General features: G+C 71.7%; 98 protein-coding genes, 2 pseudogenes and 1 riboswitch (2 of these 101 running past the window's edge). Of the genes and pseudogenes, 53 read left to right on the forward strand and 47 right to left on the reverse strand.

The genetic code is table 11. The features are described from left to right. The 5 genes in view from ACWEN0_RS22800 to ACWEN0_RS22820 are tightly spaced (each overlapping or abutting the next) and all read left to right on the forward strand, a layout consistent with a single transcriptional unit that may run on beyond the window. Positions 1-816, forward strand: the end of a protein-coding gene (locus tag ACWEN0_RS22800; protein WP_451976779.1) for an aldehyde ferredoxin oxidoreductase family protein. 1,005 nt of this gene lie to the left of the window's left edge; only the last 816 of its 1,821 coding nucleotides appear in the window; its start codon lies beyond the left edge, outside the window; the stop codon is at positions 814-816. Beyond that, a complete protein-coding gene (fdhF, locus tag ACWEN0_RS22805; protein WP_451976782.1) occupies positions 813-3,746 on the forward strand; it encodes a formate dehydrogenase subunit alpha in 2,934 nt (977 codons plus the stop codon). Before ACWEN0_RS22800 ends, fdhF begins: the two co-directional genes overlap by 4 nt. Next, positions 3,743-5,461 carry an NAD(P)H-dependent oxidoreductase subunit E gene (locus ACWEN0_RS22810; RefSeq protein ID WP_451976785.1) on the forward strand — a complete coding sequence of 573 codons (1,719 nt, stop codon included), beginning with the start codon at positions 3,743-3,745 and terminating at the stop codon, positions 5,459-5,461. Before fdhF ends, ACWEN0_RS22810 begins: the two co-directional genes overlap by 4 nt. Further along, the gene (locus tag ACWEN0_RS22815; protein ID WP_451976788.1) at positions 5,458-6,672 is read left to right on the forward strand and encodes a molybdenum cofactor synthesis domain-containing protein; all 1,215 of its coding nucleotides are present in this window, start codon (positions 5,458-5,460) and stop codon (positions 6,670-6,672) included. Before ACWEN0_RS22810 ends, ACWEN0_RS22815 begins: the two co-directional genes overlap by 4 nt. Further along, positions 6,669-8,567, forward strand: coding sequence for a molybdopterin biosynthesis protein (locus ACWEN0_RS22820; RefSeq protein WP_451976791.1), 1,899 nt, complete (start codon positions 6,669-6,671; stop codon positions 8,565-8,567). The genes ACWEN0_RS22815 and ACWEN0_RS22820 overlap by 4 nt, the downstream gene beginning before the upstream one ends. A 42-nt stretch (positions 8,568-8,609) precedes the next feature. Here ACWEN0_RS22820 and ACWEN0_RS22825 read toward each other — a convergent pair whose 3' ends face one another. The 5 genes from ACWEN0_RS22825 to ACWEN0_RS22845 all read right to left on the reverse strand — a co-directional run bounded on the left by ACWEN0_RS22825 (position 8,610) and on the right by ACWEN0_RS22845 (position 13,866). Continuing rightward, entirely contained in the window at positions 8,610-10,433 is a 1,824-nt protein-coding gene (locus ACWEN0_RS22825) for an arabinofuranosidase catalytic domain-containing protein (RefSeq protein ID WP_451976794.1), read from the reverse strand. Between the two features lie 218 nt (positions 10,434-10,651). After that, a complete protein-coding gene (locus tag ACWEN0_RS22830) occupies positions 10,652-11,377 on the reverse strand; it encodes an FAD:protein FMN transferase (RefSeq protein WP_451976798.1) in 726 nt (241 codons plus the stop codon). Then, positions 11,374-11,811, reverse strand: coding sequence for an FMN-binding protein (locus ACWEN0_RS22835; protein ID WP_451976801.1), 438 nt, complete (start codon positions 11,809-11,811; stop codon positions 11,374-11,376). Before ACWEN0_RS22835 ends, ACWEN0_RS22830 begins: the two co-directional genes overlap by 4 nt. A gap of 14 nt (positions 11,812-11,825) precedes the next feature. Continuing rightward, a complete protein-coding gene (locus tag ACWEN0_RS22840; RefSeq protein ID WP_451976804.1) occupies positions 11,826-13,199 on the reverse strand; it encodes a ferredoxin reductase family protein in 1,374 nt (457 codons plus the stop codon). Positions 13,200-13,296: 97 nt separating this feature from the next. Beyond that, entirely contained in the window at positions 13,297-13,866 is a 570-nt protein-coding gene (locus ACWEN0_RS22845) for a TetR/AcrR family transcriptional regulator (protein ID WP_451976807.1), read from the reverse strand. A 76-nt stretch (positions 13,867-13,942) separates the two neighbouring features. Here ACWEN0_RS22845 and ACWEN0_RS22850 point away from each other — a divergent pair, with 76 nt between their 5' ends. Further along, positions 13,943-14,863 carry an NADP-dependent oxidoreductase gene (locus ACWEN0_RS22850; RefSeq protein ID WP_451976810.1) on the forward strand — a complete coding sequence of 307 codons (921 nt, stop codon included), beginning with the start codon at positions 13,943-13,945 and terminating at the stop codon, positions 14,861-14,863. Between the two features lie 45 nt (positions 14,864-14,908). Here the strand turns inward: ACWEN0_RS22850 and ACWEN0_RS22855 are convergent, their stop codons facing one another. Together ACWEN0_RS22855 and ACWEN0_RS22860 are read right to left on the reverse strand one after the other, a co-directional pair. Further along, positions 14,909-15,247: a hypothetical protein gene (locus ACWEN0_RS22855; RefSeq protein ID WP_451976813.1), complete on the reverse strand. Its 339-nt coding sequence runs from the start codon at positions 15,245-15,247 to the stop codon at positions 14,909-14,911. A 114-nt stretch (positions 15,248-15,361) separates the two neighbouring features. Continuing rightward, the gene (locus tag ACWEN0_RS22860; RefSeq protein WP_451976816.1) at positions 15,362-16,006 is read right to left on the reverse strand and encodes a TetR family transcriptional regulator; all 645 of its coding nucleotides are present in this window, start codon (positions 16,004-16,006) and stop codon (positions 15,362-15,364) included. Between the two features lie 103 nt (positions 16,007-16,109). On the opposite strand from ACWEN0_RS22860, the gene ACWEN0_RS22865 reads away from it, so the two are divergent. Genes ACWEN0_RS22865 through ACWEN0_RS22875 form a run of 3 tightly spaced genes read left to right on the forward strand, consistent with a single transcriptional unit; the run spans position 16,110 to position 19,806 of the window. Further along, a complete protein-coding gene (locus ACWEN0_RS22865; protein ID WP_451976819.1) occupies positions 16,110-16,598 on the forward strand; it encodes a 2Fe-2S iron-sulfur cluster-binding protein in 489 nt (162 codons plus the stop codon). Further along, the gene (locus ACWEN0_RS22870) at positions 16,595-17,590 is read left to right on the forward strand and encodes an FAD binding domain-containing protein (RefSeq protein ID WP_451976822.1); all 996 of its coding nucleotides are present in this window, start codon (positions 16,595-16,597) and stop codon (positions 17,588-17,590) included. The genes ACWEN0_RS22865 and ACWEN0_RS22870 overlap by 4 nt, the downstream gene beginning before the upstream one ends. After that, positions 17,587-19,806 carry a xanthine dehydrogenase family protein molybdopterin-binding subunit gene (locus ACWEN0_RS22875; RefSeq protein WP_451976825.1) on the forward strand — a complete coding sequence of 740 codons (2,220 nt, stop codon included), beginning with the start codon at positions 17,587-17,589 and terminating at the stop codon, positions 19,804-19,806. The genes ACWEN0_RS22870 and ACWEN0_RS22875 overlap by 4 nt, the downstream gene beginning before the upstream one ends. Positions 19,807-19,889: 83 nt before the next feature. On the opposite strand, the gene ACWEN0_RS22880 is transcribed toward ACWEN0_RS22875, so the two are convergent. Further along, on the reverse strand, positions 19,890-21,086 hold the full coding sequence (locus ACWEN0_RS22880; RefSeq protein ID WP_451976828.1) for a YVTN family beta-propeller repeat protein: 1,197 nt from the start codon (positions 21,084-21,086) through the stop codon (positions 19,890-19,892). Positions 21,087-21,090: 4 nt separating this feature from the next. Then, positions 21,091-21,861 carry a polysaccharide deacetylase family protein gene (locus ACWEN0_RS22885; protein ID WP_451976831.1) on the reverse strand — a complete coding sequence of 257 codons (771 nt, stop codon included), beginning with the start codon at positions 21,859-21,861 and terminating at the stop codon, positions 21,091-21,093. A gap of 105 nt (positions 21,862-21,966) precedes the next feature. Between ACWEN0_RS22885 and ACWEN0_RS22890 the strand changes: the two genes are divergently transcribed. Continuing rightward, complete coding sequence (locus tag ACWEN0_RS22890) at positions 21,967-23,028, forward strand: hypothetical protein (protein WP_451976834.1); 1,062 nt, start codon at positions 21,967-21,969, stop codon at positions 23,026-23,028. Between the two features lie 119 nt (positions 23,029-23,147). On the opposite strand, the gene ACWEN0_RS22895 is transcribed toward ACWEN0_RS22890, so the two are convergent. After that, on the reverse strand, positions 23,148-24,659 hold the full coding sequence (locus tag ACWEN0_RS22895; RefSeq protein ID WP_451976837.1) for an FAD-dependent oxidoreductase: 1,512 nt from the start codon (positions 24,657-24,659) through the stop codon (positions 23,148-23,150). A gap of 312 nt (positions 24,660-24,971) precedes the next feature. Here ACWEN0_RS22895 and ACWEN0_RS22900 point away from each other — a divergent pair, with 312 nt between their 5' ends. The 5 genes and pseudogenes from ACWEN0_RS22900 to ACWEN0_RS22920 all read left to right on the forward strand — a co-directional run bounded on the left by ACWEN0_RS22900 (position 24,972) and on the right by ACWEN0_RS22920 (position 29,310). Next, positions 24,972-25,166: a mersacidin/lichenicidin family type 2 lantibiotic gene (locus tag ACWEN0_RS22900; RefSeq protein ID WP_451976840.1), complete on the forward strand. Its 195-nt coding sequence runs from the start codon at positions 24,972-24,974 to the stop codon at positions 25,164-25,166. Positions 25,167-25,225: 59 nt separating this feature from the next. Further along, positions 25,226-25,765, forward strand: a complete 540-nt coding sequence (locus tag ACWEN0_RS22905; RefSeq protein ID WP_451976843.1) for a hypothetical protein — start codon at positions 25,226-25,228, stop codon at positions 25,763-25,765. Further along, positions 25,762-27,948, forward strand: coding sequence for a peptidase domain-containing ABC transporter (locus ACWEN0_RS22910; protein WP_451976846.1), 2,187 nt, complete (start codon positions 25,762-25,764; stop codon positions 27,946-27,948). The genes ACWEN0_RS22905 and ACWEN0_RS22910 overlap by 4 nt, the downstream gene beginning before the upstream one ends. Continuing rightward, a pseudogene (locus ACWEN0_RS22915) lies at positions 27,945-28,410 on the forward strand (FAD-binding oxidoreductase); the annotation flags it as partial. The gene ACWEN0_RS22910 and the pseudogene ACWEN0_RS22915, both read left to right, overlap by 4 nt. Before the next feature lie 3 nt (positions 28,411-28,413). Then, a complete protein-coding gene (locus ACWEN0_RS22920; protein WP_451977141.1) occupies positions 28,414-29,310 on the forward strand; it encodes a hypothetical protein in 897 nt (298 codons plus the stop codon). Positions 29,311-29,321: 11 nt separating this feature from the next. Here the strand turns inward: ACWEN0_RS22920 and ACWEN0_RS22925 are convergent, their stop codons facing one another. The 5 genes from ACWEN0_RS22925 to ACWEN0_RS22945 all read right to left on the reverse strand — a co-directional run bounded on the left by ACWEN0_RS22925 (position 29,322) and on the right by ACWEN0_RS22945 (position 38,100). Further along, positions 29,322-30,338: an LLM class flavin-dependent oxidoreductase gene (locus ACWEN0_RS22925; protein ID WP_451976849.1), complete on the reverse strand. Its 1,017-nt coding sequence runs from the start codon at positions 30,336-30,338 to the stop codon at positions 29,322-29,324. A gap of 86 nt (positions 30,339-30,424) precedes the next feature. Continuing rightward, a complete protein-coding gene (locus tag ACWEN0_RS22930; protein WP_451976852.1) occupies positions 30,425-33,526 on the reverse strand; it encodes a type 2 lanthipeptide synthetase LanM family protein in 3,102 nt (1,033 codons plus the stop codon). 2 nt (positions 33,527-33,528) lie between these two features. Then, positions 33,529-34,659, reverse strand: a complete 1,131-nt coding sequence (locus ACWEN0_RS22935) for a hypothetical protein (protein WP_451976854.1) — start codon at positions 34,657-34,659, stop codon at positions 33,529-33,531. Beyond that, positions 34,628-36,517 carry a BTAD domain-containing putative transcriptional regulator gene (locus tag ACWEN0_RS22940; protein WP_451976857.1) on the reverse strand — a complete coding sequence of 630 codons (1,890 nt, stop codon included), beginning with the start codon at positions 36,515-36,517 and terminating at the stop codon, positions 34,628-34,630. Before ACWEN0_RS22940 ends, ACWEN0_RS22935 begins: the two co-directional genes overlap by 32 nt. A 107-nt stretch (positions 36,518-36,624) precedes the next feature. After that, positions 36,625-38,100 (reverse strand): M28 family peptidase, encoded by a 1,476-nt coding sequence (locus tag ACWEN0_RS22945; RefSeq protein ID WP_451976860.1) that lies wholly within the window; start codon positions 38,098-38,100, stop codon positions 36,625-36,627. Between the two features lie 608 nt (positions 38,101-38,708). Here ACWEN0_RS22945 and ACWEN0_RS22950 point away from each other — a divergent pair. The 3 genes from ACWEN0_RS22950 to ACWEN0_RS22960 all read left to right on the forward strand — a co-directional run bounded on the left by ACWEN0_RS22950 (position 38,709) and on the right by ACWEN0_RS22960 (position 41,206). Beyond that, a complete protein-coding gene (locus tag ACWEN0_RS22950) occupies positions 38,709-39,308 on the forward strand; it encodes an Rv1733c family protein (protein ID WP_451976863.1) in 600 nt (199 codons plus the stop codon). A gap of 39 nt (positions 39,309-39,347) precedes the next feature. After that, positions 39,348-39,971 carry a DedA family protein gene (locus tag ACWEN0_RS22955; protein ID WP_451976866.1) on the forward strand — a complete coding sequence of 208 codons (624 nt, stop codon included), beginning with the start codon at positions 39,348-39,350 and terminating at the stop codon, positions 39,969-39,971. Between the two features lie 128 nt (positions 39,972-40,099). Beyond that, positions 40,100-41,206 (forward strand): hypothetical protein, encoded by a 1,107-nt coding sequence (locus ACWEN0_RS22960; protein WP_451976869.1) that lies wholly within the window; start codon positions 40,100-40,102, stop codon positions 41,204-41,206. Here the strand turns inward: ACWEN0_RS22960 and ACWEN0_RS22965 are convergent. Continuing rightward, on the reverse strand, positions 41,157-42,452 hold the full coding sequence (locus ACWEN0_RS22965) for a sensor histidine kinase (protein WP_451976872.1): 1,296 nt from the start codon (positions 42,450-42,452) through the stop codon (positions 41,157-41,159). The genes ACWEN0_RS22960 and ACWEN0_RS22965 overlap by 50 nt on opposite strands. Positions 42,453-42,550: 98 nt before the next feature. On the opposite strand from ACWEN0_RS22965, the gene ACWEN0_RS22970 reads away from it, so the two are divergent. Then, a complete protein-coding gene (locus tag ACWEN0_RS22970) occupies positions 42,551-43,243 on the forward strand; it encodes a response regulator transcription factor (protein WP_451976875.1) in 693 nt (230 codons plus the stop codon). Between the two features lie 76 nt (positions 43,244-43,319). Here the strand turns inward: ACWEN0_RS22970 and ACWEN0_RS22975 are convergent, their stop codons facing one another. Genes ACWEN0_RS22975 through ACWEN0_RS22985 form a run of 3 tightly spaced genes read right to left on the reverse strand, consistent with a single transcriptional unit; the run spans position 43,320 to position 46,070 of the window. Next, positions 43,320-44,366, reverse strand: a complete 1,047-nt coding sequence (locus tag ACWEN0_RS22975; RefSeq protein WP_451976878.1) for an ABC transporter substrate-binding protein — start codon at positions 44,364-44,366, stop codon at positions 43,320-43,322. A gap of 25 nt (positions 44,367-44,391) precedes the next feature. Continuing rightward, positions 44,392-45,258 (reverse strand): ABC transporter permease, encoded by an 867-nt coding sequence (locus ACWEN0_RS22980; RefSeq protein WP_451976881.1) that lies wholly within the window; start codon positions 45,256-45,258, stop codon positions 44,392-44,394. Further along, positions 45,255-46,070: an ABC transporter ATP-binding protein gene (locus ACWEN0_RS22985; RefSeq protein WP_451976884.1), complete on the reverse strand. Its 816-nt coding sequence runs from the start codon at positions 46,068-46,070 to the stop codon at positions 45,255-45,257. Before ACWEN0_RS22985 ends, ACWEN0_RS22980 begins: the two co-directional genes overlap by 4 nt. 173 nt (positions 46,071-46,243) lie before the next feature. Between ACWEN0_RS22985 and ACWEN0_RS22990 the strand changes: the two genes are divergently transcribed. Together ACWEN0_RS22990 and ACWEN0_RS22995 are read left to right on the forward strand one after the other, a co-directional pair. Further along, on the forward strand, positions 46,244-47,824 hold the full coding sequence (locus tag ACWEN0_RS22990; protein WP_451976887.1) for an ATP-binding protein: 1,581 nt from the start codon (positions 46,244-46,246) through the stop codon (positions 47,822-47,824). Further along, a complete protein-coding gene (locus ACWEN0_RS22995) occupies positions 47,821-48,492 on the forward strand; it encodes a response regulator (protein ID WP_451976890.1) in 672 nt (223 codons plus the stop codon). The genes ACWEN0_RS22990 and ACWEN0_RS22995 overlap by 4 nt, the downstream gene beginning before the upstream one ends. Positions 48,493-48,501: 9 nt before the next feature. On the opposite strand, the gene uppS is transcribed toward ACWEN0_RS22995, so the two are convergent. Together uppS and ACWEN0_RS23005 are read right to left on the reverse strand one after the other, a co-directional pair. Further along, positions 48,502-49,284, reverse strand: a complete 783-nt coding sequence (gene uppS / locus ACWEN0_RS23000; RefSeq protein ID WP_451976893.1) for a polyprenyl diphosphate synthase — start codon at positions 49,282-49,284, stop codon at positions 48,502-48,504. Between the two features lie 17 nt (positions 49,285-49,301). After that, positions 49,302-50,474, reverse strand: a complete 1,173-nt coding sequence (locus tag ACWEN0_RS23005; RefSeq protein ID WP_451976896.1) for an alpha/beta hydrolase — start codon at positions 50,472-50,474, stop codon at positions 49,302-49,304. A gap of 128 nt (positions 50,475-50,602) precedes the next feature. Between ACWEN0_RS23005 and ACWEN0_RS23010 the strand changes: the two genes are divergently transcribed. Together ACWEN0_RS23010 and ACWEN0_RS23015 are read left to right on the forward strand one after the other, a co-directional pair. Continuing rightward, entirely contained in the window at positions 50,603-50,914 is a 312-nt protein-coding gene (locus tag ACWEN0_RS23010; RefSeq protein ID WP_451976899.1) for a PadR family transcriptional regulator, read from the forward strand. Beyond that, on the forward strand, positions 50,911-51,645 hold the full coding sequence (locus tag ACWEN0_RS23015; protein WP_451976902.1) for a hypothetical protein: 735 nt from the start codon (positions 50,911-50,913) through the stop codon (positions 51,643-51,645). Before ACWEN0_RS23010 ends, ACWEN0_RS23015 begins: the two co-directional genes overlap by 4 nt. Before the next feature lie 56 nt (positions 51,646-51,701). Here ACWEN0_RS23015 and ACWEN0_RS23020 read toward each other — a convergent pair whose 3' ends face one another. The 7 genes from ACWEN0_RS23020 to ACWEN0_RS23050 all read right to left on the reverse strand — a co-directional run bounded on the left by ACWEN0_RS23020 (position 51,702) and on the right by ACWEN0_RS23050 (position 59,360). Further along, positions 51,702-52,928, reverse strand: a complete 1,227-nt coding sequence (locus ACWEN0_RS23020; RefSeq protein ID WP_451976905.1) for a COG4705 family protein — start codon at positions 52,926-52,928, stop codon at positions 51,702-51,704. A 132-nt stretch (positions 52,929-53,060) separates the two neighbouring features. Further along, positions 53,061-53,741 (reverse strand): phosphatase PAP2 family protein, encoded by a 681-nt coding sequence (locus ACWEN0_RS23025; RefSeq protein ID WP_451976908.1) that lies wholly within the window; start codon positions 53,739-53,741, stop codon positions 53,061-53,063. Between the two features lie 84 nt (positions 53,742-53,825). Then, on the reverse strand, positions 53,826-54,497 hold the full coding sequence (locus tag ACWEN0_RS23030) for a response regulator (RefSeq protein WP_451976911.1): 672 nt from the start codon (positions 54,495-54,497) through the stop codon (positions 53,826-53,828). Next, positions 54,494-55,744 carry a sensor histidine kinase gene (locus ACWEN0_RS23035; protein WP_451976914.1) on the reverse strand — a complete coding sequence of 417 codons (1,251 nt, stop codon included), beginning with the start codon at positions 55,742-55,744 and terminating at the stop codon, positions 54,494-54,496. The genes ACWEN0_RS23030 and ACWEN0_RS23035 overlap by 4 nt, the downstream gene beginning before the upstream one ends. Before the next feature lie 21 nt (positions 55,745-55,765). Further along, positions 55,766-56,614, reverse strand: coding sequence for an ABC transporter permease (locus ACWEN0_RS23040; RefSeq protein WP_451976917.1), 849 nt, complete (start codon positions 56,612-56,614; stop codon positions 55,766-55,768). After that, positions 56,611-57,540 (reverse strand): ABC transporter ATP-binding protein, encoded by a 930-nt coding sequence (locus ACWEN0_RS23045; RefSeq protein ID WP_451976920.1) that lies wholly within the window; start codon positions 57,538-57,540, stop codon positions 56,611-56,613. Before ACWEN0_RS23045 ends, ACWEN0_RS23040 begins: the two co-directional genes overlap by 4 nt. Before the next feature lie 137 nt (positions 57,541-57,677). Then, entirely contained in the window at positions 57,678-59,360 is a 1,683-nt protein-coding gene (locus ACWEN0_RS23050) for a DUF1003 domain-containing protein (RefSeq protein ID WP_451976923.1), read from the reverse strand. 920 nt (positions 59,361-60,280) lie between these two features. Here ACWEN0_RS23050 and ACWEN0_RS23055 point away from each other — a divergent pair. From ACWEN0_RS23055 to ACWEN0_RS23075, 5 genes are all read left to right on the forward strand, one after another. Continuing rightward, entirely contained in the window at positions 60,281-62,155 is a 1,875-nt protein-coding gene (locus tag ACWEN0_RS23055; protein WP_451976926.1) for a Calx-beta domain-containing protein, read from the forward strand. Positions 62,156-62,460: 305 nt separating this feature from the next. Beyond that, the gene (locus ACWEN0_RS23060; RefSeq protein WP_451976929.1) at positions 62,461-62,703 is read left to right on the forward strand and encodes a hypothetical protein; all 243 of its coding nucleotides are present in this window, start codon (positions 62,461-62,463) and stop codon (positions 62,701-62,703) included. Between the two features lie 70 nt (positions 62,704-62,773). Further along, positions 62,774-63,008: riboswitch (cobalamin riboswitch) on the forward strand. Between the two features lie 146 nt (positions 63,009-63,154). Next, on the forward strand, positions 63,155-65,437 hold the full coding sequence (gene metE, locus ACWEN0_RS23065; RefSeq protein ID WP_451976931.1) for a 5-methyltetrahydropteroyltriglutamate--homocysteine S-methyltransferase: 2,283 nt from the start codon (positions 63,155-63,157) through the stop codon (positions 65,435-65,437). After that, the gene (locus tag ACWEN0_RS23070) at positions 65,434-65,574 is read left to right on the forward strand and encodes a hypothetical protein (RefSeq protein WP_451976934.1); all 141 of its coding nucleotides are present in this window, start codon (positions 65,434-65,436) and stop codon (positions 65,572-65,574) included. Before metE ends, ACWEN0_RS23070 begins: the two co-directional genes overlap by 4 nt. Then, a complete protein-coding gene (locus ACWEN0_RS23075) occupies positions 65,529-66,065 on the forward strand; it encodes a methylenetetrahydrofolate reductase (protein ID WP_451977144.1) in 537 nt (178 codons plus the stop codon). The genes ACWEN0_RS23070 and ACWEN0_RS23075 overlap by 46 nt, the downstream gene beginning before the upstream one ends. Positions 66,066-66,076: 11 nt before the next feature. Here the strand turns inward: ACWEN0_RS23075 and ACWEN0_RS23080 are convergent, their stop codons facing one another. After that, positions 66,077-67,078: a R2-like ligand-binding oxidase gene (locus ACWEN0_RS23080; protein ID WP_451976937.1), complete on the reverse strand. Its 1,002-nt coding sequence runs from the start codon at positions 67,076-67,078 to the stop codon at positions 66,077-66,079. A 111-nt stretch (positions 67,079-67,189) separates the two neighbouring features. Further along, positions 67,190-68,467, reverse strand: a complete 1,278-nt coding sequence (locus ACWEN0_RS23085; protein ID WP_451976940.1) for a sensor histidine kinase — start codon at positions 68,465-68,467, stop codon at positions 67,190-67,192. Between the two features lie 74 nt (positions 68,468-68,541). Here ACWEN0_RS23085 and ACWEN0_RS23090 point away from each other — a divergent pair, with 74 nt between their 5' ends. The 14 genes from ACWEN0_RS23090 to ACWEN0_RS23155 all read left to right on the forward strand — a co-directional run bounded on the left by ACWEN0_RS23090 (position 68,542) and on the right by ACWEN0_RS23155 (position 83,779). Next, on the forward strand, positions 68,542-69,213 hold the full coding sequence (locus tag ACWEN0_RS23090; RefSeq protein WP_451976943.1) for a response regulator: 672 nt from the start codon (positions 68,542-68,544) through the stop codon (positions 69,211-69,213). A 164-nt stretch (positions 69,214-69,377) separates the two neighbouring features. Further along, a complete protein-coding gene (locus ACWEN0_RS23095; RefSeq protein WP_451976946.1) occupies positions 69,378-69,809 on the forward strand; it encodes a hypothetical protein in 432 nt (143 codons plus the stop codon). Continuing rightward, entirely contained in the window at positions 69,806-70,618 is an 813-nt protein-coding gene (locus tag ACWEN0_RS23100) for an MlaE family ABC transporter permease (RefSeq protein ID WP_451976949.1), read from the forward strand. The genes ACWEN0_RS23095 and ACWEN0_RS23100 overlap by 4 nt, the downstream gene beginning before the upstream one ends. A gap of 11 nt (positions 70,619-70,629) precedes the next feature. After that, a complete protein-coding gene (locus tag ACWEN0_RS23105; protein ID WP_451976952.1) occupies positions 70,630-71,469 on the forward strand; it encodes an ABC transporter permease in 840 nt (279 codons plus the stop codon). A 13-nt stretch (positions 71,470-71,482) separates the two neighbouring features. Then, the gene (locus ACWEN0_RS23110; RefSeq protein WP_451976955.1) at positions 71,483-72,286 is read left to right on the forward strand and encodes an ABC transporter ATP-binding protein; all 804 of its coding nucleotides are present in this window, start codon (positions 71,483-71,485) and stop codon (positions 72,284-72,286) included. Between the two features lie 4 nt (positions 72,287-72,290). Continuing rightward, entirely contained in the window at positions 72,291-73,520 is a 1,230-nt protein-coding gene (locus tag ACWEN0_RS23115; RefSeq protein WP_451976958.1) for an MlaD family protein, read from the forward strand. Further along, on the forward strand, positions 73,517-74,887 hold the full coding sequence (locus ACWEN0_RS23120; protein ID WP_451976961.1) for an MlaD family protein: 1,371 nt from the start codon (positions 73,517-73,519) through the stop codon (positions 74,885-74,887). The genes ACWEN0_RS23115 and ACWEN0_RS23120 overlap by 4 nt, the downstream gene beginning before the upstream one ends. Beyond that, positions 74,887-76,164, forward strand: a complete 1,278-nt coding sequence (locus ACWEN0_RS23125) for an MlaD family protein (protein WP_451976964.1) — start codon at positions 74,887-74,889, stop codon at positions 76,162-76,164. Before ACWEN0_RS23120 ends, ACWEN0_RS23125 begins: the two co-directional genes overlap by 1 nt. Then, positions 76,161-77,495 carry an MlaD family protein gene (locus ACWEN0_RS23130; protein ID WP_451976967.1) on the forward strand — a complete coding sequence of 445 codons (1,335 nt, stop codon included), beginning with the start codon at positions 76,161-76,163 and terminating at the stop codon, positions 77,493-77,495. The genes ACWEN0_RS23125 and ACWEN0_RS23130 overlap by 4 nt, the downstream gene beginning before the upstream one ends. After that, positions 77,492-78,754, forward strand: a complete 1,263-nt coding sequence (locus tag ACWEN0_RS23135) for an MlaD family protein (protein WP_451976970.1) — start codon at positions 77,492-77,494, stop codon at positions 78,752-78,754. The genes ACWEN0_RS23130 and ACWEN0_RS23135 overlap by 4 nt, the downstream gene beginning before the upstream one ends. A gap of 12 nt (positions 78,755-78,766) precedes the next feature. Further along, a complete protein-coding gene (locus ACWEN0_RS23140) occupies positions 78,767-80,065 on the forward strand; it encodes an MlaD family protein (protein WP_451976973.1) in 1,299 nt (432 codons plus the stop codon). Beyond that, complete coding sequence (locus ACWEN0_RS23145) at positions 80,062-82,329, forward strand: MMPL family transporter (protein ID WP_451976976.1); 2,268 nt, start codon at positions 80,062-80,064, stop codon at positions 82,327-82,329. The genes ACWEN0_RS23140 and ACWEN0_RS23145 overlap by 4 nt, the downstream gene beginning before the upstream one ends. Then, positions 82,326-83,573 (forward strand): peptidyl-prolyl cis-trans isomerase, encoded by a 1,248-nt coding sequence (locus ACWEN0_RS23150; RefSeq protein ID WP_451976979.1) that lies wholly within the window; start codon positions 82,326-82,328, stop codon positions 83,571-83,573. Before ACWEN0_RS23145 ends, ACWEN0_RS23150 begins: the two co-directional genes overlap by 4 nt. Continuing rightward, a complete protein-coding gene (locus ACWEN0_RS23155) occupies positions 83,570-83,779 on the forward strand; it encodes a hypothetical protein (protein WP_451976982.1) in 210 nt (69 codons plus the stop codon). Before ACWEN0_RS23150 ends, ACWEN0_RS23155 begins: the two co-directional genes overlap by 4 nt. Before the next feature lie 3 nt (positions 83,780-83,782). On the opposite strand, the gene ACWEN0_RS23160 is transcribed toward ACWEN0_RS23155, so the two are convergent. Both ACWEN0_RS23160 and ACWEN0_RS23165 read right to left on the reverse strand, forming a co-directional pair. Beyond that, positions 83,783-84,931, reverse strand: a complete 1,149-nt coding sequence (locus tag ACWEN0_RS23160; RefSeq protein WP_451976984.1) for a LuxR C-terminal-related transcriptional regulator — start codon at positions 84,929-84,931, stop codon at positions 83,783-83,785. An 89-nt stretch (positions 84,932-85,020) separates the two neighbouring features. After that, on the reverse strand, positions 85,021-85,965 hold the full coding sequence (locus ACWEN0_RS23165; protein ID WP_451976987.1) for a 3-carboxyethylcatechol 2,3-dioxygenase: 945 nt from the start codon (positions 85,963-85,965) through the stop codon (positions 85,021-85,023). Between the two features lie 398 nt (positions 85,966-86,363). Between ACWEN0_RS23165 and ACWEN0_RS23170 the strand changes: the two genes are divergently transcribed. Beyond that, entirely contained in the window at positions 86,364-87,206 is an 843-nt protein-coding gene (locus tag ACWEN0_RS23170; RefSeq protein WP_451976990.1) for a lytic transglycosylase domain-containing protein, read from the forward strand. A 103-nt stretch (positions 87,207-87,309) separates the two neighbouring features. On the opposite strand, the gene ACWEN0_RS23175 is transcribed toward ACWEN0_RS23170, so the two are convergent. The 8 genes from ACWEN0_RS23175 to ACWEN0_RS23210 all read right to left on the reverse strand — a co-directional run bounded on the left by ACWEN0_RS23175 (position 87,310) and on the right by ACWEN0_RS23210 (position 94,254). Next, positions 87,310-88,296, reverse strand: a complete 987-nt coding sequence (locus ACWEN0_RS23175) for a dihydrodipicolinate synthase family protein (RefSeq protein ID WP_451976993.1) — start codon at positions 88,294-88,296, stop codon at positions 87,310-87,312. Between the two features lie 97 nt (positions 88,297-88,393). Then, the gene (locus tag ACWEN0_RS23180) at positions 88,394-89,269 is read right to left on the reverse strand and encodes a VOC family protein (RefSeq protein WP_451976996.1); all 876 of its coding nucleotides are present in this window, start codon (positions 89,267-89,269) and stop codon (positions 88,394-88,396) included. Between the two features lie 7 nt (positions 89,270-89,276). Next, positions 89,277-89,753, reverse strand: coding sequence for a cupin domain-containing protein (locus ACWEN0_RS23185; RefSeq protein ID WP_451976999.1), 477 nt, complete (start codon positions 89,751-89,753; stop codon positions 89,277-89,279). Between the two features lie 10 nt (positions 89,754-89,763). Then, a complete protein-coding gene (locus tag ACWEN0_RS23190) occupies positions 89,764-90,528 on the reverse strand; it encodes an SDR family oxidoreductase (RefSeq protein WP_451977003.1) in 765 nt (254 codons plus the stop codon). Beyond that, positions 90,525-92,003 (reverse strand): 4-hydroxyphenylacetate 3-hydroxylase family protein, encoded by a 1,479-nt coding sequence (locus tag ACWEN0_RS23195; RefSeq protein WP_451977005.1) that lies wholly within the window; start codon positions 92,001-92,003, stop codon positions 90,525-90,527. Before ACWEN0_RS23195 ends, ACWEN0_RS23190 begins: the two co-directional genes overlap by 4 nt. Then, entirely contained in the window at positions 92,003-92,860 is an 858-nt protein-coding gene (locus tag ACWEN0_RS23200) for an alpha/beta fold hydrolase (RefSeq protein ID WP_451977008.1), read from the reverse strand. The genes ACWEN0_RS23195 and ACWEN0_RS23200 overlap by 1 nt, the downstream gene beginning before the upstream one ends. Before the next feature lie 140 nt (positions 92,861-93,000). Continuing rightward, the gene (locus ACWEN0_RS23205; RefSeq protein WP_451977011.1) at positions 93,001-93,630 is read right to left on the reverse strand and encodes a GntR family transcriptional regulator; all 630 of its coding nucleotides are present in this window, start codon (positions 93,628-93,630) and stop codon (positions 93,001-93,003) included. A gap of 225 nt (positions 93,631-93,855) precedes the next feature. Continuing rightward, a complete protein-coding gene (locus ACWEN0_RS23210; RefSeq protein WP_451977014.1) occupies positions 93,856-94,254 on the reverse strand; it encodes an SCP2 sterol-binding domain-containing protein in 399 nt (132 codons plus the stop codon). Positions 94,255-94,422: 168 nt separating this feature from the next. On the opposite strand from ACWEN0_RS23210, the gene ACWEN0_RS23215 reads away from it, so the two are divergent. The 8 genes from ACWEN0_RS23215 (at position 94,423) to ACWEN0_RS23250 (ending at position 100,984) form a co-directional block, all read left to right on the forward strand. Next, on the forward strand, positions 94,423-95,811 hold the full coding sequence (locus ACWEN0_RS23215) for a Rieske 2Fe-2S domain-containing protein (RefSeq protein WP_451977017.1): 1,389 nt from the start codon (positions 94,423-94,425) through the stop codon (positions 95,809-95,811). A gap of 5 nt (positions 95,812-95,816) precedes the next feature. After that, positions 95,817-96,335: an aromatic-ring-hydroxylating dioxygenase subunit beta gene (locus ACWEN0_RS23220; RefSeq protein WP_451977020.1), complete on the forward strand. Its 519-nt coding sequence runs from the start codon at positions 95,817-95,819 to the stop codon at positions 96,333-96,335. A 13-nt stretch (positions 96,336-96,348) separates the two neighbouring features. Further along, the gene (locus ACWEN0_RS23225) at positions 96,349-96,621 is read left to right on the forward strand and encodes a dihydrodiol dehydrogenase (protein WP_451977023.1); all 273 of its coding nucleotides are present in this window, start codon (positions 96,349-96,351) and stop codon (positions 96,619-96,621) included. A 5-nt stretch (positions 96,622-96,626) separates the two neighbouring features. Further along, entirely contained in the window at positions 96,627-97,442 is an 816-nt protein-coding gene (gene hcaB, locus ACWEN0_RS23230; protein WP_451977026.1) for a 3-(cis-5,6-dihydroxycyclohexa-1,3-dien-1-yl)propanoate dehydrogenase, read from the forward strand. A gap of 85 nt (positions 97,443-97,527) precedes the next feature. Then, the gene (locus tag ACWEN0_RS23235) at positions 97,528-97,785 is read left to right on the forward strand and encodes a rubredoxin (protein WP_290057902.1); all 258 of its coding nucleotides are present in this window, start codon (positions 97,528-97,530) and stop codon (positions 97,783-97,785) included. Further along, the gene (locus ACWEN0_RS23240) at positions 97,782-99,569 is read left to right on the forward strand and encodes an electron transfer flavoprotein (protein ID WP_451977029.1); all 1,788 of its coding nucleotides are present in this window, start codon (positions 97,782-97,784) and stop codon (positions 99,567-99,569) included. Before ACWEN0_RS23235 ends, ACWEN0_RS23240 begins: the two co-directional genes overlap by 4 nt. Positions 99,570-99,592: 23 nt before the next feature. Beyond that, the gene (locus ACWEN0_RS23245; protein ID WP_451977032.1) at positions 99,593-100,141 is read left to right on the forward strand and encodes a flavin reductase family protein; all 549 of its coding nucleotides are present in this window, start codon (positions 99,593-99,595) and stop codon (positions 100,139-100,141) included. Between the two features lie 45 nt (positions 100,142-100,186). Beyond that, a complete protein-coding gene (locus ACWEN0_RS23250) occupies positions 100,187-100,984 on the forward strand; it encodes a 2-keto-4-pentenoate hydratase (protein WP_451977034.1) in 798 nt (265 codons plus the stop codon). A gap of 225 nt (positions 100,985-101,209) precedes the next feature. Here the strand turns inward: ACWEN0_RS23250 and ACWEN0_RS23255 are convergent. Continuing rightward, positions 101,210-101,461, reverse strand: a pseudogene (locus tag ACWEN0_RS23255) (Imm26 family immunity protein); the annotation flags it as partial. 647 nt (positions 101,462-102,108) lie between these two features. Then, on the reverse strand, positions 102,109-102,567 hold the full coding sequence (locus tag ACWEN0_RS23260; protein WP_451977037.1) for a hypothetical protein: 459 nt from the start codon (positions 102,565-102,567) through the stop codon (positions 102,109-102,111). A 764-nt stretch (positions 102,568-103,331) separates the two neighbouring features. On the opposite strand from ACWEN0_RS23260, the gene ACWEN0_RS23265 reads away from it, so the two are divergent. Continuing rightward, a complete protein-coding gene (locus ACWEN0_RS23265) occupies positions 103,332-109,751 on the forward strand; it encodes an RHS repeat-associated core domain-containing protein (protein WP_451977039.1) in 6,420 nt (2,139 codons plus the stop codon). A gap of 33 nt (positions 109,752-109,784) precedes the next feature. Here the strand turns inward: ACWEN0_RS23265 and ACWEN0_RS23270 are convergent, their stop codons facing one another. From ACWEN0_RS23270 to ACWEN0_RS23290, 5 genes are all read right to left on the reverse strand, one after another. Next, on the reverse strand, positions 109,785-110,150 hold the full coding sequence (locus tag ACWEN0_RS23270; RefSeq protein WP_451977042.1) for a hypothetical protein: 366 nt from the start codon (positions 110,148-110,150) through the stop codon (positions 109,785-109,787). Positions 110,151-111,366: 1,216 nt separating this feature from the next. After that, on the reverse strand, positions 111,367-112,509 hold the full coding sequence (locus tag ACWEN0_RS23275) for a baeRF10 domain-containing protein (RefSeq protein ID WP_451977045.1): 1,143 nt from the start codon (positions 112,507-112,509) through the stop codon (positions 111,367-111,369). 35 nt (positions 112,510-112,544) lie between these two features. Continuing rightward, positions 112,545-113,135, reverse strand: coding sequence for an HdeD family acid-resistance protein (locus ACWEN0_RS23280; RefSeq protein ID WP_451977047.1), 591 nt, complete (start codon positions 113,133-113,135; stop codon positions 112,545-112,547). A gap of 40 nt (positions 113,136-113,175) precedes the next feature. Further along, positions 113,176-113,895, reverse strand: coding sequence for a type 1 glutamine amidotransferase domain-containing protein (locus ACWEN0_RS23285; protein ID WP_451977050.1), 720 nt, complete (start codon positions 113,893-113,895; stop codon positions 113,176-113,178). A gap of 3 nt (positions 113,896-113,898) precedes the next feature. Next, positions 113,899-114,351: an Hsp20/alpha crystallin family protein gene (locus ACWEN0_RS23290; RefSeq protein ID WP_451977053.1), complete on the reverse strand. Its 453-nt coding sequence runs from the start codon at positions 114,349-114,351 to the stop codon at positions 113,899-113,901. Between the two features lie 761 nt (positions 114,352-115,112). Between ACWEN0_RS23290 and ACWEN0_RS23295 the strand changes: the two genes are divergently transcribed. Further along, positions 115,113-115,343, forward strand: partial view of a barnase inhibitor gene (locus ACWEN0_RS23295; protein WP_451977056.1) — the 5' portion only. The gene runs 180 nt beyond the window's last position; the window shows 231 of its 411 coding nt (coding positions 1-231); its start codon is at positions 115,113-115,115; its stop codon lies off the right edge, out of view.

A 115,343-nucleotide genomic window follows, 5' to 3' on the forward strand; every position in this document is an offset into this window, starting at 1 on the left:
TGCGACGAACTGGGCCTCGACACGATCTCCGCGGGCGGAACCATCGCGTGGGCCATGGAATGCGTCGAACGCGGCCTGCTCGACGAGCCCTGGCTCAAGTTCGGCGACGGCGCCGCGCTCCTGCGGGCCCTCGACGCCATCGGCCGCCGCGAACCCGGTCTGGGTGAGCTCCTGGCCCAGGGATCGCGACGCGCGGCGGGGGTTGTCGGCGGCGGCTCGATCGCCTTCGCTCCGCAGGTCAAGGGACTGGAACTGCCCGGGTACGAGCCGCGCAGCCTGCAGTCGATGGCGCTGGGGCTGGCCGTGAACGCCCGCGGCGCCGACCACAACCGGTCCGGTGCCTACGAAGCGGACCTCTCCGGCGACGTCGACCGCTTCGACGGCGGTGCCGCGCACGTGAAAGCGGCCATCGGCACCGAGGACCGGGCCGCGGTGATGGACTCGATGATCCTGTGCAAGTTCCTGCGCGGGGTGTTCGAAGACCCGTTCGGCGAATGGGCGAACCTGCTCTCTCTGGTCACCGGCTGGGCGGTCGACGCGGCCGAGCTGAACCGCACCGCCGAGCGGATCGTGCGGGCCAAACGGGCGTTCAACCAGCGCGAAGGCGCCACGGCGGCGGACGACACCCTGCCCGCGCGGATGCTCGAGACTCCGCTGGAACTCGCGTCCGGCCGCAGCGCCGTCTTGACGGCCGAACGCTTGCAAGCGATGGTCGACGGTTATTACGTTGCTCGTGGGCTCGATGTAGCAGGACGGGTCGCCGCCGGCGACCTGCCCGGGCTGCTGCTCGGCCCGGACGGCGGAGGTCAGCGATGACAGCAGTCGAAGAGCCCGGCACGGTCGTCCGGACCGTGACGACGACCATCGACGGCCACCCCGTGACCGTCCCCGAGGGCACGACCATCTACACCGCGGCCAAACAGGCCGGCGTCGACATCCCCGTGCTGTGCCACAACGAGCGGTACGACCCGGTCGGCGTCTGCCGGATGTGCGTGGTCGACACCGGCGGCCGCGTGTTCGCCGCCGCGTGCGTGCGCCCGTGCGAGGACGGCATGGAGGTCAAGACCGGCACGCCCGAACTGGAACGCAACCGCGCCACCCTGACCGAGCTGCTGCTGTCGGACCAGCCGGACCGCGCCGAAGACCCGAAGCAGACCACCACCGGCGACAACCTGCTGCTGGACCTGGCCGACCGGTTCGGCGTCGCCAAGGAGACCACGGACCTGCCGTGCGGGTCCGGGCGCGGCCAGGACGGCTCCAACCCGGTCATCAGCGTCGACCACGACGCCTGCATCCTCTGCGACCGGTGCGTGCGGGCCTGCGACGACATCCAGGGCAACGACGTGATCGGGCGGTCCGGCAAGGGCTACTCGACGAAGATCGCGTTCGACCTCGACGACCCGATGGGTGCCAGTTCGTGCGTCACGTGCGGGGAATGCGTCCAGGCCTGCCCGACGGGAGCGTTGACCAACAAGCCGATCAACCTCATCCCGATCCGGCCCCGCGACCAGCTCGACGCCGTCGACAGCGTCTGCCCCTACTGCGGTGTCGGCTGCGCGTTGACCTACTACGTCGACCGGGAGCGTGACGCGATCGCGTTCGCCGAAGGGCGCGACCAGCCCGGCTCCCAGAGCCGGTTGTGCGTGAAAGGCCGCTACGGCTGGGACTACGCCGCGTCTCCGCAACGGCTCACGGTCCCGCTGATCCGCATCGACTCCTCCTACCCGAAGGGGCCGTTGTCGGCCGACGTCCGCGGCGACGCCTACAACGACCGCGGCCGCACCGGCGGGGGCGGTGGCCGCAGCGGCGGCAAGAAGGGCCGCGACGGCCGGCGCAAGCCCGGCGGCCTGGTCGACTACGCCGAGGTCATGCCGCACTTCCGGGAAGCCACCTGGGAAGAGGCGCTCGACCTCGTCGCGCGGCGGCTGCAGGAGATCCACGCCGAAGGCGGCCCGGGGGCGATCGCCGGGTTCGGCTCGGCGAAGTGCTCCAACGAGGAGGCCTACCTCTTCCAGAAGCTGATCCGCGCCGGCTTCGGGACGAACAACGTCGACCACTGCACCCGGCTCTGCCACGCCTCCTCGGTCGCCGCGCTGTTCGAGGGGGTCGGCTCCGGCGCGGTGTCCACGACCTACAGCGACGTCGCCAACGCCGACATCGTGATCATCACCGGCTCCAACCCGACGGCGAACCACCCGGTCGCCAGCTCGTTCTTCAAGCAGGCCCGCCGCCGCGGGACGAAGATCGTCTACGTCGACCCGCGCGCGAACACGGTCGCCGAGCACGCCGACTTCTACTGCCAGGTCAAGCCCGGCACGGACGTCGCGTTCTACAACGCGCTCATGCACGAGGTGATCCGGCTCGGCCTGATCGACCGCGACTTCATCGCCGAGCGCGTGTCCAACTACGACGAGCTCGCCCGCACGGTCGCCGACTACCCGCCCGAACGCGCGGCGCAGATCACCGGCGTCGACGCGGACCTGATCCGCGCGGTCGCCCGCGCGTGGGGCGAGGCCGGCGCCGGCGTCATCTACTGGGGGATGGGCATCTCCCAGCACACGACCGGGACCGACAACGCCCGGTGCCTGATCGCGTTGTGCTCGATCACCGGCAACGTCGGGCGGCCCGGCACCGGGCTGCACCCGTTGCGCGGCCAGAACAACGTCCAGGGCGCCTCGGACGCGGGCCTGATCCCGATGTTCTACCCGGACTACCAGGGCGTCGACCGGGAAGGCACCCGCGAACGGTTCGAACGGGCCTGGGGCCGCAAGCTCGACCCGAAGCGCGGCCTGACCGTCACCGAGATCATCGGGTCGGTGCTCGAGCCCGGCGGCGTGCGCGGCATGTACATGCTGGGGGAGAACCCGTTCCTGTCGGACCCGAACATCAACAAGGTCCGCAAGGCGCTGGCCAAGCTCGACTTCCTGGTCGTGCAGGACATCTTCCTCACCGAGACCGCCGAGTTCGCGGACGTGATCCTGCCGGCCTCGTCGTACCTGGAGAAGGAAGGCAGCTACACCAACACCGACCGGCGCGTGCAGCTGGGGCGGAAAGTGCTGGACCCGCCCGGGCAGGCCCGCGTCGACTGGGAGATCGTGCAGGACATCGCCCGGCGGATCGGCCTGGACTGGGCGTACTCTTCGCCCGCGGAGGTCTTCGACGAGATGGTCGCGCTCATGCCGTCGTACCGGAACCTCCGGCACGAGAACCTCGGCCTGACCGGCAAGCTCTACCCGAATCCCGACCCCGAGCACAGCGACGGCACCGTGGTGCTGTTCGACGAGCGGTTCAACACCGACGACGGCCTGGCGCACATCGTCCCCGCGCAGTGGCTGCCCGCCAAGGAGCTCCCGGACGCGGAGTACCCGCTGGTCCTCAACACCGGGCGGCTGCTGGAGCACTGGCACACCGGCTCGATGACCCGGCGCTCGTTCGCCCTCGACGCGATCTCGCCGGTGCCCGAGGTGTACCTGCACCCGAAGGACGCCGCCGAACGCGGACTCGTGCACGGCGAAACGGTGCGTGTCCGGTCCCGGCGCGGGGTCATCGAGCTGCAGGTCCGGATCTCGCACCGCGAGCAGCTCGGCAACTGCTTCATCCCGTTCCACTTCCGGGAAGCGGCGGCGAACCTGCTGACCATCGACGAGATCGACCCGTACGGCAAGATCCCCGAGTTCAAGTTCTGCGCGGTGCAGGTCGAGGCCCTCGGCGCGGAATCCGTCCTGGCGCGGGGAGCCGCGGAATGACCTTGAGTCCCGAGCGGGTGCCCGGTGTCGAAGCCCGGGCGGGCAAGTTCCCGGGCCCGTCGTTGCTCCCGGCCCTCACCGCGATCCAGGCGCGGCTCGGCTGGCTGCCGCGCGAGGAGCTGGAGGAGCTGGCCCGCGACGTGCGGCGGCCGCGCTACGAGATCGAGGGCCTGGTCTCGTTCTACCCCCACTTCCGCACCACGCCGCCGAAGAAGGTCCGGCTGAGCGTCTGCCACGACCTTTCGTGCTGGCTGCGCTCGGGCGACGACCGGATCGCCGAGCTGAAGCGGAAGTACGGCGAGGACGCCGACGTCGAGCTGACCGAGGTGTCCTGCCTGGGCCGGTGTGACGTCGCCCCGGCGGCGGCGGTCAACGAGCACCCCACGCCGGTGTCCGAGGTGGACTCACTGGTCACGTCCGCGCGCGAAGGCGGAGGCGGGCCCGCGACGGCGTCGAGGCGCACCGAGCCGTGGCCGAACGACCCGTACCCGGCCGGTTCCGCGGTGGGGGACCGGTACCGGTCGCTGCGGGCGTTGCTGGCCGGGGAGCTGAGCGCCGAGACCGTTGTCGCGACGCTGAAGGACTCCGGGCTGCGCGGCATGGGCGGCGCCGGGTTCCCGACCGGGCAGAAGTGGGACCTCGTGGCGGGCGCCCGGCCGGGGACGGTGAAGTACGCCGTCTGCAACGCCGACGAGTCCGAGCCCGGCACGTTCAAGGACCGCCGGATCCTCGCCGACCAGCCGCACCTGGTCCTCGAAGGTCTGCTGCTCGGCATGGCCGTCGTCGGGGCCGAGGAAGGCTGGGTCTTCATCCGGCACGAGTACGGCCCCGAGGAACACGTGCTGCGCGAGGAGATCTCTGCCCTCCGGGAGGCCGGCGTGATCGGGCCGGACGCGTGCGGCAGCGGGCGCCGCCTGGAAGCCGACGTCTTCGTCTCCCCGGGCGGGTACATCCTCGGCGAGGAGACCGCGCTCCTGGAATGCATGGAGGGCCACCGCGGCGAGCCGCGCAACAAGCCGCCGTTCCCGGGCAACCACGGCCTGCACGGCCGGCCGACGCTGATCAACTCGGTGGAGACCTTCGCCGACGTCCCGGTGATCCTCCAGCGCGGCGCCGAGTGGTGGCAGAGCCAGGGGATCGGCGACTCCGGCGGCTGGAAGTTCTTCGCCGTGTCCGGGCACGTGCAGGCCCCCGGCGTCTACTGCGTGCCGATGGGGACGACCGTGCGGGAGCTGATCGACGCGGCCGGCGGCGTCCTCGGCGGCACCGAGGTCGAAGCCGTCCAGCCGGGCGGTGCGTCGTCCCCTTTCATCGGGCCCGACCGGCTCGACCTCCGGCTGGACTTCGCCACCCTGGCCAAGGCCGGGACGATGCTCGGCTCCGGCGCGCTGGTCGTGCTGGCCGAGGGCACGGACGTGCTGGCCGCGTCGACGAACGTGCTGCGGTTCTTCCGCAACGAGTCGTGCGGCAAGTGCGTGCCCTGCCGGGTCGGTTCCACCAAGGCGCACGCCCTGCTGACGTCCGGCGCGCCGCTGGACGAAGCCGGGCGCGCGAAGATCCTGCAGCTGGAGGAAGCCCTGCGCAAGACCTCCATCTGCGGACTCGGCCAGGTCGCGCTCGGCCCGGTCGTGTCGGTGCTGGGCCTGGCCGAGGGCGCGGCGGCGGCGCGGCCCCAGCCGAAGCCCGGCGGCGCGGAGGGCCGGCCGGACCGGTGAACGAGTTCTTCACCACCCGCACGGTCGCCGAGGCGCTCGACGGGTTCCGGCCGGCGCGCCGGACCGGCGTCGAGGACGTGCCGCTGTCGGCGGCGTTGCGTCGCGTTCCCGCCGCCGACGTCCCGGCGCCGCACGCCCTGCCGGGGTTCGCCCGGTCCACAGTGGATGGTTTCGCGGTCCGGGCCGCCGACACCTACGGCGCGTCCGAAGGCCTGCCGTCCTACCTCGACCTGCTCGGCGCGGTGCGGATGGGGGCCGCGCCGGCGGTCGCCGTCCGGCCCGGCGGCTGCGTCGCGATGCCGACCGGCGGTGTCCTGCCCGACGGCGCCGACGCCGTCGTGATGGTCGAGTACACCGCCGAGACCATGCCGGGCACGATCGAGGTGACCCGGCCGGTGGCGCCGGGCGGCGGCGTCGTGCGCGCCGACGACGACGTGGCCGCCGGGCAGCCCCTGGTCCCGGGCGGACGGCCGGTGCGCGCCCCGGACCTCGGGCTGCTGGCCGCCGCCGGGGTCGTGGTGGTGCCCGTGCACGCCCGGCCCCGCGTCACGATCATCTCGACCGGCGACGAAGTCGTCCCGCCCGAGACGGCCTCGCTGAATCCGGGGCAGGTGCGCGACGCCACCGCGTCCGCGCTGGCCGGCCTGGTGCGCGAGGCGGGTGGCGAGCCCGTCCTCGCCGGCGTCGTCTCCGACGAACCCGGTGCGCTGAAAGGGAAACTGACCGAAGTGCTGCCCGAGTCGGATCTCGTGGTCGTCTCGGCCGGGTCTTCGGTCGGCACGCGCGACGAGACCGCCGGAGCCGTCGCCGCGGTCGGCGAGGTCTGGTGCCACGGCCTCGCGATCAAACCCGGCAAGCCGACGCTGCTGGCCGACTGCGGGGGCGTCCCCCTTCTCGGCCTGCCCGGCAACCCGCTGTCCGCCCTGGTCGTCTTCGGCCAGATCGGTGTCCCGCTGCTGTGGCGGCTCGGCGGGTGCGAGACGCCCCCGGCGCGGCCCAACGTCCGCGCCCGGCTGTCCCGTGCGCTGGCTTCGGCGGCCGGACGGCTCGACATCGTCCAGGTCAAGGTGCGGGACGGCGTCGCCGAGCCGCTCTTCGGGCCGTCGGCGCTGCTGTCCGTGCTCACCCGCGCGGACGGCTACGTGACCGTGCCCGAGCCGGCGACCGGGCTCGACAGCGGCACGGCCGTCGAGGTGACCCTGTACGCATGAACAGCCCCTTCGTCTCCGACGTCCCCGCCGCCGAGGCCCACACGGCGTGGCGGGAAGCGCGGGCCGCGGCCGGCTGCCCGGCCCGGGTGGCGGCGGTGACGGTCCCGGTCGGCGACGCCGTCGGGCGCGTCACCGCGGAACCGGTGTGGGCCCGGCGGTCCTCGCCCGCGTTCGACGCGGCCGGGATGGACGGCATCGCCGTGCGCGCGGCCGACACCGTCGGCGCGTCCGAGACGACCCCCGTGGTGGTGACGGATTTCGAGGTCGTCGACACCGGCGACCCGCTGCCGCCCGGGTACGACGCGGTGGTCATGCGCGAGCACGTGCACCGGACGCCGGAGGGCGCCGAGCTCCACGCCGCCGTCCCGCCGTACCAGCACGTGCGCTCGATCGGCGAGGACATCAGCGCGGCGGAACTGCTGCTGCCCGAAGGACACCGGCTGCGCCCGGTCGACGTCGCCGCGTGCGCCGCCGCGGGTGCCGTCGAGCTGTCCGTGCGGCGCGCGCCGGTCGTCGTCGTCATCCCGACCGGGGACGAGATCCGGCCGATCGGGACGGCCCTGAAACCCGGCGAAATCCTGGACACGAACTCGCTGATGCTGGCGGCCCAGGCCCGCGAAGCCGGGTGCGACGCCCGCGTGACCGACATCGTGGCGGACGATCCCGGCGCGATCACCGAGGTGCTGCGCGCGGCCGCCGCCGAGGCCGACCTCGTCCTGCTCGTCGCGGGCTCCAGCGCGGGCCGCGACGACCACACCGCGCGCGTGGTCGCCGAAGCCGGATCCGTTGCCGTGCACGGGGTCGCCGTCCGCCCCGGCCACCCGGTGGTCCTCGGGACGGTCGCGGAAACCCCGGTGCTCGGCGTCCCCGGCTATCCCGTGTCGGCCGCGCTCACCTTCGACATCTTCGTCGCGCCGGTGCTGGCCGAGCTCGAAGGCGCCTCCGCGCGCGAGCGGCCGTCGACGACCGTCCGGCTGGCCCGGAAACTGCCGTCCGTCGTCGGGATGGACGACTGGGTGCGGGTCCGGCTCGGCCGGGTGCGCGACCAGGTCGTCGCGACACCGTTGCCGCGCGGGGCCGGCGTCCTCACCTCGCTCGTGCGCGCCGACGGGCTGCTCGTCGTCCCGGCCGGCGTCGAAGGCCACCACGCCGGCGCCGAGGTCCGGGTCGAACTGCTGCGCGGGCTCGAGGAGATCAACCGGACGATCGTGGCGATCGGGTCCCACGACCTCGTGCTGGACCTGGCGGCTTCGGCGTTGCGCGCCACCGATCCGCGGCTCACGCTCGCGTCGTCGAACGTGGGCTCGCTCGGCGGCCTGGTCGCGTTGCGCGACGGGCTCTGCCACTTCGCGGGCTCGCACCTGCTCGACCCGGCCACCGGCGAATACACGCTGCCGTACGTGGACAAGCTGCTCGGCACCGACGCCGCGGTGATCCGGCTCGTGCACCGGGACCAGGGGCTGATCGTCGCGCCCGGGAACCCGCTCGGCATCACCGGCGTCGGCGACCTGACCCGGCCGGGCGTGCGCTACGTGAACCGGCAGCGCGGCGCGGGCACCCGCGCGCTCCTCGACCACGAGCTGAGCCGCCGCGGAATCGACCCGGCGGCCATTCCCGGCTACAACCGCGAGGAACACACCCACCTGGCGGTCGCGGCCGCGGTCGCCGCCGGCCGGGCGGACGCCGGCCTCGGCATCCTCGCCGCGGCCCGCGCGTTCGACCTCGGCTTCGTCCCGGTGGCGCAGGAACCGTACGACCTGGTGCTGCGCGCGGACGCCCGGTCCGACGACCTGCTCGCACCGTTGTGGGAGCTCCTCGACCGCGCCGGCTTCAGGACCGCGGTCGAGGAGCTGGGCGGCTACTCCTGCGCGGAAACGGGCAAACGCATCCGCTGAACGGCTCTCCGGGGCGGCCGGTACCGCCCCGGAGAACCCGGCTCAGAGCAGGGCGAACTTCTGGGCGGCCGATCCGTTGCAGTCCCAGATCTGCAGCCGGGTGCCGTTGCCCGTCGCGCCGTTGGGGGAGTCGAGGCAGCGGCCGGACTGCGGGTTGCGCAGCGAGCCGTCCGCCTGCTGCGTCCACACCTGGCCGCCGACGCCGTTGCAGTCCCACAACTCCACCTGGGTGCCGCCCGCGGTGCCGTTGCCGTTGATGTCCAGGCAGCGGCCCAGCGTGCGCAGCGCGCCGCCGGACAGGTGGAACCAGTGCTGGTCCACCGCGAAGGACTGGCAGTCCCACAGCTGCACGGCCGTCCCGTTCACGCCGTGGTCGTCGCCGGCCACGTCGACGCACTTGCCGCCGGGGCCGGTGATCGGGCCGCCGCCGGTGACCGAGAACTTCTGCGCGCCGGAGCCGTTGCAGTCCCACAGCTGCATGCGGGTGCCGTTGGCGGTGGCGCCGTTGGGGGAGTCGAGGCAGCGGCCGGACTGCGGGTTGCGCAGCGAGCCGTCCGCCTGCTGCAGCCACTTCTGGCCGCCGACGCCGTTGCAGTCCCACAGTTCCAGCAGCGCGCCCGCCGCCGTGCCGTTGCCGACGACGTCGAGGCAGCGGCCCAAAGTGGACAGTGACGAGTCCGCGTTGTGCGCCCAGTGCTGGTCGGCCGCGTTGGTCTGGCAGTCCCACAGCTGGACTGCGGTGCCGTTGCCGCCGGTGTCGTCGCCGGAGACGTCGAGGCACTTGCCGCCAGGACCGGAAACCGGGGCCGCGTAGGGCGGTGTGCCGGTGCTGCCCGCGTAACCGACGGAGACCACGTTGGCCTGGACGGCGTCGTCCGCGGCGTCGGTCGGGTAGCCCGCGGTCATCACGCCTTCGAAGAACGAGCCGATCGACGCGTTGCTGTTGTCGCCGCCGGTGCCGAGCACGATCGAGCCCTCCTGGTGCATCGGCGTGTACCCGCCCGAGGGCAGCGCGCCGTTGTACCAGGTCGTGAGGCCGCCGCTCTGGGAGTTGCCGCCCTTGAGCGCGAACGTCGTCTGGCCGTTGTTCTTCAGCAGCGCGGTGACGAACGGCGTCGCGTTCCCGCGGTTGTCCGTGTTCGAGCGGTTCCCTTGGAACAGGCCGTTTTCGAGGTCGCCTGCCACCCACGGGCCGATCCCGGTGCACGGCGGGAAGAAGCACGTGGTACCGAGGTTGACGGCGTCCATGTGGCCGTTGCCGGTGTCGGCGATCTGCGCCTCGACGTTGCCGTAGTCGAAGCAGCAGCCGCCGTTGACGTGCGTGCCGCTGGCGACCATGTACATGCCTTCGGGCTGGCCGTTCTGCGCGACCCCGGCGCCGACGTAGTGCCGGTACCCGGTGCCGGGCGAGACGTAGACGCCGTAGACCTTGTGCCCGCCCGCGGTGACCGGCAGCGCGGTCGCGATGGCGGCGACGTCCTGCCCGCCCGCGGTGCCCGGGCCTTCGACGGTGAGGTCGTTGTGGCGCGGGGACTGGTCGTAGATCACGGTGATGGTGCACGTCGCCCCGGCGCAGAACGAGTCCTGCGCGGCGGCGTTGGCGTACCCGCCGGTGGCGAGCAGGCCGATGTCCGTCTGCGCGCCGTCGGAGGAGCGCTGGACGCGGTAGAGCGGGCCGGCGTAGGCCGAGTACAGGGCGCGCGTGGTGCTGTGCGCTGCGACGCACTGGGTGCCGGCGGCGCCGTAGATGTCGCACGGCAGGGAACCGGCGGCCTGCGAGGGGGTGCTCAGGCCGAGCAGCGTGCCGAGGACGAGCAGGGTCGTGGTGAGGGTGGCGAGGAGACTTCGACCGACAGGGCGGGGCACGGGGACCTCACTCTCAAGTCGCAGGTCAGCGACCTGCGCGGATTTTTACAACGTTGTATTTCCAGGAGAGAGGGGGAACGTCGGAAGTGCGGTGGGGAATGGGGGGAGGGTAGGGCCGGGTTCTCCGCCGTGTCAACGGTTCACGGCGCGCGGATGGTCCAGTCCACTGCGAACACCCCGGACGGCCTAACCGGCGGGATCCGGTTCGTGGCCCGGGATCAGCGGCCGATCCACCGCGCGCCGCCCGGGTCGACGACGAAGACCTCGTGGTCCCGCAGCCCGCTTGCCCAGTCGTGGACGCGGTGTCCCATGGCGAAAGCCGCCGTGGCGTAGGCGTCCGCGCGCGTCAGGGACGGGCCGGTGACCGTCACGGCCGCGAGGTCCTGGGCGGGACTGGCCGTGACGGGGTCGATGATGTGCGCACCGCGCTCGGCGGTGCCCGAGGTCGCCACCGCGAGGTCGCGGCCCGTCACGACCGTGAGGATCCGCTTCGCGTCGGCCGGGTCGGTGACGCCGATCCGCCACGGGCGGCCGGGGCCGGCCTCACCGGCGAGCTGGACGTCGCCGCCGCCGTTGACCGCGTGGTGGTGGCTGCCGTGCTTGCGCAGCACCGCGCTCGCGCGCTCGATCGCCCAGCCCTTCACCAGCCCGGTCGGGTCGGGTGTGCCGCGCCAGCGCGCGGTGAAGTACCCACCGGACTCGGCTTCGAACTGCTCGCAGAGCCCGAAAACCGCCGCGACGTCCGGGTCGGCGTCGGCGATCGCGAGCTCGCCGCGGCCGATGCGGCTGACCTCGCTGTCCGGGCGGAACGTGCTGAACAGCGCGTCGACGCGGTGCAGCCCCGCGACGACGTCGGCGATCGGCGCGGTCCAGTCGCCGGGGTCCCGGACGTCGATGCTGAAGACCGTGCCCATGCAGTGCTCGACGTGCACCGTCCGCGTCACGACAGCCCCGCCTTGTCGAGGGCGCTCTGCAGCGAACGGACATAGCCCTCGGAGGTGTAGGTGGCACCGGAGACCGAGTCGATGTCGGCCGTGCCCGCCTGCGCGGCTTCCTGGTTGAGCTGCGGGATGGCGTACTGGTTGATCTCCTGGTCCCGCGGGTTCTCGGTCGGGTACTCGACGGCGGTGACCGAAGCCAGCTTGCCGTTCGCGACGGTGATGCGGACCTGGACCGGACCGAACCGGGTGTCGGCGGCGTCCCCGGTCACGGTGCCGGACGACGTTCCGGACGACTTGCCCGGAGTCGCGGTGGACGTGGCGCCGCTCACCGCCGCCGGCGGGGTGGCCGCCGCGGTCGTCGTCGGCTGGGTCTTGAACGACAGCAGCAGCACCAGCCCGGTGACCGTGCCGGCGAAGGCGAAGATGACCCGTTTCATGGAAAACGCCTTTCTCAGAACTCGAAGCTCTCGTGGTGGATCTGCCGGCGCGGGACGCGCGCGGCACGCAGCTCGGCGTGCACCGCGTCGGTCATCCCGGGTGGCCCGCAGACGTAGACGTCGTGCCGGGCGACGTCCGGGACGTGCTGCCGCAGCAGGGTCAGCGGGTCGCCGCCGTGCTCGGCGCGGGTGCCGGTGAGGATCCACAGGCGGGCGCCGCGGTCGGCGGCGAGCCGCTCGAGCTCTTCCCGGAACACGACGTCGGCTTCGCGGCTGGCGCGGTAGACGAGCGTGAGGTCGCCGGGCCCCGCCGGCAGGGCCTGGAACAGCGCCCGGATCGGCGTGATCCCGACGCCGCCGGCGACGAGCAGGACCTTGCGGTGGCGCCGCGCGGACGGCGTCATCGCCCCGTACGGCCCTTCGGTGACCACGCGCGTGCCGGGCTTCACCGCGGCGAGGGCGGCGCTGTGGTCGCCCAGTGCCTTGACGGTCAGGCGCATCCGGTCGGGGCGCGTGGGCGCGGAGAGCGAGTAGGGCCCGGAAACCCACCACAGCTCGCGGGTCAGGAAGCGCCAGCGGAAGAACTGCCCGGCTTCGGCGCGCAGCTCGTCGAGGTGCCGGCCGGCGACGACGATGCTCACCACGCCCTCCGCTTCCGGCTGCACGGATTCGACGCGGAGCCGGTGCCGGAACGCCTGCCGCACCGGGGTGACGAACCGGTACCAGAGGATCGCGGCGCCGGCCACGGCGTACAACGTCGACCAGGCGACGCGCGCGCTCAGGTTGGCCATGAACTCGGCGCCGGTGGCGAACTGGTGGCTGAACGCCAGCGCCATCGCGAGATAGGTGTAGAAGTGCAGGAAGTACCAGGTTTCGTAGCGCAGCCGGCGGCGAGCCGCGCGGGCGGAGCTGATCCCGACGCCGACGAGCAGCAGCGCGGCGACGGTCGCGGCGAGCACGTCCGGGTAGCTCAGCAGCAGCGTGGCGGTCTGGCCGAGGAGGCCGGTGTGCGCGGAAACCGAGTAGCCCCAGGTGATCAGCAGCCCGTGCGCGACGACGAGCGACACGACGTACCGCCCGCCCATCGCGTGCCAGCGGGCCAGCCGGTCGGCGCCGACGCCGCGCTCCAGCGGCGGGATCCGCGCCATCAGTGCCACGAGCACGACGAAGCCGTACCCGGCGAGCAGGCCGGTGATGCGGCCGGCGTTGGTCAGCCAGTCGCCGAGGCCGTGCACCGACGGGGTGTCGGCCCACCACAGGCCGATCGCGGCGAGCGCGCCCGCCCCGATCACCGCCAGGACGGCGCCGGGGTGCGCCCGCGCGGGCGCCGGAGCCGTGGCCGGCGGCGCCGCGAGCGGGCGGACGGGGGCGGGGTGGAGAGAGGTCATGCCTCCTTTTGTCCGGGATCAACCTGTATCGCGCTTGAGTGGTTCCTGTGAGAAGTCTTTGACGCGCTCGCGGGGTTTTCAGGCGGCCGGCGGGAGGTTAGCCGTCGGCAAACCGGGCCGCGGTCCGCACTTCGCCGAGGGCCCCTCGGACGAGCTCACCGAACTCGCCGCCGGTTTCGGTCCACCGTTCGTAGGCGATCGCCATGACGAGTGCGCCCAGCTGAGCGGCCACGCGGGAAGCCGGATCGGGAACGCCCCGGCGTTCGAGGGCGCTCGCCATCGCGGCGGTGAGGCTGAGTCCCTTCAGGGCCTCGCGTTCCCGCAGTTCCGGGTTGGCGGCGATGACCGCCTGCCGCCGGGCGCTGAACTCGCGGCGATCGGGGGTGAAGGTCCTGCGGCCGAGCTCGTCGAGGGCGTGCGCGATGGCGTCGAGCGGCGCCGCGCCGGCCGGTGCCGCCACGATCCCGTCGGCGAGCAGCCCGGCCAGGGTGTCACCGCCGAACAGCACCTCGCGCTTGTCCGGGAAGTGGCGGAAGAAGGTGCTCTTCGTCAGCCCGGCGCGTTCGGCGATCTCGATCACGGTCGTGCTCTCGTAGCCGCGCTCGGCGAACAGGTCGAGTGCGGCGACGACGAGCCGTTCCGGGGCGTTGGGTTGCCAGCGGGCCATGGACCGAGTGTACGGGACTTGGTCCCGTCTCTGCGTGTACGGTGATGGGACCAAGTCTCATCACCGGGAGGTACCCATGAGCCGCGCAGTCGTCTACGAGAAGTTCGGTGGTCCCGAGATCCTGGAGCTGCGGGAGGTCCCGGAGCCGCACGCCGGGCCGGGCGAGATCCGGATCCGGGTGACGGCCGCCGGCCTGAACCCGATGGACTGGGGCCTGGCCTCGCACCCCGCGCTCGCCGCGCAGTTCGGCGTCACCGTGCCGGCCGGCTTCGGCTACGACCTCGCCGGAGTCGTCGACGAGGTCGGCGAGAACGCGTCGGGTTTCGTTGTGGGGCAACGCGTTTACGGCGGCGTGATGGCGAAGGCCGCGGCCGACTACGTCGTGGTCGCCACGCCCGCCGAGACGCTCTGGCCGACTCCGGACGGCATCAGCGACGAGGTGGCGGCGACGCTGCCGGTGGCCGGCCTGACCGCGGCCGCCGCCCTGGCCGCGATCGACCTGCGGGCCGGCGACACGGTGCTGGTCGGCGGCGCCGCGGGCGGGGTGGGCGTGTTCGCCGTCCAGCTGGCGAAGCTCGCGGGCGCCCGGGTGATCGGCACCGCCGGGGAAAGCACGTTCGACTTCCTGCGGCAGCTCGGCGCCGAGCCGGTGACCTACGGCCCGGGTCTGGCGGACCGCGTCCGGGCGCTGGTCCCGGACGGCATCACCGCGGCGACCGACCTGTTCGGCACCGAAACGGCCGGGACCGCACTCGAACTCGGCGTCGCCCCCGAGCGGATTTCGACAATCGCCGCGGGCCCCAACCCGCCGGGCGGCGTCCGCGCGACCGGCGGCGTCGACGCCGCCCCGGACGCGCCGAAGCGGATCACCGACGCGATCCTCGCAGGCGAGCTCAGCGTGCCGATCGCCGCGACGTTCCCGCTGGAGCAGGTCCGCGAGGCGGTGGAGCTGCAGGCCGGGCGTCACGTCCACGGCAAGGTCGTGCTCACCGTGTGACGTCCCCGCCGGTGCGGCAGGCCGATGCCCGAACCGTGCGGGTGCTTATCCCGTCTCTTCCTCGGCGGGCTCGACGGTCAAGGTGAAAGCCTGGCCCGTCTCGACGCGGTCGTGGTGACGACCTGCCGCACCGGCACGGCAAACGCCCGCTGTGGCTCCGCGCAGCGTGCGCAACGCCCAGAGGGCCGCGCCCTCGTCGCGGTCGGCCCAGACCCGCCAGCGGCCCTGCAGCCAGTCGTGCTCCGTGAGGCGCATTTCCTCGACATAGGCGTTGCCTTCGTCGCCGTCGGAAAGGCGCTGCCGCACGGCGCGCAGCACGATCTTCGCCGCCTCCCGGTCACTGCCGACCAGCGGTACCGCTGCCCACACCCGAAACCAGGTCATCGGGCTCCTCTCTGCGCCGAGGAAAGTCCCTCGACCAGGGATTTCCCGCAGACGAAGATCCTTATGCAGGCCGTCCCGCTCGGGACCGACGCCCGGGTCGCCGCGGCGTTCTCGTCAGCGCAGGGTCGGCAGCCCGGCGGCCAGGGCGGCGAGGGCGCGCTTCAGCGTCGGGACGAAGGGGACGCAGGCCGCCGCGAGGTCGGGGTGCTGGGCGTAGACCTCGAGGAGCGTCGGGGGCGGGTTGGCGGCCGGGTAGAGCATGCCCGCGAGGCCGCTCGCCGCCGCGACCAGCTCGAACCCCTCACCCTCGGTCAGGCCGGGGTGTGCCTCGGCGACCGCCGCGCCGAGTTCGCCGACGACGCCCAGCACCGCGCGCTTGAAGTCGCGGGCCGCCGGGACCGAGACGTTGTGCTCGAGTGACGTCGCGGCGTGGCCGAGCAGGTCGCAGAACAGGCGGCGCTCGGCGAGCGTCTCGGCCAGCACGTCGACGACGTCGTCCCCGGCGGTGAGCCGGCGGGCGACCTCGTCCGCCCAGTCGCGCCAGCAGCCGGCGGCCAGCTCGAGGTAGATCTCCTCGCGGGTGCCGAAGTAGCGGACGACGTTGGACTTGGCCAGCCCGACGGCGGTCGCCACGCTGCCCAGGCTGACGTTGCGCACGCCGGACTCGAGCGCGAGCTCGCGGGCCGCGGTGAGGATGGCCGTGCGCCGCTGTTCCTTCTGCTCCGGCCGCCTGGCCCGCAAGAACGCTGACTGGGACATATCTCAGCCATCATACGGTCCACTTAAAAGAACGCCGTACTCTTGTTTAGAGGACGTCGTTCTGTTAATTTCGCGGCACAAGGCACGGAGGAAGGGGTTCCGCGTGGTCGAGGTGCGGTTGCGGGTCAACGGGGTCGATGAGGTGCTCGATCTCCCACCACAGGTCAGCCTGCTCGACGCGCTGCGCGAGCGGCTGGGCCTGACCGGCACGAAGAAGGGCTGCGACCAGGGAGCCTGCGGGGCGTGCACGGTGCTCGCCGACGGGAAGCGGATCAACTCCTGTCTCGCGCTGGCGGTGCAGTACACCGGGCGTGAGATCACCACCATCGAGGGCGTGGACGACCCGCTGCAGGACGCGTTCGTCCGCACCGACGGCTTCCAGTGCGGCTACTGCACTTCGGGCCAGATCTGTTCGGCGATCGGGATGCTCGCCGAGCACAAGGACGGCGTGCCGAGCGCGGTCACCGAGCACCTGGCCACCTCCGGCGGCGTCCTGTCCGCCGCGGAGATCCGGGAGCGGATGAGCGGCAACCTGTGCCGCTGCGGTGCCTACAACGGCATCGTCGAGGCCATCCAGGAGGTCGCGCAATGAGATCGTTCGCCTACCTGAGCGCACCCGACGTCGAAACGGCGGTGCGGACCGTCGCCACCGAGCCGAACGCGAAGTTCCTCGGTGGCGGGACGAACCTCGTCGACCTGATGCGGGAGGACATCGAACGCCCCGACGTGGTCGTCGACATCACCCGGCTGCCGCTGACCGGGATCGCGGAGCTGCCCGGCGGCGGCCTCCGGATCGGCGCGCTGGTCACCAACAGCGCGCTGGCCGCGCACCCGCTGGTCCGGACCCGGTACCCGGTGCTGGCCCAGGCCATCCTCAACGGCGCCTCGGCGCAGCTGCGGAACATGGCGACCGTCGGCGGCAACCTGCTGCAGCGCACCCGCTGCCTGTACTTCTACGACGGCGCCGCCGCGTGCAACAAGCGTGAGCCCGGCAGCGGCTGCGCCGCGATCGGCGGGTTCGCCCGCAACGCCGGGATCCTCGGCGTCAGCGACCACTGCATCGCCGCCCACCCTTCGGACATGGGCGTCGCCCTGGCCGCGCTCGACGCGACCGTGGAAGTGGAAAGCACTCGCGGCACCCGCCGCGTCCCGCTGGCCGAGTTCCACCGGCTGCCGGGCGACACCCCGCAGGTCGAAACGGAACTGGCCCGCGACGAGCTGATCACCGCGGTCGAGCTGCCGGCCCTGCCGGTGGCGGCGCGGTCCCGCTACCGCAAGGTGCGCGACCGCGCGTCCTACGCCTTCGCCCTGGTCTCGGTCGCGGCCGCGCTGGAGACCGAAGACGGCGTCGTGACCGACGTCCGCCTGGCGCTCGGCGGTGTCGCCGCGAAGCCGTGGCGGGCCCGCGAAGCGGAGCGGATCCTGCTCGGCGCTCCGGCGACCGAAGAGTCCTTCCGCCGGGCGGCCGCGGCTGAACTCGCACCGGCGGTCGGGCAACCCGACAACGCCTTCAAGATCGACCTCGCGCAGCGCACGATCGTGGCGACGCTGCGCCAGCTGCTCACCGACGGGAGCGCCGCATGACCCGGACCCTGCCCGGCACCGAGACCGCCGGCACGCTCGTCGGCAAGCCGATCGACCGGGTCGACGGCAAGGTCAAGACCACCGGTGCCGCCCGCTTCTCGGCCGAGTACGCCCACCCCGACCTCGCGCACGCCGCGCTGGTGCACTCGACGGTCAGCCGGGGCCGGATCACCGCGATCGGGACCGAGGCCGCGGCCGCCGTCCCGGGCGTCGTCGCGGTGCTGACCCACCTGAACGCCCCGGCGCTGAAACCGGCCCCGAAGGTGAGCCCGCTCAACCTGGCCACCCTGGTCTCCGGCACTTCCGTCAACTACCTCGGCACCGACGAGGTGCACTGGGACGGCCAGCCGGTGGCGGTCGTCGTCGCCGACACCCTGGACGCCGCCCGGGAAGCCGCGGGACTGGTCACGGTGGCCTACGAGACCCTGCCGTCCACTGTGGACTTCGCGGCCGAGGAGAAGCACGCGCAACCGCAGAAGAGCAACCTGCTCATGTCGGGCACCGCGAAGAAGGGCGACGCGGAGGCCGCGCTCGCCGCGGCGCCGGTGACGCTGGACCGGCGGTTCACCACGCCGACCCACCACCACAACGCGATCGAGCCGCACGCGACCACCGCGATCTGGGCGGGCGACCGGCTGACCGTCCACGACGGCACGCAGAACATCGACTGGGCCCGCACGCACCTCGCGCTGCGGTTCGGCGTCCCGGTCGCGAACGTGCGGGTGCTCGCCCCGTTCGTCGGCGGCGGCTTCGGCGGCAAGGGCATGATCTGGCCCGGCACCATCCTCGCCGCGCTGGCGGCCCGCGCGACCGGCCGCCCGGTCCGGCTGATGCTGACCCGGGAAGGCGTCTACCGCACGGTCGGCGGGCGCACGCCGTCCACCCAGCGAGTCGCCCTCGGCGCCGATGCCGACGGCAAGCTGACCGCCCTCATCCACACCAGCGTGACGCGCACCGGCCGGGTCGGCGGCGGGCCCGAGCAGGTGACGTCGCAGTCGAAACACCTCTACGACGCCGAGAACATCCTGGTGCGGCAGAACCTCGTCGAACTGGACCTGATTCCCAACACTTCGATGCGCGCGCCCGGCGAATCGATCGGGACCTACGCGCTGGAAGCGTCGATCGACGAGCTCGCCTACGAGCTCGGCGTCGACCCGATCGACCTGCGGATGCGCAACGAACCGGCGGCGAACCCCCTCGACGGCAAGAAGTTCGCGCACCGGATGCTGCGCGAGGCCTATGCCCGCGGCGCCGAACGGTTCGGCTGGGCCGACCGGACGCCGGAGCCGGGTTCGATGCGCGACGGGCGGTGGCTGGTCGGGATGGGCGTCGCGTCGGCGTACCACCCGTCCTGGCAGTTCGCCGCGAACGTGACGGTCCGGCTCGCGGTCGACGGCACCGTCCTGGTGCGGTGCGGCTTCCAGGAGATGGGCATGGGCGGCGCGACCGCGCAGGCGCAGATCGCCGCGGACGCGCTCGGCGTGCCGTTCGAGGCGGTGCGCGTCGAGTACGGCGACTCCGCGCTGCCGATGAGCCCCGGGGCCGGCGGGTCCATGCAGACCGCCAGTATCGCCGCCAGCCTCCTGGCCGCCTGCGAGAAACTGCAGGGGCAGCTGGCTTCGCTGGCGAAACGGTCGGGCTCGGCCGGCGCGAGCCCGGCCGAGATCCTGGCCAAGGCCGGCGTGCCGTCGATCGAAGCCGCCGTCGGCTCCGACACCCGGCTCGGCAGGCTGGGCGGGCAGCTGAAGTTCATGGCGAAGTTCCTGCGCGACCAGCGGCGCTGGATGAAGGCCGCGTGCGGGGCCCAGTTCTGCGAGGTCCGCGTCGACCAGGACACCGGCGAGGTGCGGGTTTCGCGCTGGGTGGGCATGTTCGACGTCGGCCGGGTGATCAACGCGAAGACCGCGTCGAGCCAGCTGCGCGGCGGGATCGTGATGGGCATCGGCATGGCACTGTCCGAAGCGACACTGGTCGACCCCCGCACCGGGCGGATCATGAACCCGAGCCTGGCCGAGTACCACGTCCCGGTGCACGCCGACATCCCGCCGATCGACGTCGGCTACCTCGACGACCCCGACCCGACCATGCCGCTCGGCCTGGTCGGCGTCGGCGAGGTGGGCATCACGGGCGTCGCCGCGGCGATCGCGAACGCGGTCCACCACGCCACCGGCAAGCGCGTCTACGACCTGCCCATCACCCTCGACAAGGTGTGGTGAGACACCACCGGCTTGACGGTTTCCCCGGCGAATTCCCGGAAAGTGGTGGGCGCTTCGCGCCGCTGCCGTGGCCCTGGGGCCGGTCAGCGGGTGATGCCGGTGTGCCCGAGCGAATAGCGGCCGGGTTGCGGCCAGACGCACAACCCGTGGGGTTCATTGCCGACGGGGATCTTCCGGAGCAGTGAACCGTCCTTGGTGGATATCACGTAGACGACCCGGTCGTAGCGGCCGGAGAGCCACAGCTGGGTGCCGTCGGCGGTGACGTTGCCCATGTCCGGACTGCCGCCGCCGGGCAGGTGCCAGACGGTGACGGGCGCGCCGCTGTAGGCGTCGAGGACGGTGATGCTGCCTTCGTGCCGGTTGGTGACGTAGAGCTGCTTGGCGTCCCGGGACAGGTACAGGCCGTGTGCGCCGCGGCCGGTCGGGATGAAGCGGAGCACGTGCGTCGCCGCGCCGTCGAGGACCCAGAGGCCGTTCGCGTCGGAGTCGGCGATGTAGTACACGGAGCCGTCCGGGGCGAGCTTGATGTCCTGCGGGCCCATGCGCGTGTTGCGGTGCGGCATGTCGATCATCCGCAGCAGCCGGTGGGTGGCCACGTCGACGACCGCGACCCGGCCGGCGAACTCGCACGTGAAGACGGCGGTCCGGCCGTCGGGGGAGAAGTCGGCGTGGTCGATCCCGCCGCAGTCGGGGGCCGGGGTCTCGTCGTGGACCTGCCACGTGTGCGGGTCGTACCAGACCAGCTTGCGCAGCCGCTCCGCCACCGAGATGGCGTACCGGCCGTCCGGGGTGAAGTACATGTTGTACGGATCCACGACGGGAATCGCTTTGCCCGGTAGCCCGGTGCGCGGATCGAACGGCAGCAGGTGGTCGCCCCGGTCGTCGGTGGCGTAGAGGGTGCGCAGGTCGTACGACGGCACAACGTGCTGCAGTTCCTTGCCCGCCGGGTACTTGGCGATCACCTGGTAGGTCGCCGGATCGATCACCCACACGTCGCCGGACCCGCTGTGCGGCACGTACACCAGCGGCTTGTCGCCGGCGACGGCGGGAGAGAGCAGACCGGGGCCGGCCGCGGCGTCGACGTCGTGCGGGTCGGTGACCGCGGGCATGCCGGGCAGCGGGTTGAACGCCGGGGGCGGCGGGGTCGGCAGGTGGGGCAGCGCGGTCCCGGGAGTGTCCATTCCGGTCATGCCCGGCATCGTGTCGCCGGGGCCCGGGGTGCTCGCGCCCGAGCAGGCGGCGGTGAGGAGCGCGCAGAGCGCGACGATGAGCGGTCGCACGGGGCTACGCGAGCAGCTCGGTCGCGGTGACGGGGGTGAGCCCGCGGGCGGCGAGATCGCCGAGGACGGCGGGGAGCGCGGCGACCGTCCCGGGGTGCCCCAGGTGCATGCTGACGACGCTGCCCGCGGTGGCCTTCGCCACCGCGGAGCGGATCGCGGCGGGCCCGGGATCCTTCCAGTCCAGGGAGTCGACGTCGTAGGACAGCACGTTCGCGTACCCGGCCCGGCCGGCTTCGACGAGTTCTTCCCGGGTGGCGTGCTGGCCCTGGGACTGCCGGAAGAACCGCCCCGGTGACCCGGTCAGTTCGGCGAGCTTGTCCCGGCACCGCTGGATTTCCGCGTACATCGGTTCCGCCGCATACCCCGACAGGGCGGGGTGGCTCCAGGTGTGGTTGCCCAGCTCGTGACCGCCGTCGCGCACCATGCGCGCGGCGTCCGGGTGCGCGGCGAGCCAGGTCCCGACGGCCAGCACCGTGATCCGGGCGCCGTGCTGGTGCACGACGTCCAGGACCTGGCGGGTGACCTGGAGGTCACCGGCACCGTGGAAGGTCAGCGCGACCTGAGGACGTCCGGCGGCCGACCGGGCCAGCTCGACGGCGGGGCCCACGGGAGGTGGCGAAGGCGTCGACGACGTCGCGGGCGAAGGCGCGGGCCCGGCGCTGCGGCTGGTCGCCGGGGCGGGGCTCTGGCCGGGGGCCGAGCACGCCGTCAAGGCGGCGGCGCCCAGGGTCATGCCGAGCAGTCGGCGTCGGGTCAGGGGATCGTGCTCAGGCACCGTTGAACCATCTACGAGTGCTGCTGTGAGGACGCTGAGAGCGGTCTTGCCGCTGCGCGTACGCTTCCCCGGCCGAGCGCACGAACTGACTGGGGACGAAAAACGATGGACATCGCTTCCGGCGCGGACAGAGTCCGTGTCCACGAACCGGCGCCGCACCTGCCGTCGGGGGCCGAGCCGCTGTTCGCCGGGTACATCCGGCAGCTGACGAAGGCGACCGTCCTGCGTACCGCGCTCACCGGCGCGCTCGTCGCCTTCGGCGTGCTTCTCGCGCTCACCGAAAAGCGCGGGAGCGGGCTGCCGTACTTCTACTTGACGGTCTTCGGCGCCAGTCTGGCGATGTGGTGCTACGTCCTGAGCCTGTACCAGCGGCTCCGGCGGCTCTTCGTCGAGCCCTACCACCGGCTGGACGTCGCTCCCGACGGGTTGCTCGTGAAGGGGTCGCGGGTGTCCGTTCGCTTGCCGGACGGGCGGTGGCTGCGGACCCGGCTCCACGACGGGCCGCGGGTGCAGCTGGCCGGCGAGCGCCGGGTGTGGGTGCTCGGCACCGGCCGGCGGGTGTTCGTCCGCCTGCCGGGCGCGATGTGGTTGCGGGCCGGGCGGATCGAGGACGCCCCCGTGGCGGGGGCGACGCTCGCGGAACCGGTCTCGCGCCGGCCGACGCCGCCGCGTCGTGACCCGGTGCTCGCCGCGCACCGGGCGTTCCAGATCCGGCGGACGCTCGGGTCCGCGGTGACGTTCCTGGTGCTGGGAGCGGCCGGTCTCGTCTTCGTGTCGACCGTGTCGTTCGACGCCGACAGCATCGCCGGTCCCGCCGCGGTGGGCGGCGCCGGCGGTGGCAGCGGGGTGTTCCTGCTGCTGGGACTGCTGATGCTCGTCGGCGTGCTGCGGATCCGGCGGCCGATCACCGAGGACACCTGGGTGGAACTGCGCGTCGCCCTCGACACGCAGTTCGTTCCGCGCACCCGGGGCGTGACCCGGCTGACCGGCTGGGCGCTGCACCCGGACGGCCGCCAGACGCGGTTCCGGCTGGTGGCCGACGTGTCGCTGGCGACGAACGTGGCGACGACCGGGCAGCTGTGGCTGGTGGGCTACCCGCGGCCGGGCAAACCGGCGAAGGCCGGGATTCCGGGCTATCCCTTCGTGGGCAGCTTCCGCCTGGCCTGAGGTCGCTGGTCCTGGCGGGTGTCACGGTGGTCGGCAACTCGTTCGGTGGCGGGGTCGCCGTGGGCGGCTGACCCCGGCGGGGCCCGGTGATCGGGCCCCGCCGGACACACCGGTCCACATCAGACGCGCGCGTCGCCGAACCAGCGCCGGGCGGCTCGTTCGAACGAGCCGCGGTCGGGCACGTGCTCTCCGGCCCAGGCGACGACCCCGTCGGGGCGGACCAGGACCGCGCCGAGGCCGAGGTCGTTCTCCGCGGTGCCCGCGGCGTACCGCAGCTCGCATTCCCAAGCCGCCGCGGAATCGCGAAGGTGCCGGCCGGCGCTGAAGTCGAGGACGGCGCCCCGGCCGTCGCGCATCAGGTCGGCGAGGCTCGTGCCGTCGTCCAGCCGGAAGTCCGGCGCGACGCGGCCGACCAGCGGCCGGTCGTCGCCGAGGTCGTGGCGGGCCGCCATGCCGGAAAGCTTCTCGAACACGTAGGTCGTCCCGTTCCGGGTGCGGAGCAGGTCGCGCAGCACGCTCTGGACGGCCTGGGCGTGCGGATCCGGCCGCATCGACGCCACCTGGGCCCGTGTCCAGTCGAGCGCCCAGGCGCCGACCGGGTGGCGCTCGCGGGTGTAGGTGTCGAGCAGCCCGTCCGGGGCCCGCCCGCGCAGGGTCGCCGCGAGCTTCCAGCCCAGGTTGGCGGCGTCGCCGATGCCCGTGTTCAGTCCCTGCCCGCCGAGGGGCGAAACGATGTGCGCGGCGTCGCCCGCGAGCAGGACGCGGCCACGCCGGTAGGTCGTCGCCTGCATCGCGCGGTCGGTGTAGCTCGAGGCGAGGTGGACCTCCGTCAGCGTCACGTCGGTACCGGAGACGCGCCGCAGCACTTCCTGGAGGTGCTCGCGGGTGACTTCCCGCGAGCGGTCGAACGCGCCGCCGTCGAAGTCCATCACACCGATGTGCCCGTCCGCGGCCATCCGCAGGTACATGCCGCGCGGCGTGGGGGTGAACCCCGGGTTCAGCTTTTCGATGTCGGGAATGGTGGCGAGCGCGACGTACCCGGTGAACTGCGGCTCGGTGCCGGTGAACTCGAAGCCCGCGAGCCGGCGCACCGCACTCCGCCCGCCGTCGCAGCCGACGGCCCAGCGTGCCGGGTACGCCCGCGCGCCGGCGTGCACGACGACGCGCTCGTCGTCCTGGGTGAGGCCGTCCACGGCGACCCCGCGGCGGATCTCGACCCCGAGTTTGGCCGCCCGTTCGGACAGCGCCGCTTCGACCGTGTCGAGGCTGGTCATGACGGCGTCCGGCACCGAGCCGGGCAGCCGGTACGGCAGGGCGGCGAGGTCGACGTCGGCCGCGTCGAGCACGATCCCGGCGAAGTGCCCCGCGAAGCGCGGCTGTGCCGGGTCGTCGTCTTCGGCGGCGCCGAACGCGGGGCCGGCCTCGGCCAGCAGCGGCTCCAGCAGCCCGCGCCGGTGGAACGCCGCGACGGAAGCGGCGAACAGGCCGCGCCGCCCGAGCGGCGCCGTCCGCCACGGGGCGCCGGGCTCCGGCTCCCGCTCGAGAACCAGGACCGAGCAGCCCGCGAGGCCCAGTTCGCAGGCCAGGAACAGCCCGACGGGCCCGGCGCCCACGATCACCACGTCATGCATGAGAAATCCCCTTCCGCGGCCGGATTTCGGCGACCGGTCCAGGCTGCGGTGAGCCGCGCTCAGGACGCGCACACGGCGCTGGCACGGAGGTGTCAAGCGCGCACAGCGGCGCACGCGCCGGGATCGGGGTGGCTACCTCCGCCGCGTTGCCGACCGGGAGCCGGCACGGCCTCGGGTTGCCGATCACCCGGCCAAGCCCGGGTCACGCTGCCCACCGCTCACCCACCGGCTGCCGACCACGGGCGGGCATCGTGCTGGTGGCAGGCGTGGCCGGCCACTCCGGCCGGCCCACCGTCACCGAGGAGAAAACACATGTCCGACAACGAAATCATCCGGTCCTGGAAGGACGAGGAGTTCCGCAACGGCCTCGGGCCCGCCCAGCGGTCCCTGCTGCCGGCGAACCCCGCCGGTCTGATGGAGCTCACCGACGAGGCGCTCGACGACCTCATCGCCGGCGCCGCGGCGCTCGACTCCTGCTGCTGGAGCAGCTGCAACGAAACGCAGTAACGACGGCTGCGGGCCCCGGCGGCGGAAGTGGCCGGGGCCCTGCTGAGGAGGGGAGGCCCATGGCCGAGAACCGGTCGATCTTCCGGGAACAGGCGCTGGAGTACCACCGCAACGGCCGGTGGACGGCGGTGCTGCCGCCGGCGGCCCGGCCCCGGGTCTTCCGGCGGCTGTGGCTCGCGCTGGGGGTGCTCGGGCTGCTGAGCGCCGTCGTCGCCGCGATCCCCGTCCCGACCTACGACACGGGGAGTGCGTTCGCCGTCGCGGGGCAGGACGTCGGACGGCCGGGCGAGCCGGTGGTGCTCGTCGTCGCGCTGCCGGGCGCCGATCTCCCCGGGCTGGCCGACGGGGCACCCGTGGTCCTCGAGCAGGGCGACGTCCGCGGCACCGTGGTGGGGCACGAGCGCGCCCCGCTCGCGCCCGCCGGGCTGTCGGCCCGGTTCGGGGTGCCCGCCGCCGGCCTGCCGGATCCGGCGGCGGTCGCCGTGGCGCGGGTCGACGCCGGCCCGGTGCGGGACGGCGACCGCCTCCCGGCGCGGGTCCGCGTCGGGTCCCGGAGCGTGCTGGCCGGGCTGCCGGTGGTTGGCGGGGTGTTCGGATGAGCGCCGGGTGGTGGCGCGCGGTCGCCCGATGGCTGGTCCGCAGGCGCCGGCTGCCGGTGCTCCTGCAGCTGAGCGCCACCGAGTGCGGCGCGGCGTGCCTCGCGATGATGCTCGGCTACCACGGCCGCGCCACGCAGGTCTCGGAGTGCCGGGAGTTCTTCGGCGCGGCGCGGGACGGGATCACCGCACGCGCGCTCGTCCAGGCGGCGCGGTCGTTCGGCCTGCGCACCAAGGTCTTCTCGCTCGACCTCCCCGCGCTGCCCCGGCTCGAGCTGCCGGTGATCGCGCACTGGTCGTTCAACCACTTCGTGATCATCGAGGCGAAGCTGCGGAAGGGCTACCGGATCGTCGACCCGGCCTTCGGCCGCCGGGTCGTCGGCGACGACGAGTTCGCCCGCGAGTTCACCGGCGTCGTGATCACGGTGGCGCCCGGGCCGGCCCTCGCCGGGCGGCGGCCGGGGCAGTCGGCGTGGTCGGTGTACCTGCGCCAGGTGCTGCGGATGCGCGGCTGGCGGCGGATGCTCGCCCAGGTCGTCGGCGCGTCCCTCGTCCTGCAGGCGACGGCGCTCGCGGTCCCCGCGCTCACCAAGGTGCTCGTCGACTACGTCATCCCGCTGCGCCTGACCGACGTGCTGGGCATCATCGCCGTCGGCGCGGTGCTCATCGTCCTGACCAACCTCGTGGCCGCCTACCTGCGCTCGGCGATGCTCATCTACCTGCAGGGGCGGTTCGACACGCAGATCATGCTCGGCCTGTTCGGCCACCTGCTGAGCCTGCCGTACACGTTCTTCGCGCAACGCACCAGCGGCGATCTCCTCCTGCGGCTGGGCAGTTCCGCGGCGATCCGGGAGATGCTCACCGGCCAGGCACTGTCGGCGGTGCTCGACGGCGGGTTCGTGCTGGTGTTCCTCGTGGTGCTGGCCACGCAGAGCTGGGTGTTCGGGCTGCTCGCGTTCGGGATCGGCGCCGTCCAGGTGGTGGTGCTGCTGGTCACGGCGCGGCCGCTGCGCGACCTGACCCAGCGCTACCTCGTGGCGCAGGCCGAGTCGCAGAGCTTCGGGGTGCAGCTGCTCAAGGGCATCGGCACGCTGAAGGCCAGCGGCGTCGAGGACCGGGTGCTGGACTTCTGGTCGAACCTGTTCCACCGGGAGCTGGGGTTTTCCCTGCGCCGCAACCAGTACGCGGCGGTCGTCGACACGATCCTGACGGCGTTGCGCACGCTGGCGCCGCTGCTGCTGCTCACCGTCGGCATGGTGAGCGTGGTCGACGGGACGATGCCGCTCGGCACGATGCTGGCGCTGATCGCGATCGCCACGGCGTTCCTCACGCCGCTCGCGTCCCTGGTCACCACCGGGCAGCAGCTGCAGCTGGCCGGGGCGCACCTGCGCCGGATCGTCGACGTCATCGAGGCCGAGCCCGAACCGGTGGCCCCGGTCCCGGACGTGCGGCTGTCCGGCCGGCTGGAGCTGTCCGGCGTCACGTTCTCCTACGACCCGCACGGCCCGCGCGTCCTGCACGACGTGTCGTTCACCGCCGAACCGGGGGAGAAGATCGCCCTCGTCGGCCGCACCGGCGCCAGCAAGAGCACGCTGGCGCTGCTGCTGCTCGGCCTGTACCACCCGACCGGCGGCACCATCCGCTACGACGGGAAACCCCTGGCGGAACTGGGGATCGACGGGGTGCGCCGCCAGTTCGGCGTCGTGCTGCAGGAACCGTTCCTGTTCAACGGGTCCATCCGCGCGAACATCTCGATCGGCGACCCGGCCATGCCGCTGGAGAAGGTCGTCGAAGCCGCGACGCTCGCGGGCATCCACGACGAGATCGAGCGGATGCCGATGCGGTACGAGACGCTGCTCGGCGAGGGCGGCAGCGGCCTGTCCGGTGGGCAGCGGCAACGGCTGGCGCTGGCCAGGGCGCTGGCGACGACCCCGACGTTCCTGCTGCTCGACGAGGCGACCAGTCACCTCGACCTGGCGACGGAAGCCTTGGTGGACCACAACCTCAGCGCGCTGGCGTGCACCCGGATCGTCATCGCCCACCGGCTCAGCACCGTCCAGAACGCCGACCGGATCCTCGTGCTCGACCAGGGCCGGGTCGTCGAAGCCGGGCGCCACGAAGAACTCCTCGAGCTCGGCGGGCACTACGCCGGCCTCGTGCGGACCCAGCTGGAGCGCACCCCATGACCGATCAGGCCCTCACCGCGGACCTGCGCCGGCTGCTCACGGGCCGGGTGTCCGACGAGCCGGCGACGCTGGCGGCGTACGAGACCGACTACGGCCAGGTGGTCTACCGCCGGCCGGCGGTGGTGGTCCGCCCGTACGGCCCCGGCGACGTCGCGGCCACCCTGCGCTACGCCACGAAGCACGGCGTTCCCGTGTCGCCCCGGGGAACCGGCCACTCGCTGCGGGGACAGTCCACCAACGACGGTGGCATCGTCCTGGACGTCACCGGCCTGGACCACCTGACGATCGACCCCGGCGCCCGGCGGTTCCGCTGCGGCCCGGGTGCCCGGTGGCGCGCGGTCGTCGCCGAGGCGAGCCGGCACGGGGCTCACGCCGCCGGTGCTGACCAGCTACCCGCACGTCACCGTCGGCGGCACCCACTCGGCCGGGAGCTGGGGCGAGTCGTCGTTCCGCTTCGGTGCCCAAGTGGACAACTGCACGGCACTCGACGTCGTGACCGGGGCGGGCGAGCCGGTGCGGTGTGATCCGGAAACCCACCCGGACCTGTTCGGGCACGTGCTCGGCGGGATGGGGCAGTTCGCGGTGATCACCGGGGTGGAGCACCGGCTCCGGGAGTACCGCCCGGTCGCCAGGACGTACCCGCTGCACTACGAGACGGCCGAGGAGATGCTCGGCGACCTGCGGCGCCTGGTGGCCCCCGGCACGCCGGTGACCAGACTCGAATCCACCGTCGAGGCCGCGCCCGACGGCACCTGGCGCCACCGGGTGCTGGCCACGCTCGAGGTCGACGACGCCGCGACCGCGCCGTCGCGGTGCCCGGTGGCCGGTCTGGTGGGCCGCCGGGAACCACCGGCCGACCAGCCGGCGGCGACGTTCCTGGCCCGCCCCCGGGCCGGTGAGGTGCCGCCCGTTCCGGGCGTCGCCCAGCCCTGGCTGGTGGCGTACCTGCCGTGGTCCCGGGCGCAGGCGTTCCTGACGGTGTGCCGGCGCCGCCTGCACGGCCTGCTCGCCGGAGCCGACGCCGTGGTGCTGTGGCCCGCCCGGCGAGCCGTGACGGCCACGCCGATGCTCCGCGTACCGGACGGCGAAGCCGGGCTGATCATGGTCGGGCTCTTCCCCCGGGTGGCCGTCGCGAAGCTGCCGCCCGCGCTCGCGCTGCTGAGCCGGATCAGCGATCTGGCGCTGGAGCTGGGCGGAACCCGGCACCTGGCCACGTGGGTGCACCTCGACCTGCCCCGCTGGCGCCTGCACTTCGGCACCGAGTGGCCGAAGGTGAACGAGCTGAAGCACCGCTACGACCCGGCGGGGATCCTCAACCCCGGCTTCATCGAGTACGAACCGGACGGCGCCACCGCGACGTGACGCCCGATTCCCTACCCGGCAAGGATTTCAGCCGCCGGCGACCAGGCCCGCGCCAGCAGTTCGAAGCTCCGCAGCCGGGTGGCGACGTCGGCCGACTCGGTGAGCACCATCAGCTCGTCCGCCGCGGTCTGCTCCGCCAGCGCCGCCAGCCCGGCCGTCACCGTGTCCGGCGCGCCGGTGATCAGGTTGATCGGCAGCCGCCGGGCCTTGTCCAGGTGCGGGTGCGCCGCCGCCGCTTCCGGGGTGAGCAGCAGCAGCTCGGACCGGCCGGTCAGCATCTCCAGCACCCGGACCCGGTGCGGGGCCGCCAGCCAGGCGGCTTCGTCGTCGCTGTCCGCGGTGAGGACGTTGATCGTCACGATCGCGTAGGGCTCGGCGAGGACCGCCGACGGCGTGAACGTCTCGCGGTAGAGCCGCAGCGCGGGCAGGGTGGCGCCGGTGCTGAAGTGGTGGGCGTAGGCGTAGGGCAGCCCGAGCCGGCCCGCGAGCCGGGCGCTGAAGTCGCTCGACCCCAGCAGCACGACACCGGGCGAGGTGCGTGCTGCTGGGGTGGCGGAGAAGCCGTCCCAGATGCCTTCGCTCGTCCGCGGGTCGCCGAGCAGGCCCAGCAAGTCCTGCAGGTACCGGGGGAACTCCGCGTCGGTCAGGGCGGCCGGGGCGCGGCGCAGGGCCGACGCCGTCGCCGGGTCGGTGCCGGGCGCCCGGCCGATGCCGAGGTCGATGCGCCCGGGGTGCAACGCCTCCAGCATGGCGAACTGCTCGGCGACCACGAGCGCGGGGTGGTTGGGCAGCATCACCCCGCCGGACCCGACGCGGATCCGCGACGTCGCGGCGGCCAGATGCGCGATCAGCACCGCGGGCGAAGTGCTGGCGACACTGCGCGAGTTGTGGTGCTCGGCAACCCAGAAGCGGTGGTAGCCGAGCTCGTCGGCGCGGCGGGCGACCTCGGTGGTGCCCCGCAGCGCGTCGGCGCTGCTGGCCCGGGTGCCGAGGAGGGCGAGGTCGAGCACGGACAGCGGGATGGCCATCGCGGGGCTCCTAGAGGCGGTGGGGTTCGAGGTCGGGCACGGATGGGGTGTGTGCCGGGGCGGCGGTGCCGGCCATCGCGGGACTCCTAAGGGCGAGGAGGGTCGAGGCTGAGCACGGACGGGACGTGCCCCGGGTCGGCGGCGCGCAGCAGGCCGTAACCGATACCCGCGAGCCCCGTCATCAGCCCGGGTGTCTCCGCGCCGGTCGGGACGCCGCAGCGCCAGCCGTGCCGGTCGATGTCCGCGAGGACGGCGGCGCCGCGGTCGGCCGCTTCGGGGTGCCCGGCCGCCAGCAGGAGGTCGAGACTGCCGAAGTCGCCGTGGCACAGGCTGTGGCTGGCACCGAAGCCGGTGGCGAGCGCCGCCGTCGTCGCGGCGGCGATCTCCGCGGTCACCTCCGGGCCGGTGGTGCCGGGCAGCGCCAGCCGGCCGAGGCCGATCCCGACGGCGCCGTGGCACCACGCGGTCATGCACGCCGACGGGGCGGCCTCGGCCCGCAGGTCCGGCCAGTTTCCCCGCTCCGGCAGGAAAAGCGTGCGCTCGTAAGCCAGCGCTCGGTCCGCCGCGTCGGCGAACCGGCGCTGCCCGGTCAGCTCGGCGGCGGTGGCGAGGGCCCAGCCGATACCGGCCGCGCCGTGGGCGAACCCGGTCAGCGGCCGGTCCGCCAGCGGCGTCCGCCACCCCAGCGCGCCGGCCGCCTGGGGGAGGGCGGTGGCCAGCAGGTGGTCACCGCAGCGCCCGACGGCGGCGAGGAGTGCCGGGTCCGGGCGGTGCCGGTGCAACGCGGCCAGCGCGCCGACGCAGCCGGCCGCCCCGCCCAGCACGTCCAGCTGGACGTCGTCACCGACCAGCCCGGTCACCCCGGCCGCCAGGTCCACGGCTTCGTCGAGCAGCTCCGGCCGGTCCCACAGGACGCCGAGGTGCGTGAGCAGGTGGATGGGGCTGCCCAGCCCGGAGAACGCGCCGAGCTGAGTGGTGTGCGCGCTGCCCCGGGCGGTCAGCCGCCGCACGGTCGACAGCCCGCCCTCGGCCAGCGCGGTGTACCGGTTTTCGCCGGTGGCCCGGCCGAGGTAGGCGAGGAACAACGCGATGCCCGAGACGCCGCCGTAGAGGTCGACGTCGAGTGCGGTCAGGTCCCAGTACTGCTCCTGGAACGCGGTGAGGCCGAGCCAGTACAGGTCGTCGCCGCGCCGCACGGCGAGCTTCTCCAGCCGGTTGCCGACGGCTTTCGCCGCGGCCAGGTAGTCGGCCGCGCCGGCGATGCCGGGCACGAGCTGACCGCCGTAGGTCGCGGGAGCGGCGGTCCCGTCGCCCATGGCGAGCGAGGTGAGCGAGCCGCGGACGATCCAGGTCTGCCAGTCGAGATCGGCGTCGGAGAGCCGCTCGATGCGCTCGCGGGCCACCTCCATGCTCGGGCGCTCCAGGAAGCCGGGCACCCGCTCGCCCGTGCTGGTCCAGACGTCGACCGAGTCCGGCCGGGTCGAGAACACGGGCACGTCGCCGCGCCAGAGGTCGGCGCGCTCGGCGGCGATCACCCTGGTGAGGTAGGGGAAATCGCCGACCGACACCCACAGCTTGTCGAAGAACCGGTCCCGGTCGAGGCCGTCGCGCAGGACGTCGGGGTGGAAGCTCTCGCGCAGCAGCAGGCTGTAGATGTGGGTGGGGCGCACGATGACCCGGATTTCGTCGGCCGCGAACCGCGCCAGCGGGCCGTCGCCGGCGAGCAGCTCCGCGCGGTGCTCCTGGAGGCCCCGGTAGGTGTCCCGGAACCCGTCGATCAGGTCGTCGGCGTAGTCGAGCACGTCGATTTCGCCGTCGAGCAGCGCGGGCCGGTTGTGCCCGTCGGAGGTCGTCATGCGCTTGCGGTCACTGCGCATCCGGTCGGTCCCGGTGTCGGCCCAGTACTGCGAAGCGCGCGGCGAAAGCTGGTTCTCCTGGTAGCCGAGCCCGGACATGTCCACGCCGGGGGCACCGGTGTGGCCCCAGGACCGCTGCGGCAGCAGGCCGACCCGCAGCACCGAGTCCAGCGACGCCGTCGGCCCGCCGAGCGGGACCGCCGACTGGACTGCCATGTTGGGCTGGAACAACGACTCGAGGTCGACGACCACCGGGTGCTCGCCCGCGGCGACGAGGTTCTCGTAGTGCATGTCCGTGCCGCCGAGCCCGTACATCAGCGCCAGGTGCGCGCCCAGCCTGCGGTAGAACCGCGCCACCTCGTCCTTCGTCCGGCACTCGGTCCGCGCGCAGAACTCGGTCCAGCCGTACTCGCCCCGGTCCAGCACCGCGAGCGTCCGCAGGTCCAGCCCGGGCACCTTGGTACCGAGCCACCGGAGCAGCTGCTGGAAGTGCACGTCCACCGCGAGCGACTTCGGCTTGTACGCCAGCCGGAGCCCGCCGGTGAACCCCGCGACCAGCACCGCGCGGCCGCCGCGGTGCCGATCGCCCAGGTTGGCGTCCACAGTGGACAGCAAGCCGGGGTCCTCGTCCGGGGCGAAGGTCCGCCGGATGTCCGCCCAGTCCGCGGTGAGCCGGCGCAGGAACTCGACGTGCACCGCGGTCTGCTGCCGCACGTGCTCGGCCAGGAGCCGCCCGAGCAGCGGGTACTCGGCGAACAGCGCCCCGACGGCGGCCGGCTCGCGCAGGCGCCGCACGAAGCTGAGGTACCGCTCTCGCGGCGTCTCCCCGCCGGTCTCCCCGCGCAGGCGCGCCACGTTCAGCTCCAGCGCCAGCGTGCGCTCGACCATCCCCGGCAGGGTCGGCACCACCTGCGCCCGCACCAGGTCCGCGGCACGGGCGGGATCGACCGGACCACCCGAGGCGGCCAGCTCGCCCGCCACCGCGGTCACTTCGGCACAAGCGCGCCGCACCAGGGGTTCGGCCAGGACGAGGAGCCCGTCCGCCTCGTCGCCGGGGGGCACCGGCTCGGCGAACGCGGCGACGTCGGCCAGCCAGGCGGGCCGGGCCAGCCGGGCCCGCAGCGCGGCGTCGTCCTCGCCGAGCACGGCGGCGAGGTCCGCCTCGGTGATCCCGTCTGCCGCGAGCCGGGTGGCGAGCCGGCCGTCCTCGTCGAACGGCCGCTGCCGCCGCCACCGCGCCAGCCGCCGGTCTCCGCGCGCCGGGTCCGCCGGCGCCCCGGCGGGCAGCCGTTCGGCCAGCGACAACCCGCGGTACCACGTGTCGGTCTGCACGGTCAGGCTCCTGGTTCGTCGGGGGAGGGGGTGAGCCGGGCCCGGCCGGTGGCCGGGTCGAAGGTCAGCCAGTCGTGGGTCAGCTCGAGGTACGCCTTGGCTTCCACCGGGCGCCCGGGCTCGAAGACCACCTTGATGTGCACGAGCTTGCGCACCAGCACGCTGAGCACGTTCGGGCCGTGCCGGTCGGACGCGGCGCGCAGGCCGGCCGGCCAGCTCTCCTCGTCGACGCGCTCGTGGTCGAACCCGATGCAGGCCAGCAGCGGATCGCGCTTGTGCCGGGCGCACAGCCCGTCCTCGACGAGCCGGTCCAGGAACGGCCGCCACCGGGCCGCGCTGTCGTGCAGGCTCCGGCGGGCTTCGAGGTTGTACTCGATCCCGAGCCGTGGCCGCACCGACGTGCCGACGTCCAGCGCCAGGGTGGCGAGCGGGGTGAACCCGTCGAGGCCGCGGCGGATCGCGCGCAGCTGCGCGGCCGAGCCGGTCCAGCCGATGCGGTCCAGGTAGGCCGGTACTTCGTCGGCCCGTAAGTCGGCCACGCAGACCCGGACCGCGTCGCCCGGCCGGCCGGACATCACGCCGAGCGAGAGCCAGCGAGCCGCGGCCGGCAGCTCGCCGACGCAGGTGGCGATCGTCGTGAGCACCGCGGGCGCGACGGATCCCTGGCGCAGCACCGCGAGCGCCGCACCCGCGGCCGCGGCCGGATCGACGGTGCCCGCGACGGCCGGGTCCACGTCGGCGAAGAACGACGGCGCGGGCAGCGCGCTCCCGGTGTGCGGCCGGGGCAGGTCGAACTCGAGCCACGACTGGGCGAACGCGGCGAGCGGCGAGCCCGGCGCGGCCCAGCGGCGGCCGAAATCCCGCAGCCGGGCCCAGGTTTTCGGGGCGGCGGCGGTGGTACCGCGGTCCGCGGCCGTCAACGCGCCCGCCTCGGACCGGAGGATGCGGATGAGGAAGTCGGCCCGCGGGCCTTCGGCGCCGAGGTGGCATTCCACCATGCACGCGGCGGGCGGGAACGCGGCCGCCCCCGTGGCGATGCGGTCGGCCGCCGTCGGCGACAACAGCACGGGCGCGATTCTCGGCAGCGTCACCCGCAGGTGGTCACGCAGGGACGGAACGGCTGTCGTGGTCATGGTTTCTCCGTGGCTGAGCGGCTTCGGCGGCCGCGGTCCCACGCTGCGGCACGCGGGTCGCCGGATGGTGGGCAACCGGTGGGAACGGCTCTTCGGCGTCGGCCAGCGTCGCGGCGTAGTCGCGAAGCAGGCTGTGCATGACGTACCGGCCGTGCCCGCCGGCCTCGATCAGGTGCTCACCCGCGAGCACGTCGAGGGTGCGCCGGGCCGCGCAGGCGCCGCCGCCGGTCAGCGCGGCCAGCGTCTCGGCGTCGAGTTCGGGGTGCCGCGCGGCCAGGCGGAACGCGCGGGCCGCGGCCGGCGGGAGACGGCGGTACGACCAGGAGAACGCTGCCCGCACGCCCGCCCGCGGATCCCCGCCGGCCGCCAGGTGGTCCAGGCGCAGCCGCTCGTCGTCGAGGGCGCCGGCCAGCTCGGCGAGCTTCTCGTCCGGGTGGGCGGTGGCGAGCTCGGCGGCGACCCGCAGGGCGAGCGGCAGCCGCGCGCAGTGCGCGGCGAGGGCCGCCGCGGCCGGGGGATCCTCGTCGACGCGCTCGCCGATCAGGGTGCGCAGCAACGTCCTCGCGTCTTCGGCGGGCAGCGGGGTCAGTTCGAGCCGGCGCGCGCCGTGGAGGACGACCAGGCCCGGCAGGGTGTTCCGGCTCGTCACCACCACGGCGCACGACGACGTGCCGGGCAGCAGCGGGCCGACCTGCTCGACCGAGGCCGCGTTGTCGAGGACGACCAGCAGCCGCCGGCCCGCGACCTCGGTGCGGAAGCGGGCGGCCCGGCCGTCCGCGTCGCCGGGGAGGTCCGCGCCGGATACCCCCAGCGCGGTCAGGAATCCGCCCAGGGCGGCCGACGCCGGCAACGGCGGGCCGGGGTCGTAGCCACGCAGGTTCACGTACAGCTGGCCGTCCGGGAACCGGTCGCGCACCGAGTGCGCCCAGCGGAGGGTGAACGCGGTCTTCCCGACGCCAGCGGTGCCGAGCACGGCGACGATCGGCACGGCCGCCGACCGGGGTGTGGTGAGCAGTCGCGTGAGCTTCGCCAGTTCGGCGTCGCGCGCGGTGAAGGCCGCGACCTCCGCGGGCAGCTGAGCGGGCACCGGCCGCGCCCTCGTGCGGGCCGCGGGCCGCGGCGCCGGTTCCGGGGTGCCGGCCAGCACGACGCGGTGCGCCTGCCGGAGCGTCGCGCCCGGCTCGACCCCGAGCTGCTCCACCAGGTTGCGCCGGATCCGCTGGTACACCGCGAGTGCGTCGCTCTGGCGCCCGGCGCCGTGCAGGGCCAGCATCAGCTGGGCCCACAGGCGTTCTCGCAGCGGGTGCTGCCGGACGAGCGCCTGCAGTTCGGCGGCGAGCTCGGCGCAGCGCCCGAGCCGCAGGTCGAGGTCGACGCGCTCCTCGAGCACCGAAAGCCGGCGCTCGTCCAGCCGGGCCGCCTCCGCCCGGCAGGCGGCCGAGTCCAGCCCGTCGAGCGCGGGCCCGCGCCAGCACGCCAGGGCCTCGCGCAGCGTGGCGGCCTGCACGGACGGGTTGTCGGGCACGTTCCCCGCCGCCTCGGCCAGCTCGTCGAACCGGTCGAGGTCGCGTTCGCCGGGCCGCACCTCCAGGAGGTAGCCGGGCGGCCGGGTCAGCAGCCGGTCGGTGCGCCCGACCCGCAAGGCCTTGCGCAGCCCGGCGATGCACCCCTTCAGCAGCCGCCGCGCCGAGTCCGGCGGCCGCTCGCCCCACAGGTGGTCGATCAGCCGGTCGGCCGAGACCACGGCGTTCGCGTTCAGCAGCAGCACCGCGAACAACGCCCGCTGCTGGGGCCCGCCGAGGCTCAGCCGCTCGTCGCCGTCCCACACCTCCAGGGGCCCCAGCATGCCGAACCTCATACCGGGACCTCCCTCGAGCCGCGTCACCCCGGTTCACCGAACCGGAACCACGCTCTCAAAGGCGGTCGACAATCCGTCGACAGTTCGTCGACACCCGGAAGCCCGGGCTACCGGACCGCGGCGCCCGGTGCCGCCTGCGCCGCCAACGCGGGCTTGGGGGCCGGCTTGCCGCCCGAGGACAGTACGGTCGTGTCGAAGGCCATGTCGACCACCATGGTGGCGAAGCCGCGGGACACGAAGGTCATGACCTTGGGATCGTTGTTGGCGAGGTTGTCGCACCAGCGGAAGGGGTTGTCGACGCAGCCGCCGTCGGTGCCGGGGACGGTTCCTTCGAAGTTGCCCGTGAACCCGCCGAACAGGTCGACGTCGGACTGGAGCTTGCAGCAGTCCTGTCCGGTCAGCACTCCGCTCGCGGGGATCCCGGCCTGGTTGAAGGAGAACGCGTCGGTGCCGACGGGGGAGAACAGGATGTTCTTCTTCCCGATGGAGGTGAAGTAGCCGATGCCCTGGTCCCTGGCGACCTTCGACGGTTCGTACACCTGCGGTGGGAACTGTGTCGAGACGGTGCGGGAGAACAGGTCGACGCCGGCCGGGTCCAGGACGCCGACGACGTAGTTGGGGGTCGCGGTCACGTCGGCGTCGAGGTCGTAGCCGATCTTGGACAGCTCGGCGGGGCTGAGGTTGTTGACGTAGAAGGCCGAGCCGAGCAGGCCGAGCTCCTCGCCGCCGAACCAGATGAACCGCAGTTTGTTGCGCGGCTTGACCTTGTGCATCATCTGGGCGATGTCGAGGATCGTCGCGGAGCCGGAGCCGTTGTCCAGCATGCCGGCGCCGTAGATGGCGTCGAGGTGCGCGTCGACGACCACGACGTGGTTCGGGTCGCCGCCCTTCGATTCGGCGATGACGTTGTAGTCGTCGGCGTTCGGGTTGACGACGGCCTGGACGGCGAGGGTGAGCGTCGGTGGTGCCGTCCCGCCCTGGACGGCCGCGGTGTACTGGCCGAGCAGGTCCTGGCCGGTGGCGAACGAGGTGAACGAGACGGGGATCGTCGGGACGATCCGGTTGCCGGCGGCGTCGGTCAGGCTGCCGTTGAGCACGGCCGTCCGTCCCGGGTTGCCTTCGTTGAAGATGACGACGCCGGTCGCGCCGGCGGCCTGGGCGTTCTGGACCTTGACGCCGAAGGGGCAGGTGCCGCGCTGGATCAGGGCGATGCGGCCCGGGACGAACCCGGTGAAGTCGGCCGCCGTGCAGCCGCTGGCGGAGCTGGGTGCCGGTGTCGGCGGGACGACGATGCCGCCCGCGGGCTGCAGGGCGGCGGTGGTGGACCCGGTGGCCTGGCCGGGGTTCCAGTCGGTGACGACGGTGTAGTCGTGTGCCGTCGGCGACACTTCCCTGAACACGGGTAATGCCGTGTAGGCGAAGTAGAAGAACTTGTAGGTTTGGATCGTGACGTCGTAACCGGCTTGGCGCATCGTCCGCGCGACGTAGTCCGCCGATGCCTTGTAGCCCGGTTCGCCGGAATTGCGCGACGGGTGGCCGTCCGGACCCGGGTGGGCGTTGGCGATCGCCTGGAAAACCCGCATGTGGTGCCAGAGATCGTCGGTTCTGATGCAGGGCACCAGTTTGCTGGCCGTATTGTTGACCCGGTCGACGCAGCCGACCGGACCCCCACCCCCCTCCGGCGCGGCAGCGGCCTGCGCCGTCGTGAACCCGGCGACGAGCGCGGCAACCGCGGCCACAACGCCGATCCGACCCGATGAACCCCGCAGAAAACCGGACATTCGGCAGCTCCCATCGTAAGCGATCACATTCGCCAACCCCGACCGAACCTGCCCACCGTCCCACACTTCGGACCAGGTGACCAGATGCACAATTCGTGACGAATAGTCACTTCATGGATCCGTGGTGCGAGACATCGATTTCGGATCTTTCCGCGAGATCAAATAACGGAATCGGCGGGATAATTGTTGCCGCGGGTGGACTGCGCGCGCGGCACCGTCCACTTTGGCCCGGAGAGGTCGGCGCGGGAGAACGCTTCCTCCTCGCCGGTTGGGTCCGTGCGTACCGGGCCTTGGCGACGCCCACGGTGCAGGCGGTCTGGCGGCGGTTCTCGGCAAGCGTCTGCCAGTGCCGGGCAAGCGCGCGGTTAACGACGCTGCGCGGTCCGGGTGTGGCGGCGCACCCTGGGGTCATGGGTACCTCGCGAAGGTCGAACGCCGTTGGGCGGCGCGTCCGGCTGCTCAAGCCGGTGTTCGCGCGATCCGCGCGCGGGTCCGACCGGCTGGAAGGCCTGCTCATCCTCGCGGTGAGCCTGCTCGCCGTCGTCTCGGTCGCGATCGTCTGCGCGCACGTCGAGGCCGACCACGACCGGCTGGCCGCCTCCGTCGCGGCGGACGCGCGGGCCCGGCACCAGGTGGTCGCGACCTTGCGGCCGGACCTCCCGGTGCCGGCCGGTGCCGAGCCGGCGGGCGGCGAACTCACCCCGGTGACGGCCACCTGGCCCGCGCCGCGCGGCCAGGTCCGGCGAGGCGTCGTCGAAGTCGGCGCGGGCCCGGCGCTGCCGCAGCACGTCCAGGTGTGGGTCGACCAGGCGGGCGCGCAGGTGGCGCCCCCGCTCACCGGCGCCGAGGCGTTCACCACGGCGATCCTCGGCGGGGTCGTCTGGGAGAGCGTCGCGCTCCTCGTGCTCGGCGGGGTCTACCTGCTGTTTCGCCGCGGACTCGACAGGCATCGAGCCCGCCTGTGGGACCGCGAGTGCGAGCGAGGCGGGTGGCAGCCAAAAACGACATAGGTGTAGAACTACTACATCGATGTCGAAGAAAGGTGGCCCATGAACCCGTTGAGCGCGACGTCGTGGCTGGCCAGCCTCGGCACGGCGGGGGTCTTCCTCGTCCTGTTCGCCGAGACCGGCCTGCTGATCGGGTTCTTCCTGCCCGGCGACTCCCTGCTGTTCACCGCGGGCCTGTTCTGCACGACCAGCGCCACCGCGACCGTGCACCTTTCCCTCCCGGCCGTGCTCGTCGCGGCCGTCGGCGGAGCCCTGCTCGGCGCGCAGACCGGGTTCCTGCTCGGCAGGCGCGGCGGACGCGCGCTGCTCGCCAAATCACGCAATCCGCACCTGCACCGCGGCATGGCGCGAGCGGAAGAGCTCTTCGGCAAGTACGGGCACGCCAAGGCCATCGTCCTGGCGCGGTTCGTCCCGGTCGTGCGGACGGTGCTGAACCCGCTCGCCGGCATCCTCGCGGTGCCCGCGCGGACGTTCACGATCTGGCAGGTCCTGGGCGGGCTCCTGTGGGCGGTCGGCGTCACCCTCGCCGGCTACGTCCTCGGCTCCGGCATTCCCGGCATCGACCAGTACCTGCTGCCGATCATCGCGCTCGTCGTCATCGTCTCGCTCATTCCGCTCGCGCTCGAAATCCGCCGCAGCCGTCGTGAAACGCGCGACCGCCCTTAGCCGTTCGCTAGCAATTCGATGGACCGGCTCGAACCGCGGGATCGTTACCGTGACCTATGGTCGATCTCGCCGGTCAACCCGGAAACCCGCGCTTTTCCCGGCCACCGGTCAACCGCCGCCGAAAGCGCTTGCGGCGCACGCTGATCGTTTTCCTGCTGCTGCTCGTGTACCCGGCCGTCACCTATGTTCAGGCCCTGACCGCACCCGGCGCGGCGACGTTCGCCGCGCGGACGGCGGACTGGGCGCGGGAGATGGGTGCCGGTCCCGTCGTGAACGCGCTGGAGAACTGGTACTACACCCGGCATCCGCCGGCCGACGGCGCGCCCGACGCGAACGCGCTCCCGGTGCCCGTCGCGCCGCCGAAGCCGGGCGACACGGCGAACGCGCCCGCAGCGCTGCCCAGCCGGCCCGGTGCCCCGCACGGGGAAGGGGTGTGGGTGCCGGGTGCCCGGATGGCCGGCGGGCAGCCCGCGGACTACACGACGTTCGTCCGGCCCGATCCCGACCACGCCAGCGTGGTGGCCGCGGTGGTGGCGTTCGACCAGAAATGGACCGGCCTGCACCTGATCGCCGGGACCAAGGAGCCGGGCGGGCACTGGCCCGAGGGCGCCCGCGTCCCCGGCACCCTGCGCTCGGCACTGCTGGCGACCTTCAATTCGGGCTTCAAGTTCCGCGACACCCCGGGCGGGTTCTACGCCGACGGCCGGACCGGGATCCCGCTCAAGGACGGACTGGCTTCCCTGGTCATCGACAAGGCCGGGGTGGCGACCGTCGCGCTGTGGGGCCGCGACGCCCGCATGACCCCGGACATCGCGGCGGTGCGGCAGAACCTGGAGCTGATCGTCGACGGCGGGAAGCCCGTGCCGGGGCTGTCCGGCAACCCGGCCGGGCAGTGGGGCAGCACGAAGAACCAGTTCCAGTTCACCTGGCGCTCCGGGGTGGGCGTCGACGCGCGAGGCAGGCTGCTCTACGTCGCGGGGAACCAGCTCACCCTGACCGCGCTCGCGGGCGCGCTGTCGACCGCGGGGGCGGTCCGCGGCATGGAACTGGACATCCACGGCGGCATGGTCAGCGCCAACCTGTTCCGGCCGGACCTCGCCGGCTCGCCGCCGAAGACGCTGACCCAGGACATGCCGACCGCAGCCGACCGCTACCTCGCGGCGGACCAGCGTGACTTCTTCGCGGTCACCGCGCGAGCGGGTGCGCTGACCGGGCCGAAGGCAGCAGCAAGGTGAACGTCGTGGGCGCCGCGCTGCCGAGCCGCAGCCGCCCTCCTTCGGCCTCGGCCAGGTCCCGGGCCAGGGCCAGGCCGATGCCCGAACCGCCGGTGCCGCTGTGGCCGCGGGTGAACATGTTCGGCACGTCGGCGCTGTCGCGTCCCTCGTCCGCGACGTCGATGACGAAGGCGTCGCCGTGGTCGCGGGTCGTGATGGTGACGGTTCCCCGGCCGTGGATGACCGCGTTGTCGAGCAGGACGCCGAGGATCTGCCGCACCGCGGCTTCGGCCGCTCTCGGCCGGCTCGCCGTCTGGCGGTCGATCCGCAAGCGGCGGTCCCGGTCGGCGAGCAACCCGCTCCAGCCGGCCACGACATCGCGCAGCAGGCCCTCGGGGTCGATCACCCCGCGGCCCTCGGGAGGACGACCGGCGAGCGCGACCAGGTCGTCGATCGTGGTCTCCATCCGGTCCATCGTGGTGAGCGCGGCCTCCACCGCCGATTCGAGGTCCTGACCGGGCGGATCGAGGGCGGATTCGAGCTGCAGGCGAAGCCCGGCCAAGGGCGTCCGCAGCTGGTGCGACGCGTCCGCGGCCAGCGCGCGCTGGCGGTCCAGGGCGTCCCCGATCCGGACCGCGGCCCGGTCCAGCGCCTCCGCGACCTGGTCGATCTCGCCGATCCCGCTGACCGGCGCCCGGACGGTGAAGTCGCCGGCCCCGAGCCGGGCGGCCGCGCCGGACAGGTGCTCGAGCGGCCCGGCGACCCGGGCGGCGAGCCGCGCGGCGAGCAGCCAGGTCACCGCGAGCGCGGCGACGGCCAGCCCGGCCATCGCGAGCCAGGAGACCGCGACCTTCTGGTACCACTCGGTGTGCGGCGTCGACGCGCGCACGATGCCCTGCAGCACGGAGTCGTGCAGGATCGGCACCGCGACCACCAGGTCCGCGCCGACGTCCCCGGTCGCGACCTCGCCTCCCTGGGCCTGTTGCACGACGGCGTCGCCCACGCTCGGCCCCTGGCCGGTGACGAGGGTCCCGCCGGCGGTGTACAAACCGGTGGTGCCCTCTTCGGGTCCCGGGAACTGCGGCAAGCTCGCGTGGGTGAGGACGTCGTCGGCGATCGACAACGCGGCCGCGTCGGCGGCGCGCTCGAGTTCCGTGCGCTCGTCCTGCGCGAAATAGTTCGCGACGCCGACGGCCAGCGGCGCCCCGAAGAGCGTGGTGGCCAGCAGGGCGGCGGCGACGGCGAGCAGAATGATGCGTCTGCGCATGACCTCGATTCTGCCCGGCAGGAAGCCATTTCCCCGCGGCGAAGGTTAGCGTTCTGCTAAATCCGGTCGCCATGATCGGAAACCGGATAGAATTCGTCATGGCCGCAGTTCTCCTCGTCGAAGACGATGAAACCATCGGGAGCCTGCTCGAGTCCGCGTTGCGCATGCACGACTACGACGTCATGTGGTCGCGCACGGGCGGCGACGCGCTGCGCCGGATGCAGATCGACGACTACGACGTCGTCCTCCTCGACCTGGGCCTGCCGGACCTGGACGGCATCGAGGTGTGCCGTCGCGCGCGGGGAGTCACCCCGAACGCCCTGATCATCATGATCACGGCGCGGACGCAGGAGATGGACGTCGTCGTCGGGCTCGAGGTCGGTGCGGACGACTACCTGACGAAGCCGCTCCGCTTGCGTGAACTGCTGGCGCGGCTGCACGCGCACCTGCGCCGGGGCACGTCGTCGAACGTGGCGCCGTTGCGCGTGGGCGAACTGGTCGTGCAGGTGGCGGCCCGCCGGGTGACGCTGTGCGGCGACGAGGTCGCGTTGCGGCCCAAGGAATTCGACCTGCTGCACCGGCTGGCCCAGGAACCCGGCGCGGCCATCAGCCGCGACACCCTGATGGCGGACGTGTGGGACACCCACTGGCAGGGGTCGACCAAAACGTTGGACGTCCACATCGTGACGTTGCGCCGCAAACTCGCCGATGCCGCCGCGGACCCGGCTGTGGCCCCCGCGATCACCACGGTCCGTGGGTACGGATATCGCCTCGAGGCGCCCGGTCCCTGATTCGACCATGACTGCGCCGAGCTGGTCGCCGGTCCGGGTCCCGGTCCGGCGACCAGCTGATCGCGGCCCTGCGGGTTCACTTCTGCGTCTGGTTGGCCTTCTGGGCGAACTCCGTCGTGAACGTCTTGCCGAGGTCGATGGTGTGCCCCTTGACGTTCGGGTCGAACGACGACAGCACGTTCAGCACGGTCTGCGGTCCGTTCTGCGGCATGATCCCGTCCGGCGTGTAGATGCCCTTCTCGTCGGCCAACGCCTTGACGTAGGCGGCGCGGCCGATACCGGCGTAGTAGTCCGGCGGCATCTGGGCGGCGATCTGGTCGGCCGAGTTCTTGGCGATGTAGTGCATGGTCTTCACGAACGCGTTGACGAGCTTCTGCACGACGTCCTGGTGCGAATCCACATAGGACGTCTGCATGTAGACCGCCGACGCCGGGTACACGCCGCCGAGGGCCTTGGTGGCGCCCTCCGCGGTGCGCATGTCGACGAGCACCTGGGCCTGACCGGAGCTCAGCAGGGCCGAGATCGTCGGTTCGGTGGTCATGCCGCAGTCGATGGACTTGTGCTGCATGGCCGCGATGAACGTGGTGCCCGCCTCCACGCCGACCGAGTGGACGTCGGCGGCCTGGAGTCCATTGCGGACGGCGAGGTACTTGGTGAGGAAGTTCGTCGACGAACCGAGCCCCGTGACGCCGAGGTTGCGGCCCTTCCAGTCGGCGGGGGAGTGGATCTGCCCGGCGACGTCGCTGCGGCAGAGCTCGACCTCACCGGGAACCTGCAGCAGCTGGACGACCGACTCGGCCGGCTTCCGCTTGCCCTGCAGGTCGATCGTGTGGTCGTAGAACCCGACGACGCCGTCGACCTGGCCGGCGAGCATGGCCGTTTCGGCGTCGACGCCGGCCGGTTCGTCGGAGAGCTGGACGTCGAGGCCCTGTTCCTTGAAGTAGCCGAGGGCTTCGGTGAGTTTGGCGGGCAGGTAGATCTGCTTGTTCATCCCGCCGACCATCAGCTTCACGGTGGTCGGACCGGACGAGCCGGCCGCCGGTGTCGAAGAGGGGGACGAGCCGCAGGCGGCCAGCAGGAACGCGGCGCCGAGCGCGCCCGCGACGAGCAGTTTCCGGGACATGGTGATGCTCCTTCGCATACCGGGTTCAGAGTTCGGTGCCGGCGGTGGCGGCCGGCGGCCGCCAGGCGAGCAGCTTCTTCTCGAGCAGGCCGATGAAGCCTTCGGTGATCAGGGCGACGGCGGCGATGATCAGCATTGCGGCGAACACGCCGTCGGGGTTGAAGGTGCCCTGCGCCTGCTGGATCAACAGCCCGAGGCCGCGCTGGGCGCCGAGGAACTCTCCGACGATCGCGCCGATCAGCGCGAAGCCGAAGCTGACGTGCATGCTGGCGATGATCCAGGTGAACGCCGAGGGCAGGACGACCTGACGGGTCACCTGGCCGCGGGACGCGCCCAGGATCCGGGCGTTGGCCAGGTAGTTGCGATCGACCTCGCGGGTGCCCTGGTAGGCGTTGAAGAACACCGCGAAGAACACCAGCACGACGGCGAGGGCGACCTTCGACGGGATGCCGAGGCCCAGCCAGACCAGGAAGATCGAGCCGAGGACGATCCGGGGGATCGAGTTCATGATCTTGATGTAGGGGCCGAAGATGTCCGACAACAGCTTCACCCGGCCGAACGCGACGCCGCAGGTGACACCGAGCACGACACCGATGCCGAAGCCCAGGAACGCTTCTTCGAGGGTGATGCCGACCTGCTCCCAGAGCGTGCCGGCTTCGGTGCCGTAGCGGATCCACTGGACCAGCTGGTCGACGATGGCGGTCGGCTGGCCGAAGAAGAACGGGTCGAGGACGCCGGTCGCGGTCAGCAGCTGCCAGGCGCCGAGGACCACGACGGCGACCGAGACCCGGGCGACGGCGACGAGCACCCGCCGGCGGCGAGCCCGGGTGCGCAGCGCGGTGTCGGTGGTCGTGGCCGGGGCGGCGTTCGCCGATGCGACGTGGGTGGTCATGACGCGGCCCTCGTGGTCCGGGCGTAGGCGAGCTCGACCTCGTCGCGCAGGGCTTCCCAGATCTGCTGGTAGATCTCGACGAACCGGGGGTCGAAGCGGATTTCCTGGGCGGTGCGCGGCCGGGGCAGGTCGATCGGGTAGACCGCCTTGACCGTCGCCGGGCCGGCCGTGAGGACGACGACCTTGTCGGCCAGTGCGATGGCCTCCTCGAGGTCGTGGGTGACGAACACGACCGTGGGCTGGGTGAGCTGCCAGAGCCGGAGCAGCTCGTCGGACATGATCGAGCGGGTCTGCACGTCGAGTGCGCTGAACGGCTCGTCCATGAGGAGGATCGCCGGTTCGTTGATCAGGGACTGGGCCAGGGCGACGCGTTTGCGCATGCCGCCGGAGAGCTGGTGCGGGTAGTGGTTCTCGAAGCCGGTGAGCCCGACGCGGCGCAGCCAGTCCCGCGCGCGGTCCCGGGTCTCCCGTTTGTCGCCGCCGCGCCAGCGCGGTCCGGCGCTGACGTTGCCCAGCACCGACTTCCACGGCAGCACGGCGTCGTTCTGGAAGACGAACCCGACTCGCGGGTCGATTCCCGACACGGGTTCGTCGTCGACGAGGACGTCGCCTTCCGAGGGCCGCTCGAGCCCGGAGACGAGCGTCAGCGTCGTCGACTTGCCGCAGCCGGTCGGGCCGACGACCGCGCAGAACTCGCCGGCGGCGATCTCCAGGTCGAGGTCGCGCAGTGCGGTGTAGCGCTGCCCGGTCGGTGTCGCGAAGTGTTTGCTGACGGCGCGCAGGCGGATCGCCGTCGGTGGTGGGGTGTCCATGGCCCGGGGACGGTAGGCGGCACCGCCCGGGCGTCGACAGTCTTTGCGCGGCTTTGCCGGGTTATCCGCGAAGCCGCACGTTTTGCGCGTTCTGCCAGCCGTGGTTAGCCATCCGTTAACGCGGGATGGGGGACACTCCTGCGATTCCGTCGCCGCGGACGGAAGGAGGAACGATGCGAGGTCCCCGCGCGCTGTCGTCGCTGATCCTCGGGTACGTGCTGGTGATCCTGGTCGTGACCATGGTGCTCGGGTTCGCGCTCTACACCCAGGTCACCCGCGACCAGTTCGACCGCGCCACCGAACGCGAGGCACTCGCCGTGGCTCAAGCGGTCGCCGCGGACCCCGAAGTGCGGGCCGAGATGGCCACCGGGGACCGGGACGGGCGCGTCCGGCAGATCGCCGACCGGATGCGCACCGCCACCGGCACCGCCTACGTCGTCGTCATCGACCGCGACGGCATCCGGCACTCGCACCCGAATCCCGACCTGATCGGCCGGCGCATCGAAGAACCCGTCGTCGCGCTGGACGGGCGGACGCACGTCGGCATCGACCCCGGCAGCCTCACCGACTCGGCCAACGGCAAGGCGCCCCTGCACGCGCCCGACGGCTCGCTGGTCGGCGAGGTGTCGGTCGGCATCCTCGAGAGCGATGTCTCCCAGACCTTCTGGACCGAGATCCCCACCCTGCTGGCGTACACGGCCGCGGCACTCGGCGCCGGCGCGATCATCGCGCTCGTGCTGAGCCGGCGGCTGAAGCGGATGACCTTCGGGCTCGAGCTGCACGAGATCGCCTCGTTGCTGCAGGAGCGGGAGGCTACGCTGCACGGCATTCGTGAGGGCGTGGTGGCGTTCGATCGCCGGGAGCGGCTGAGCATCGTCAACGACGAAGCTCGCCGGCTCCTCGGCTGGCGCCACGCTCGGCTCGGCGCCCGGCTGGAGGAACTGCTGCCGGAGAGCCGGCTGCGCGACGTGCTCGGCGGCGCGTCCGCGGGCGTCGACGATCTCGTGCTGACCGACGAACACCTGCTGGTGGTCAACCGCATGCCCGTGCGGGTCCAGGGGCACGACATGGGCGCGGTGGTGACCCTGCGGGACCGGACCGAGCTGGAGGCCCTGCTGCGCGAACTCGACAGCGTCACCGGTCTCACCGATGCGCTGCGGGCCCAGCAGCACGAATTCTCCAACCGGCTGCACGTGCTGTCGGTGCTGGTCGGCATGGGCGACGTCGACGAGGCGACGGCCTACCTGGAGGAGATCTCCGCCGGCAGCGCCGCGCAGGCCGAAGAGCTCCGGTCCCGCATCGCGCCGGCCTCGCTGGCCGCGCTGCTGCTCGCGAAGATCACCATCGCCGCGGAACGCGACGTCCTGCTCACGGTTTCCGAGGACTCTCGGCTCGTCGAGCCCGGGCCGGACGAGGTGCTGACGATCGTGGGCAATCTCGTCGACAACGCCCTCGACGCCGTGGCCGACACCCCGGCGCCCCGATCGGTCTCGGTGCGCCTGGTCACCGAGGACGGGAAGATCTGCCTGTCGGTCGACGACTCCGGGCCGGGCGTGCCTGCCGACGTGGCCGAGCGCGTCTTCCAGGACGGCTACACCACGAAGCCGCCGCGCGACGGGTTGCCGCGCGGGCTGGGGCTCGCGCTCGTCCACCGGCTGGTCACCCGGCTCGGCGGGCGGATCACCGCCGAGCCGGGGCCCGGCGGGAGGTTCACGGTCACCCTGCCGGTCGACGCGATGGCGGGCCGGAGATGATCAGGACACTGGTCGTCGACGACGACTACCGGATCGCCCGCGTCCACGCGGCCGGGATCGGCCGGGTCGAAGGGTTCACGTCGGTCGGTGAGGCACATTCGGTCGCCGAGGCCCGCCGGCTGGTCGCGGCACGCAGGCCGGAGTTGCTGCTGCTGGACCTGTACCTGCCCGACGGGCACGGCCTCGATCTCATGCGATCGCTGCGGGACGCCCCTTCGTGTCCGGACTTCGTGGTGATCACCGCCGCGCAGGACGTCGACAGCGTGCGGCGGGCGATGCAGCTGGGCGCCGTCTACTACCTGGTCAAGCCGTTCGGCTTCGCGCAGCTTCGGGACCAGCTCACGGCCTACAACCAGTTGCAGCAGAGCATGGATCAGCTCGCCGTGGCCGACCAAGCGGCCGTCGACTCGTTGTACAGCCTGCTGCGCGCACCTTCGGCCAGAACGGCGGACCGCCGCAAGCTGCCGCCGACGATGGCTCAGGTGCTGGACCTCCTGGTCGCGGCCGAAGACGATCTGTCCGCCGTGGACGTGGCCGAGCGTCTCGAGGTCAGCCGCGCGACCGCGCAGCGGTACCTGGCCGACTTGGTGCGCCGTGGACTGGCCGATCTGCGGCTGCACCGCGGGGGAACCGGCCGGCCGGAGCACCGCTATCGAGCGATCGGCTGAACCGCCGGATCAGCCACCGTAGCGGCGATTGCGCCGGGCGTAACTGCGCAGGGCGCGCAGGAAGTCGACTTCGCGGAACGCCGGCCAGAAGGTGTCGCAGAAGTACAGCTCGGAGTAGGCGCTCTGCCAGACCAGGAAGTTCGACAGCCGCTGCTCGCCGCTCGTCCGGATCACGAGGTCGGGGTCGGGCTGCCCGGCGGTGTAGAGGTGCCGTGCCACGTCTTCCATCGTGATGGTCTCGGCGAGTTCCTCGAGCGTGCCCGTCGCGGCGTGTTCGGTCAGCAGTGCGCGAAGGGCGTCGATCACTTCCTGGCGGCCGCCGTAGCCGATGGCCAGCGTGACGTGAAACCCGGTCCGGCAGTCGCGGGTGGCCTCGACGGCGTTCTTCAGCGCGAGCGCAGTCGTGCCGGGCAGCGCGTCCAGGGTGCCGGCGACGTGGACCTGCCACCCGGCATCCGGTCGTGCGAGCCGGTCGGCGATCACCTGCTCGACCAGCTGCATGAGACAGGTGACTTCGGCGTCGTTGCGACGAGCGAGGTTTTCGGTCGAGCACAGGTAGATCGTGACGTGGTTGACGCCCGCCTGCTCGCACCAGGACAGGACGGTTTCGACGTGCTCCGCGCCGTACTGGTGCCCGATGCTCGGATTGGCCAGGCCCATCCGGCGCGCCCAGCGGCGGTTGCCGTCCATGATGATCCCGATGTGCTTCGGGAGCTCCTCGCCGGCCAGCTGCTTGCGCAACCGGCTCGCGTAGATTCCGTAGATGACCCGCTGGGCGATACCGGGCAACACGACGCCTCCCCTTGATTTCACCGTGCCGTACGGTGGACTTGGACCTCCGGATACGGCGAAGTACCGGCCAGCAACGGATCTTGCTCCGCGTGGGCGGCGCGGCCGACGAACGCGCGAAGGTAGGCGTTGGTGATCACCAGCGCTGTACGGCCGTCGATCGAGCCGAGTGCGATCAGGGAGTCGGCCGGCTCGGCGAGGAAGAACGCTCCGTAGTCCGAAAAGTTGAAGTGCTCGGCGCCGCTGATGCGGAAGCACCATGCCGGTCCGCGGCTGGCTCGCAGCAGCGACAGCGCGGCGTCCCGGTCCGCTTGGTCGGCGGCTGGTGGGCAAAAGCCCGTCGTGCACGAGTTCTCACTGCCGATGATCATCAGTGGTTTGTCGAGTCCGGAGTGGACCACCGTTCCGTACTGGGTCCCGTCGAGGTCGGCAGCGCCCCGGCACCGGCTGTCGTCGTGGCACGCCTGGAGGGCCGCGGCACCACCGAAGGAATGCCCGATGTAGACGGTCCCGGCGGGGTCGACGTGTCCGGCGAAGGTCGGTTCCGTAGCGATGTGCGCGGCGGCGAAGCGGGCGTCATCGGCCCAGACGGCGACCAGCCGGTCGCCGGCGGCTTGCGCCGCACCGGAATGGAGGTCGGCGGTGGCGAACGCGGGCGGATTGCCGGCCTCGGTCGCCGCCACCGGCGCTCCGTCGAGGACGGTCAGGTTCGCGCTGTAGGTCGGCGTCACGCCCACGACCAGGTAGCCGTTCGCGGCCAGGTTCTCCGCGATCGTGGTGTATTGGGGCGCGGCGAACCCCAGCCCGGGCTCGAGGACGACGACCGGGAACCGGCCCCCGGCCACCGGGACATCCGCGGCCGCGGCGACGTGGACCTGGTCGAAGCCGGTCTCCGACCAGCTCAGCAGGCCACCCAGGTGCAGCCCTGCCCACGCGCCGGGTGCGTAGGGGGCAGAGCCGGGGTGCGGGCCCGGGGTCGCCGGGTACCAGAGCCACGTCGACAGCCGCCGCGGCGTCGGCGGCAGCGGGGCCAGCGGATCGGCCCGCGCGTCGTCGGTCCACTCCGTGATGGTGCGTCCGACCGGGTAGGGACCCGCCGGGCCGGGCAACGCGACCGGCTGGGCCGCTCGGACCGCGGCATATCCGACGTAGGTGGCAGTTCCGGCGAACGCGACGAGAGCTACCACGAGCACGGTCCGCAGTGCACGTCGAAGGTGGCGATGACGAGACAGAATGCCGCGCGTAGCCTTGAGCATGAGCGAATAGTACACGTCACGTAGTACGCGACGTGTACTATTACCTCGGCGGCGAAAGAGGTGGCATGCACAGCAAGGACGCCCAGATGCTCGTTCTCACGGCCCTCGCCGAGGGACCGCTGCACGGCTATGCGATCAACGGCGTGATCGAGGGGCTGACGGGAGCCCGGCTCGGGGCGGGCAGCCTGTACGGCGCCCTCGCGCGGCTCGAAGCGCGGAAGCTGGTCGAGCCGGCCGGCGACCAGCCCGACGAGCGGCAGAAGCAGCGAACGCTCCGGATCACCGCCGACGGCCGGGCGGTGCTGCGGGCCGAGCTCGAACAGATGACCCGAGTCGCGCAAGCCGGGTTGCGCGCCCTGGGGAGCGCACCGGCATGAACGTGCCCGGCGCCCTGGTCAGGCTCTACCCACCGGCGATCCGTGCGCGCTGGGGAGCCGAGATCGCCCACGAAGCGCGGCTGGCCGGACCCCGCACGTGGTTCGACACGGCGTTCGGCGCCCTCAAGTCGTGGCTGCACCCCGCCGACTGGCCGGAACCCGTCACGGGCCAGACGAGCCGGGTGGTGCTTGCCGCGTTCGCCGCGGTTCTCGCGAGCGCCGCGATGCTCGTGCGCGCCTTCGGGATGGCTGGACTCGGCCGGGGAACGACCCTGGCCGCGGGCGGGTGGCTCGTCCCGGTCATGGCCGGAGCGGTGCTTGCCTCGCCGGTGCCGGAATTGACCTGGGCCGCGGCCCGTCGTGTTGCCGCCGCGGCCCGAACGCTCGCGGCGCCCGCACTCGCGCTCGCGGCGTTGTTCCTGATCGCGCGTTGCGGTTTCGTCGTGGATGCCGGTGGCGCGACGCACGCCGTGCTGGTCGTCTACTACTGGGCGACGATCATCTTCGTCTCCTGGTGCCTGTGCCGGTTCGTTGCGCGTCTCGGGGGGATCACCTCCCCGCCCGGCCGCCGCAGGATGGGCTTCGCGTTGGTGAGCGCGGGGAGCGGGCTGGCGATCGCGGCGGCGCAAGCGGCTTTCGGTGCCGGTTCCTTGGTGATGGCCGGCGGCTTCGCGGCCTTGGCGGCGGTCTTGCTCGGCGCCGGTCGGGACCTGTGCCGGGCGTTTTCCTGAGCACGGCGACCGCAGCCGTCACGGCCTCGCAGCGGTAAGGGGGCTTACCGCGCCGGTCAGCCGAGTGCGGCGAGCAGCGTGGTCAGGGCGTCCTTTTCACCGGCCTGGTCCGGGTTGGCGGCACGGAGTTCGCGCAGGACCTTGTCGATCTTCCCGTCGATCCGCGTCCACTCGGCCTTGTCCTTGGGCTTGAGCCGGGCCTCGGCGTCGTCCCACTGGCCTTCGAGGTCGTCGACGCGGCTCGTCGCTGCCGCTTGGTTGCCGCGGTCGAGCAGGTTCAGCGTGTCCTGGGTGATGCCGCGGAAGGTCGACAGGTCGCCGAGCCGGGAGGTGGGTGCCGGGGCCGCCTGGCCGGGTGCCGGCGGCGTCGCGGCCGGGACCGAGTTGTCGTCCTGCAGTGCCGCCGTGCGGAGGGTGTATCCCACGCCTCCGGCGACGAGGATCACGGCGAGGAACACGATCGTCTGCCACAACCCGCCGCGGGCCGGCTCCCCGGCCCGGCGGAGCGCCTGGTCGGAGGTGACATCCGATTTCGTGACCGACAGGTAGACGACCGTGGCGATGATCGCCGCGACGAAGATCAAGCTCGTCACGGTGGCGCCCAAGCCCAGGCCGCCCAGGCCGGACGGCTGCGAGAGGTAGTCGCCCAGCGAAGCGCCGAGCGGGCGGGTCAGGACGTAGATAAACCAGAAGGCGAGCACCGGGTGCAGCCCGAACCGCCAGGCGAGCGCGGTCACGGCGATGAGCGCGACGACGATGGCGCCGGTGACGAGGTAGCCCAGCCCGAGCACTTCGGCCATCAGGTCGCCGGTCGCCGTGCCGAGGGCGAAGGTGAACAGGATGGCCAGCCAGTAGAACGCCTCCCGGCGCCGGGTGACGATCGAGTGGATGGACAACGTCTTCTCCGAGGCGTACCAGGCCGCGAACGTCACGGCGAGGAGAACGCCGAACAGGACGGTGCTGGCCTCGAGCGGGAACCCGGCGTTGTCGGTCAGGTTGTCGGTGACCAGGGTCCCGAACACGCTGACGATCGCCACGGTCAGCCAGTAGAGCCCGGCGACGTACCGGGAAGCCCGGAACTGGAAGGCCAGCGCGACGACCAGCAGCAGGCCGGTGACGGCCGACACCCCGGACAGCCCGAAGCCCAGGTCGACGTCGAGGAAGTCGGCGGCGGTCTCCCCGACGGTCGTGCACAGGACCTTGATGAGCCAGAAGTACAGCGTGACTTCCGGAACCTTGTTGAGGAGGGTGCGACTGGACTCGGGGAGGCGAATCGAAGTCATGGGCTCGCAATCTGTCGCTTCCGCGGAAGCAGGCGGTCGGAACTCGTCGCACCGTAACGAGAGCCGAGTTCACGACTTGCGAAGGCGAAGTGAGCGATCGGCAAAACGGACGGTCTCGTCGAAAACGGCGAGTCACGAGGAACGGGCTGAGCGCTCCTCGAGCCGTTGGAACACGAGCGCTCCGGACAACCACGTCGTCACGAACGCCATACTGCCCAGGACGTCCGTCGGCCAGTGCACGCCGAGGTACACCCGGGTCCAGGCGATCAGCAGGGCGTAGCCGGCCGCGAGCAGCCAGACCGGCCACCGTGGAGCGGCCTGGAACCTGCGCAGGACGAGCCAGGCGATCAGCCCCGCGGCCAGCGCGGCGTCGGAGGTGTGCCCCGAGGGGAAGGACAGGCCGCCCGCGTCGACGGCCCAGTCCGCCCTGGGCGGGCGCGGGCGGGCGATCAGCTCGGAGATCGCGTACCGGCCCAGGACGGCGAAGAGCATCGTCAGCAGCACGACCACCGCACGCGTCAGCCGGGCCCGCGGCGACCCTCGGGTGAGCGCCGCGGCGACCAGGAACACCAGGGGAGCCGTGTAGGCCGAGGACGCCGTCGACGTGATCGCCGCGGCGGCAGACGTCAGCCCCGGGGTCCGGTGCGCGGCGAACCAGCTGTGCACGCCGAGGTCGAAACCCGCGGCCCAGGGGAGGAAGTCACTCGCCGAGGCGAGGAGGGCGAAGAAAACCACCAGCGCGACGGCCGCGGCCCACAAGGGCTTGCGGACACTCAAGCCGGCGGGACGCACCGGCGGCGACGTGGCGGCCATGATGTCCGAAACTATGGCCGTGGGGGCCAGCAGCCGGTTTTCGGCGGGCAAACGCGCGTTAACCTCGATTTCCGGCCGAAGCCCTCAGGCGGGCCGGACGAGGCCGACGTCGTAGGCGAGCACGACGGCCTGGACCCGGTCGCGCAGCTCCAGCTTGTTGAGGATGCGCCCGACGTGGGTTTTCACGGTCGCTTCCGACAGCACCAGCTCGTCGGCGATCTCGGCGTTCGACAGGCCGCGGGCGAGCTTGCGGAGCACTTCGAGTTCGCGCTCGGTGAGCCGCTCGAGGCCGTGCCCGGTGACCGGGCTTTCGTCGCCCGCGGCCGGATCGGGCAGCCGGGCGGCCATCGCGTCGAGGAGCCGCCGGGTGACGCTCGGCGCGACGACCGCGTCGCCGCCGGCGACCGCGCGGATCGCGGAGATCAGGTCCTCGGGCGGGACGTTCTTCAGCAGGAACCCGCTCGCGCCCACCTTGAGGCCGGGAAAGGCGTATTCGTCGATGTCGAACGTGGTCAGGATCAGCACCCGGGAGCGGGGGTGCGACCGGACGATCTCCCGCGTCGCTTCGATCCCGTCCATCCCGGGCATGCGGACGTCCATGACGACCACGTCGGGGTCGAGCTCGGCGGTGCGGCTGATCGCGGCCGCGCCATCGGCGGCTTCGCCGACGACCGTGAAGTCCGGCTGGGACTCCAGGACCAGCCGGAACCCCAGGCGCAGCAGGGGTTCGTCGTCGACGAGCAGGATGCTGATCACGGGACCGGCACCGGCCCCGCGTCGCCGGGAAGGCGCCCGGGTTCGAGCCGGGCCGTCACGCGCCAGCCGCCGCCCGGGCGCGGCCCGGCGGCGACGTCACCGGCGAAGACGGCGACGCGTTCCCGCATGCCGCTGAGCCCGTGCCCGGCGACGGGGACCGCCGTGCCGCGGGGGCCGGCGCCGTCGTCGTCGACTTCGAGCGTGACGACCGGGTCGGCGTAGCTCAGGCGGATGTGCGCGGCCGACGGCCGGACGGCGTGTTTGAGCACGTTGGTCAGCGCTTCCTGGGCGACGCGGTAGAGGGCGAGGCCGGCGGTGGGGGAGAAGGGGAACCGTTCGCCGGTGATCGTCCAGGACGTCGGCAGGCCGGTCGTGCGGACCTGCGTGACCAGGTCGTCGATCTGGGCGACGCCGGGTTGCGGTGTGCGGGGGCTTTCGCCGCCGGTGCCGCGCAGCACGCCGAGCAGCCGGTGCATCTCGTCGAGTGCCTGGCGCCCGGTCGTGGAGACGTGCAGCGACGCGGATTCGGCCGCGACCGCGTCGGTCCGCGCCGCGTAGGCGGCGCCGTCGGCGAGCGCGATCATCACCGACAGGTTGTGCGCGACGATGTCGTGCATCTCCCGCGCGATGATCGCCCGCTCGCGCGCCGCCGCGATCTGTGACTGCTGGTCGCGTTCGCGTTCGGCCCGCACGGCCCGGTCCCGCAGCGACGCCAGGTACACCCGGCGCATCCGGACGTTGACGCCGAGCACGAACGCCGCGACGACCATGGCCGCGGCGAACACGAAGCGCGCGGCGGATTCGGCGAACTCGTCGTTCCGGAGCACCACCACGGCGATCATCACCCCGAGCACGCCCAGCGCGGTGAGCGCCCGCCGTCGTCCGGTGTGCCCGCCGACCGTGTAGACGGCGACGAGCACCGCGATCACGGTCGGCGGGAACGCCGGTCCGATGAACCCCTGGGCCAGCGCCAGGGTGCTGGACGCGGCCAGGGTGGTCAGCGGGAGGCGACGGCGGAACGCGAGCGTCGAAACCAGCAGGACACCCAGCCCGAACAGCACCGGCCGCGCGCCCGCCGGCACTCCGCGGTGCTCGATGGCGGCCGCGAGCGGCAGGAGCGCACCGGCCAGCAGCACGTCGGTGGCCAGCGGACGGCGGCGGGCCCAGTCCCGGAGCCGATCGGCTCCGGGCCACCCGCTGATCAGGCCGTGTTCGGACACCGGCCACGCCGCACCCGCGTCGCTCACCCCGCCATCATCCCCCACCGGTCAGGCGTCGCGGCGTTCGAGCAGGACGACCGCGGCCACGAGCGCCACCGCGATGTAGGCGCAGAAGACCGCGAAACCGGTCCACGGCGCGAGCATGACCGGGTCCGGCCGGACGGCCAGCAGGGCCTGGCCCGCGTTGCTCGGCAGGTACGGCACGATGTGCGGGGCCCAGCTGTCCGGCAGGGCCTCGGCGATCCCCGGGAGCACCAGCAGCAGGCCGAACAGGGTGGCGATGGCGCCGGCGGTGTGCCGGATCAGCCAGCCGAGCGCGACCCCGAGCATCCCCACCACGGTCAGGTAGAGCCCGACGCCGAACACCGCCCGGAACACGCCGGGCGCCGACAGGGTCGTCTCGATGTGCTGGGAGCTGAGGAACGCCTGCCCGCCGAGGAACGCGGCGAACGAGCTGATCGTGCCCACGACGAACGAGACGACCGCGAAGATCGCGAGCTTCGCCCACAGCACCGGCGTCCGGGTCGGCACGGCGGACAGGGTCGCGCGGATCATCCCGGTCCCGTACTCGGCGGAGACCACGAGCACGCCCAGCACGCCGAGGACCAGCTGCGCGAGGACGTAACCGCGGATGCTGACGTCGGTCGGGTCGAAGTGGGCCTTGGCCTGGGGCCGCATGACGGGCCAGCGGCTCGCGTCGGCGGCCGAGAAGACCCAGCCGAGCGCGATCATGCCGACGATCGTCACGGCGACCGCCAGCGGGGTGGACCGGACCGAGCGGAACTTCAGCCATTCCGAGCGCAGTACCCGGACGGGGGTCACCTTGAGGTCGGCCGGCAGCGGCGCCCCGGGCGAGGGCGTGCCCCCGGTGGCGGCCGGGGCGGTGGTGGTCGTCATGACGCGGACCTTTCCTGGGCAGCCGGGGCGACCCGGTATTCGAGGGCGTCGTCGGTGAGTTCCATGAACGCCTGCTCCAGCGACGCCTGGACCGGGGTGAGCTCTTCGAGCGGAACGGCTTCCCGGCAGGCGGTCCGGCCGATCTCGGCGCCGTCGAGCCCGCTGACCTCCAGCAGCCCGGGCGCCAGGCTGGTGACGCCGACACCCGGCCCGGCGAGCAGGTCGCGCAGTCGCTCGGCCTCGGGGGTGCGCACCCGTACGACCCGGCTCGACGCGCGCCGGATGAACTCTTCGACCGGGGTGTCGGCGATGAGCCGGCCCTTGCCGATCACGATCAGGTGCTCCGCGGTCAGCGCCATCTCGCTCATCAGGTGCGAGGACACGAAGACGGTCCGGCCTTCGGCGGCCTGGCCACGCAGCAGGTTCCGGATCCACAGGATGCCCTGCGGGTCGAGGCCGTTGACCGGCTCGTCGAGCACGAGGGTCGCGGGATCGCCGAGGAGCGCGGCCGCGACGCCCAGCCGCTGGCCCATCCCGAGCGAGAAGCCACCGACGCGCTTGCGGGCGACGTCGGCCAGGCCGACCAGCTCGATGACCTCGTCGACGCGCCGGCGCGGGATGCCGGTGCTCAGCGCGAGCGCCAGCAGGTGGTTGTAGGCGGACCGTCCGGTGTGGACGGCTTTGGCCTCCAGCAGGGCGCCGACCTCGTGCAGGGGCGCGGCGTGTTCGCGGTAACGCTTGCCGTTGACGGTGACCGAGCCGGACGTGGGCGCGTCCAGGCCCATGATCATCCGGATCGTGGTGGACTTGCCCGCGCCGTTCGGGCCGAGGAAACCGGTCACCACGCCGGGTTTCACCGTGAAGGTGAGGTCGTCGACGGCTGTTCTGTCACCGTAGCGTTTCGTTACCGCGCGAGCTTCGATCATGGGCCGAACCCTAGGGCCGGGCGCGGTGGCCGAGCGACGGTCTGACGGGCGATCTGCGGGTCGCCGATGTGCGACTTCCGGCGTAGCGCGTACGCCGGAAGTCGCACGACGGCATTGCGGCTGCCGAGAACGCGCGATCAGTCGTTCGGCGGGGCCTGGGGCCGGGACGCCACGCGCACGGCTTCGACCGCCGTGATCTCCTTGGGGGTGCGGCGCAACGGGCCGACGCCACCGGGCCCGCCGTCGTAGTTCACTTCGGCGACCACGGTGGCGATCTCGACGAGGAACTCGCGGAAGTCGGGAAGCTCCGCCGGCGCCACGCGCTCGACGATCGTGGCGGCGTGCTGGATCGTCTCCACCGCGAAGGGCAGGTAGTCGGCGTACTTGGTGCCGGGCCGCAGCCCGGTGTCGAACGCCGTCGTCGCGGTGACGTCGCGGATGAACCGCCGCGGGTGCGCGACGCTGGCCTCCCGCAACACCTTGACCAGCGCGAACATCTCGTCCGCGTCGACCGAGTCGACGGCGAGGGCGACCAGGATGCCCGAGGCCATCATCGCCCGCTGCACGACCGCCCAGTCCTCCGCGGTGAAGTCCTCCTCGCCGGCGCCGTCCCGGGCCCGCCCGTCCCGGACCACCTGCATGCCCACACTCTCGACCAGGACGGGAATCCTGCGGGCCAGGTGCAGTTTCCGGGCTCGTTCCGGCTCCGGCAGCTGCTCCCACGCGACCGGGCGGGCGCCGGTGTCGGAGACCGTTGCCCGGTCGTGCTCACGCCGGGCCAGCTGCCGGACTTCGTCCTCGTCGAAGACCACGCTTTGCGTTGGGTCGAAGGCCGGCACCATCACGCAGCCGACGAGGGCGAGGTGCTCGCCGAGCTGCCGCGCCTGCGCGCGGGTCAGCGCCTTGTGTTCTTCCGGCGCCTGGTTCCACCGCGTCGGCGCCGGGCTGTGGGTGCCGTCGACCTCGTGCATCGCCCGGGCGAGGTCTTCGATGAGCTCGCCGCGGGTGTAGCGCGTGAGATCGTCGATCAGCCGGTCCTGCGCCGTCAAGCGCGCCTTCATCCGCCGGCACTCGTGCAGGATCGCTTCCCCGTTGAGGAACGTCTGCTCGGAGCGGCGGTCGCTCGCCTGGCCGAGCACGCCCTGCCCGACCATGATCACGATCATGAACACCAGCTGGACCAGCGTGGACAGGAAGGTCATGAACGCGAAGGGGTACGGGTCCAGGGTCTGCACGCCGACCGCGGCCAGGCCGATCCAGACCACCTGGGTGCCGGCCGCCAGGTAGAAGGCCCACATGCTGCCCAGCCGCTGGGTCAGCCACGCCGCGATCCGGCCGTTGACGCTCACGACGTGGTCGAGCGCCTGCGGCGGCCGCTGCACGCGGTGCTGCTCGATCCACGGGTGCGCGCTGGTCTCCAGCAGGCTGACCCCGCGGCTGAGCGAGCGATCGTGCCGGTCGAGGTGCTGCTGCAGGTCCGCGATCTGCTCGAAGACGGCCTCGGCGTTTTCGTAGGTCTGGATCGACCGGTGGTCGGCCGCCGCGCCCAGCACCCGCTGGCCGACCAGGATGATCAGGCACAGCGCGAGCTGCACGACGTTGTCCAGGAACAGCAGGAAGGCGAACGGGTACGGGTCCAGCGCGTGGAACGGGGCCCACCAGGTCGCCAAGGCCATCCAGCCGGCAACGACGGCCAGCACGACGTACAGGGCGGGCATCGACCCGACGGCCTTGGTCAACGCGGCGGCGAAGGCACCGTTGAAGCCGACCTGCTCGTCGGCGGTGGTGGCCGGGCGCCGCGCCGCCCGCAGGGGGCTCACCCGTGACTCCCGGCACCGGTGCCCGAACCGGACATCCGCACCCTCGCCCGTGCCGTGGATTCGCGCTTCAGCACGCCTCGGAGCTCCTTTCCTCTCGACGTCCCCGAACCTCCAGCATCCCCTCCCGGCCGTCTGCGAACCGAATGCCGGTCCCCTCGCCCGAGTTGTTCAGTTGACGCAGGGGATCCCGCTGCCGCCTTGCGGGCCGGCCGGCGGCGCCGGCTCGGCGCCGAGGGAGATCCGGAGGTGTCCCCGCGGTCTCCGGGAGTCCGCGGTGACCGGCAGCGCGCCCAAGAGCGGCCTCTTCGATCTTGGCGTGGGTGTAGCCGGGAATGCTGGACACGTAGTCGTCGCGGGAGATGGAGACGGCGGTGGCTTCGGCGCCGTTGCCCGGGGTCAGCGATCCGTGAGGCCTGGTGCCCGAACGCACCGGCCGCGGACGATGGCCGGCGTGCGGCGTCCGACGCTGTTCGTCGTCCACAAAGGCTCCCATCGCCCGGCGCCGGTCACCGCTTACCGTCTTCGTGCAGACGCCCGGCACCCGACCGGGTTGACCAGCGGCGACCGTGAGGCCGATCACGTGCCGCGGCGCCTCGAGGCCGACCGGGACCGCGTCCGCACTACGACATCCGGTTTCACTTTTCGCGCCGAACCGGCACATCAGCGGAAAAACCGGCACCCGCTGTTCCGGAAAAGGCCATTTCCGTCACTCCGAAGTGTGGCGGATTCCCGGTGATTTTCGTTCGTTCAGCGCATTTCGGCCATGATCTGCGTGGTCCCGTGCGCCCGCCGGTAGCCCGTTGAGCGCCTTGACGCAGGGCGCTCCGGGTGACGATTCCGGAACCGGCTAACGAATTGCCGCGTATTCCGTCTCTTCACAGGCACCCCACACCGAATCCGGCCGTCCGAAGGGAAGCCCCATGTCACGAAGATCAGTTTTCGTCGGCCTCGTCGCGGTCGGCGCGTTGCTCGCCCCGGCGGCGGTGGCGGCCGCCGCGCCGCCGGGTGTCGACCCGGCCACCGTCGACCTCACGCTCGCCGCCGGGCAGAGCACCACCGTCGCCAAGCACGTCACCACCTCCGCCGTCCCGCCGAACCCGGACCTCGTCCTGCTCGCCGACACCACGGGCAGCATGGGCGGCGCGATCGCGAACGTCCGGGCCAACGCCAACGCCATCACCGGCGACGTGCTCGCCGCGCAGCCGACCGCCCAGTTCGGCGTCGCCGAATACAAGGACTTCACCGACTCGGTGCCGTTCAAGGTCAACCAGGGCATCACCGGCGACACCGCCGCGGTCCAGGCGGGCACGAACCAGTGGGTGGCCTCCGGCGGGGGTGACCTCCCCGAAGCGGACCTCAACGCGCTCCACCAGCTGGCCACCGGCGCGGTCACCTTCCGCCCGGATGGCACCCGCATCGTCGCCTGGTTCGGCGACGCGCCGTCGCACGACCCGAGCGGCGGGCACTCGCTGGCCGACACGATCGCCGCGCTGAAGGCGGCGAACATCCGCGTCGTCGCGGTCAACGTCGGCAACCTCGACGCCGCCGGGCAGGCCACGGCGATCGCCGACGCCACCGGGGGTGTCCTGCTGAACAACGTGCCTTCCAACCAGGTGTCCCAGGCCATCCTGGCCGGCATCAAGTCCATCGAGGTCACGGTGACCCCGCACGTCACGACGTGCGACCCGCAGCTGACGCTCACGAACACCCCGGCGAGCGCCAAGGTGACCAGCGGCGACGTCGCGACGTTCACCGAGTCGGTCGCCGCCGCGGCCGACGCCGCCCCGGGCACCTACCACTGCTCGGTCGACTACCTGGTCGACGGCGTGTCCCGCGGTTTCGTCGAGACGACCACCGTGCGCGTGCTCGGCCTGAGCATCGACGACGTCACGGTGGCCGAAGGTTCGGGCGGGGCGCAGGTGCCGGCCACCTTCACCGTGTCTCTGCTCGGCGGGCCGAGCCCGAACCCGGTGAGCGTCCACTACGCGACCGCGGACGGCACCGCCACCACGCCCGCGGACTACGCCGCCACCAGCGGCGACGTCACCTTCGCGCCGGGTGAGACGGCCAAGCCGGTGACGGTGCTGGTCAACCCGGACACCGTCGACGAGCCGGACGAGACGTTCACGGTGAACCTCTCGGCCCCGGTGGGCGCCGGGCTGGTCGACCCGACCGGGGTCGGCACGATCGTCGACGACGACCGTGACGGCGCGTTCTCCTGCACGGGCACCGCGGCGAACGTTCTCGGCATCACCGCCGCAGTGGCGAACCCGCAGAACCTGCCCTGCGCCGACGACAGCAAGACCGTCCTCGACGCGACGCTCAACGCCGGGCTGATCAAGGTGCAGACGCACGCGCTGACGTCCTCGACCGACCTGACCCCGGACGACCAGTCCGCGGCCCCGGCGGCCGGTGACCACGCGCAGGCGTCGGCCAAGATCGACAAGACGGTGATCAGCACGGCCGGGCTGACGATCGAGCTGGGCGTGATCCAGTCCCAGGCGGCGGCGACCTGCCAGCCGGCCACGGGTGGGCTCGCTCCCGTGCTGACCGGCAGCTCGAACGTGGCGTCGCTGAAGATCAACGGCCTTCCGGTCACGGTCGGTTCGGCCCCGCTGACGATCCCGCTGGTGATCGGCTCGCTGAAGCTGAACGGCCAGACCGTGTCCGGCGGTGTGGTGAAGCAGCAGACGGTGGCGCTGGACACCGCGCTGGCGAAGATCGTGCTGGCGGAATCGCAGGCCGACGTGCACGGAACGGCCGCGCACTCGGCCGGCAACCCCTGCCGACGGTGATCCGGTGAACCAGGCCGGGGCGGGCGGAATCCCGCCCCGGCCTGGTTCACGCGTGGCGGAATTCCGGCGGCCGCGTGCGACTGTCCTCTTCGGACCGGACGAGGCCGGCGAAACATCATGAGCACGCGGGCGCGGCGCTGCGGGTTCCACCGCGCCCCGGCCCTCCCGGCTCGCGCCAGTGGCCATCTCGGGTGGCGGGGGCCTGACCCGGGCAGGGGCGGGCGGGTTTCACCCGACTCCGCGATGGCGCCGCGACGGGCGGGTCGATAGCGTCGGCGCCTCAGCACCCATTCCCGGGAGGCCGGATGGCCGAGCGTGAGCAGGATCCGAGCACCGGTGCCCGAGTGGCCTTCGCGGCTCGCCGGGCCGGCGCGGCCGCTCCTCCAGTGACGGGCACGGTCGTCGGCGCGGCCGTCTTCGACCGCTACACCTCCGAGACCTGGATACCGGTCCAGCCGGACGGCTCGGCGCCGGACACCGAACCGGCGTTGGTCCGGCGTGGCGACATCCTGGAGTTCGACGGTGGTGCTCAGCCGAACGGCGGGTAGGACGAGCCGGAAGTACTCGTACCCGATCCACAGAGGACACGAGCCGTCGAAATCCCGAGCGCGACCCGCTAGAGTCCGAAGTGCAGCTGGTTCGGCCGTCGCGAGCAACGCGGTGGCGGCCGAGGCAAGAGGGAACCCGGTGCGAATCCGGGACTGCCCCGCAGCGGTGAGTGGGAACGAACGCCGTCAGTCCCTTCGAGGGACGAGCACTGAGCCACCCGGCTTGGGAAGCGACGGCCAGTAGGAACCCGGCGTAAGCCGGAAGGCCCGCGAGTCCGAAGACCTGCCGGCTGCGCACCCCACGACCGTGGGGTGCTGGCTGCGACCTCGCGGGCAGGTCACGCCGGATCACGACCGTCACGGTCGCGGTTTGCCGTGCACTCCCGCAGGTCCACGCGGACTCGCGAAGGAGAGCCCCGCGACCAGTACCACCCCGACCAGCCGTGCCACCGTGTACGGCTACCCGCGCCAAGGCACCGACCGGGAGCTCAAGAAGGCCGTCGAGGCCTACTGGAAGGGCCGGATCGACGCCGGCGCCCTCCTCGACACGGCCCGTGAACTGCGGCTGCGGAACCTGGCCGAACTGCGAGACGCCGGCATCGACGAAATCCCGGGCAACTACTTCTCGTTCTACGACCACGTCCTGGACACGTCCGTGCTGCTGGGCGCGGTGCCCGAGCGCCACGTCGCCGCCGTTCCGGACGTGTCGACCCCGGCCGGCGAGCTGGATCGCTACTTCGCCATGGCGCGCGGCACCGCCGAGGCGGCGCCGCTGGAAATGACGAAGTGGTTCGACACCAACTACCACTACCTCGTGCCCGAACTGGGCCCGGACACCCGCTTCACCCTGAACCCGGCCAAGCCCCTCGCCGACTTCGCGGAGGCCCGCGCGCACGGCGTGACGACCCGGCCGGTGCTCGTCGGCCCGGTCACCTTCCTGCTGCTGGCCAAGGACCCGGCCGGCACCGACGGCTTCCGGCCCCTGGACCTGCTCGACCAGGTCGTCCCGCTCTACGCGGACCTGGTGCGGCAGCTGCACGACGCCGGCGCGGAGTGGGTCCAGTTCGACGAGCCCGCGCTCGTCCTCGACCAGCCCGCCGACGTGCTGGCCAAGGTCGCCGACACCTACGCTACCCTCGCCGCCGGGACCGCGCGGCCGAAGATCCTGGTCGCGTCCTACTTCGACCGGCTCGGCGACGCCCTGCCCGTGCTGGCGTCCTCGCCGGTCGAGGGCCTGGCGCTGGACTTCACCGGCACTGCCGCGGCCAACCTCGGCGCGCTGGCCTCGGCCGGCGGGATCCTCGACAAGCGGCTGGTCGCGGGCGTCGTCGACGGCCGCAACATCTGGGCCGCGGACCTCACCGCCGCGTTGAGCACCCTGGGCACCCTGCTCGGGCTGGCCGGCTCGGTCGACGTCGCGGCGTCCTGCTCGCTGCTGCACGTGCCCTACGACGTCGCCCTCGAACCCGGTCTGGACGCCGAGATCGCCGGCTGGCTTTCGTTCGCGCGGCAGAAGGTCGCGGAGATCGTCACGTTGCGCCGCGGCTTGACCGAGGACCGTTCCGCGATCGCGGATGTCCTGCGGGAGAACGCCGGCCGGCTGGCGTCGCGGGCGGCGTCGCCGATCGTGCGGGTCCCGGCCGTGCGGGAACGGGTCGCCGCGGTCACCGACGCCGGCCTGCACCGCACCAGCCCGTACGGCAAGCGCCGCGGGGCCCAGCAGGACCGGCTGCACCTGCCGCAGCTGCCGACCACGACCATCGGGTCGTTCCCGCAGACCGCCGAGCTGCGGAAGGCCCGGGCCGCGCTGCGGGCGGGTGACCTCGACCAGGACGCCTACCGGGAGGCGATGCGCGCCGAAGTCCGCGCGGTGATCGCCGAGCAGGAGCGGATCGGCCTGGACGTGCTCGTGCACGGTGAGCCCGAGCGCAACGACATGGTCCAGTACTTCGGCGAGCAGCTCACCGGGTTCCTGGCCACGCACCAGGGCTGGGTCCAGTCGTACGGCACCCGCTACGTCCGCCCGCCGCTGATCGTCGGGGACGTCGCGCGACCCGAGCCGATGACCGTCGAATGGGCCACCTACGCCCAGAGCCTGACCGAGAAGCCGGTCAAGGGCATGCTGACCGGCCCGGTGACCATGCTCGCCTGGTCGTTCGTCCGGGACGACCAGCCCGAAGGCGACACGGCCCGGCAGGTGGCGCTCGCGTTGCGCGACGAGGTCGTCGATCTGGAGGCCGCGGGGATCCCGATGATCCAGGTGGACGAGCCGGCGTTGCGGGAGACCCTGCCGCTGCGCACCGCGGACCGGGCCGCGTACCTGGACTGGGCGGTCGCGTCGTTCCGGCTCTCGACGGCGGGGGTGCGCGACGACACGCAGATCCACACGCACATGTGCTACGCCGAGTTCGGGGACGTCCTGCAGGCGATCGTCGACATGGACGCCGACGTGATCAGTCTGGAGGCGGCCCGGTCGACCATGGCGATCGTCGCCGACCTCGCGCGCGCCGGCTACCCGAACGAGGCGGGGCCGGGCGTGTGGGACATCCACTCGCCGCGGGTGCCGTCGGTCGAGGAGATCGTCGGCCACCTTCGGGTCGCGGCCGGGGCGTTCCCGGTCGAGCGGCTGTGGGTCAACCCCGACTGCGGGCTCAAGACCCGCGGCTATCCGGAGGTGCGGGCGACCTTGACGAACCTGGTCGAGGCCGCCGGGCAGCTGAGGGCGCGCGCGTGACCGCCGCGGTCCGGGACCGCCTGGCCGCCGGGAAACCGGTGCTGTCGCTGGAGTTCATGCCGCCGCGGGTGACCGACGACGCGGACCGGATCTGGCGGAACGTCCGCAAGCTGGAGTCGCTGCGCCCGGGCTGGTGACGTTGCTGCGCGAGCACGGCGACTTCTGCGTGGGCGTGGCGGCGTTCCCGCACGGGCACCCGCGTTCGGGCTCGCCGGAGGAGGACACCGCGTATTTCGTCGCGAAGTGCCGGGCAGGCGCGGACTACGCGATCACGCAGATGGTCTTCGACGCGGACGACTACCTGAGGCTGCGGGACCGGGTCGCCGCGGCGGGCTGCGACACCCCGATCGTCCCGGCGCTGATGCCGGTCACCACGACGAGGACGATCGCCCGCTCCGAGCAGTTGTCGGGCGCACCGTTCCCGCCCCGCCTGGCAGCCCGGTTCGACGCGGTCGCGGACGATCCCGCGGCCGTCCGGGCACTGGGCATCGAGCAGGCGGTCCTGCTCGGCCGGCGGCTGCTCGCCGAGGGCGTCCCCGGCCTGCACTTCATCACGTTCAACTTCGCCCGGGCCACCACGGAAGTCGTCGCGGAACTCCCGGTGTTCGGGTCGACCGCGCCGAGCTGATCGAACGCAGGTCACACCGGACGCCTGAGCGCGACGACGGTCCGGCGGTCGTCGTCGCCGGGGGAGTGGCTTCCTTCCCCGGCGATCTCGTGCTCGAGGCGCAGCGGCGCGTGGTCGCGGTCGATCTCCTCGACGCCGCGGCCACGCGCCCGCTCCACCGACTCGAGGCGGCGGCGGACGTCGGTCAGCGCGGAGCCCATCAGGCCCTGCCTGCTGATCCCGAACGGCGCTCCCGGTCCGAACGGCGCCAGCATTTCGCCGATCATCTCGGTGGCCAGCGGCAGCAGTTCCTGGGTGCGCTGCAGGACGATCGCCCAGTTCGCGTCGTCGGCCGCGACGTGCCGGCGGCACGTGAACGTGCCCCAGGCGATGTGACGGCGTTCGTCGGCCGCGATGTGCTCGATGATGCGGAGCAGGCCGGGGAGGATGCCGCGGCTCCGGCAGATCCGTGCCGCGGCGGTGTGGCAGGTCAAGGCGAGGCAGCCTTCGAGGACGTGGTGGTGGGTCACCGCGGCCCGGATCTGGGTGGCCGGCGAGTGGTCGTCGGTGAGCGCGTACAGCGACCACGACAGTTCTTCCAGGAACGTTCGGCGGCGCACCTCCCCGATCTCGGTGAACCACGGCAGGGAGTCGCCCATCCCGACGGCGTCGAACCACGCGCGGAGGGCCTGGCCGTGCCGGGCTTCCTCGAAGACGAGCTGCGTCAGGTAGGTCTCGTCGTGCCGCCGGTTTTCGGTCGCCACCGCTGTCACGAACGGCTGCAGGTCCTGGGGCGCCGACTCGCCGGCCGAGATGAGGTTCGCCACGTACAGGCAGACCAGCCGCCGCTCGCGGGGGGACAGCCTGGCGAAGCCGGCTTCGTCGCGGGTGAGGTCGATGTCGTCCGGGTTCCAGAACGCCGCGTTGCCGTCGCGGAGGAGCTGCCGGGGGAGCGGGTCCGGCCGGTGCCCGGTGCGGGCGCCGCCGCCGAACCCGGGGTGGCGGCGGGGTTCGATATCGCGGGTGAGGGACATGGCCGCTCCAGGTGTCCGGGTGATCTGGCCGCCAGGATCACCCGCCCGGCGCGGTGCGGGAATGGTCCGAGCGCGCCACGGCTGGCCCGTGCGGGCCAAAATCCGGCTCGGTCAGTCCGCCGGGACCTCGACCTCGGCGACGAGCCCGCCACCCGGGCGGTTCCGGAAGCCGACGCGGCCGCCGAGCGCCTGCACGATCTGTTCGACGATCCAGAGGCCGAGGCCCGCCGTACCGCGGTTCGCGCCGGCCGCGGTGAACTTGCCGGTCAGCTTCGCGAGGTTGCTCGCGTCCACACCGGAGCCGCGGTCGAGCACGCGCAGCAGGAGCCGGCCGGCGGTCAGTTCGGCCTCGACGTCGACGGGCTTGCCTTCACCGTGGCGGGCGGCGTTCTCGAGCAGGTTCGTGAGCACCCGGCGGAACCGCTGGCGGTCGGTGGTGACGGTCAGCGTGCTGTCGAAGTGCAGCCGCAGCCGCGGTGGCCCGAGCCCGGCCGCGTCCGCGGAGGCGAGCACGAGGGCCCACAGCTCCACCGGCCGGGACCGGCCGGTGCCGAAGGCCGGGCGGCGGCTGGCCTCCACGTCACCCAGGGCGTCGAGCATGTCGGAGAGGTGGTTCGCGTGCTCGGCGATCAGCCGGCTGCCCGTTTCGCGGTCGGCCGGGGCGAGCGAGCCGTCCGCGGCGAGCCCCCGGGCCAGCGCGCGGAGTGAGATCACGGGAGTGCGGAATTCGTGCAGCAGGATCGCGAGGCCGTCTTGCTGGGCCTGGTACGACTCGAGGAGCCGGCGCCGCAGGTCGCGTTCTTCCTCGGCCGCGGCGTGCTCGGCCATCGCCTCGACCCGGGCGGTGATGCCGCCTTCCCGCTCGCGTTCGACCAGCCGGGACAGGCTCGCGCCGAGCAGGCCGGTGAGCACCAGGTAGCCCGTCCACCAGAGACCCTGGAGCCAGCGTTCCGGCCACGAGGTGAACCCCGGGTCGACGAGCAACGCCACCGCGAGATAGGTGACGCCCAGCCCGGCGGCGAGGGCCATGGTGGGACCGAGGGGCAGGCGGATGGCCGCGGCGGTGACGACGAGCACCAGGATCGCCACCGCCGGGCTGGCCACGGCGCCGGTCATGGCGATCGTGAGCAGGGTGAAGACCGAGTCGAGCGCGGTGAGCAGCCAGGCCGCCGGCGAGGCGTACAGCTCCCACCGAGGATTCGCCGCGACGACGATCGCGTAGCCGGAGGCGAGGGAAAGAGTCACGACGACCCAGGGGAGGTGCCGCCGCGCGTCGTCGCCGCCGGTGACCAGCAGCAGGACCACCGACAGCGCGACCGCGAGCCGCACGGTCACCATCACGCGGGCGACGGACAGCGCGCCCGGCACAGGTGGCCCGTCGGCTGGCATGCCGTCCCTCCTCGTGACTCGCTGTGACCGCCGCGGTCAGCTTGGTGGCGGAACGTGCCTGCCATACTAGGCCGGTGACTGATCGGCGCCTGGTGGTCGTGATCGTGGACGACCACGACCTGTTCGCCAAGGGCCTGGCGCTGCTGCTGACGACCACCGCCGGTGACCGCTTCGAGGTGGGCGGAACCACCACGCACGTCGAAGAGGCTCCCGCGCTGGTCGAGTCCTGTGCGGCCGATCTCGCGCTCGTCGACCTGGCCATGCCGCCCCTGGGCGGCGCGGCCGCCATCCGCCAGATCAAGCGGCGCCACCCGGCCACCCGCGTGCTCGCACTGTCCGGATCGGACGACCTGGAGCTCGCCGAGCAGGCGCTGCGTGCCGGCGCGGACGGCTACCTCACCAAGTCGGCCGACCCGGAGGTCCTCGTCGCCCCGTTGCTGGCCGTGGCCGCCGGGTTCCGCGTCCTCGAAGGCGAGCTTCTCGACGTACTGCTGACCTCCACCCGCAAGCCGCCGGCAACGCTGCTCGACACGCTCGACTCCCAGGACCTGCGGCTGTGGGCGCTGCTCGCCCGTGGCCTGGAGACCCAGGACATCGCCGGCCGGATGCTGGTGTCCGAGCGCACCGCCAAGCGCATGGTCGCCTCGTTGCTGAACCGCATCGGCGCGGCCAACCGGGTCGAAGCCGCCGGCATGGCCGGTTCCTTCGGCCTGCTCGACCACGACCCGGCAGACCGTCCACAGTAGAGGTTTCGCGCCCGGGCGCACCCACCCCAACGGGGTATCCCTTTGCCGCCAGGTGGTGATGCGCGCGCGGTTGCGCGCGCCGCATCATTACCGACCATCGCGGTCCCACGACGCGGCTTGACCGGCAGGCACGGTCACGCCCGGAGAAGGAGTTGGGTGGAATGGTGAGCCGATCACGAGTCGGGCCGGTCGCCCGGTCCGGCACCCGGGTGACGATGGTGCGGGGAATCGACACCAAGGCGTGCGGGCGCGGTATCTGGCGCGGCTTCGTGATCCTGGTGATCGGTGCCCTGCTCCAGCCGATCGCCGCGGCCGTCGCTCCCGCGGCCGGGGCGAGCTTCCTGCTGATCACCGCCGTCGTGGCCTTCGCCTTCGCCGGCTTTCGCACGGGTGACGCGGATCGCCCGATCGTCCAGGGTGCCGTGACCGCGGCGGGCAGCTACGTTTTCGTGCTGCCCTTGAGTTTCGTCGCTTCGGGGCCGGTCGAACCGCAGCAGGTGCTGGCCACCGCGGCGGTCGCCGTCGCCGTCGGTGGGCTGGCGGGCTTCGCCGGGCACGCCGTCCGCTCTCGCCGGAAGCGAGGCGAAAAGGCGTGACCACAACGAAACCCGCACGGCGGTGGAGCGCCGGTGCGCAACGGCCACTGGTCGAAGCCGGCGAAATCGTCCACCTGCTCGGCCGGGTGCTCTGGCTCGCGATCCGCCACCCGTTCGGGTACTGGGGCGAAGTCCGGGACCTGATGTTCGAGACGTTGCGCCGGTGCTGGCTGCCGGTCATCATTTCGACGACCGCGCTCGGGTTCGCCGGCCCGGGAATGCAGGGCGGCAGCCTCTACAGCGTGCTCGGCATCCCCGACCGCCTCGGCTCGTTCCTGTTGATGGCCAGCGTCCGCGAGTTCGCGCCGTGGATCGACGCGATGATCGTCGCCGGGGTGATGGGCACCGCCATCGCCGCCGACCTCGGCGCGCGGCGGATCCGCGAGGAGATCGACGCCATGCAGGTCCTCGGCGTCGATCCCGTCCGGACCCTCGTGCTGCCGCGGATCATCGCGGTCACCCTGATGACCGGCCTGCTCGAGGTGTTCGCGCTCGTGTGCGGCGTGATCGGCGGGTACATCGCGGCCGTGCCGATCTTCGGTGCAACCGGCGCGGCCTTCATCGGGAACTTCTGGTCCAACGCGACCACCACGGACATGTGGGGCAGCATCGTGAAGACCCTCGCGTTCGGCCTGATCCTGTCGGTCGTCTGCTGCTACAAGGGCCTGAACGCCCAGGGTGGCCCGATCGGCGTCGGCCGCGCGGTCAACCAGGCGGTGGTCATCTCGTTCGCCTCGATCTGGATCTTCAACTACGTCTACACGTCCGCGCTCCTCGGACTGAACCCCGACATGCAGGTCTTCAAGTGAGGGATGCGGAAATGACCACACCGACGGGCCGCACGAAACAACCCGACGTCGTCATCACGGTCGGCGGGCTGGCGGGAAAGCTGCGCGACGCCGTCGCGGTCGGCGGCGACATCATGAAGTTCGGCGGCCGCACGGTGCGCAGCCTGCCGGATCTGCGCCACCACGTCACGGAAGTGTTCGCGCAGGCGGGAATCCTGATCCTGTCGAGCGGGATCATCGTCTGGCTGATGCAGTTCGTCGTCGGTACGATGTGCGCGACCGAGGCCAGCTACACCCTCAAGCAGGTCGGCGCGCCGATCTATTCCGCGGTGTTCAACGACGTGTGCGGCCTGCGTGAGATGTCGGTGTACATGTGGGCCTACATCTTCGCGGCGAAGGTCGGGTGCGGGCTGGTCGCGGAAATCGGTTCGATGCGCATCGCCGAGGAGATCGACGCGCTGGAAGTGCTGGGCATCAAGTCGCGCAGCTACCTCGTCGGCACCCGGATCGCCGCCGCCTGGCTCTGCATGCCCTTCCTGTACATCGTCGGGCTCGGCCTGATGTTCATCTCGATGCACCTGGTCACGGTCTACCAGCTGGGCACCGTTTCCAGTGGTGGTTATTCCTTCGTCTTCTGGCTGTTCCAGAACCCCTACGACCTGATGGCCGCGATTTCGAAGATGATCGCGATGGGCACGATCATCATCTTCGTCGGTTGTTACTACGGCTACAACGCGTCCGGCGGTCCGGTCGGGGTGGGGAGAAACACGGCGAAATCGATGATGCTCAACATGGTGCTCATCCACGTCGTCGGGTTGCTCGGCACGTGGTTCTTCTGGGGCTCCTACCCGAACATGCCGATCGGCAACTGAACAAGGAGAACTCATGGTCACCGGGACGAACGGGACGGCCGCCGCGATCGGCTCACCGGAACGGGTGCACACGATGGAGGTGCGCAACGTCCACAAGTCCTTCGGCAGCTTCGACGTGCTGAAGGGGCTCAACCTGGAATTCGCCGACAACGCGATCACCACCATCCTCGGCCCGTCGGGTACCGGGAAGAGCGTGCTCATCAAGCACCTCGTCGGCCTGCTCGAGCCGGACCAGGGCGAGGTGATGATCTTCGGGCGCGACATCTGGAAGATCGACGAACGGGAACGCTACGAACTGCGCAAGCGGTTCGGTGTCCTGTTCCAGGACGGCGCGCTGTTCGGGTCGATGAACATCTTCGACAACACGGCGTTCCCGCTGCGCAAGCACACCGACAAGAGCGAGGACGAAATCGAGGCGATCGTCAACCAGCGGCTCAAGGAAGTCGGCCTGGAGCGTTCGTCCTACAAGTACCCCAACGAAGTCTCGGGTGGCATGCGCAAACGGGCCGGCTTCGCGCGGGCGCTGGTGATGAACCCCGACATCGTCCTGTTCGACGAGCCCGACTCGGGCCTCGACCCGGTCCGCACCAGCCTGCTCAACGACCTGATCCTCGACATGCACCAGGAGTACCGCGGGACCTACCTGCTGGTGACCCACGACATCCGCACCGCACGCAAGGTCAGCGACTACGTCGGGGTCATCTGGAAGGGTCAGGTCGTCCACTACGGACCGACCGAGGAGGCCTTCAACTCCCCGGACCCGTTCGTCCGCCAGTTCCTCTCCGGCAACTCCGCCGGACCGCTGGGAATGGACTGAATCCATGCGCAGAATTCCGCTTTTGGTCCTGGGGGTCGCCGCGGTGGCCGCGGCCGCGCTGCTGATCGCCCCGGGCGACGACGGCTACCCGGCGAACGTGGTGCTGCCGTCGGCGACCGGCCTGATCGCCGGCAGCAAGGTCCTCGTGAACGGGTTCGACGCCGGGCAGGTCGACGACGTGTCCATCAAGGACGGACGGGCGCAGGTCACCGTGAAGCTGACCAAGGACTTCGCGCCGCTGCACTCCGGCGCGTCCGCGGGCATCGTGTGGAAGGCCGTGCTGGGTGAGCGGCAGCTCGACGTCCGGGACGGGCCGAAGACGAACCCGGTCATCCCGCCGGGCGGCACCCTGGACGGCAAGGTCTCCGACCCGGTCGAGATGGACAAGGTGCTGGCCGCGCTCGACCCAGCCACCCGCGCCCACCTCAGTTCACTGGTGCAGGGCCTCGACCACACCGTCGCGGGCAACGAGACCGACCTGCGGCAGACCGTGCAGAAAGCGGGTCCGACGCTGGAAGCGCTCGGTGGCGTGCTGCGCGCCGTCGGCTCCGACGGACCGGCGATCAAGGACCTGGCCGGGCAGCTGAACGGCATGGTCAGCACGCTGGTGAACCGTGACCAGCAGGTGCGCGCCATCGTTTCCGGGCTCTCCGGCGCGACGGAAGCGGCCGCGCAGCAGCGCGACCAGTTGCGCGCGGCGCTGCGGAAGCTGCCCGGTACCCTCGGGACCGCGGACCGGACGCTGGCCGATGTGCCCGGCACGGTCGACAAAGCGGTGCCGTTGCTGAACGATCTGCGCCCGGCGACCGACCGCCTGCCCGCCGTGGCCCGGTCCCTGCGCCCCGTGCTCGCGGACCTCCGCCCGACCGTGGCACAGCTGCGGCCGACCCTGGGGTCCCTCGGCACGCTGCTGCAGTTCACGCCGGGGTTGCTCGACAGCGCCCACGGCGCCCTGCCCGGCACGAACTCGGCGGTGTCGTCGCTGACGCCCGCGCTGAGCTTCTTGCGGCCGTACACGCCCGAAGTGGTCGGGTGGCTGTCGAACTGGGGCTCCTCGGCCGCCAACTACGACAGCAACGGCCACTACATGCGCGTCAACATCCCGGCCGGGCTCTCGAGTTTCGACAACAACCCGGGAGTCATGCCGCCCGGGATGGTCAGCGACCCGTTCCCGGCACCCGGCGCGATCGCCGGGCAGCCGTGGACCGACGCCTTCGGGAGTGGAGTCCGATGAGGACACGGCGGAAGATCCAGGCCGTGCTGGCCACGGCCGCGGTGGCGGCGGCCGTGGCGGGCGCCGCGGTCACGAACACCGGTTCCGGCGAGCAGCCGGAGAAACTGACCATCGCCGCGGAGTTCGCCGACGCGAGCCCGCTGGTCGTCGGCAACGACGTGAAGATCAAGGGCGTCACCGTCGGCGAGGTGGCCGGCATGAGCGTCCACGACGCGAAGGCGGTCGTCACCCTCAAGCTCGACGGGTCGGCCCTGCCGTTGCACAAGGACGCCCGGGCCACCGTCAAGCCGGTCAGCCTGCTGGGCGAGCGTTTCGTCGACCTCGATCGCGGAACCGCCTCGGCGCCGCTGCTGAACGACGGCGACGTGCTGCCGATCAAGCAGACCGGCCAGGCGACCGACCTCGACCAGGTGCTCAACACGATCGACGACCCGACCGGGCAGTCGCTCGCCGCGCTGGTCACGATGCTGGGCCAGGGCATGCAGGGCAACGGCGCCAACGCACAGGCCTCGATCAAGGCGCTCGCGTCGTCCATGCAGGACGCCGACGGGCTGGTGAAGCTGCTCGGGCAGCAGAACCAGGTGCTCACCGACCTCGTCGACCACGTGCAGCCGGTCGCGAGCGCACTGGCCGCCGACAACGGCAAGACCCTGGACGGCCTGGTCGACTCCACACGACAGGTGCTCGACGTCACGGCCAAGAACCAGGAGGGCCTCGCCGCCTCGCTCGCCGAACTGCCGGGAACCCTCTCCGCCGCGCGCGACACCCTCGCCGAGCTCACGGGCACGGCCAAGGCCACCACGCCCGTGCTCGAGGGAATGCGGCCGACGACCGACAACCTCTCCGCGGTCAGCGACGAACTGCGCAAGTTCAGCGAGTCGGCGGACCCGGCTTTGACGAGCGCGAAGCCCGTCCTCGAACGCGCCGAGAAGCTGATGGACGCGGCCCGCCCGGTTGTCGAGGACCTCCGGAAGGCAGGGCCCGGCCTGCGTGGCACCGTCGCCGGGGCGAACCCGCTCACCGCGCAGCTGACCGGCAACATCGAAAACGTCCTGAACTTCTTCCGGTTCTGGGCGATGTCGACCAACGGCTGGGACGGGCTTTCGCACTACTTCCGCGGCCAGGCGATCATCCACCCCGAGGAGATCACCGGGCTGCTGCCGTCCCTGACCGGGGCCCCGCCGCCGCCCACGATTCCCGGTGGGGGCAAGCAATCCCCGCCTTCGCCGATCCCCGGGCTTCCCGGGCCGCTCGGCTCGTCGGGCCTGCTCGACACGAAGTCCCTCGTCGCCCCGGACGGCGGCGTGACCGGGCTCAACGAGCGCCAGGAGAGCGGCGTTCTCCAGTTCCTGCTCGGAGGTTCCTGATGGCCAAGCGCAAGTTCCGCTCGGTGTCCACGGGGGTGGTCGTGCTCGTGGTGTTCGCGCTCGCGCTGCAGCTCGCGCTCACCGCGGACAAGGGGCTGCCGGGGGCGACCTACACCCTCGTCGACGCCGATGTCTCCGACGTGGGCGCGCTCCGCCCCGGGGACGACGTCCGCGTCGCCAGCGTCCGGGTCGGTCGCGTCAAGGACGTCCGGCTGGTCGGCGGCGCCCCGCGGGTGACCCTCCAGCTCGACGGCACGCGCGAGGTCTACCGGGACGCGGCGGCGGAGGCCAAGAGCGTCACGGTGGCCTCGCGGTCCGCGCTGGGGCAGAAGTACATCGCGCTGACGCCGGGCACGCCCGCGGCGGGGAAGCTCGGCCCGGCGGAGGTGATCCCGCCCAAGCGGACCGCGGGCTCGCAGGAGCTGAGCGACCTGCTCGACGTGCTCGACGCGCCCACCCGGGACGCGCTCGGCTCGACCGTCCGGGAAACGGGCGGCGGGGCCGGCGGGCACGCCCAGGACCTGCAGGACGCGCTCAAGGCCGCGCCGCGGATGCTGCCCGACCTCGCAACCGTCTCCAACGCCCTGTCCGCGAACGACGGCGCCGACCTGACCGCGCTGCTGACCTCGGCCGACCGGCTGTCGGCCCGGTTCGCCGGGCGCCAGGAACAGCTGTCGGAACTGCTCGGCCGCCTGGACACGACGATGCAAGCCGTCGCGGTGGACGACGGAAAACCGCTCGGCGACGTCGTGCAGCGCGCGCCCGGCACGCTGCAGGCCGCCCGAGCCGGCCTGCAGTCGCTGCAGGCACCGCTCGAGGACCTGCACGCCGGCATGGCCCAGCTCGTGCCCGGCGCGCGTGCCCTCGGCCAGGCCACTCCCGACCTGCGGGGCGTGCTGCGGGAAGCGGTGCCGCCACTGGGAAAGGTGCCGGACGTCGGCCGGCAGGCCGAGCCCGCGCTGACGGACCTGACGAAGACCGTCGACGACGCGCGGCCGCTCGCGCCGCGGCTGACGCAGACGTTCGACAAGGCCGACCAGTTCCTGCGGGTGCTGGCGCCGTACGCCCCGGAAGTCAGCGGGTGGTTCACGAACTGGGCCGCCGCGCTCTCCCACGGTGACGCCAACGGCCACTTCCTCCGGCTGTACCTGCTGTTCAGCGAGGAGTCCGTGCTCGGGCAGGGCGGTGTGCGGGATCCGCTGGTCGCCCGGAACCCCTATCCCGCACCGGGCCAGGCGGCGCAGGACGCCCGGAAGATCCCAGGAGGCAACCGGTGAAGGCGCTTCGTTCTCGCACCGGGCACCGGCGGCCGGTGTCCGCGTTCAAGCTCGGCATCGTCGTGCTGGTGGTGACGTTGCTGGCCGGCTTCGCGCTGCTCGAGAAGGACCGCGTCGCGACGGCGCTGCGGCCCGGTGACGTCGTCCGCGTCCAGTTCGCCCAGGACTACCACCTGCAGCCGTTCGTCTCCCAGGTCAAGGTCGCCGGGGTGCCGGTGGGCGTGGTCTCCTCGATCGACCGGGCCGCCGACGGCTCGGCACTGGTCGAGCTGAAGGTGGACGACGGCGTCACGGGCAAGCTCGGCGCCACGCCGAGCGCCGCCCTGCGCCCGACGACGATCCTCGGCGGCAAGTACTACGTGGAGCTCGTCCCGGGCGGCGGCCGGACCACCTTCGCCGGCACCATCCCGGTCGAGCGGACCAAGACCCCGGTGGAGCTGCAGCAGCTCGCGGACGCCCTGCAGCCGGACGCGGTGAAAGGCATCCGCTCCGCGACGCAGAACCTCGACGACACCCTGCGCGCCGGCGGCAGGTCGGCGATCGACCGTCTGCTCGCCGACGCGCCGGACACCCTCGACGCGACGACGCCGGTGCTGCAGGGCCTGCAGGGGGAGGACCCGCGCAGCGACCTGCCGAACCTCGTGCACGGGTTCGAGTCGACCGCGCGCGTGCTGACCGAGCAGCCGGGGCAGCTCGACTCGATCGTGCAGAACCTGCAGAAGGTCACCTCGACGCTCGACAATCGCCGCACCGACATCGCCACCGCGATCGCGGACCTGCCCAGGACCCTGGACAACGCGGACGACGGGCTGACCCACCTCGGCGTCACGCTCGGCAAGCTGCGGGACACCGCGGACCCCGCGCGGCCGGTGGCGCGCCGGCTCGACGAGTTCCTGGCGCACGCCGATCCGGTGCTCACCAGGACCCGGCCGCTGCTGACCGACGTGCGCGGCCTGCTCACCGACGCGCAGCCGCTGGTCGAGCAGCTCGTCCCCACCGCGCAGGGCACCACGAAGGTCTTCGACGACGTCCGCGGGCCGGTGCTGGACCGCGTCAACGGCCCGATCATGCACATGGTGCTCTCGCCCTTCAAGGGCACCGGTATCTACGCGGGCGGTGGCTCGGACCAGCCGTTCTACAAAGAGGTCGGCTACATGTTCGCGACCATGGACCGCGCCTCCTCGCTCACCGACCCGAACGGCGTGGCCGTGGGTCTCCAGCCGGGCTTCGGCGGCGGCAGCATCGCCGGCACCCCGATCAACTTCGAGCAGCTGATGAACACGCTCGCCCACCTGCAGGGCGCCACCCCGGAGAACAGGAGCGGCCGATGAACGCGCACCCGGGCCGGGTCCGGCGGACCTGGCAGCGGATCTCCAGCGAACCGCGGCTCAAGCGCAACGTCCTCGCCGTGGCCGCGCTCGTGACCGCGGGGCTGGTGGCCGGGGGCTACATCCTGACCATGCAGCAGGTCCGCGTGCCGTGGGACGGCAAGACCCACTTCTCGGTCACCTTCGAGTCGGCGCCCGCGATCAACCCGTCGAGCCGGCAGGAAGTGCGGATCGCGGGCGTGGCCGTCGGCGACATCCGCGCGGCGAGCGTCGACGACCGCGGGCACGCGCGGCTCGAGCTGGCGATCGACCAGGGACACCAGGTGTACGACAACGCCCGGGTCCTGCTGCGCCCGAAGAGCCCGCTGAACGAGATGTACGTCGAGCTGAACCCCGGCGGCCCGCCGGGAAAGCCGCTCCCCGAGGACGGTGTGCTGCCCGTCGCCAACTCGGTGCGGCCGGTGCAGGTCGACGAAGCACTCGGGCACCTGGACACCAACACCCGGGCCGCACTGACCACGCTGCTGTCCGAATCGGACGTCGCGCTGGCCGGTGCGCCGGGCAACCTGCCGAAGGGACTCGAGGCGACCGATCAGGTCGTGCGGGATCTGCGTCCCGTAGCGACCGCCCTGCAGACCCGCAAGGAGACGCTGCAGAAGCTCGTCACGTCGCTGGGGCAGATCGCGTCGGCGACCGGCGACGACGACCAGCGGCTCAGCGCGCTGGCCGGTTCCCTGCAGCAGACTCTCGCGACGGTGGGGCAGCGCAACGGCGACTTCGACGCCGCGCTCGCGCAGCTGCCGGACTTCACCCACCAGCTCTCGCAGGCCACCGGCAGCATCGGCGCGCTGAGCGCCCAGCTGGACCCGGTCCTGGACAAGCTGCGCGAGGCGAGCGGGACCCTGCCCGGCTCGCTGGACAAGTTCACCGGCACGGTCGACAAGCTGGGGGAGACCGTCGACTCCGCCCAGCCGGTGGTCGACAAGGCCGTCCCGGTGGTGCACGACCTGCGTCCGTTCGTCGGCGACCTCAACGCGTCACTCGGCGACCTGCACGACGTGACCGGCCGGCTGGGCCCGATCACGACCGCGGTGCTGCCGTACCTGAACGACCTGGCCGCGTTCGTCACGAACTCGCGGTCGATCACCAGCCTGCGCGACGGAACGGGGGCGGCTTACCGCGCCATCGCCCAGCTCTCGCCGGAAAGCGTCACGGGCCTGCTGCCGCTGCTGCCCGCCCTGCAAGCCGCCGCCGCGCGATAGAGGGAGCGTCCAATGAGGATTCCCAGTGGGCTGGTCCCGCACATCCGGACCCTGGTGCTGGCCGTGTTCATCGCCGCCTGCGCCGGCCTGTTCGGCTACCTGTGGCTCAACTCCGGTGGCCGGCTGCCCGGCATCTCCAGGGCGGGCTACACCGCCGAGGTGCAGTTCCGCACCGCGTCGAACCTGGTCTACGACTCGGACATCACCATCGCCGGGGTCAAGGTCGGCAAGGTCCAGGCGCTGCGCACCGAAGGCGACCTCGCGCACGTCACGATGCGGCTCGACCAGAACGCGCCGCTGCACGAAGGGGCGACCGTCCAGGTCCGGAACAAGACCCTGATCGAGGAGACCTACCTCGAGATCACCGACGGCCACGGCCCGGCGCTGCCCAGCGGCACCGTGCTGCCGCCGTCGGCGGGCAAGGAGGCCGTCGAACTCGACGACGTGCTCACCAGCCTCGACCAGCCGACGAAGGAGTCGCTGGGCTCGCTGGTCCGCTCGCTCGGCGCCGGGACGAAGGACACCAAGCAGGGAGTTTCCCAGGCACTGCAAGGACTCGGCGATCTCGGCCGGGAGGGACACGGCGCGCTGGCGGCACTGGCGGCCCAGTCCGGGGACCTGCAGCAGCTGACCGGCAACACGGCGAAGCTGCTCGCGGCGCTCGACACCCGGCGGGGGCAGATCGCCGACCTGGTGACCGACGCCGACAAGCTCACCCAGGCGACCGCGGGCAGCGACACCGAGCTCCGGGAGGTCCTGCGGCGGCTGCCCGGCCTGATGGACACCGCCAAGAACGCCAGTGGCGGGCTGAGCCGGCTTTCGCCCGCGCTGGGCCCGGTCGCGGGCGGGCTGAACGCGGCCGCCCCCGACCTCGACGCGGCGTTGCGGGAACTGCCGGCCACCTCGGCCGATCTGCGTGGCCTGCTGCCGTCGTTGAACGGTGTGCTCGACGCGGCGCCCGGCACGCTGCAGCGGGTGCCCGCGGTGGCCGCGGACGCGTCGAAGTTCCTGCCGACGCTGAACGTGGCCCTGGGCGACGTGAACCCGATGCTGTCCTACCTGGTGCCCTACGGCCGCGACGTCGCGGCGTTCTTCACCAACATCGGTCAGGTGACGGCGCGCGGTGACGCCAACGGCAACGCGATCCGGCTGTTCATGGTCTTCAACGAGCAGAGCGTGAAGGGCCTGCCGCTCAACATCGACGTCGGCCCGCTGAAGAAGAACAACCCCTACCCGGCGCCCGGGCAGTCGGCGAACCCGGGACCGTTCACCGGGTCCTACCCGCGGGTCGAACAGGACCCGCCGAAGTGAGGGGCTTCAAGCTGCGCCGGCCGTCCCGCAAGGTCCTGGCGATGACGGCGGTCCTCGTCGTCCTCGCCGGGTTCGTCGGCACCGGCATCGCCAAGACGCGCATCGAGACCGGCGTCGGCTCGTTCCTGCCGGGCGACGACCCCGCGGTGGCGCGGTTCGACGAGCTGAGCCGGTCGTTCGGCGGCGACCCCGTCGTCGTGCTGCTCGAATCGGCGAAACCCGGGCTGCTGCTCGACCAGCCGCACCTGCCGTCGCTGGTCAAGCTGGAGGGCGAGTTCGCGAAGCTGCCCGACGTCGCCGCCGTGTACGGGCCCGGGACCGTCCTGAACCAGGCCGCCGGGCGGGCCCAGGACCTGATGGCCGAGCTCTCCGGCCGCCGTGACCGCCTGCGAGCGCAGGCCCAGGCCGAGGCCAAGCAGCGTGGTGCGTCCGACAAGGCGGCCGGGAAGGCCGCCGACGACGCGGTGGCCGCGTTCGACCAGCGGTACGGCAAGCTGCTCGTGCAGGCCCTGCCGGCGGGCCTGCCGACGCTGAAGAACCAGGCGTTCGTCAACGCGGTCGTCTTCGGCGCGGACGGGAATCCCCGGCCGCAGTGGCACTTCGTCGTGCCGTCGGCGAACGCGGTCGCGATCCTCGTCCGCCCGCGGCAGAACCTCGACCAGTCCGCCACCGAGCGGCTCGTCCGGGGCGTGCGGGACGCGGTCGGCGCGGCCGCCGTCGACGGGGCGAACGTAACCGTGTCCGGCGTCCCCGCGATCGCGGGGGCCCTCGCCGACGAGGTCCGCGCGGAACTTCCCTTGCTCGGCGGCGCCGCGCTGGTCGCGGTGGCTCTCTGCTTCCTGCTGGTGCCGTGGCACCGCCGCCGGCACCGGCTGCTGCCGCTGGCCGGTTCGCTGGTGGCCACGGCGGTGACGGTCGCCCTGTTCGGCTGGCTCGGCCGGCCGCTGTCGCTGGGGGTGGTGGCCTTCCTGCCGGTGCTGCTCGGCGTCGGCAGCGACTTCCCGACCTACCTGGCGCGCCAGGCCGACCGGCGGGTCGTGTTCGCGGTCGCCGCCGCCACCGCGGCCGCGTTCGGTGCGCTGGCCTTCGCGCCGTTGCCGTTCGTGCGCGACCTCGGGATCGCGCTCGGGATCGGGGTGCTGGTCGCCTTCGCCGTCGGGCTGCTGTTCCGGCCGGCCGTGGCGGAGCCCGCGCCCGTGAAGGTCTACGGAGGACGGTCGGCGAGCCTGCCCGTACGGCTGGGCGCGGGACTGGCGGTGGCCGCGCTGGCGGCCGGCGGCTGGGCGCTGCTGCCGGGGCTTCCCCTGCAGAGCGACGTCGAGAGCTTCGCGCACGGACTGCCCGCGTTCGACGACGCGAAGCACGTCGAGCAGGTCATCGGCTCCTCCGGCGAGGTCGACGCCGTCCTGCACGGCCCGGATGTCACTTCTCCGCAGGCGCTGGCGTGGTTGCGCCAGGCCCAGGACGTGATCGTCGCCCGGCACGGCGACCGGCTGCGTCCCGTCGTTTCGCTCCCGACGCTGCTGAACTTCCTCGGGTCCGCGCCCACGAAGGACGAGATCACCGCGGCCGTGCGCCTGCTGCCGCCCTACCTGACCGGGGCGGTGCTGCGGGCCGACGGGCAGGAATCCGTGCTCTCGTTCGGGGTCCGGCTCGACGACGTCGAGAGCCTGATCGGCCTGCGCGACGACCTCCTGAACCAGCTTCCCCCGGCACCACCGGGGTACCGCGCCGAACTGACCGGGCTGCCGATCGTCGCGGCACGCGGGTACGAACTGGTCTCCGGCAACCGGTTCTGGACCAACGGGGTCGGCATCGCCGTCGCCGGGCTCGTGCTCGCCGTGGTACTCGCCCGGCGGAGGGATGCGCTCCGCGCCGTCGCCACCGCTCTGGTCGCCACCGGGACGGGCCTGCTCGCCGTGTGGCTGGCCGGGATCTCGCTGACGCCGATCACCATGGCGCTCGGGTCCCTCATCGCCGCCGTCGGCTGCGAGTTCGCGGTGCTGCTGGCGGAAGCCGGACGCCGTCGCGATCACGCGTTGCGCAGATCCGTGCTGCTGGTCGGCGCGGTTTCGACCGTCGGCTACCTCGCACTGGCGCTTTCGCGGATCGATGCCATCCGGCAGTTCGGCCTGCTGCTCGCCGCGGCCGTCGTGCTGTCGATGGCCGCCGCCCGGTTCGTCGGCTGGCTCGTGCCGGCCCGGCCCGGCGCCACTCCGGAAACCAGCCCGGTGCCCGACACACTCGTGGGAGTCACTTCATGAAGATCACCGCATTGCCCGGCAAGGTCCGGCTGCCCCGAAGCCGCCGTGGGCGGATCCTGACCTTGCTCGTCCTCGTCGTGCTGCTCGGCGGAACCGGCCTCGCCTGGTGGTCGGCGCGGGCCGACGACCTGCCCGACGACGCGGTCTTCGCCTACGGCGGCCAGATCGAGACCGTCAACCAGCTGCAGGAGCGGATCCAGACCCTGAAGGCGCTCTACGGCGTGCAGCCACCGGACCAGCAGGACACCGCCAAGTCCGACGCGTTCCGCCGGGACACCGCCAAGGCGGTCGCGGTCGGGATGGTGCTCGACCGCGCGGCGGGCGACCGCGGCATCGTCGTCGCCGACAAGGCGGCACAGGACGTGCTGACCCGGTTCATCTCCCAGCAGATCGGCGAAGGGCCGGACGCCCGGAGCAAGTTCGTCCAGGCGCTCGGCACCACCGGCACGTCCGAGGACGCGGTGCTGGCGGAGATCAAACGCCAGCTCGCGGTCTCGCAGCTGTTCGACTCGGTCACCGCGGGCAGTTCGGTCGGCGACGGCGAGGTCGCGGACGCGTTCGCGAAGCGGAAGGCGCAGCTGGACACGCCGGAACGGCGGCAGCTGAGCAACATCGTGGTCAAGACCGAGGAGGAAGCCGGCCAGGTGCTCGCCGACCTCAAGGCCGGGACTCCGTTCGAAACCTTGGTGGCCCAGCGGAGCCTGGACGGCGCGACGCGGGACAAGGACGGCGACCTCGGTCAGGTGACCGCGGCGCAGCTCGAGGACGGCTACGCCAAGGCGGCCTTCGCGGCACCGGTCGGCGGGCTGTTCGGTCCCGTGCAGACCGCGCACGGCTGGAACGTCGGCCGCGTCCGCCAGATCCTGCCCCCGCAGCCGGCGGTGTTCGACCAGATCAAGGACCAGCTCAAGCAGCAGCTCACCCTGGAGAAGGCCCTCGCAACGTGGCGCGGCTGGCTCGGGACGCAGCTCGCGAACGCGAACGTGCAGTACGCCGACACCTACCGGCCGGCCGACCCGGCCGCGCCGCCGCAGCAGGCGCCGGGGTGGTCACCGGCGCCGGGCCAGGCAGCAGGTCAGGTCCCGGGCCAGCCGGTACCGGGTCAGGCGGCGGGTCAACCGGCGCCGGGCCAGGCGGCGGGGCAGCCGGTGCCGGGTCAGGTGCCCGGTCAACCGGCGCCGGGCCAGGCGGCAGGTCAACCGGCGCCGGGTCAGGTGCCGGGCCAGCCCCAGCCGTCGCGGTGATCGCGGACTTCGCGGCGCTGGCCGCAGCCGGCGCCGCGCTGGTCGCGATCGGACGGTGGGGCTGCCGTGCGGCGGCCGGGCGGGTCAGCCCGGCGCTGCCGGAACCCGAACGCCTGCGGCGCATCGGGAAGCTGCGGGGGAGCGGGCACGCGCTCCAGGTCGTGGGTGTCGTGTTCGCGCTCGCCGCGGTGTGGAGCCTCTGGTGACCCTCAGGCGGACTCGGGGGTGGCCCGGCCCTGCTGGGTCCGCAGGAACAGCGAGACCGCTTCCGCGCGGTTCGCGGCACCCAGCTTGCGCAGGATCTGCTTGACGTGGGACTTGGCCGTGTCTTCCGAAATCGTCAGCCGGGTGGCGATCGCGGCGTTCGTCCGGCCCTCGCCCATGAGCCGGAGCACCTCCAGCTGCCGTGGGGTCAGCGCCGACTCCACGAAGGTCCGGACCGGCACCGGCCCGGGCGGCGGGACCACCGGGTCGCCGATGAGCGGCGCCGCCGGGTGGCCGCTGTTCAGGATCCGGTCCATGGCGTCGGCGATGTTCATCGTGAACCGGCCGACCTCGGTCCGCAGCGACTGCAGGCGTTCGACCAGCAGGGTCCGCCGGAACGCGATGCCGAGCCCCTGGGCGAAGGCGCCGAACACCTCGCGGTCGAACTCGTCGACCTGACGCCCCTGGACGTGCCGGTCCGCGTGCACCAGCCCGAGCACGCCGTCGTCGCCGACCACGGGAGCGACCACATAGGACTCCAGGCGGGCGGCCTCGACCAGGCAGGCGAGCCCCCGCGCTTCCCGCTGCGCGTCCGTGACGAGCAAGGCGCGCCGCCTGCGCACGGCCTCGGTCTCGACGACCGTGCGGTCCAGGACGGGGGACTCCGCACGGCCGATCCGCAGGATCTCCGCCGCCCAGGCGGGATCGCCCAGCACGGTGCACGACCGGGGCACCCACACCGACTCCCGGATTTCCGAATACAGCGCGCGGTCGAACCCGAGCCGGCACACCGCCTCCGGCACGCACTCGGCGAGGCGGGCCACCGAACGCGCGTCCTGCAGCCGGGTCAAAGCCTCCTGGACCTGGGCGTGGACCCGCACCCGGAGGTCGAGCCGGGCCTGGCGCAGCCGTTCGCGGACGTCGGAGACCTCGATGAACAGATCCAGGACGGCGCCCGCCCGGCCGGCCGCGGCGAGTTCGCCGATCCGCTCGGCGAGCTCGGCCAGCGCCTCTTCCGCGGCCGGGAAGTCATCGGGCACGTCCGGGCCGGGGTCATCGCCGAGCACGGACCGGGCCCGGGTGGTGACGGCCCGGATCTCGCGCAGGACGGCGTGGGGGACGGGGTGCCCGCGGCCGTTCCGGGGCGGAGTCAACGTTGACTTCATGGTTTCCTCTCAAGCCGGGCGGGAACGCGCGGCGCCGGACCCGCTCGCCGGAGGGGTCCGGCGCCGCGCCCGGGGGATCAGGCGTCGGCGGAAACGGCGGTGGTGACGGCGAAACCCGCCACCCACTCGGGCACCGGCTCGTAGAACCGGTAGTTCATCACGTACTTCCCCCGCGCCGCCATCGCGGCGTAGGCGGCGATCCAGGTCCGCACCTCGTGCGCGGAGTGGCCGGCCTGCTCGGCGAACCACTCGGTGCTCCAGGCGTCGACGAGCCCGAGTTCGCCCGCCGAGACCACGTCGAGGAACTGCTGGTCCCACTCCGGGTTGATCGGCTGCATCGACGACGTGCCCGCGGCCAGGTCGAGGCCGGAGGCGATCACGCGGGCCTGTCGCCGGGCACGCTCTTCGGGGGTCGGGTTGCGGCCGTCGATCAGCCGGGCGGCGACCTCGGCCGTGGCGTGTTCCAGCTGGGGGACCGGCGGGTCGTGCGAGAGCCCGCCGGAGCCGAGGAACAGCACGCGCTGCTCGTCGAGGTGCGCGCTCGTGTGGCCGATCGCCGTGCCGAGCTGCCGGACGCGGCCGACGGGGCAGAGCGGGGTGGCGACCGAGTTGATGAAGACGGGGATGACGGGAACGCGGTCGAGGCCGCCGAACAGGAGCTGCAGCGGCTGGGAGAACCCGTGGTCGACGTACATCCGTTCGGACAGCGCGACGTCGATCCCGGCCGCCAGGACGTCCTTGGCCAGCGTCCGCGCGGAGTCGGCGACCGAGAGTTCACCGGCCGGGGTGTCGTAGTCCCCGAGGGCCGTGGCGCGCGTCCCGATGCAGAACGGCGGCATCATGTCGTAGAAGAAACCGTTGTAGTGGTCGGGCGCGAAGAGCACCACGAGGTCCGGGGCGAATCCGGCGATGAAGCGCCGCGCGTGGTCGAAAGCCTTCTCGACCCGCTCTTCAACGGCTTTCGCCGGATGGTTGAAACCGATCAGCGGCGAATGGGACAGGGCGCACACGGCAACGGGCATCGACCCACCAACCCTTTCTTTACGGTCGTTCTTCCGGTAAGAAACATGCTAGAATCTTAGCATACCAGTCCTCGGTTTCGATGACGCAGCGGAAAGGACCTGGCATGACCGTGCCGATCGGGAAACGCAGCAAAGGCAGCCACCGAGCAGGGCGAAGGAGGGTGGGGAAACGGCACCGGGTCGGCACGACCGCCTACACCGCGGTCGCGCTCACGAGCGCGGTCGTGGTCGGTGGTGGCGTACTGCTGGTCGAACCCGTGGCCGACGGGCGGCCGTTTCCCGCCGGTGCGGCGACCAGCTCGCCGGCACCGGCGAAACCGGGGTGGCCACCCGTGCCGGGAGCGGGGCTCCCGGCCACGCTGCCCGGCGTGCCGGTGCTCCCCCCGCTCGCGGCTCCGGTGGACCACCGGCTCGGTGCCGCCACCGGATCCGGTGCGGAGACGGGCATTCCGGCCACCGTGCTCGACGCCTACCGCCGGGCGGAGGCTTCCCTCGGTCGCTCGGCTCCGGGGTGTCACCTGAACTGGGCCTTGCTCGCGGGCATCGGCAAGATCGAGTCGAACCACGCCCGCCACGGCGACGTGGACGCGCAGGGGACGATGGTCCGCCCGGTCTACGGACCCGCCTTGGACGGCTCGCCCGGCTTCGCCAGGATGGTCGACGCGCAGAGCGGCCAGTGGGCGCGTGCCGCCGGCCCGATGCAGTTCATCCCGTCGACCTGGCAGAAATGGGGCGCGGACGGATCCGGTGACGGCCGGGCGGACGTGCAGAACGTCTACGATTCCACGGAGTCCGCGGGCCGGTATCTCTGCGCCGGCGATCGTGATCTGAATACCGGACCCGGACTGCGGAGTGCCATTCTCGGTTACAACAACTCCGAGGATTACCTGAACAAGGTAATGGCGTGGATGCGCACCTATTCCGCGGGTTCGTTCGCCGTACCGGACGAGCCCGGGTACGCCGGGGAAGATCCGACTTACGACGAAAGCGTGGCCACCGCTGCGGCCCGTCCGGCGGCGCCGCGACCGCCGGCCGCGGACGACGCACCGGCCGCGCCGGCGCCGGCCAAGCCGTCCCCGGCACCGGCCAAGCCCGCTCCCGCCCCGGCCGACCCACCCGCGCGACCGGCACCGGCACCGGTCGCCGGGTTGCCGATCAGCGTGCCGGCACCGCTCGACGGTGTCGTGGCGACCGCCGGGCAGGCGGTGGGCGGGCTGCTCGGCTCGCTCGGCGCGCACTGAACTCCGGTGACCACTGATGGCGCCGCCCCGGCTGGCTGGGGCGGCGCCATCAGTTTTCCGCGGGCCCGGCCGTGCCACACACAAGCACGGTGCCGGGCGGGCCTCAGGAGGTCCGGGCACGGACTTCGGCGGCGATCCTGCGCCAGCGCCGCCCGTTTTCGCGCGCGCCCTCGGCGTAGGGGCCGGGAACGACGTGGTAGGGCGGCCGGGCGGGACCGGTGGTGACGTAACCGGCCTCGTCGAAGCGGATCTTCTCGAGGGGGATGTTGTACTTGGAGAACTCGGGGAAGTTCGTCCGGGCGAGGAACGGTTCGTAGGTCCACTCGATGCGGCGGGTCAGGTGCCGCGCCGTGGCGAGGTCCCCGGCCCGGATCGCTTCGCGCAGCGCGAGCACGGGCTCCGGGCCGCACAGGGCGCTGCTGCTCCAGCACCCGAGCGCCGTTTCCGGGTACAGCGTGTGCGCCGCGAGCCAGTCGCTCTCCAGGGGCAGCAACCGGAGCCGGTCGCCGACCGCCGCCACGTCCGCGCCGAACTTCGGCGTGATCGCGATGTACTTCGCGCCGATGATCTGGGGGACCTGCGACAGCTCGGCGTAGGCGGCCGAGGGGATCGGGCCCTTGAACGCCTCGGGGTTGTCGTAGAGGACGATCGCCATGTCCGGGAACAGGCCGGCGACGCCGCGGTAGAACGCGAGCAGCGTGTCGGCGCCGAGTTCGCTCCACATCGGACGGCCGAGGATGACGCCGCGCACGCCGAGGTCCCGCAGGAAGCGGATGCGGTCGACCGTGTCCCGCGTGTTGGGGGCGGTCGCGCCGACGAACAACGGGAGGTCCGGCGCGGTGTCCGAGACCGCGCCCGCGACGCACGCGGCGAAGGCCCGCCATTCGGCCAGTGTCAGGGTCGCCATTTCCCCGAGCGTCCCGTTGGTGATGATCCCGTCCACGCCGTCGGCGACGAGGGCACGGATCATCCGGTCGGATTCGTCGAGGTCCACGGTGTCCCGTGCGGTGAGGGCGGCCGCGCCGGGCAGTGCCGGGGTCGGCGTGACGGCGATGACGCCGCGCAGGTCGGCCACACCGAACTTCTGCACCACTGCTCTCCTCGCGTTCGCAGGGAAAGGGCGGTCCGCCCGGCAGGTCGAGTGGGGGGCTGCCGCGCCTGCCGGGCGGACCGGGTTTCGGGGGACTTCAGGAAGCGTGGCCGAACGACTCGGGCGGCTGCAGGCCCCACGGGCTGAACGCCTTCGGGAAGTCGTCCCACACCACGGGGTCGTTGCGCCGCACCCGCGGCATCTCGGCCGAGAGCTCGTAGCGGTTGCCCGCGGCCCAGAAGTAGGTGTAGACGTTGCCGCCCACGCCGTGGCGGCCCGGCCCGACCTCGATCGGCACGCCGTGCCGGGCGAGTTCGTCGGCGGCCACCTTGAGGTGGTCGAACGACTCCATCCCGAGCGCGTAGTGGTGCAGCGACTTCCCGGCCTCGGGCGTCGAGATGATCGCGATGTCGTGGTGCAGCGTGCTGGCCCGGCACCAGGCCGCGCCGATCACCCCGGGTGCCGGGGCGAAGATGTCGGACACCTGGAAGTCCAGCAGCTCCACCAGGAAGTCGACCAGCGGCTTGGGGTCCTGCGCCTGCACGGTGATGTGGTCGAAGTCCAGCGCGCGGATCCCGCCGCGGTGCGGGGCCTTCGACGGGTGGATGTACTGCGGGCCGGTCGAGAGCACCGCGAGTTCCATCGCGTGTCCCGACGGCGCCTGGAACCGCAGCGCCTGGACCACACCGGGGTGTTCGTCGGTGCGGGCCTCGGTCGCGACACCGGCTTCGGCCAGCCGCTTCGCGTACCGGTCGAGGTCTTCGGCGTCGTCGACCCGCAAAGCGAACCGCCGGACGCCGGTCCCGCCCTCGGTCAGCACCAGGTCGCACCCGCCGTCGATGCCGACGGAGAACCGCACCGCGCCGTCGGCGCGGCCGATCTCCCGCATGCCCAGCACGTCGGTGTGGAAGCCGACGGCCTCGCCGAGGTCGGCGACGGCGAGTTCGGCGTGGGCCACTTGTGAGATACCCATCGTTGGGTCAGCTCCTGTCCATCTTGTCGTACGGGATGTTCCCGGCGCTTTCCCGCCGGTTGATGCCGAGGGCGTCGAGCTGCCGCGAGTTCTCGACGAGGATCATGCGGACCGGCCCGGCGCCGTCGTTGTAGTGCCGGTGCCAGACCCACGGCGGGGTGTAGACGAAGTCCCCGGCCGACCACCGCAGGGTTTCCGGCCCGATTTCGGAGTAGCCGCTGCCCTCGGTTACGCAGTGCACGGACTCGTGCAGGTGGCGCTGGAGGTCCGTCGCGGTGCCGGCCGGGATCTCCTGCAGGTAGAACTCCATCGACTTCGCCGGGACGTCCGCGAGGACGCCGACCCGGCTGGGGTTGCCGGTCACGTCCTCCTCGAGCCACCGGGCACTCGCCGGGCGGGTGACGAGGTGCTCCGGCATCGACCGCTCCGGGTCGTAGTCCTTCATCTCGTGGAGCTTGTGCATCCACTGGTCGAAATCCGTCATGGTTCTCCCGTCAGGTCGAGGTCATCCCGCCGTCGACGACGTGGGTCTGCCCGGTCTGGAACCCCGAGTACTCGGAACAGAGATGGGCCACGAGCTCGCCGATCTCCTCGGGGTGCCCCCACCGGCCGACGGGCAGTTCGCTCGCGAGCTGCCGCCGTTCCAGCTCTTCGGCCGGCACCCCCGCGGCGGCCGCGCGTGCCGCGGCGAGCGAACGCCGCCGCGGCGTGTCGATGTGCGCGGGGGCGATGACGTGCGTGGTGACGCCACGGGGCGCCACCTCGGCGGCCAGCGACCGCGCGAGCCCGGCCACCCCCGCCCGCATCACGTTGGACAGGTGCAGCAGCGGCAACGGTTTCACCACGCCGACCGAGGTGACGTAGATCAGCCGTCCCCACCCGGCCTCGCACATGCCCGGCAACACCGCGCCGGTCAGCGAGATCGCGCTGTCGAGCAGGAGCCGGTAGGCCAGGTCCCAGTCCTCAGTGGACAGTTCGGTGGCCTTCGCCGCGCGCGTCCCGCCGGTGTTGGACACCAGGATGTCGATGTCCCCGAGGGTTTCGCGCGCGGCCTCGACCGCCGCGGCCGCGGCGCCGGGCCGGGTGAAGTCCGCGATCGCCCAGCCCGCCGCCCCGATCTTCCGGGCCACCTCGCCGGTGTGCGGTCCGGTGCCCGTGATGAAGACTTCGGCGCCGTCCGCGCGCAGCGACGTCGCGATCGCCGTGCCGAGCCCGCTCGACCCGGCGGTCACCAGTGCCCGGCGGCCGTATGCCGTCATGCCGCCGCACCCTCCCCGGTACCGCCGGGCAGGAGGCCGGAATCCTTGATCGAGGTGGCGAGCAGGCCGTCGATCAGGCCCAGCGGTTCGGTCCAGTCGTACTGGGTGAACTGGGTGTTGATGCGGAGGAACAGCGGATCGCCCGCGTAGAACCGCTCGTAGAGCTCGTGCCGGCCCCCGAAGGCGGAGACCGCGAGATCGGCGGCGACCTTGTAGATCGCGATGCGGTCCAGGCTGTTCGTGTCCGGGCCGCGGTAGAACCGGGCGATGTCCGCGGCGATCGGCGAGTCGAACGCGCTGACGTCGGCCGGCTGGTACAGCAGGCCGCCGGCGAGGATCTGCTGCAGGATCTCGCGGACGCGCGGGTACCAGCGGTTGGCGGAGTTGCGGACCGCGTACAGCGGCCGCACGTCGGGGAACAGGATGCCGTCGTCGTTGGGTTGCGCGCCGGCTTCGGCGGCGAGGACGGCGGCCCGGGTCAGCTCGATGTAGGTGGTGATCTCGCCGAGCGCGTCGCGGACCTGGGGGAACTGGTCGGTCTTGACGATCTCGGTCGCCCGCTTGGCGATGCCCGCCACGAACTGCAGCTTCGCCAGCAGCCGGACCGAGGTCTGGACGCCGGTGAAGGCGTTGGAGTTGATCGCCCAGATGTTGTTGACCCGCTCGAAGTCCTGGTTGATGAAGACGCGCTCCCAGGGCACGAGCACGTCGTCGAACACGACCACCGCGTCCATCTCGTCGAACCGGCTGGAGAGCGGGTGGTCGAAGCCGTTCCCGCCGCCGAACGGCTCGCGGCAGATCAGCCGGACCCCCGGGGCGTCGGCCGGGATGGCGAACGCGATGGCGTAGGGCTTCTCCTCGGCCCCGTACTTCCGGAGCGAAAAGGGCCAGACGAGGATCTCGTCGGAGTAGGGCGCGGCCGTGGCGAGCATCTTCGCGCCGCTCACGATGATGCCGTCCGGGGTCTCGCGCTTGACCCCGAGGTAGGTGAAGGGGTCGGGCTGCTGCGACGGCGGCTTCGACCGGTCGACCGGCGGGTCCGCCAGGGCGTGGGACAGGAAGAGATCGTTGTCCCGCACGTACTTGTAGTACGCGCGCACCCGGTCGGCCCCGTCACCGAAGAACTCGGCGTTGGCGTTCCACGCGACCAGCATCGCGCTGACGAAGTCCGTGCTGCGCCCCATCATGCCGAGGCTGGAGTCCGCCCACTGCTTGTGCATGACGCGGCGGAGCTCGAGGTCTTCGGCCGTGCGGGGCATCAGGAACTGCACGCCCGCCCGGCCGCCGCCGTCTTCGGGTGAGAAGAGCATGCTGTCCGTTTCGGACTGCAGGTCGTAGAGGCGGGCGATTTCGGCCGCGGCGCCGGACGTCGCCTTGTGCCCGGCCACGTCGGTGATCTTCTCGGCCCCGACCCACAGCTCAGGGCTGTGGGCGCGCAGCCGGTCGAGGTACGCGGCGCCGTTTCGTGCGGTCATCACTTTCCTTTCAAGAACCTGATGTGGGTCTCGGTGAACTGGTCCGGCTTTTCCCACTGCGGCCAGTGGCCCGCGCCCTCGATCACCTCGAGGCGGCTTCCGGGGATCAGCTCCTCCAGCAGCGCGGCTTCTTCGACCGAAGCGGTCGGGTCGTGGTCGGTCCACAGCAGCAGGGTCGGTGCGACGATGCGGCTGCACCACTCCGACGACCAGACGTACGGACGCCGGTGTTCCCAGTCCTGCACCGCCAGGATGTTGCGCATCGCGGTCTCGAACCCCGGCTGGGTGTAGATCCGCAGCCGCAGGTCGACGAGTTCGTCGGTGACGAGGCTCTTGTCGTGGAAGAGCCATTCGACCCGGGTGCGCACGCTCTGCCGGCTCGCCTCGCGGACCGCCTTCATGCTCGATTCCTTCAGCCCGGCCATCACCTCCGGCTTGTTCGTGATGTTGCCCGGGGTGTTGAGCACCAGCCGGTCGATCCGGTCCGGGTGGTGCGCCGCGGTCCACGCGGCGACCCAGCCGCCGAGCGACTCGCCCGAGAGGTGGGCCGTCCCGATGTCCAGCGCGTCCAGGACCGCGATCAGGTGGTCGCTGAGGTAATCGATCGTGTAGGGCCGGTCGGGCTTGGCCGAATGTCCGTGTCCCGCCATGTCGTAGACGACGACCCGGAATTCTTTTGCCAGGTCGCGGATGTTGCGGGAATACGCCTCCAGGTGCCCGCCCGTGCCGTGCACCAGAACCAGTGCGGGTCCGCTGCCCGCCTCCACCACCCGGGTGGCGACGCCGGCCGCGTCCACGGTCCGCTGGCGCAGGTCGACGCCCGCCAAATCGCCCCAGATGCTCACGTGCTGTTCCACAGCAATCCTTTCCTCCTGCGTCGTCCTGCCATGTTGGCATACTAGAATCTCAGAGGCAAGCCGAGGACATCTTCGGTCAGCAGGGAAAAAGAAAACGGGTGTCACGGCCGACGCCATGCCACCCGTTCAGGTGAATGTGGCTACACTTCCACGAACTTCCAGAACCGCGAAACGTGCTCCTCCATGAGCTTGCCGGCCCGGTCCGCGTCCCGGTGCTCGATCGCTTCCGCGATCTCGGTGTGCTCGCGCTGCGCCTGCGCCAGATCCGTGCTCAACCGGTTCTTCTGGAGGTAGAAGTCGTTGAGGTCCCAGGTGTCCATGGCCAGTTCGGCCAGCCGCTGGTTGCCGGAGGCGGCCAGCACGGCCGAGTGGAAGTCCCGGTTGGCCCCGGCGAAGGCGAGTGCGTCGTTCCGCTTGGCCGGGCCGGTGCCGCGCACCAGCATGTCGTCGATCTCGGCCAGCTGGGTGTCGGTCGCGGTGAGCGCCGCGAGCCGGGCGCCCGCTCCCTCGAGGATGCCCGCCACGGCGAAGTGGTCGCGCACCTTGCGTTCGTCCGGGACCGCCACCTGGCAGCCGACCTGCGGAATGACCGAGATGAACCCGGCCGAGGCCAGCCGCATCACCGCGTCCATCACCGGCCGGCGGCTCACGCCGAACTCGGTGGCGAGGTCGTAGGTGCTGAGGATCTCGCCGAACTGGTGGCGTCCTTCGAGCAGCTGGGCGAGGAGCGCCTGGTAGATCTGGTCCGTCTTGGTGACTGACGCGGTCATGGGCATGGGACTATCCGGCCCTTCGGTGCGGGAAGGTCGGTGCGGACGTACTGGTGATCACGCCGAGATTCTAGCGTGTCAGTGACGAACTGTGGCGCACCGAAGCGAAGGCTGTCGCGCGGTGACCGGCTCATTGGGCCGGGTGGAGCAGGGGCTCGCGCCGTCCGGGGCAGTGCTGAAGCCGGAGCGGACGCCCGCTCCGGCTTCAGGTGTCCGCGGTCTTGGTCAGTCCACCGACCAGTCGGTGTCGTCGATCTGTCCGAACATCTTCATGGCGGCTTCGAGGCCGGGCAGGTTGGCCAGCGCCACCGACATGGAGCCGCGGAACTTGACCTTCCGGGTGACCATCGCCTTGGCGGCGGGCAGTTCACCCTCGCCGAGGCGCTGCCAGGTCTCCACTTTGGCCGTCAGCACGAAGTCCGGCTTCACGCCTTCGGCCGGGGCGCCGGCGCGCACGACCTCGCCGGCGTTCACCTCGATCTGGCCCGCGCGGCTCTCGTTCTCCGCGAGCCGGTACTCGACGACCATGCTCAGCTTCTTGAGGCCCTCGCGTGTTGCGTCCGTGGTGTTCCAGAGCTCGGCGTAGGACTTCATCCACTCCGGCGACAGGACGGGTGTTCCCATGGTGCGCTCTCCTTCGGTTCGCCTCCGCGGCGGACAACTGGGGTTTGACAACGAGGCTGAAGATACTAGTATCTTAGAAAGCCAGTCAAGCTGTCGCGGCGGCCCCGGCGCATTGTGGGCCCGCGATTCTTCGGAGGAGACAAAGATGTCCGATGCCAAGGCGGTCACATGTTGAGGAATGAACTCCGGCAGATCCTCGAGAAGGGTTTGCAAGACGTAGAGGCCGACTGGACCGTTCCGGCCGCGATCATCAACGACCCGGAGATGCACGCCGCCGAGCGTGAGCGCGTCTTCGGCCGCTCGTGGGTTTTCCTGGCCCACGAAAGCGAAATCCCGGAGCGCGGCGACTACGTCGTCCGGTACATCTCGGAGGACCAGTTCATCGTCTGCCGGGACGAGGACGGCCAGGTCCGCGGGCACCTGAACAGCTGCCGCCACCGCGGCATGCAGGTGTGCCGCGCGGAAATGGGGAACGCGTCCCACTTCCGCTGCCCGTACCACGGCTGGACCTACAACAACAAAGGCAGTCTCGTCGGCGTGCCGGCCGGGCGCGAGGCGTACGGCAACAAACTGGACAAGTCCCTGTGGCAGCTCAAGCCGGTCCCGCAGCTGGACACCTACAAGGGGCTGATCTTCGGCTGCCTCGACCCGGAAGCCCCGTCCCTGGACGAGTTCCTCGGGGACATGAAGTTCTACCTCGACATCGTCCTGGACCGCAGTGACGCCGGCCTCGAGGTCGTCGGCGCCCCGCAGCGCTGGGTCGTCGACGCGAACTGGAAGCTCGGCGCGGACAACTTCATCGGCGACGCCTACCACACGATGATGACGCACCGGTCCATGGTGGAACTCGGGCTGGCCCCGCCGGACCCGAAGTTCGCGCTCTACGGCGAGCACGTGCACACCGAGCACGGCCACGGCCTCGGCATCATCGGGCCACCGCCGGGCATCCCGCTGCCCGAGTTCCTGGGTATGCCGGAGAACATCGTCGAGCAGCTGCAGCGCCGGCTTTCGCCGGAGCAGGTCGAGGTGTTCCGGCCGGTCGCCTTCATCCACGGCACCGTGTTCCCGAACCTGTCGATCGGCAACTTCCTGATGTCGAAGGACCACGTCTCGCCGCCGACGTCGTTCCTCACGCTCCGGCTGTGGCACCCGCTCGGCCCGGACAAGATGGAGATCATGTCCTTCTTCCTCGTCGAGAAGGAAGCGCCGGACTGGTACAAGGAAGAGAGCTACCAGGCCTACGTGCGCACGTTCGGGATCTCCGGGGCGTTCGAACAGGACGACGCCGAGAACTGGCGCAGCATCACCCGGGTGCTGGGTGCCCAGTACGCCAAGACGATGGAGCTCAACTACCAGATGGGCCGCGGCGTCTACGAGCCCGACCCCGACTGGCCCGGTCCCGGCAAGGCGTTCCCGATGGACTACGCCGAAGCCAACCAGCGCAACTTCATGGAGTACTGGATGCAGCTGATGGTCACGGACCCGGCGCCGCACACCGGAAACGGCAAGGTCTCCGACGCCGCCGCGGCCGAAGCGCTCACGCGGGCGGAGGCGTAGCGACCATGACCACCGCAACCGAGATCACCGACGCCACGGTGCGTGAAGTCACCGAGTGGCTCTTCACCGAAGCCGAACTGCTCGACGCCGGCAAGTACCGCGAGTGGCTCGACCTGGTGGCCGAGGACCTGTCGTACGTCGTGCCGCTGCGGGTCACGCGCGAGCGTGAGGCCGACACGGACATCGTCGAGGGGATGACCCTGATGGACGACGACTGGGACTCGATGGAAATGCGCGTGCTGCGCCTGGAAACCGAGTACGCGTGGGCGGAGGACCCGCCGTCCCGCTCACGGCACTTCGTGACCAACGTCCGGGTCGCCGCCGGCGAGGCGGCGGACGAGGTGGCCGTCAAGTCGAACCTGCTGCTGTACCGCACCCGCGGTGACGTCGCGACGTTCGACATCCTCTCCGGCGAGCGCCACGACGTGCTCCGCCGGGTGGCCGGCGGCTACCGGCTCGCCAAGCGGGTGGTCGTGCTCGACCAGACCACCGTCATGACGCACAACCTCGCCCTGATCATGTGACGGAGGCAGTTCGGTGACCATCATCCACAACGCGGGCCAGGACCCGATCATCCAGATCGCCAACGAGTTCACGGTGATCCAGGTGAGCTACACCAGCACCGGCCAGCGGGAACGCCTCCTGGTCCGCTCGCCCCGGCTCGGGTTCCAGACGCTGCTCGACCCGCTGCAGCTGGAAAGCCTCACCTGGCAGCCGCCCGAAATGTATTCGAAGCTGCTCGACACCCCGTACGGCCCCGGGACGGAGCTCAACGCGCGCCCGCTGTCGGCTCTGCTCGGAAAGGACTGATTCCCATGGGTTTCCTGGACGGGAAGGTCGCACTGGTCACCGGCGGGGGATCGGGGATCGGCCGGGCCGTGGTCGACCTCTACGTGCAAGAGGGCGCGAAGGTCGGCATCCTCGAGATCTCGCCGGAGAAGGCGCGGGACCTGCAGGAGAAACTGCCCGCGGACGCCGTGGTCGTGACGCAGGGCGACGCGACTTCCATGTGGGACAACGAACGCGCCGTCGCGGACGTGACGGAAGCGTTCGGCCCGGTGACCACCGTGGTCTGCGCGGTCGGGGTGTTCGACTACTTCACCGAGCTCCCGCAGCTGCCGAAGGACAAGATCGGCGAGGCGTTCGACCAGCTCTTCTCGGTCAACGTGAAGAGCAACCTCCTCACCGTGAAGGCCGCGCTGGAGCAGCTGATCGAGAACCGGGGCCAGGTCATCCTGACCATTTCCAACGCCGGGTTCTACCCCGGTGGCGGTGGTCCGCTCTACGTGGCGTCGAAGTTCGCCGTCCGCGGCCTGGTGACCGAGCTGGCGTACGAACTTTCCCCGCACGTACGGGTCAACGGCGTGGCCCCCGGCGGCACGATCACGGACCTGCGGGGGATTCCCGCGCTGGCCAACGAAGGTCAGTCGCTCAAGGACGTCCCGGACATCGAAGGCCTGATCAAGGGGATCAACCCCCTGGGTGTCGTCGCCCAGCCGGAGGACCACTCCTGGGCCTACGCGTTCCTCGCCGCCAAGGAACGCGTGCCCGCGGTGACCGGCACGATCATCCACAGCGACGGCGGGCTGGGCGTGCGCGGGATGACGCGCATGGCGGGGCTCGAACCCTGACCCGCCCCCGCACCAAGCGGGGAGACGGCCTCGGAAACCCCGAGTTCCGGGGCCGTCTCCTTTCCACCCTCGAAAGGAGGCGTCGATGAAGACGCTCGTGGCTACCGAAGAAACCCAGGCCGATCCGGACACCGCGCTGTGGATCTGCGATGTCTGCCAGGACGTGTACGACCCCCGCCTCGGCGACCCCGAAGGCGGGATCGAGCCCGGCACGTCCTTCGCCGACATCCCGGACGACTGGGTCTGCCCGGTGTGCGGGGCGCGCAAGAAGGAGTTCCGGATGCTGGCGCCGGGCGAGGAGTACGACGTCGAGGACGACGCCTACGCCGGAGCGCAGGGGTGACCACGCCGGGCCGCGTCCTCGTCTGCCTCAAGCAGGTCCCGGTGCCGGGCCGGGGCGTCTTCGACGAACGGACGAAACGGATTCGCCGGGACGACGACCAGGTCGTCACCAACCCGCCGGACCTGCATGCGCTGGCGCAGGCGCTGACCCTGCGGGCGGAGACCGGCTGGGAGGTGGTGGCCGTGACGATGGGGCCGCCCGCGGCCGCGGAGACCCTGCTCGACGCGCTGCGCCGGGGGGCCGACCGGGCCGTGCACCTGGTCGACCGCCGCTTCGCCGGCGCCGACACCCTGGCGACGGCCCGCACCCTGGCGCGGCTCGTCGAGCGGGAGCGGCCGAACCTGGTCCTCACCGGCCGGTGGACGCTTGACGGCGGCACCGCCCAGGTCGGCCCGCAGGTCGCGGAGCTGGCCGGGCTGCCGCAGCTGACCCAGGCCACGAGCCTGCGGATCGGCGACGGTGTGCTCGCCGCGGACGTCGAAACCGACGTCGGCCGGGAAGCCTGGACCGTCGCGCTGCCCGCCGTGGTCGCCGTCGGGCGGGGCACCGAGCCACCGTGGGTGACCGAGGCCGACGCGTCGGCCGTCGAAACCCTCACCGCCGAGGACCTCGGGGGAGGACCGAAGGACTTCGGCACCCGCGGTTCCCCGACCTTCGTGGCCGAGATCCGGCACGAGGCGCGCGAACGCCGGGCCGAGTACGTCGGGGCCGGGTTCGACACCGCGGAACTGCTGGAGGCGGCCTTCGCGCAGCTCGAGCCCGAGGCCGAAGTCGTCGTGCCCACGCCGTCGCGCGAGATCTGGACGGTCGCCGAGCCACTACCCGGCGGCGGCCTCCACCCGGCGAGTCTCGAAGCGCTGGCCTGCGCCCGCTCGGTCGCGGGCGCGCTGCGGGCCACGATCGTGGCGGTGCTGCCGTGCGACGAGCCGCACGACCTCCCCCGCGTGCTCTACGCGCACGGGGCCGACCGGGTGCTGGTGCTGCGGGGCACCGAGCCGGCGGACTACCGCACGGACCTGGTCACCGACGCGTTGAGCACGGCGATCGCCGCGCACGCGCCGTTCGCGGTGATCGCGCCCTTCAGCGCGCGTGGCCGCGACTACGCCCCGCGTGTCGCCGCCCGGCTCGGGCTCGGCCTGACCGGCGACTTCACCGCACTGGAAGTCCGTGACGCCGACACCGACGAGCCCGACCTGCTCTGGCTCAAACCGGCGCTGTCGGCGGACGTCGTCGCGCCCGTGATCGCGCACTCCACGCCGTCGATGGGCACGTTGCGGCCCGGTTCCTTCACCGCGCGAGCGGTTCGCGACCAGCGGGAGCCGGACGTCGAGTTCGCCGGTGGCACGGCGACGGGTGACGCGTCGTGCACCGCGCTCGAGCGCCGGGTCGAGCGTCCGGACGGACCGCGGATCGCCGCGGCCCGGCTGGTCATCGGGCTCGGGCCCGGCCTGGGCACCGGGGCCCGCCGCGTCGCCGAACGCGTCGCCGCGACACCGGGCATCGCGCTCGTCGCGACGGCCGCCGCGGTCGCCGCGGGGGAGGCGCCGCCGCAGCTCGAGATCGGCCCACTGGCCCGCAGCATCGCACCCGCGGTCTACCTCGGGTTCGGGCGGCACGACCTCGGCACGCTGCAGGCGGTCAAGGCCGCCGGCCGGATCGTCGTCGTCGACCCGGGCGCGTGGCTCGACGCCTTCACCGGTCTCGTCGACACCGTCGTCACCGCGAACGTCGAGGGCGTCTTGCTGGACCTGCTGCTGGCGACGGCCGGAGCGGTCGCCAGCTGAAACCCGGAAACCCGAGGAGGACCATGAGTACCGCCGCGCCGGCGAGCGTCGACCCGAGGCGGTTTCGCGACGCCATGGGCCGGTTCGCCACCGGCATCACGATCATCAGCACGCCGACCCCGGCGGGGCCGCACTGCATGACCGCCAACGGTTTCATGTCGGTGTCCCTCGTACCCGCCCTCGTCGTGGTGTCCATCGCCCGACACGCCAGGATGCACGATCTCCTCGTGGAGAGCGGCGTCTACGGCGTCAGCGTCCTCGCCGCGGACCAGGAACCGCTCAGCACGCACTTCAGCGGCCGGCCGGACCCGGACCTGCGGCCACGGTTCGACGACCACGCCGGGGTCCCCCTCGTGGCCGGGGCGCTGGCCCAGGTGGCCGCGGAGATCGTCGAGGCACACCCCGCCGGTGACCACACGTTGTTCGTCGGCCAGGTCCGCCACCTCGCCGACAGTGCGGGCGAGCCACTGGTGTTCCACTCCGGCCGCTACCGGCACCTGCTCAGCCCGGCGGCGGACCCGGAGTACTCCGACGCCTGGTCCGGCTTCTGCCTGGATCCGTTCGGCGCCTGACCCCTGGAGGTATCGCATGCCCACCCGCCCGACCCGGTGGCTGCCGTGAACACCGCCGTCCGCGAAGCGGCGGACCGGCTGCAGAACGCCGTCGACACCGGCAAGCCGTGCCTGCCGATCCGCGACCTGTTCACCTTCGGCGACATCGAGGCCGCCTACGCGGTCCAGCGACTGAACACCGAGCGCGCACTGGCCGCGGGCCGGCGGCCGGCCGGCCGCAAGATCGGCCTGACCTCGCCGGCCGTCCAGCGCCAGCTGGGGGTCGCCCAGCCCGATTTCGGTGCGCTGTTCGCCGACATGGCCGTGGCCGACGGCGGCACCGTGCCCGCCCGCCGGCTGCTGCAACCCAAGATCGAGGCCGAGGTCGCCCTGGTGCTGGCCGACGACCTGCCGGACCCGGTCTGCACCGCGGCGGACGTGATGCGCGCCACCGGCTTCGCGGTGCCCGCGCTGGAGATCGTGGACAGCCGGATCACCGACTGGGACATCTCCATCGTGGACACGGTCGCGGACAACGCGTCATCCGGCCTGTTCGTACTGGGCGGCACCCGGGTGCCGCTGGACCGGGTGGACCTGCGGACGGTGCGGATGACGTTGTCCCGCAACGGCAAGGTGGTCTCGGCGGGCACCGGCGCCGACTGCCTCGGCAGCCCCCTGGCCGCCGCCCGCTGGCTGGCATCCACGTCGGCCCGCCGGGGAGATCCCCTGCAGGCGGGCGACATCGTGCTGACCGGCGCACTCGGTCCCATGGTCCCCGTCACACCAGGAGACGTCTTCCACGCCGAGATTTCCGGCCTCGGCTCGGTGCGGGTCGCCTTCGCACCCGAAGGCGAATCGCGGTGAGACTTTTCGGGAGTGATCGCGTTCTGCAAGCCACTGAGGAACCTGGTCCAAGAGGCCTTCCTCCGGCAGGCCGGCGACCTCTGCCCCGGTAGCTTTGGTCTTGCGGAGCGTCAACGAAACGTCGCTCTGGTCGTACTCGACTCGCAGGTAGTGCCCCAGAGTCCGATCCCGGTGTCGGAAGTGTGGCAAGGGCCAGGCAGCCGGGTCGAAGTTCGGGTCCTTACCGATGATGGGCCATTCGCCGTCACGCAGACCAAGGTGCCCGAACTGCCGGACCCAGACTGCGTCGCCGGACTTCAGGGCGCGCATATCATCGAGCAACGGCGGGCTGCTGCGGCGAGGACCGAAGAAGTAGCCGAAAAGCACGGACCGGTGCTTTTTGCCCCGCCGGGCGAGTACACCGGCCGCGTATCCGCCGGAGTCGAGGGGTACGGCGAACCAGGTGCCTTCGCCGTACCGCGGCTTCTCTCCGGTCACTACAGCTCCACGATGTACCTGCAGGCCGCTTCGATGTACTTGCCGATGTTACCGTTCCGGGGGCCGATGACTCGCCGGAGCAGTGATGCGGCCTGACGACGCTTTGCGTTCCCGCTGGCGGGCGCGGACGAGCGGTCCCTTCGGGATGATGTCCCGATGATCGACAGGGGGACTCCGCGCACGGTGCCGCTGCCCGGCCAGGTGTGGGGAACGAGCGCCTTGGGGAGTTCACCAAGCGCAAGCCCGCACCTGGTGACCTTCCGCGGTGTCTACGAACTGGTTCCGGTCGCAGACAGCCTCGGCCTGTTCGCTGCGGCTGCCCGCTGTGCGGGACGTCATCCGCGGGCAAACCCGACGGTCGAGCTGTCTCCCTACGCTGACCAGCGTGTTCAAGGGGACGGTGGGACGACCCTGGTGCCTGGCTACTGTTCCGGCCACGGAATTTCTCGGATGGCGCCATGGCCGAAGGCGACCGGCATCGCGAGCGTGGTCTCCTTGGGCGGTGGACTGCATTACGAACCCAGGTGTCTGACATCGCCTAGGCGAGTAACTGCCTGTCCCGCGGTTGGCCTTGGGGACCAGGCAGTGCGGCAGCAAGGACGGTCACCGTGGAGACCGTCGCTGCCACCGGGACCCGCCCGGATGTGTCAGCACCCGTAGTGGATCCTCCTGAGGCCGACCCACAGCGAGCCCTCATCGGTTTGCAAGCAACAGGTGATGTCCACGGTTGAGCCGCCGTCGCCGACGGTGTTGCTTGCCCAGAGCGCCTCGCCACCGCTGGTGTACACCACGAAGTTGCCATCACCCTGGTAAGTGGCATAACTACCGGGCCACCCATTGGTGTTGGACGCCCAGCACACCTTCCAGCTGAGGCCGGGCGCGTACTCGACCAGGTTGCCGTCCGTCTGCATTCTCAGGATGTAGTTGCCACCCTCGGAGTCGAGGTAGTCGTCGGGAGCCATCACGTCGCCCCTGAAGAGCGAGTGGCCGTGGTAGGTCGCGGGGCTCGCCGGAGCGGCGTTCGCCGTCGCCATCGTCAGTGGAGTCATCAGCAGAGCACAGAGTGCTGCGACACCCATCGTCCGGGTGATCAGCTTCTTTCGCATGAACTCTCCCCTTCGGTGGTCGACGCAGCGGGCGGCGTCAACGCGTGACGTCTCCCGGCTGCAGGCTTCCAGCCTTACGGGGGCGTGCGGGCCGCAGCAAGGCTTTCGATGGTCGTCGAAACGGCTCCGCCGCCTGCGGCCTGCTGTGGAACACGGTGATCTGTTGCGTCTGCCGTCCGCCTTGGCGATTCAAGAGTCATGCACCTCATAGGTGGCCGAGAAGTCCTGGCCGCCGTAGTGAGCCGGAACCGCCACTGGACCCACTGCGACTCGAGCCGAAGCTGACTCCGTGCTCGGCAGGTAGCGAAGCGGGTAGCGCCTGCCGGGCATGCCGAAGTCGTCGAGGACAAGATGTCCGGGGCCGGGCTGGGGTTGTTCGCTCTTCCCGATCGGGGCACTCGATCGCGGCGGTTCCTCCCCGGCATCTCGTAGAGCGGCGAGATCTTGGTGTTGGAGACCTGGGCGGCCGGTTCCGCCGGGTACGTGCGCATCGCCCCCACCTAAGGTAAAGGCGCTTTAATGGCCGGGAATCAGTTGTTTGAATACGCCGGGGAAGACTTCACTCCAATGGCTGATGGTCGCGATCATGGGGCGCGTTAGATTTCCCCTGCGGCTCCGGGTTTCCGGGCAGCTGACTTGAGTGCCTCTCGCAGGCTGCCTTGGGGGACGGTTCCGTTATGTTCGGTTCGTACGTCGGCGCGCGCAAAAGATCCCGCACTCGATTCGCTCGAGTCCTCACTGTCGTCCTGAGCGTGGTGGCGTTGATGTCCGGCCTGGTCTCGGCTGTGCAGGCGAAGCCGCTGACGGCCGCGCGGCCCGGTCCGGCCGCGTCGGCGAAGCCCGCCGATTTCGGTCCGGACGCGGCGACGTCCGCGGACGTCGCCGTCGACGGCTGGGGTGACGCGCAGGGCTATCACCTCGACGTCGGCCGGGAGAGCAGTGGCTTCGTCTGGCACGAAGCTGCGCTGATCCATCCCGCCGGGTTCGACGACTCCTCCTGGACCGGCTACCAATGCCTGTCCGGCGACGGCCGGTTCGCCGCGCTGGCGATCCTGCCCGCCTCGGCGGTGAACACCCAGGTTGCCCGCGATCACGGTGCCTTCGCCTACTCGGTCGACCTTGCTTCGGGGGCGGTGCACGCTCTCGCCGGCAGTGTCGGCCTGAAGTACTACTCGCCCGGCTGTGGGGCCGGGGACGCCGCCGTGTTCACCGTCGCGATCGACCAGAAGACCCGGTTGCTGACCGCGGACCTCGCTGCCGGGAAGATCATCGGCTCGGTCACCGCGCCGGGGCAGATCACCTCGGCCGTGCCCACCCCGACCGGCATCGTCGGTGCCGCGGGCAACCGGCTGGTTTCCGTGCCCGCGATGGGCAGCCCGGCCGTCATCGCATCCGTCGCCGGTGCGGTGTACGACGTGCGGCCCTCGGCTGACGGCGGCTTGAGCTTCCTGCACACCGCACCCGGCGCGAAGGTCGCGACCGCGGCCCACGAGCACGGCGGCGCGGTCACGACCCTCGGCACCGGCGACCTCACCCGCGTGCAGCTGTCCCAGGGCCGCGGTGGGCACGCCATCCTGTCCGGTGCCACGACGGCCGGTGCGAGCGTGCTGGCCGCGGCGAACGTCACGGCCGTCGCGGACACCCCGCTCGCCCGCGGTGCTTCGACGGCGTCGCTCGACGGCGACGCGCTGCTCGGCCCGGACGCCGACGGACAGAAGACCACGCCGGCCGTCCTGGCGACGAAAACGGGCAAGGTCTTCTCACCGGCCGTCGCGCCGACCTCGGCCCGGGCCGCCACGGCGGTACCCACGTACTCGGCGGCATCGGGAAACAGGACGCAGGCACCGCACGCGAACCGCCTGAGCCCGAAGGCCGACGCGGCACCAGCGGCCAACGCCGCGCCGAACACCACCCAGGCGCAGACGCCGAAGTGCGCGGTGCCGCCGCTGAACGCCAACCGCCAGGTCATGCAGCCGAACCCGGCGCAGGTGAACTGGGCGGTGCAACTGGCCGAGCAGGGCCTGCTGACCGGCAGTGCGTACACGCGTCCGGCGAACTTCGCGAACCTGGGACTCGTCGGGTACGCGCCCAACAGCGACTTCCCGCTGATCCCGCTCTCGCACCCTTCGGGCGGGACGAACACCGTGCCGCGGTCGATCTTCGAGGGCATCATGGCCCAGGAGTCGAACTGGTCCCAGGCCTCCTGGCACGCCCCCGCCGGCACCGCGGGTGACCCGCTGGTCGCCAGCTACTACGGCGCCGGCGGCGACATCGTCTCCATCAACTACGCCGCTTCCGACTGCGGGTACGGGATCAGCCAGGTCACCGACGGCATGCACATCGGCGACAGCTCGCTCTCCGCGCACGGGCAGTGGAAGATCGCGGTCGACTACCAGGAGAACATCGCCGCCGGTCTGCAGATCCTGGAGACCACCTGGAACCAGCTCTACGCCGCGGGGATCACCGCGAACAACGCCGACCCGCGGTATCTGGAGAACTGGTACTTCGCGGCCTGGGCGTACAACTCGGGCGTCCAGCCGAACGCGGCGAACGGCAACACCACCGGCTGCACCCCGGGCCCGTCCTGCACCGGTCCGCACGGGACCTGGGGCCTGGGCTGGACGAACAACCCGGCGAACCTGGACTACCCGCCCAACCGCGACCCGTACCTGCAGGACACCTACGCCGACGCGGCGCACCCGGCGAGCTGGCCGTACCAGGAGCGCGTGCTCGGCTGGACGGCGAGCCCACTGATCCGCTACGGCAGCCCGGCCTACGCGAAGCCGACCTACAACGGCGGTCAGCGCTGGGTGCAGCCGGCGCCGTTCACCGCGATGTGTTCCCTGTCCGCGAACCAGTGCGACCCGAACAACACCAACACGTCCAACCCCGGCGCCAGCCACTGCATGCTGGATGACTTCCAGTGCTGGTGGCACGACCCGGTGACGTGGATCCCGAACTGCGCCACGACATGCGCGACGAGCCCGTACGCGGTGTCGGGCGGAAGTGAACCCGGGAACCCGACGCAGAACCCGCCGACGTGCAGCCAGGACACCTCGAAGGTGCCCAGCGGGTCGATCATCGTCGACGACGAACCGAACCGCCTCAACCTGCAGGGCTGCGGCGGCGCGAACTGGTCGAGCAACGGCACGTTCACCTACACCTACGGCACCAACTCCGCGGGTGACCCGATCGGTGCGATCGACACCCACCAGCTCGGCACCGGCCTCGGCGGCCGGGTGCTGTTCACCCACACCGAAGACGGCACGAACCCGGCCCTGATCAACACCGGGGTGTGGACGCCCAACCTGCCGTCGCTGCAGTACTACAAGGTCAAGCTGCACATCCCCGGCCTCGGCGCGGAAGCGACCAACGTCGTCTACACCATCAACCCCGGCGGCGGGGTCTCGCCGTGGAAGATCCGCATCAACCAAGCCTGGAACTCCGAGCAGTGGGTCACCATCGGGACGTTCGCCATGCAGAACGGCGGCAACGTCACCCTGAACAACGTCGGTAGTTCCAAGGACAACGGGGGCTTCGGCTACTCCGACTTCGACGTGGCCTTCGACGCGATCGCGTTCGTTCCCCAGGGCGGTACACCCGGGCAGCCGATCGGCGGCCCGCCGGGCATCCAGGACGCGCCCAGGGGGTCCAACCCGGCGTTCATCGCGTGCGGCTGCGCGCGACGGACCGCGGGCGACCCGGTCGACACGTCCACCGGCTACTTCGGCGACACCTTCACCGACCTGACCACGCCGGGCCGGGGCAAGGCGCTGGCCTTCACACGCAGTTACGCCGAAGGTATCGCCGATCCCAACGGCCCCAACAAGACACTGGCCGCGGACGGTCCCTTTGGCTGGGGCTGGACCTATTCGTACAACGTGACCGCGACGACTGCTGCGGACGGCGGGGTGACGATCCGGCAGGAGGACGGTTCGCAGGTCGCCTTCGTCGCTTCGTCCGGCACCTACACCACGGCGGCGCCGAGGTTCGACGCGACATTGGTCAAGACCGGCTCGAACTACGTGTACACCAGGCGCGGCAAGGACATCTTCACCTTCGACGCGACGAGTGGCCGGCTCACCGGCGAGACGGACCTCGCCGGCAGCAAGGCGAACCCGCCGTACCAGACCACCCTCGCCTACGACGGCGCCGGCCACCTGGCGACGATCACCGACCCGGCCGGTCGCGCGTACACGCTGACCTGGACCGGCAACCACATCACCGGGCTGGACGACACCGCCGGCCGGCACGTCTCCTACACCTACGACAGCGACGGCAACCTGACCGACGTCATCGACGTGGGCGGCGGGCACGCGCAGTACGGCTACGCCGCGGGGCACCTGATGACGGCCATGCGGTCGGCCAAGAACTACAACGGTCCGGCGAACGCGGTCACCGCCATGGCCTACGACAGCGCCGAGCGCGTCACCAGCCAGACCGATCCCGATGGCGGCGTCACCACCTTCGGCTACCCCGCGGCCGGCCAGACGCTGGTCACCGACGCGGGCGGGCACAAGACGCTCGACACGTACCAGAACGGGCTGCTGGTCTCGGAGACCAAGGGCTATGGCACGGCGGACGCCGGCACGTCGAGCTTCACCTACGATCCCGTGACACTCGGCGTGTCCACGGCGACGGACGCCGACGGCAACGTGCGCACGTTCAGCTACGACGACCACGGCAACAAGACGGCGGAGTCCGACCCGCTCGGCTTCACGACGAACTACTTCTACGACGGCAACGACAACCTGGTCGAGACGATCGACGCGAACGGGGTCGCCACGGTCACGACGTACGACCCGAACACCGCCGCGCCGACGTCGACCACGATCACCAAGGCGAACAACGTCGTCGAGTCGATCACCGGCAACTTCGGGCCGGCGCCGACGCGCACCGCCCGGTCGTACTACGACGACGCCGCGCACCCCGCCGACCTGAGCCGGTCGGTCGATGCGAACGGCAAGACCACGACGTTCACCTACGACCCGGCCGGGGACAAGGCGACCGTCACCGACGCGGTCGGGGACAAGACCCAGTTCGGCTACAACACCGGCACCGGCTGGCTCACCTCGGCGACCGATCCCAACGGCAAGACCACGTCCTACACCCTGGACGCGTTCGGTCAGCTTCTCAAGACCACCGATCCGCTGGGGCACAACAGTTCGGTCACCTACGACTCCGATCACCAGCGGACGTCGACGACCGACGCGAACAACCGCACGACGACCACGACGTTCGACGCCGCCGACCGGGCCACCACGGTCACCCAAGCGGACAAGACCGCTCAGGTCACCGACTACAACGCGGACGGCACGATCGCCGACACCAAGGACGCGTTGGGGAACACGACGTCCTATGGCTACGACGGCCAGGGCCGCCAGGTCTCCAGAACGGACCCGGACCACCGCGTCACCAGCCGGCGGCTGGACCCCGCCGGCCTCGGCGTGACCGCGACCGACGCCACCGGCCGGGTTACCACGAAGGGTTACGACGCCGCCGGTCGGCTCACCACCCTGTCCTATTCGGACGGTGTGACGCCCGCTGTCTCCTACGGTTACGACCCGGTGGGCGCGCGCGTCTCGCGAACCGACGGCACCGGCAAGTCGACCTGGACCTACGACGCCTTCGGCGAGGTCACCGCGCAGACCCAGGGCTCCGGCGCGGCGGTGGGGTACGGCTACGACAACGCCGGCAACCTGACGTCGATCGCCTACCCGGGTCAGACCACGCCGGTGGCGCGGTCCTTCGATGACGCCGAGCGGCTGACCAAGGTGACCGACTGGAACGGGAACGCCACCGGGTTCGGTTACAACGCCGACGGACAGGTCACCACGATCGCCTATCCCAACGGCGTGACGGTCACCAACAGCTACAACGACGCCGATCAGCTTACTGGGACGGCCGCCGGCACGGTGCTCTCGCTCGGCTACGGGCGCGACGCGCTCGGCCAGGTGTCCTCGGTGACCGCGGACGGCGCGACCGGCGACGTCAGCTACAGCCCGCGGGAGCAGCTGGCCGGCGCGAAGGGCGTGTCCTTCGGCTATGACGCGGCCAACAACCCGACCACGGTCGGATCACTCGCGCAGTCGTTCGACCCGGCCGGGCAGCTGACCGCGGACACGTTCGACGGCAACGGAAACCGCACCAAGGCCGGCTCGGCGGCGTACGGCTACGACCAGGCCGCGCGCCTGACGTCGTACAGCGGCGCGGGCGGGTCGGCGACCTACACCTACAACGGTGATGGTCTGCGGGCGACGAAGACGCTGGCCGGCCGGACCACCACCTTCGTCTGGGACGCGGAGTCCACGCCGAACGTGCTGTCCGACGGCGACCACCAATTCGTGTACGGCCCCGACGGCCTGCCGATCGAACAGGTCGGCACGGCCGGCACGGCCTGGTTCGTACACGACCAGGTCGGCTCGACGGCCGCGTTGCTCGACAACGCGGGACGGCTGGTCAGCCGCGACACGTACACCCCCTACGGTGCGGTGAGCACGACCGGCACGGTGACGACGCCGCTGCTGTTCACCGGCCAGTACACGGACGCCGAGTCGGGGCTGGTGTACCTCAGGGCCCGGTACTACGACCCGGTGTCGGCCCTGTTCCTGACGCCGGATCCGTTGGTCGACAAGACCCGCACGCCGTACGCGTACGCGGGCGGGAACCCCGTCAACTACACCGATCCCACGGGCCTTTGCGGCTTCTGGGAATGCCTCGGGATCGGCGCGGCGGTCGCGGGGGCCGCGCTCGGCATCGGCGCGTGCATCGTGCTCGAACCGTGCGGCGCCGTGGCGACCGTCGCACTGGCCGGCGGCGGAACCGCGCTGGCCATCGACGGCGGGGTCCTGGTGGGTGCCGGCCTGGTCGGCTCCGCGGTCGCCGTCGGCGGGGTCGCGGTCGCGCACACGGCAGCCGGGGACGGCGGCTCGACCGCGCCACGGGACGTCCACGGCCAGGTACAGTCCGGCGGCCGGCAGATCGACGTCAACCACGTCTGGCAGAACGGCGACCTCTACTTCGACGCCAACAGCGGCAACATGATCCGGGTCCTCGAGACAGGGGACGGCAACGTGGACGTGGTCATCCGGGACCCGGCCAACCCGAGTGGCCGGCCGATCACCTCGTTCCACAGCACCCTGAAGTACGTGGAGAAGCAGCTGGCCTGCGGTAGCTGGGAGTGAACGCCGGACCGGGTGCGGGTTTGCCGCACCCGGTCAGGACTCCGCCTGTTCCCTGCGCAGCTGCGCCAGGGCCCGCTGGCGGGCCCTGGCGGCATAGCCGGCGGGGTCCTCGTCGTATTCGGCGGTGGCGGCCTGCCAGCGGGTGAAGGCGGCGACGATGTCTTCTTCGCTGTGCAGCCAGTCGGTGCTGACGCCGTGCCCGACTTCGCCGTCGTCGGTGTAGGCCTGGTCGAAGCCGTGCAGGTGGAGGAGCGCGTTCCTGGTCATCGGATCGGTGACCAGCTCTGGAGTGTCTTCCACCCACGGCGCTGCCCAGGAGTGCGCGTCGGCCCTGGTGGTCGAGCCAGAGATCAGGTCGGTCCAGGTGCGCGTCACCTGCTCGCGGTCGGGAACGATCACTACCACAGACTAGCGGCGCGGCGCCGGTGTTGTTGGCCAGAGCGCCGACTCGGACGGTGCTGCAGTGGAGGGGAGGGCGTGAAGTGGATGCTGAGTTGCTGAAGCACGCTCGATTGGGGACTGGCGCCATCGTGAGCTGTATCAGCGTCCGGTGTCTGCCGAGAATCTCCGGAAGGCGCTGGTAAAGCTGGTACATGCAGAGCGGAGCATCTCCGCGTGGGCGGCCGGCCTCCGCCAGTTTGCGCCGAGGAACCCGTCGACGCAGTCGGCGGGCACACGCACCGGATCGACAGTGGCGTCCAGGCCGTCCCGCACGGCTGCCAACCGGGGCAAGACGCGCTCGTGCTCGGCGAGAAGCATGAGCCAGGCCGAGCGACGATCTTCACGCCGGCCGAGGTCAAACATCTCATGTCGGTATGGGCCGGCACCGGAGATCACAGCGTGGCGGCTACTTTGGTGCTTCGACGGCCTGATCGTCCGTGAGTGCGGCGTGGATAACATGATTGTCGTGCTCGCAGGCCTCGGCCAGAGCGGTAACTTTCGCGACGCCTTGAATCGCCTCGATGAACCGGCCGGGTAGTTCCGGCAGCGCAGACCGAGCTGGGCCGGATACGGAATTCGCTACGCACGCTCTTCGGCATGACTGGATGTGGGTGCGTGACCAGCGGCATGGGCGTGCGCTCGGCTCGCGAGGGCGGTTCTGGGGGCGATGTCGCATCGACGAGAAGGAGATGATGCCTGACTTAGAGAGCCGGTGCAGTCGCAACGGGCTGCACCGATTGACCGCATCGGCGTCCGCTCGTCGGCTTGAACGGATGGTCGACAGGGCGGGCAGAGGGCAGCAACGCGGTACCCGATGCGTCCATGACGAGGGATCGACGGTTGGACGTTAGTCGGCGGTCGGCCGTGGTGAGGGCTGGACCGGTCGGCGCCAGGCCGTTCGGAGGCGTTCCAGTTCGTGGCGCGGAACGGACGGCCCCACAGGCGCCGGGTGTGGCGGCGTCTGTCGGGTCCGAACCCGGGGGGAGAGATCGACGACGACCTCTGCCGCCCGTGCGTGCCGGAAGCGGACGCTCCGGTGGACCACGTCCCAGGTGATGTGCTGTTTCCCCGGTCTCGGAGAGCGGAATCCGTGGCACGGCGCCGAAAGCGGATCTTCATGACGGCCTGCCGAGTGGTTGTCGTGGCTGGAGCGACGGCACTGCCCGAACCACCGCTACGGCAAGGGCGGCAACGGGAACCGCAGCGAGGCGCCGGCCAGGTGTTCCTTGATCTCGGAGTCCGCCTTGACGTGCCGTACCGCGCCGCTCTCGTCGATCACCGCCTGCGCCAGCTCGTCCAGGATGTCCGCGGTGGGGCGGGTCGCGTGCTCGCACAGCGGGCAGGTGTCACCGGACATGCCCATCCAGTCGCAGTTCGTGCACACGACGCCGGCGACCGTGGCGCCGTCCTGGACCAGCAGCGTCTCCACCGCCTTGACGGTCGCGGCCCACAGGCAGCCGGCGACGCCGAGCACGCCGTAACCCCTCCCCATCGCCGCCTTCTCCACCACCTCCCTGACCAGCTTGAGGTCGACGTCGCGCTGGTACCGCGCGACGATCGCGTCCGCGTTCTGCTTGATTTCGCCCAGGTCGACCGCGTGCGGGTCGACGGTGAACGTGCCGGCGACCCGCTCGCGCAGGTCGCGGGGCAGGGCGTCCAGGAAGTGCGGCACCTCGACCCGGTGGCCGCCGACGGCGAGCAGGTCGTAACCGTCCGTTTCGTACAGTTCCGCCAGCTCCGCCGCGGTGTGCTGGTAGTGCTTCTTGGCCAGTTCCTCGGCCTTGTTGTGCACCTTGTCCTCGGCCAGGTTGGCCGCGTAGTCCGGCTTGCGCAGCTTCCGGTCGGACAGCGAGCCGACCGGCTCGATCTCGTCGGCGAACAACTCCCACATCTGCGCCTTTGCCCGATCCACCACCGCGACACAGCACCGCGCGTACTCCTCGAGCACGGCCAGCATCGGCCGCACCAACGGGGTGTCGTCCAGCACGGCACGGTCCCGCACGGCGCGCGGCAGTTGAACCGCCTCGAAGATGTCGCGGGCGCTGCACGAGAAGAACGCCACCGAGCCGGGCCGCCAATGTTCGATCTTCACCGCCTCGCGCATGCGCTCCAGGTCGCCGCGCAGCGACAGCCGGACGGCCCGGTCCACCGACTTGTCCTTGGCCATCGGCTCGACCTGGTCCAGCACGGTGTCCAGCCGGCCGAGCAGATCGGCCCGGTCCTTCGGGTCGACCGGCACCCGCACGTACACGGACGTGAGTGGCAGCCCGTCGCCGCTCAACCGGAGTATCCGGTTGACCGTCTCAGCGGTGATCATCGTTCCTCGCTTCCCGCACGCAGCGCCAACGCTGCTCAGGTGGTCGCCGGATGGCGGACCACGTGCCGCAGCCAGGCCCCGAGGCCGATCAGCAGCAACCCGTACAGCACGGCGTAGGTGCCGACGACGACCGCGATGCCGAGCGCACCGGCCAGCGGATGCCACACGAGCAGCACACCCGCGATCACCGAGAGAACACCGGCGATGACGAGGAACCCCTTGTGCCGGACCACTCGGCGCAACCGGACCGCGGTCACGATCTCGCTGATCCCGGTGGCCAGCGCCCACGCGCCGACCACGAAGGTCAGTGCCAGCACGGTGATACCGGGCCAGAAGAGCGTGAGCCCGCCCGCGATGACGTTCAGCGCGCCGCTCAGGGCGACCAGCCAGCGGTGGAACAGGCCGTCGTCGCGGATCGCCGTGATGATCGCGCTGACCCCGTTGACCAGCGCATAGGCCCCGAAGAGCAGGGCAAGGACCAGGGCGGTGACGGCGGGCCACGCGAGCGCCAGCACGCCGAACACGACGGCGACGGCACCGCGCACCATCATCATCCGGAACACGTCGGGCAGCGGTAGACCCGTCAGAACAGCGCCGGCGGCGGGTGTGGATGAACCAGTCGACACGGCTGGAACCTCCCTTCCTCGATCGTGGAAAACATCGGTGTCACAGTGCGTTGTGTACGCGCAGTTCGGCCAGCGTCCGATCGGCGGCGGCCTGGGACGACGCCGGGTTCTGGCCGGTGACGAGGATGCCGTCCACCACCACGTGCGGCTCCCACGGCGGCCCCGCCTGGAAGTCCGCGCCACGTTCCCGCAGCCGGTCCTCCAGCAGCCACGGCGCACGGGCGGCAAGGCCCGCCAAGCGTTCCTCCTCGTTGGTGAACCCCGTCAACCGCCTACCGTCGAACAACCAGCCGCCATCCGGCCGGTTGGCCGGCAACAGTCCGGCCAGACCGTGGCAGACGGCTGTGACCACACGATCCGAGCCGGTGAACTCGGTGAGGATCTGTCCGAGCGGCTGGAAATCGGCCAGGTCCTCCATGGGCCCGTGGCCGCCGGGGACGAAGAGGGCGTCATAGTCGGCGACGTGCCCGACCGCGTGCTCCAACGCCATGGGCTGCGCCAGTTCGGCGGCGAGGGCGTCGATGTAGTCGCGGAACGCGGCGGCCTTCATCTCGCCGCCCGCCCTCTCCGGGTTCAGGCTCACCTGGTCCACGGTGGGCGCCACCCCGCCCGGAGTGGCGAGGGTCACGTCGATCCCCTGGGCACGGAACACGCTGTGCGGAACGACGAACTCCTCGGCCCAGTAGCCGGTCGGGTGCCGGCTGCCGTCCTTGAGAGTCCAGTGGTCGCTGCCGGACAGCGCCAGCAGAATTCGGGTCATGGGTCACCCACCCGTGATCTTGATCTTGCTGGGTTTGGTGGCGTCCACCTTCGGGACGCGGACGGTGAGCACGCCGCTGTCGAGTGCGGCCCCGATGCCGTCGGCGCGGATGTCACCGGGCAGCGTCACCCGGTACTCGAACTCCCCGACCCGGCGGGTGCGGCGGCGGAGCAAACCTTTGCGCTCCACCTCTTTCAGCTCACCGGTGACGACCAGCTCGTTGCCGTACAGCTCGACGTCGATGTCGTCCCGCCGGACGCCGGGCAGTTCGATCTCGACCAGGTAGGCGTCGTCGGTTTCCGAGACGTCTCCGGCCGGCAGCCACGGCCCGCCGTCCGGTGCGGTGCCCGAGGCCGACTGCGCGAGCCGGTCGATCTGCTGGTAGAGCTCTTCGAATCCGCGGAAGGGGTTCCATCGATCCGCCTGGCCGGCAGAACGCCTGACGGGCAGCGTCATGGTCGATCTCCTCCTGTCACTCGACCGTCTCGGGGACGGGGGCCATTCCCTGAGCCCGGATGAACTTGTCGAAGCGCCGAGCCTCCGCCACTGATGCGTTCGCCCGGCGCCGCGGCCTGTTCCCGCGGGAGGTCGGCCCGCTCGGCCACCTCGTCGGCGAACTGGTCGTGGTCCATGGGCCAAGCATGGCCGCCGCGGGCGGGCGGCGACTCAGACTCCGGGGATGGTTTTTGCCGGCGCAATTCACCCTCCCAGGTCGACTGTGCGTGCGGCGATCAGGCGGCTCGGACTGGTCGCTTCTCGCCGGCCCGGGGCGACGGACGCCAGGTCAGGACGGATATCGCCATGGCGGGAATCGGCACCACCTCGCCTCGGCGGCGATGGACTGGCGACTGTTCCCGCCCGCGTCCTGGGACCCGGCCACGATCACCGACCCGGCACCGGCCCGACGCCTCGCGGTCAGCGGGGTCCACTTCGGATGAGAGTCGCCCGACGACGGCCACGAACTGCGCGACCGGTGCCCACCCGACCTCACCGCTCACCACGACGGCGCGCCGATCACCCTGGACGTCGGGCGTGAACTGGTGCGTGGTGTCGGCTCGAAGCCGAGGGCGGGTTCTTCGTCCATGTCGGCTACGACCAGTACATGTACGTGGAAGCGCGCAACCGTGAGGTCGCGCTGACCGCCGCGAGTGGTTCGCGGGCGATGACTGGAGTGAGGTCCGGCGGCTGGCTGCTGAGGCGCTGACCTGTCCGGCACTGTGATTTCCCCAGAGGGCTCGGGCAGGCTGACCATCGACGGAGCCCGCTTCTCCGACTTCGACGGGTTCGCCCGCGAGTTCTCACGGCTGCTCGACGGCTACACATGGCGAGGGAACCTGGATGCGTTCAACGACATCCTCGGTGGAGGCTTCGGAACACCTGACAACGGATGGGTCCTGCGCTGGCTCAACTCCGAGCTGTCCAGGTCCGCACTCGGCTACGAGGCGACG

The sequence above is a fragment of the Amycolatopsis sp. NPDC004378 genome (genome assembly GCF_053602455.1).

Coding starts and splice junctions, on each gene's coding strand:
- fdhF (WP_451976782.1), top strand. CDS start 813: ATGACAGCAGTCGAAGAGCCCGGCACGGTCGTCCGGACCGTGACGACG.
- ACWEN0_RS22810 (WP_451976785.1), top strand. CDS start 3,743: ATGACCTTGAGTCCCGAGCGGGTGCCCGGTGTCGAAGCCCGGGCGGGC.
- ACWEN0_RS22820 (WP_451976791.1), top strand. CDS start 6,669: ATGAACAGCCCCTTCGTCTCCGACGTCCCCGCCGCCGAGGCCCACACG.
- ACWEN0_RS22835 (WP_451976801.1), bottom strand. CDS start 11,811: ATGAAACGGGTCATCTTCGCCTTCGCCGGCACGGTCACCGGGCTGGTG.
- ACWEN0_RS22840 (WP_451976804.1), bottom strand. CDS start 13,199: ATGACCTCTCTCCACCCCGCCCCCGTCCGCCCGCTCGCGGCGCCGCCG.
- ACWEN0_RS22845 (WP_451976807.1), bottom strand. CDS start 13,866: ATGGCCCGCTGGCAACCCAACGCCCCGGAACGGCTCGTCGTCGCCGCA.
- ACWEN0_RS22850 (WP_451976810.1), top strand. CDS start 13,943: ATGAGCCGCGCAGTCGTCTACGAGAAGTTCGGTGGTCCCGAGATCCTG.
- ACWEN0_RS22855 (WP_451976813.1), bottom strand. CDS start 15,247: ATGACCTGGTTTCGGGTGTGGGCAGCGGTACCGCTGGTCGGCAGTGAC.
- ACWEN0_RS22860 (WP_451976816.1), bottom strand. CDS start 16,006: ATGTCCCAGTCAGCGTTCTTGCGGGCCAGGCGGCCGGAGCAGAAGGAA.
- ACWEN0_RS22870 (WP_451976822.1), top strand. CDS start 16,595: ATGAGATCGTTCGCCTACCTGAGCGCACCCGACGTCGAAACGGCGGTG.
- ACWEN0_RS22875 (WP_451976825.1), top strand. CDS start 17,587: ATGACCCGGACCCTGCCCGGCACCGAGACCGCCGGCACGCTCGTCGGC.
- ACWEN0_RS22890 (WP_451976834.1), top strand. CDS start 21,967: ATGGACATCGCTTCCGGCGCGGACAGAGTCCGTGTCCACGAACCGGCG.
- ACWEN0_RS22895 (WP_451976837.1), bottom strand. CDS start 24,659: ATGCATGACGTGGTGATCGTGGGCGCCGGGCCCGTCGGGCTGTTCCTG.
- ACWEN0_RS22900 (WP_451976840.1), top strand. CDS start 24,972: ATGTCCGACAACGAAATCATCCGGTCCTGGAAGGACGAGGAGTTCCGC.
- ACWEN0_RS22905 (WP_451976843.1), top strand. CDS start 25,226: ATGGCCGAGAACCGGTCGATCTTCCGGGAACAGGCGCTGGAGTACCAC.
- ACWEN0_RS22910 (WP_451976846.1), top strand. CDS start 25,762: ATGAGCGCCGGGTGGTGGCGCGCGGTCGCCCGATGGCTGGTCCGCAGG.
- ACWEN0_RS22925 (WP_451976849.1), bottom strand. CDS start 30,338: ATGGCCATCCCGCTGTCCGTGCTCGACCTCGCCCTCCTCGGCACCCGG.
- ACWEN0_RS22935 (WP_451976854.1), bottom strand. CDS start 34,659: ATGACCACGACAGCCGTTCCGTCCCTGCGTGACCACCTGCGGGTGACG.
- ACWEN0_RS22940 (WP_451976857.1), bottom strand. CDS start 36,517: ATGAGGTTCGGCATGCTGGGGCCCCTGGAGGTGTGGGACGGCGACGAG.
- ACWEN0_RS22945 (WP_451976860.1), bottom strand. CDS start 38,100: ATGCGGGTTTTCCAGGCGATCGCCAACGCCCACCCGGGTCCGGACGGC.
- ACWEN0_RS22950 (WP_451976863.1), top strand. CDS start 38,709: ATGGGTACCTCGCGAAGGTCGAACGCCGTTGGGCGGCGCGTCCGGCTG.
- ACWEN0_RS22955 (WP_451976866.1), top strand. CDS start 39,348: ATGAACCCGTTGAGCGCGACGTCGTGGCTGGCCAGCCTCGGCACGGCG.
- ACWEN0_RS22965 (WP_451976872.1), bottom strand. CDS start 42,452: ATGCGCAGACGCATCATTCTGCTCGCCGTCGCCGCCGCCCTGCTGGCC.
- ACWEN0_RS22970 (WP_451976875.1), top strand. CDS start 42,551: ATGGCCGCAGTTCTCCTCGTCGAAGACGATGAAACCATCGGGAGCCTG.
- ACWEN0_RS22975 (WP_451976878.1), bottom strand. CDS start 44,366: ATGTCCCGGAAACTGCTCGTCGCGGGCGCGCTCGGCGCCGCGTTCCTG.
- ACWEN0_RS22980 (WP_451976881.1), bottom strand. CDS start 45,258: ATGACCACCCACGTCGCATCGGCGAACGCCGCCCCGGCCACGACCACC.
- ACWEN0_RS22985 (WP_451976884.1), bottom strand. CDS start 46,070: ATGGACACCCCACCACCGACGGCGATCCGCCTGCGCGCCGTCAGCAAA.
- ACWEN0_RS22990 (WP_451976887.1), top strand. CDS start 46,244: ATGCGAGGTCCCCGCGCGCTGTCGTCGCTGATCCTCGGGTACGTGCTG.
- ACWEN0_RS22995 (WP_451976890.1), top strand. CDS start 47,821: ATGATCAGGACACTGGTCGTCGACGACGACTACCGGATCGCCCGCGTC.
- ACWEN0_RS23010 (WP_451976899.1), top strand. CDS start 50,603: ATGCACAGCAAGGACGCCCAGATGCTCGTTCTCACGGCCCTCGCCGAG.
- ACWEN0_RS23015 (WP_451976902.1), top strand. CDS start 50,911: ATGAACGTGCCCGGCGCCCTGGTCAGGCTCTACCCACCGGCGATCCGT.
- ACWEN0_RS23020 (WP_451976905.1), bottom strand. CDS start 52,928: ATGACTTCGATTCGCCTCCCCGAGTCCAGTCGCACCCTCCTCAACAAG.
- ACWEN0_RS23025 (WP_451976908.1), bottom strand. CDS start 53,741: ATGGCCGCCACGTCGCCGCCGGTGCGTCCCGCCGGCTTGAGTGTCCGC.
- ACWEN0_RS23040 (WP_451976917.1), bottom strand. CDS start 56,614: ATGACGACCACCACCGCCCCGGCCGCCACCGGGGGCACGCCCTCGCCC.
- ACWEN0_RS23045 (WP_451976920.1), bottom strand. CDS start 57,540: ATGATCGAAGCTCGCGCGGTAACGAAACGCTACGGTGACAGAACAGCC.
- ACWEN0_RS23055 (WP_451976926.1), top strand. CDS start 60,281: ATGTCACGAAGATCAGTTTTCGTCGGCCTCGTCGCGGTCGGCGCGTTG.
- ACWEN0_RS23060 (WP_451976929.1), top strand. CDS start 62,461: ATGGCCGAGCGTGAGCAGGATCCGAGCACCGGTGCCCGAGTGGCCTTC.
- ACWEN0_RS23080 (WP_451976937.1), bottom strand. CDS start 67,078: ATGTCCCTCACCCGCGATATCGAACCCCGCCGCCACCCCGGGTTCGGC.
- ACWEN0_RS23085 (WP_451976940.1), bottom strand. CDS start 68,467: ATGCCAGCCGACGGGCCACCTGTGCCGGGCGCGCTGTCCGTCGCCCGC.
- ACWEN0_RS23105 (WP_451976952.1), top strand. CDS start 70,630: ATGACCACACCGACGGGCCGCACGAAACAACCCGACGTCGTCATCACG.
- ACWEN0_RS23110 (WP_451976955.1), top strand. CDS start 71,483: ATGGTCACCGGGACGAACGGGACGGCCGCCGCGATCGGCTCACCGGAA.
- ACWEN0_RS23115 (WP_451976958.1), top strand. CDS start 72,291: ATGCGCAGAATTCCGCTTTTGGTCCTGGGGGTCGCCGCGGTGGCCGCG.
- ACWEN0_RS23120 (WP_451976961.1), top strand. CDS start 73,517: ATGAGGACACGGCGGAAGATCCAGGCCGTGCTGGCCACGGCCGCGGTG.
- ACWEN0_RS23125 (WP_451976964.1), top strand. CDS start 74,887: ATGGCCAAGCGCAAGTTCCGCTCGGTGTCCACGGGGGTGGTCGTGCTC.
- ACWEN0_RS23135 (WP_451976970.1), top strand. CDS start 77,492: ATGAACGCGCACCCGGGCCGGGTCCGGCGGACCTGGCAGCGGATCTCC.
- ACWEN0_RS23140 (WP_451976973.1), top strand. CDS start 78,767: ATGAGGATTCCCAGTGGGCTGGTCCCGCACATCCGGACCCTGGTGCTG.
- ACWEN0_RS23150 (WP_451976979.1), top strand. CDS start 82,326: ATGAAGATCACCGCATTGCCCGGCAAGGTCCGGCTGCCCCGAAGCCGC.
- ACWEN0_RS23165 (WP_451976987.1), bottom strand. CDS start 85,965: ATGCCCGTTGCCGTGTGCGCCCTGTCCCATTCGCCGCTGATCGGTTTC.
- ACWEN0_RS23180 (WP_451976996.1), bottom strand. CDS start 89,269: ATGGGTATCTCACAAGTGGCCCACGCCGAACTCGCCGTCGCCGACCTC.
- ACWEN0_RS23185 (WP_451976999.1), bottom strand. CDS start 89,753: ATGACGGATTTCGACCAGTGGATGCACAAGCTCCACGAGATGAAGGAC.
- ACWEN0_RS23190 (WP_451977003.1), bottom strand. CDS start 90,528: ATGACGGCATACGGCCGCCGGGCACTGGTGACCGCCGGGTCGAGCGGG.
- ACWEN0_RS23195 (WP_451977005.1), bottom strand. CDS start 92,003: ATGACCGCACGAAACGGCGCCGCGTACCTCGACCGGCTGCGCGCCCAC.
- ACWEN0_RS23205 (WP_451977011.1), bottom strand. CDS start 93,630: ATGACCGCGTCAGTCACCAAGACGGACCAGATCTACCAGGCGCTCCTC.
- ACWEN0_RS23210 (WP_451977014.1), bottom strand. CDS start 94,254: ATGGGAACACCCGTCCTGTCGCCGGAGTGGATGAAGTCCTACGCCGAG.
- ACWEN0_RS23215 (WP_451977017.1), top strand. CDS start 94,423: ATGTTGAGGAATGAACTCCGGCAGATCCTCGAGAAGGGTTTGCAAGAC.
- ACWEN0_RS23220 (WP_451977020.1), top strand. CDS start 95,817: ATGACCACCGCAACCGAGATCACCGACGCCACGGTGCGTGAAGTCACC.
- hcaB (WP_451977026.1), top strand. CDS start 96,627: ATGGGTTTCCTGGACGGGAAGGTCGCACTGGTCACCGGCGGGGGATCG.
- ACWEN0_RS23235 (WP_290057902.1), top strand. CDS start 97,528: ATGAAGACGCTCGTGGCTACCGAAGAAACCCAGGCCGATCCGGACACC.
- ACWEN0_RS23245 (WP_451977032.1), top strand. CDS start 99,593: ATGAGTACCGCCGCGCCGGCGAGCGTCGACCCGAGGCGGTTTCGCGAC.
- ACWEN0_RS23260 (WP_451977037.1), bottom strand. CDS start 102,567: ATGCGAAAGAAGCTGATCACCCGGACGATGGGTGTCGCAGCACTCTGT.
- ACWEN0_RS23265 (WP_451977039.1), top strand. CDS start 103,332: ATGTCCGGCCTGGTCTCGGCTGTGCAGGCGAAGCCGCTGACGGCCGCG.
- ACWEN0_RS23275 (WP_451977045.1), bottom strand. CDS start 112,509: ATGATCACCGCTGAGACGGTCAACCGGATACTCCGGTTGAGCGGCGAC.
- ACWEN0_RS23285 (WP_451977050.1), bottom strand. CDS start 113,895: ATGACCCGAATTCTGCTGGCGCTGTCCGGCAGCGACCACTGGACTCTC.
- ACWEN0_RS23290 (WP_451977053.1), bottom strand. CDS start 114,351: ATGACGCTGCCCGTCAGGCGTTCTGCCGGCCAGGCGGATCGATGGAAC.